The sequence below is a fragment of the Methanomethylovorans sp. genome (assembly GCF_041447285.1).
Lineage (GTDB): Archaea > Halobacteriota > Methanosarcinia > Methanosarcinales > Methanosarcinaceae > Methanomethylovorans.
Genome location: NZ_JBGMEB010000019.1, coordinates 1 through 88,376 on the forward strand (window position 1 = coordinate 1; position 88,376 = coordinate 88,376).

Here is an 88,376-nt window from a genome sequence, read left to right on the forward strand (position 1 = left end):
TCAACGTATTGTGAAATGTCTTCTATACAGAGAAAATGAAGAAATTGGCAAATAGAGGCAGTTTCTCTGTAAAGATAGTTTTCTATGGAGTCCTCGAAGAGGACTCCTTTATACTCTATAGATTTTTGATCCATGGAGGAGCAAAATTTATGCTATTTATAGCTACCGCCCCCCCCAAAAAAAAAAAAGAGAATAGCAGTATCAAAGAAAAAAGGAATAGGTTTTTAAATCAAAATCCTAATTTGAGATTCTCAGTTATAGAACGATAAAATTAATCGGCTCTGTAGAAATGCTCATTTGAACAATATATCTGACCTTGACATATCTGTCAAGGTTATGTATTAATAACTTGGCTTTAACCTCTTTTAATTGATTCCAGTATTTCCTGGCCTTGATTTCTTCGCCGTATTTTCTTTTAATGACAGAGAACATCGTTTCTGCCAGGTTCCTAACATGATACAATACCCTGTCAAAATCTTGTATCATGTACAGGTTTGCCTGATATTGTAAAACCAGTGATAATGAATTTATCAGTATCTACAGAAATACTTACTTTTAGGAATGATCGTCGTTTCTTCCCTGTTCTAAATGAATAATAGTAACTACAATGACCACTTGTAAACCCGCTTGAATCAATAGCATTAATATCTATTTTCTCACTATATGAGTAAAAGAGTTTCAGTGTTTGTTGTAATAGCGATCTAAAAATAACTGACTTAAGTCTAGTTATGAACTTATGAAGTGTTGTAAAATGTGGAACTTGTTTTAGTCCAATTCTCAACTTTAATTTATCCATCAATTCTACAAGTTCAACAATACTTCTGTAATCGACATTAAGATATTCTTTTAGCAAAATCAAGGTCAATAGCTGGTGTTGTGTATATTTCCTTTTAGAATATTTGCAACTATAAATCGAAAGGTGAGATTTTCCTGATACAGCTAAAGCTGTATCAACAAACTTTAAGTACTTATTAGACAAAACATAGTCATACCCTTTGTGTTTCAGTGGAAAGTAATACTCAGGGGATTTATCCTTTTTAAATTAATAGGTCAAAATAAAAGCAAAAGTAGCATTTCTACAGAGCCGGGAAATCACAGAGAGATATGAAAAGGGGGATCTTCAACGATGATAGTTTCTACAAAACATCTAAAAATTGTCGTAGACTGTCACTTATGCAGTAACAGCCAGGGATTCAGAACCAACGGGTAAGTTCATAGAGTTAATTGCAGATGCTTCAGTGATATGCGAAACTTCAGCATTTCTTTTTAAGACACTCAAGGTAATCTCTACAACAATTGCTTGCTCAGTTATTGTTACCTCTACAGCTAGTGATTTATAATGCTGAGCATCGTATTTGCTGATGCCAAATCTATTCGAAAAATCTAGGATCTCTATACCCATTATAGAATTATCTTCAGCAATATCGAGCACAATTCCATCTATATCTAGAGATGACTTGTACTTCATTTCCTTTGTGTAAGTAAAGAAGCTATCATTTTGTAGATCATAATCAGCAACATCGCCTTTCCTTTTAATCCGGGCTTCATTCATCTACTCTCACCCTCTTCTTTGATGCTTCTTTAAAACATGTTACCAATGAATATTTTATTGGTTTCAATTCCTTTACACTAAAGATTATAATAAGATCGTAGTCTTCATTATATGAATATAAGACTTTAAACTTTTGCTCATCTTGTTGCAATATCCCGACTGGTGTACAATCGAATATAATTCTATAAACTTCTGTGATAAACTCTTCACCAAATCGGCCAATTATTCTTTTTCTGAAATGGGTCGTTTCATGGATACCATCTATAGTAATAACAGAAAGATTCTGTCCAAACGTGTAGATATTTAGTGATTCCATTAATGATCCCAAGTATTGAGTTATGTGTTATTGGACTTATTAGAAGACCACATTACTATAAAAGTTTACCAGAGAAAACCAGACTACAGATAATAAGACGAATAATCCATAAAAAGGGAATAATTCCTTTATCATAACAATTCAGGCATACATCTGAGATATTCTTCCCGGATATTATCAAATCCCATGTAGCCTTTAGACAGGTAATGCTCTTTCCATGTTTCCTTTTTGAGGGAATCTCCTCTGAGCTTTTGTAAGTATTCATCCCTTATACCTGCCTTTCTTAGTTCTGTAGTGAAAAAGCCTCTGAAACAATGACATGTAAGCCTTTTCTCAAGTGGTCCTCCCGGCTCATGGAGATCCAGCGGTCCAGCATAATAAGCTATTATCTCATTGGTCCAATCCTTATGTATATGGCCTCCAACCTCTGAAACCCATAGATAATTAGTGCGTCTGTGTCCTCTTCTCCACTCGAGATAAACTTCCAGGACTGCCTGAAGTTCAGAATCCATAGGAATTACTCTATTATTCCGTTTTGCAGCTTCAGGTAAGGTAATAGTTTCACGCTTGAAGTCTATGTGTTCAGGCTCCATCCTGAAATATTCGCCAAATCTCGCGCCCGTCTTGGCCAGGGTAACTATAGGAGCTATATGGTTGATCTGATCCATGCCTGCAAGGAGATCCCGCACGTCCTTAAGTTCAGGTATCTGCCTGTAGTCGTGTTTAGTGGGCTGATCTAAGTACCTTTGTCTAAAAGGGAGTATTGGATTGACTTGCGCCTTCTCTTCATAGATAAGGAAATCATAGAAAGCTGAGAGAGCTGAGAAGTAGGTTTTCAGGGTGGCTATGTGCAGATCTCTGCCCTGCAGGTGTTCAAGGTAATCCCGAAGATCTCTCTTATCCACTTTTTCAGGCTGTGGATAGTGGTACAAAAACTCTTTTACTACACTCTTGTAAGACTCTAAACTTCGTTTTGTCCGACCTCTAATCTTGCAATCTTGAAGGAATGCATCAATCACTCTTACCACCAGGCATTTCAAGGTTTTTTAGACCTATATAGTATCTGTGTTTAGATTATAGAGGAGTGTATAGAGTAGAAAGCTACAATACTATCTATATATCCTTATAATTTTGCTTTAAAAAGAGGAAAAGTGCTCCGGTCGGGATTTAAAGACTTATCCTCCTTATGAGGTGCTTTAAACCCTCTCCCGTTGCATATCGCCTCATTATAAGACTTTAGAGGTTAGCGGTCGCAATAGAAAACTAACCTCCTGTAATACCCAATTACCAGTTGGGGCCTACAGAGGCAATTTATATATTCTCTTTAGTCTATTTATCTTTTTTGCACTTCTTTTTCTGTCTTTATCCGTGTATTTTCAAAAAACATGTGGCGAGGATATATAAACAAAAAATCAATCTGTTTTTGTGGGTGTTATTATTCATTTCTTATGCAGACTCGGTTGTCACAAATGGGTAAAAGTAAAAACTTTTAATTACTACATTTTTACTTCGAGTGAATCCATTATTTGTTGCAGATGTAAAAAACGGAGGAACCAAAGAAAAGTAAAATAAAATATGTTTCAACCATTGCGAACTTTTTCTATATACCTCACATTTATATAGTTAGCTAATCAACCTAGTACTTGCCTGAGTTTACCAGACTCGGAGCAATGTATAAGGTCGCAATGAAATGAAACAACACTCGAATAGCGAAGGCTCTGTTTCTACAGAGTCAGTTTGTATAGATGTAGGAAAGAAGATCTTTATCACATGGATTGCATGTGAACTGCTGTGCTGTGTAATCGCAGGCGGGATTCTTATCGGTAAGTTCAAGGGGTGGATTTAATGGCCATCCTGAGAAGCTTTACAACTGCCGTGCTTATGGTCCTGGCTTTTTTCTCACTATTTCCGGTGCTTGGTCCTGCTCTCATCGTCCCTCTTCTCCTTAAACTTACAGGAGGTGATGAGTAATGTCTCTTACTTTTAGGGAAATGGTAGTTAAAGACGGGGATCAGGTGCCAGTACCCGGCTGCATGGCCTCTGAGTTTGTCCTCATGGAGAGGAACGGCGTAACTATTGCAAAATGGTTAGAGTACGATCCTGCCAACCCACTAACTGCAAAGGGGGTGAAGGCATGAGTTTATTAGGTTCTGTTCAATTCCCTGAACCTGTCCGGGTAGGATCTGCTGCTAGTCCTGTCTCATCTTCTAAGAAAAAACCCTTAGATTATAGCCCTCGCGTACTGGCAGAACTTGGAATAGGTGTGATTTCTTCCCTTTCTGCTTCCGGTGTGGCTATTTATGGTTTAAGTCAGGGCAATCTAAGCCTTTTAGAATTGGTCGCTTTAGTCCTGGTGGTTCTGATCGGCTTTGTGTTCTTTGGCCTGTTTAGTGCAGCATGGTACAAAGGCCACACCCGCCAGGAGGGACAATAAATGTCCTGGCTCGTTGTAGGTCCGGAGGAAATTGTAATAGGTTTCCAGAATGGCCGATACTTAACTAATCAGGGCCGCACAGTATCACGGCCAACTCCCAGGAACAAGCATCTAAACTGTGCTTTTGATTCTGCAACTCTTCCGGGTGCAGGGGCTGTGCCTGTACTTGTGGGGGTGGTCTGAATGGTGCTAAAACTCACTCAAGAGCAGTATGATAGGTTACAGGCCCACAATGCCAGATCTGCAAAATGCAGGAATGCTCAATATCTGCACAGGGATAATAAACAGCTAGCTAAAAACCTGCGCGGAGGTGTAGCATGACTCCGGAAGAACAAGCCAGATGGCAGGCGTTCCGGCGCGAGTCCGGCAGGCCTTGGAGAAATAATCAACGCACACGGCCCGGTAAATTGTTGCGTATATATGCTAATTTCCAAAAAGCCGGATCTGTCAGGATGACTCAAAAAATGTACGGTGGCAGCCAGGACACAATCCGCAAAGCCATCAGATACGTAGAATCGCGGGAATTAACAGCAATGCAGGCGGTACAGGATTTCGGCTTACTGCTGGAAGCTCAGGGGGTGGCGTAATGTCTCGCTTAGTGGGCGTCATTCCTGGCAACAACAGGCAATATCAGGCAGATGGTAAATCTTGCCCCGCTTGCTGGACAATGTTTAGGGCAAGGAAGGTCAGGAAATGGCCGTGTTTGTCCTTGCAGGATCTTCTAAAGCGTGGTCTAGGTAGGTTCTACCAGCCTCCTCTTACGCTTCAGGAGTCTTGTATGTGCTGTGGTCGTAGTTCCTGGGATGTAGTATTTGGTCTCTGTCTAAACTGCAAGCAGACAGAGCAGGAAATGGGACCGGAGGCTTTCGCCAAATACATTGAGGATATTAGCAGGGAGGTGGAATAATGCCCGGTCTTCTTCGTGGTGTTCGTCCTTCTTCCGCAAAATGCCAAAAAGCAAAGTGTCCGGATCTTGTAGAGCATAGACGGAACACTCCTAAATGTGGTAAAAGGTCCTGGTATTGTGGCCTGTCTGTAGCTCCTGGCTACCCTCGCGGTAGAGTTCCAAGTTGTCTTTTAAAGTGTCCAAAGGAGGTATAACATGCAGCAAATGGAGCACTCTCTAGCGGAGCATGTCTTATGCTGCTCTTCCTGCTATCGCCTCTTTGCTTCTAGTCTCCTGGATCTCTCCGGCAGGTGTCCGGAATGTGTACGATTCGCGGATCTTCCGCAGGGGGTGAGGATATGACAAGACGTAAAATAATAGTGGTTGATACCTGCATGGATTGCCCTCTCTTTTCTAAGGCTTATCTTAGATGTTGGAAACTGGATTTAGAACCACCTATACAGGTCATCACTTCTGGCCTAATTTGGGATAAATGCCCTCTCGATGACGCGGAGGGGTTCTTATGAGTCCTTACAAGTGCTGTGCTAATTGTACTAAGGGATCTTCTATTCCTATTGAGTCCGTGTCCGATGAATTGTATCTCATACTAGTACAAGATCCTACGGGAAGGAATGCTCCTTTTTTGTGTGGTTGGTATGGGTGTGTTCGCTGTGCTGCGTCTTGTTGTCCACTATGGGAAGGGAGTACTCTAGATGTTCCCTGGGAAGCTCAAAAATCTCTAGGGGGGATTTTATGAGTCTACGCAGGAAGGAGCCGGAGACTCGGGCGGAGTTAGACAAGGCCATCTTGGGACTTTTCGAGAAGCAGGAACTACTTACAAGGTCTATGTGTGAATCTGCTAAGCAAATACGGATAGCAGAAAAAGAGCTTTCTGTTTTACAGTCTGAACGGGAAAGGCTTGAAAAATGTCATTTCCCAGGCTGTCATCCTGATATTATAGATGCTATTCAGGAACTGGACCTAAAAACAATAGTTCTCAATGCTAATATTGAGTCTTATTCTAAGAAGGCCAAAGATGATAGTTTGGAGCTGGCCGCCACTAAGCAGCTTCTTTCAGATTATGGGGAAAAGCGGTCCCTTCTCTTACGTCCCTGGGAAGTTCCCAGGCCAAAGTATGGGAGGTCCTTAAGCGCATGGGGGGCGGTCTGAATGCGAGTTCTTGCAGTTCGTCAGCCCTGGGCTTCTCTGATTGCAGAGGGGCTTAAGTCTATTGAGATACGGAGTCGTCATACTCGCATAAGAGAGGATATTGCAATCTATGCCAGCAGGACAAAGGAATCAGTGGACGAGGATACTTATGTCTATAATGTCCTCTACAAGGATTTAGGGATTAACTGGCGAGATCTTCCGAAGCGTCCACTTCCACACGGGAAGATATTGGCAGTTGCTTCTCTATCTGGTTGCACATCTTTTTCTAAACACGAATTTCTATCAACAAAGCATCAACACTGGAATCCAGGCTGGTGCTATCAAGAGGGTAAAACGTATGGGTGGATTCTTAAGAATGTCCGTAAAGTAGCACCCTTTGAGTTCAAATTTTCGGGTTCAGTTGTATGGAGTGCAATAGGTAATGAGATTATAGAGCTTCATGAGGTGGTCTGAATGCCTGCTTCTCTTCTTTCCTGCACTCTCTGTATATGGGATCGTGCATACTGCCTCAAATGCCAGAAAGACAGACTACGGGCTTATTCTGAATCCGGTCAGGTCATTACTCCGGCAGGATGCATTGATTTTAAGGACATGAGAGATTTCCGTACTTTCTGCAGGGCGGGTGGTCTGTGATGTGTTCGGAGATCTGCGGATTTTGCCGCTTCTATACGCTTTTATCTGGAATATCTTCGCTAGAACGTAGTTCTTATGTGTTCTCTTGTTCCTATTCTGGCGATCTGGTAGAGTGGGACAGCTCTTGCAGAAGGTTCGAGAAAGCCGAGGATTAAACTTTTTTTATTTTTTTACATCTCGACTTTTGCGGTGGTAGTCTTATGGCCATTTCACAGGAGCAGATAGGATCTATGCGGGATCTTACTACAGAACTTCCGCAACCTTTACCGACTTTAGCGAGGCTCCTGAATGTGAATAGGAAAAGTCTCTGGGACTTCCTGAACACAAAAAAAGGATCTTCTCTTTTTGCCACAAAAAAGGTCGATGGTTTTATCTGGGTGAGGGTACGGCAAACCGCCTTTAACTTGACCAAGGGATCGCAATTCTCAAACAAACCGAACGAAAACGCGAAAAATCGAGGTAAGCAGGCTTATCGTTATCACTATGGTAAAACTGGACCGGAGAGAAAGGCCTCTATTAGTCTGGTCTTAAGGACCATCGATATAAGATCGGTGGCTCAGCATGTAGATAATCATTTTACCGACTATAAGAAAAGGATAGAAAACGCCGAAATCGTTCTGATTCCTGATCCAGACAAATGTTTCCATGGGGACTGTAAGAAGCTACCATATAGAACTAGGTTCACCGATGACAGCAGGAAGGTTGAGGAGCTCCGGAAAATAGAAGGTATTTTCGACAACACGCCCAAGGAATACAAAAACGCAGTACTCCTTACTCTTACTACAGACCCCAAGCTTCAGGACAATCTATGGGATGCAAATAAGAAGATTTCAAAAAATTTTAATAGGTTTATGTCTTTCCTTACGCGGCGGCTTAAATTCCGACCAAAATATCTTAACGTCTATGAATTTCAGGCAAACGGCCGCCTTCATCTTCACATTTTGTTTTTTGGTTTACGCTTTTTGATTTCGGTTTATGATATCTCCGACATGTGGAAGAGGTATGGCCAAGGCCAAATAGTGGATACAAAGCTCCTAAAAACAGATGGCACTACCTGGCAATGGACCCATGGCAAGCCGAAAGATGCAGGGGAAAAAGAAAAGCCGGATACGTATCTTAAAAAATACCTGAAAAAAAACCTTTTCGATGATAACGCCAGTATGCAATACTGGATCTATAATACTCGTTTCTTTACCTGCTCTCAATCTTTTAACAAGGCTAAGAAGAGGTTTAGGGGTCTGGGTTGGTATCGCTTCCTAGGTGTATTCTATGAAGGATCTGCACCCAGGCATAATCCCTATGTTCAAGCCTGGGGGGTGGGCGTAGATCCTCCCAGGAAGCGGGAAGTTTCCCGGGATCTGCAAATTATCAATAATTTATGTCAGCTCGCATAGCTCGAATAGTGGAACGAATACCCCAAGCCGGAGGGTTTCCGGCTACGCCAAGTAAAGGAAGTGATAACGTGTTAAACATTACTAATTCACGTGATGGAGAAAAACGATTCTCTATGAGAATTGAATATCGAGTATCACTTGACGACTTAGCATATAGACTAATGTGTGATGCAAAACCTGGCGAAGAGATCCCGCCAGTCAAATCCAGAAAAGAATTACTGTGCAGTTATCGTAGATGGCTGGAATTATGGGGAAATGAATGGATATATAATTTGCAATGTGCTTACGATGATGAAGAAGCATTTAATGCAGCACACGAAATTGCAAAGAAAGAAGTACTAAAAAAGTTCCCTGAATTTGCATGAGTCGACAAGTAAAGGAAGTGGGTAAAATGTGGATCCTAATAGATGTAGATGAGCCACAAGACGTAGGAAAAAAAGAGCATTTTCGTTTTGTAGGAAAGGTACTATCAATGGAAAAAATGTCTAAAGGCTTTACAACTCCTCTCTCAATGAAAATAGATTTTGTAGGTGATCAGGTGCATCCGGCAACAGAAGACAACAAGTAAAGGAAGTGCCGAACATTGAGAAAAAAGGACATCAAAGTAGGAATGATACTCTATGCATTGACTTCAATGTGGGGACGTTTCAAGATCAAAGTGACAGAAATTACTGATCACATACCCGCTAGAGTAAAAGGTGTTGTTATTGAAAGATATGATTCTAAAGGTGCATTTGGGTATAGAGCTGATGCCGATCTTATAGGTAAAGAACTGGATGTTGGAATTATTAATGTACGTCTTGAACCATGGTAAAACTCCTAATCATGGGAAATAAGACACAAGAGCAGTTACACAACAAGAATAAACCGCCAAATAAAGGAAGGATCATGAGAGTACAGCTTGTAGATGTAGATTCAAAGATGCCAAACCTTGCACTAATGAAGATTAGCGCATACTATAAAGCGCATGGGCATACAGTAGGCTTTGATGTTGCGGACCCTGATCTTGTCTATGCATCTGTGATATTCAAGAAGAATAAGCACCTTGTAGATGGTCTTCGTTTTTGGTATCCAGGTGCAGAGATTATAATAGGTGGACCGGGATATGATCTTGCTTCTAAGTTGCCGGATGAAATTGAGTACCATATTCCCGACTATACTCTATATCCCGATATTGATTATAGTTTAGGTTTTTCTAGTAGAGGATGCATACGCAAATGTTATTTCTGTGTTGTTCCCGAAAAAGAGGGGGGTTTTGTGCGTGCTCTTCATCCTGAAAAATGGTATAACTCCGAATTTACAAAGATTATGTTTTTAGATAATAACATTCTTGCGGACCGGGAATGGTTTTTTGCAATCACTAATTGGTGTATTGAACATAACCTTGAAGTATGTTTTAACCAGGGGTTAGATGCACGGCTTCTTGATATCGAAACAGCTAAACAATTGCTGAATATGAAAACTTGGAAATCGATTTTTTTTGCTTGGGATCATGTAAAGGATGAAAAAATCATTAAAGAAAAAGTACAGCTTTTGAAGGATGCCGGATTTACAAAAACAAAACTAAAGGATATTGTTCATTTTTATGTCTATGTAGATTCGGATCAGGATTATAATACAGGGGTTTACAGGTGCAGAGAACTAAAAAAGCTCTGGTGCAATGCCTTTGTTATGTTTGACATTGATAAAAAGCCCACTTCGAGGATTCAAGCATTAAGAAGATGGGCTAATAAAAAACAATTGTATTGGTCTATTGATATATCGGAATATAATCGGGCCACTGCCTGAACTCCTAATCATGGGAAATCGACAGGTAGAGAAGTTACACAACACGAAGAGAACGCCAAATAAAGGAAGTGATAGTATTACACTACATGATGCCTGCCCTCCTCCTGTTTTTGCATTTATTCTTGCATTTCTTACAGTTGTAGGAATTGGAGCTGTTATTCTTGAGGACATGGGAAACATTCCTATAGAGGCCCACAACAGCACAATTATCGACAAGCAAATAGAACCTACTCTTATAGGATATTCTTATTATTTTGTTCTCTATGAAAATAATACACGAATAGTTTTAGATGTTACACAAGAAGAATATTTCACTCATTTTAAAGGCGAATGGTTTAATTATACGACTCCAAGAGGTTCTATAGATGCCTGATTTTAGTCCGGATTATCAGCACAGGCTTAAGATGTACTTATGTGATGATCCAGAGGTCCCCGGATATATAAGGGAATGTCAGTATGTAGGTGTCTGGAATGTCCAGGAGAAGGATATACAAAAATTAATGATTGCTGTTCCCTTCTTAGGCGGTGGTTATGGTTCTATAGGTCATTATTACGGGATCATCTACAAAGGCAATTTTGACAAGTTCAAGAGGTATGCTACTCCTGGAGGGCAGGCTTCTATTTTTAATTTTGCTTAACAGGAGGAATACTATGTCTTACAAGGGAGAAATAAAATGTCCAGTATGTTTTGGTGGTGTATAGGTGTGCTTTCGGGAATGTTTATTTGTTTTACTTGGTTTGCGTGTTACCTGGTCTACCTTGAATGGAGGAAGTAAGGAAATGTCATTGATGATTTTGCTATTACTCGACCTTGTAATATTGATTTTATTTAATATATTGAAGGAAAAAGGTATTCATCAATGGGTACATGATGGTTGGCCTTCATATGGATTTATAGCAGGGGCACTATTAGGTTACGCAACTTGTATAACATATTCAGCCACGTTTAATTTTATGTGGTTTTCCCCAATATATTTGTTAATAATGTTTATTTTAGGGGTAATGTGTTTCCTCTCTTGCACTGTATATATAGGGTGAATTAAAATCAGATTAAGATCAGGAATTAACAATAAAATGAACAGAGTTTTAGATTATATACCTTTTATATTTGTTGTAATTGGTTTATTTTTTTCATTCTTTTTATTTATGCCAATTACAGGTGCTTTTTTTGTGGGTATTGGTGCTATAGTGGCTATGTTTTTGTCCGATCTAAAATCCTAAGTAAAGGAAAAGCTTCCAATAGCTTTTCAAAAAACTCCTTTTTCTTTATATCCTATCTCGATTTAACTCTGCTCTCCTGCCAGCGTGGAAAAAATCTTCCGGGCAAGCCGACTAATCGGAAAGATCTGTCTTTCTCCCCTGCAGATCCTCCGGCTCGACCCTCTGCATAGGCTCGGATCTGCAAGGTTCCAGGACAAAAAGTTCTCCTTTTTTTGAAAAATTCGTGTGTGGCTATCTATCGATGTCGGTGCTTTGTCGGTATCGGTTGCCATACTTGCCGGAAAAACCGCCATGTTTGCGACATGACTAGCCAAATCAAAAAACGGAAAAGCGTATCTAGAGAATTACTCTCTAGTTATTACTATTATCTATTATAGTGCTGTCGTCTTGTCGTGTTGTACCCATCGTTGCATCTGTCTCGCAGACACTCCGCAAATACTCTCCAGCTCTTCCCAAGTATACTCCTGCTTAGCAATGGGTAACACCTTAGAGAGTACTTGCTCTTTGTTCTCAAGTACTAAGATCCTCTTCTTATTATCGCTTATTCCCTGCTCTATTCTCTCCAGCTCTTCCAAAGCCTTATCATAATAATTCTGGTTAAACTCTCTCTTCATCTTTGCATATACTGCATCCAGTTCAGGCGAAGGCAGAGGAGTATAGATGTTATCTATTACCCATCTCTCACCATTCCCTGCAAGCTCCAGGTACTCCAGGTTTGTAGTATCTCTCACAGGATCATGATGTACTACCCAGTATCTAGACCTCGTTAAATTCTGTTTGTAGTCTATAGATTGTGTGTGTATGATCGCATGAGAAACAATCTTTACCTGCTTGTCCACAAAGGCCATAGAAGGCACGTTAAAAAATACGCATAGGTTTAGTTCCCTGAAGATCTGGCCCACAGCCCCCATGATCTTATTTATTTTACTCTGCCACTCCCTAACAGAAATACCAACTCCGGCCTCTTCAAAAACAATGGCCTGGTATTTCTTGGAACTCTTCACCATGCGCATAAAATCCACAGCCTTAAACGCAACCCTGCAATTATCAGCCGTAAAAGTAGGGTCTACCTTTTCGGCCATCGATGTACACAGCCTGGACTTTCCGCTTCCAGTTTCTCCGACTACAAAACAAATATAGTTTTTATTCTGCTCTCTCAGCCTGTGCCGGATCATCCCGGCAACTGCGTCATAAGTTGTAGCCATTATAGCAGCTCTCCAGATCCTGCCGGGCGGTTTGCAGATGCAGGCAAAAATTTTATTCTATATGCCAGGTTCATAAGTGCTCTATGAGTCTGGTCGGTCCTGTAAGCTGCCAATATTACAGCCGCGTTTTTCTCCTGCTCCCTGGTCTCTGTTTCTGGTAACTGTATACTATTTAGTTTCTCCAGATCATTTTTAAAAATCTCATCTTTGAACGGATCTAATAAAATATCCATCCTGTTTACTAGTCTCTCAATCCCCCCCCGGTTTCCCTGCATCTCACATACACAGATCCACTCATTAACCTGCTGTATAAGGTCCGCATGGTTTGCAGTTTGGCGGTTGGAAGTATCAATATAGGTTCTAGACATTTATCCCACCCCTAACAATCCGTAACGTCTGGCTGTCCACAACTTCAATTAAAACACGTTCGTCAATCTGTCCCCATTCTTGCGGCAAAGTAAGGGCTTTAGAAGCCCCATGCCTTCGGATTCTCATAACATGTAAATCTTTTATCTCTGCCATTTTATCACGCTATATAGTTATACAAATCATACTATAGTGTACTTAGATATATTTCTATAGCTTTATGTCGTCACTATATATTTATTCCATAAATATTGATTTTCTAATATCAGGAAGTGATTTTATGGAATTAAAAGCAATCGCAAACGCGGCAATTAATCCTTTTAAGCTACTTGTGCTTTTTGTAATTGGTCTCTGCTTGCTTTTCGCTGACCGTCTTTCTCAGCACACTAACGGTATGTATGGAGACGGAACAGGTAACGCCTCTATAGTGGGTGTCCTGGTCGCCTCCCTGCTTACGATCATCATCGGTGTTATGCTGTTCGCACAATTTAGCGCACAGTCAGACGTAGCAATGGAAGCCGTCAATGATACAGCTGCACAGGACGCTTATGAGAACGTCAAGACCTCAGGATGGGGCGCTATGAACCTTGTCAGTATGTACCCCTGGGTGCTTGGTGCAGTGACCATCCTAGGAGTTGTAATGCTCCTGGCAGGAGGAGGGCGCAACTAATGGAGCAAACCCTCTTTTCTTTTATTTTTCTCCTTTCCTCCGTCTCCTTTTTCGGTTTCTTTGTGACCCAGGACAGAGGCGTAAAGATCATAACCTCTCTACTATCTACGATCCTCTTCTATCTCACAGCCCTTGCATCCTTCGCCATAGAGAAAATACTCGATTCAGGAGAACTCTATACGTATGCTTCGCCTACCTTTGCCGGAGTCTGTCGGCTTTTTGCTACTCTGTCCTTTGTGTTAGGTATCGCGGTCCTGTTCTCATACTTCAAAAAGAAGCCAGGAAGTGAAGAACAATGAGCGGCACACTGGACCCCAAACTATACAACCCTCTTATCTATCAGGAATCAGCCGGATCTATGCCCGGTAATCCTCTTGCCCTCGGTGGAGGTTATCAGAAGAGTTTAGCCGATATAATCGCAAACACTGACGACATAGACAAAAACGAACAAAAGCGGCATTTTCCTTACTTCTCCGGGATCATGCAGAGGGCTAATTTAACACCTAATCAGGCACTCGACCTGCTGGACGACCAGGAAATAGCCCACATCGAACAGATCAACGGGCAAAAACGGTATGAATTACCGAGATCCTCAAGAGCTGAATATGTAACGTCCAGGTCATACCTGGAAGCTGCCTTATCCCTCTCTATTAATGGTTTCTCTGTAAAACAGCTTTCACAGGTCCACAAACACATAACTTATGCTGATGCCTCCAGGCAAAGCGGCGGCCTGCTCGGTGGCCTCCTGGGAGGCGGTAAAGAATGACCCTAGCAACAAAGCAAGAAAAGGAGGTGTTGCCAATGACCGATAAAATACCATTAATATCCATAGATTGGGCATTACTTGTGCTTTCACTGCTCTCTATTGGGGGGTTTGTCGAAATAGGTGCAATGATGCAAAACAAAACCATAGTTTTGTTAGGTACTCTTGCATGGTTGGGTTTAGCTGTAGATTTTGTTTATCTACGCCTAAAAAAATATGGTTTTATTAAAAGCAAAAAGGAGGCAGTCAATGTTTGACCCCTTCTATTTTTTGGGCGTATATTGCCTAATAACAGAACATAAGAGGTGTGTTTAATGAGCGATGCCGGAATGTTTGCAGTCCTCTTTATTTGGTCTGCTGTGGCTACCCTCGGTTATTTTGTCATATACATGAGGTTCCCGCACGTTTTCACCCTCATAAAAGCCCGGCGTATCTGCTGGACCGTGTACGGTGACGGGAAATTTGCCCCGGTCCCTGCAGAACTCCAGAGCACGGCGTATGTTACAAAAGACGGGATATTTGAGTTTGGCCGTGAGGACGTGGTAAACTGCGCGAAGATTCCCGGTATAATCGTCTATGCTCCGTACTCTAAGGCCCTCCGTCCTAAAGTCCTTCCAGCTCTCAGACTGCTTAAACAGATCGGTGTTGATCGATACGACAAATTGCAGGCCATCCTTTCAGCTAAACCCATTTCTCAGGCAGAATTTGACGCAATGAAACAAGGGGGCAAATCATGAGCATAGTTGTCGATAATGGCGAAACAATGGACGTATACACAGACAGGGGCGGCTTTACCCTCTCCAAAGAGGACTATTCAGACATTACGGCCCTCTTCTCTCGCCAGGGGGTGCTATTAGGCCCTACGGTCCTCCGTCCTACTGACATAATCAACTATCTGGACGAACAGAACCCAAAGCTCACCGAAGCAATAGTACAGATAGAAAAAGAGAAGCAACGCCGCAGAATGGCAAACCCTCTCGGAGAACATGCAAAAACCCTGCTGCCTATCATTGTAATTATCATAGTTGGAGTGATCGCGTTTAAAATGCTCACATCTGGGGGGGGGACCAGCGCAGTAGGAGCAGCTACTAGCTCCGTTCCTATTGTATTGAAGTGAGGTATATTATATGGCTGTAGATCTAAGTTATCTCTTTCGATCCAATGACCCTCGCGGTCCTCATGGACAAAGTTACAATGGCAGTATTTCCATACCTGGTAAAAGTAGCGAAAGCACACAACAAACCAAAGTGTGGTCTCAGCAATACAACGCTCAGGATCTGGCAAGCCGTGCCAACAAAGGCGACCAGCTCACCGATGAAGAACAGCGCTATTTAGAAGCCAGAGGCTACAGCCAGGTAACAGGAACTCGCACAGTATATACAAAACGACATTATGACGGCGGCCTCTTTGATTCTAGGGGAAATTATACAGGAAATGGAAAATATTCTTATTATGACTCACTTGAAAGCGGTTCTAATGTTGTCAGCTCTCGCCAGGAACAATATGTATTATGGGAACGTGCCGACAACCCCGACAGCCTGACTACTGGCGATAAACTCGCCAAAGCGGGGCAATCTCTACAAGCAGGGATACTAAGCAACCCTTACTATGAAAAAGCCTCTGGATCTCTTTCAGATCTTAAAAGATGGGGATCGGAGGGCCTGGAAGAGTCCAGCGACAAAATAGAGTACTCCGGCCTTTCTCAGCTCTCAGCAAAAGCCCCCGAATACTTGAACCCACGCATAGAATCAGCGACTACCTCTATACTAGGGGTTGGAGATACTTACTTAGGCTGGTCGCCTCTGTATGCTTATGATGCTAAACTATTTCAGGAATTAAGCTCAGGATCTCAACGCTTAATTTCATTTGGTAGTGTGCTGATCCCAGGAGCTGAAACTCTTATTAGACAGCCTGAAACCCTCGGCTATTCGCTTGCTTTGATTCCTGAAAATCTCTATCAGACGGGAAAATATGCAATTAATAACCCAGGGGATTTTGCAGTAGATATGCTCTTAGGTGCTGCTGTGGGGTCATTGGCAACAAAAGCTACAAAAGTAGTGAAAATTCAGGATCTTAACTTAGTTGAAATGGAATCTGTGGGAGCCAGCCCAAAATTACGCCCCCTTGAATATGGAAAGACGCTAAAGGTATTCGATAAGCCCATTCTTTCTTATTCCGAAGGAAAACTTACTAAAGGTGTAGCTTCAGCTCCTACTGAACTAATTTCAGGAAAACAGATTACAGCTTTTGACCCGCTAGAAACAGCAGCATTTACCAAAACAATATCAAAAATAGACCCATTGGAAAGTGAATTTTTTAATTTGGGTCAAGATATAACCAAAACAATTTACAAAACTAATGAGCCAGTAATCCAGCCGACTAAATTTGAAGTTTTAAGTGAAAACATCCCCTCACCCGCAAAAGCAGCAGTAAAAGAGGCAGTTGTTGAATATTCGGGCGAAATAGACGTTTACGGCTCTGTATCTCAAAAACTTCAATTAGGGGACTATATGTCAAGATCTCCTAAAGACCTTGAAGTAATAGTCGATGATTCCGGTTCTTTCGTACAGTTCTTAGAGCAAAAACTCTCAGACACGGGTACGAAATACACAATAAAGGGAGTGGATACTCCTAGCCCCAAAGTATATTTTGATACGCCCGAAGGACCAATAAAAGGTATTGAGATCTTCCAGAAGGATACAAGTACTTTTACTTATGAAGATGGGTACAGTCAAAAAACAGAGATTGCATACGGGTACAATAAACAAAGTCCAATTAATGTGGAAGGACTGGATCTGACTATTCTCTCTGAGCAAACCGCCCGAAAATACGCGGGAGCTACAACTCTCAAGGATCTGGAAATCAGGCCAACTCATGAAGGCAGAATCAAAGACGTGCAAGACTTCATAGAAATAGGCACAGGATACGCAATAGAAAAAGGCTTACCCATTGGGGACCAGCTTTTAAGATACACTGAAATAGCAGCCGAAAAGTACCCTCAAATTATGGATTCTCCGGTAGTCGGTTACATTCTTGAAAACAAAAGACTACCCACCACTGATATACTTCAATCAATGCCCAAATTTGCAGAAGCAGCAACAGAAAGGAGTTTGATGTTTTCTAAATCCGGCAAGGTTGCAGAGATTAGCAATTCTCCTTCTGTATGGTCTTCTTTGGAAAAAAGTGGCTATTCGGCTCTTGTTGAGTCTTCTTTTCCGGGGTCTGTGTGGTCCTCTAAATCTTCTACAGATTCCGCCAGAATGCCTGATAGTGTAGCTTCATCCCTTGCAGCTTCTCAAATATCCTCAAGGTCTCCGGTAGGATCTATGCCAACTCAGGAAAGCCTTGTATCTTCTCTTGCAGGATCTCAGATGTCCTCAAGGTCTCCGGTAGGATCTATGCCAACCCAGAAAAGCCTTGTATCTTCTCTTGCAGGATCTCAGATGTCCTCAAGGTCTCCGGTAGGATCTATGCCAACTCAGGAAAGCCTTGTATCTTCTCTTGCAGGATCTCAGATGTCCTCAAGGTCTCCGGTAGGATCTATGCCAACTCAGGAAAGCCTTGTATCTTCTCTTGCAGGATCTCAGATGTCCTCAAGGTCTCCGGTAGGATCTATGCCAACTCAGGAAAGCCTTGTATCTTCTCTTGCATCTCCCCTTGCACCTTCTCAAATGTCCTCAAGGTCTCCGGTAGGATCTATGCCAACTCAGGAAAGCCTTGTATCTTCTCTTGCATCTCCCCTTGCACCTTCTCAAATGTCCTCAAGGTCTCCGGTAGGATCTATGCCAACCCAGGAAAGCCTTGTATCTTCTCTTGCAGGATCTCAGATGTCCTCAAGATCTCCGGTAGGGTCTATGCCGCCCATGCCTCAAACTAGGATCTCTATATTTTCAGTAGTTCCAGATAATTTTAATAGCGTTTTACCTTCACCTTCAAAAGAGCCAATGTTTCGGGACAGGGAAAAAACAAAACCTCAATTCTTCACCCCGGATCTCCGCGCAGCTATTGACGGCCTGAAGAAAAACAAATTTTACAATCCCTTTGAATCAACCGCAGGACTTGAAGAACAACTCACAAAAAGAATACGGAGGGGCTTATAATGGGCGCAGTGAAAGCAGGAATTGAGCTTATAGTAGGATTCTGGACCATAGGGGCCGTAGTGGTCTATAGTGCTCCAATGTTTGAATATCTCCGGCAACTGTCTATAGTGTTCGGAGTCCAGGACAACCCAACTATACTATTTTGCCTAAACAGCATGAACTATATACTCATGCTTGTAGGTCTCGCCCTGATCCTGGCAGCCATCGGAGAGGCCGGAGGAAAAGAGACAACAGGGTATTTTAATTGAGGCAGTATGAAGCGTATACTTATAAGCTTGTTCTTATGTTCACTGCTGTGTATTTCATGTGCCTCTGCTGCTGGAATTCTAAACGGAAACTTTACTGGGCATACTGGTGCCTATATTGCCCACAATTGGACTAAACTTGGATCTCCCCTGCTCTATGAATATTATGACGGGGTATATCACAGTTCACCAGGCTGTTGGTTTTTAATGACTGCCGATTCATCAGGCACTGGATATGCGGGGCTTAGTCAAAACGTAGACCTAACAAACGCCCAAAGCCTAACATTTTGGGCATATGGTGAGCAACTTACATATGTTCATCTCTGTGTAAAAATAGATGGGATCAAAATATATACTGCTCCTGTTGGTGGGGATACATCTTGGACAAACTATACTACTACAAATATAACCGGATATAGTGGTATTCACAATCTATCGTTAGGTTATGAGGATTTATCCTCTAGTTCTGTGGCTAATGGTTTCGTGGATGATGTATCAATTAGTTATGTCACAGCCCACACGGTACCCATTTCTATTTCCTCTTATTCTCCTTCAAGTAGTCCAACCTCGTATTATGGATCATCGCAAGCGTTTAGCGTCACATTAAACCAAACAGCTAATAATACCTGGTATGTAGATAACGTATTAAGAAAAACAGAGAACAATGCAAAAACAACAACATACAGCAACAGTACAGCCGTGGTCGGATCTCATACTGTACGATGCAACTCTACAAACGCAAACGGCAGTACATCATTATCCTGGACCTGGACAGTATCGGACATTCCCGGCCTGACTGTGGCCCTCCTGGACGAATCTACAGGCGACAGGATAACCCCGGCAAGTGTCAGGCTCTACAATACAACCTTCACGCGGGACGGAGAAATAAACGACAGCACCCAATCAGCATTTATAAATTATTTAAACATGTCTGACGGTGAATATATCTTATCCGGCTCTGCTGATGGCTATTACTCCGCGCACGGTTCTATTAATCTTACACTGGCAACAGATACCGAGGCTTACATGTACCTGGTATCTAGTGATGAGAATGCCAGCAGCACGGGACTTTATCAGCGTTTCCGGCTCATAGATAATACTAACACTTACACGCTCTCAGACTGTCAGATTAGGATAGATAAAGCGTATGATTCGGGTACGGCCACAGTATACGAATCATACTTTGATTATCAGGGTTATACGGCCTCATGGCTGACAAGTACCGATATGTACATCATGTACATCATTTGCCCGGATAGAACCATAAGCTACGGATATTTAGCCCCAGATCCTGACGGCCTCACCGAAATAGTAATTACTGACACCCTCCCGGATCTGTGGAACGGCTGGCTAAACTATGAGATCTCAGCCGACAACAGCACAGAAACAATCTCTATCTCCTACGAATCACAAAAAACCCTTACCTCTGCTCAAATGTGGGTATACTATGCAGAGAATAAAACACAAGCATACTATACTAACTCATCATCAACTAACGGCAGCCTGTATTATACCGGGGATAACTCTATCGCGTACCTGGTCCGGTTCCTGGCAACAGCCACAGACGGAGAAACAAGGGAAGTTACACAGCTTATATCCTGGACCTCTGACGGCATCCAGCCGGAACGCCTGCCCCTCCTTCCTGCAGATGCGCCGGATTGGCTCAAGAATTTCATAAGTGCGGGTCTGATAATCCTTACTGTTCTTATATTCGGAGCTATACGGTATGACATAGCCTGTATTATCGGTACCTTAGTAGCTGCTTTCTTATGGTACACAGGCAACCTGAAAATAGAAGGCGCAGTTATCGCAGCCTGTGCCATTATCGCAGTAGCTGCTTACATGCATAGATCAAGGAGGGAATAACATAGCCTCATGGGTAGATAATTTTATTATGGCTGTCCTGATGATCCAGATAGCCTTTGCAATTGTAAATGTTACCGGCGTGTTTCCAGTGGCTGAAACCGTCCCAGGCTTCAATTATGATGAAATTGTTTCCATGAAAGACGAAATAGCCGCAGAAGCCGAAAACCTAGATTCTATTATCGATTATACTGCAGTTCTCGGAAAACTGCTTTATCTTGGCCTGAAAATAGTATTAAGCTTCATAGTTGCAGTATTCGCCAGCGTCCCGGCCATTCTCAAAATGTTCTATATGCCTGCTGCAATTGCGGATCTGATCGGCTACGGTGTAGACGTGCTTATCCTGCTTGGCCTGGGTAACATCCTACTGCAAAGGAGCGGGTACTAATGACGAAATTTAACATTTCGTATGATTGGGACTTCTCGAATGTAAGTGTAAATGTAACAGAAGATCCTACCATAAAGAACGCCACAAACCTAAGCTCCTGGGAAAGCCCCTTCTTTCCCATAACCTACGGCTGGATTCCGGTCTGGGGCGGGTGGTTCTACGTAGCCCTTACTTTCACCTTCTCTGCTATGGTGCTTGCAAAATTCAGATCTATCTATCCTGCGTCTCTGGTCTTGCTGATCCTTAACGCAATCGCTATAACATTCATGCCCCCGGAAGTTCACGGAGTCATGTATATTCTGGTTGTCCTGGGCTTTGTGGGTGTTCTCTACGGACTATTTGAAAAGAGGGGATACTAATGTTTGTATTCATGTTTGTGATAGACGGACAGGGAAGAGCTAGAAAAGTGCAGAGGCCGGAAGATCTGGACCCTATCCCGGAATATACCCGGCTTATAGATGACGACAGCAGGATAATTGCCCGCAGCATCTGCAAAGACGATGTAAGAAAAAAACTATTCGGTAAGTGATATTATGGGATTTCTTGAAGATTGGAAAAAGAAACAGGCCCTCCAGAAAAAAGTAAGCCAGGCAAAGGAAGACCAGCAGGTAAAGCAGGACAGCAGGCAGTATACTAAGCTCGGCTTGAGCCAGGATGAAGCCGAATTTTTAGCCAGGCAGGAAATTAAGAGCAAGCAAAGCAAAGACAAATTAAACCGGGTCTTTGGTGCTCTTGAAGGTGTAGCCTCTAAGCTTGAAGTTCCGGACCAAAAAACAACACAACAGCAACCAGAAAAAGAACCTAAAAACAAAAAACAGCAGAAGCAAGACCAAAAGAAAAGTATAGATTCAGCAGTAACGGATTCTTTCTTCTACAAAATCTAAATATGCTATATATTTAAGTTAAAAAGTATACTGCATTCATTTAAGTATGATTCTTTTTAACTGTCGTTTATGTCGCTGGCAGATCGCTACTCTAAAGATGAATACGGGAACATTTACATTTATGGTATAAGAGTTCTCACAATTACAAGAAACAGGATAACCGTAGAAGAGTATATACAGATCTGCTATATAGAAGCAGTCAGAAGAAGGGATAAAAAATTAAAGTAGCTCCGGCATGGATTGCAGGTATTCCGCGCGGATCTTCTCAAAGCTCATATATCCTTTAGACAAATAATGAGCTTTCCATGTTTCTTTATTTATGGAATCGCCTCTAAGCTGCTGTAAATATTCGTCTGTCATTCCTGCTTCTCTTAACGAGGTAGTAAAAAAGCCCCGGAAACAATGGCAAGTTAAACGGGTTTCCAGTGATCCTCTCGGCTTGTGCAATCCCAACGGTTCAGCATAATAAGCTATCATCTCATTGGTCCAATCCTTATGTATATGGCCGCCATGCTCAGAAACCCATAGATATTTTGTTTTCTTGCGTGGCTCTCTCCATTCTAAATAAAGCTCTAATACTGCCTTTAGTTCCAGGTCCATAGGTAACATTCTATTATGCCTTTTTGCTGCTTCCGGTAAAGTAATAGTGTCTCGCTTAAAGTCCAAATGGTCAGGTTCCAGCCTGAAATACTCTCCAAATCGTGCGCCAGTCTTTGCCAGGGTAACTATAGGGGCAATGTGTTCTATCTGGCTCATTCTCTCAATGAGTGCCCGGACATCCTGCAAAGACGGTATTTGTCGGCTGTCGTGTTTAGTAGGCTGATCTAAATATCTCTGCCTAAATGGAAGTATGGGGTTTACCTGGGCGACCTCTTCATAGATCAGAAAATCGTAAAAGGAAGAAATAGCAGAAAAGTACGTTTTCAGGGTGGCTATATGTAAATCTCTTTCCTGCAAGTGCTCTAAATAATCGCGTAAATCATGCTTATCTACTCGCTCAGGTTCTGGGTAGTGGTGCAAAAACTCCTTTACTACACTCTTGTAAGACTCTAAACTCCTTTTTGTCCGGCCTCTTATCTTGCAATCCTGTAAAAAAGCCTCAATCATCAGACCACCGGACACCTAAAAGCTATTTACATCTATATATTATATGCATTTAGATTATGAAGAACATAATAGAGTAAGGAACTAAAAATGAATCTATATATCTTTATAAAAAGATTTTAAAACTAGTTGAGAAATGACTACTGCCGGGTGACTAGCGGCAGTAGTTCTGTTTTGGAAGTTGGTGTTTACAAGTATATAGTTAGAACTTTGGCTATATAGCTTTTAAGGTTAATTTAAGGAAAAGGTTTTTAATAAAGAGGCGAGTGCTCCGGTCGGGATTCGAACCCGAGTCTTCGGCTCGAAAGGCCGGAATGATTGGCCGAACTACACTACCGGAGCACAACGAATGTTGCTGCTTGAGCGACACCAAAATAGCACATAACCTTATTAAACCTTTCGGCCAGAATTATTCAATTATACTGGCCTCTTGGTCATCAACATTGTCTTTAGATAAATTCAATACCCATGCGGTTAGTTTTTCGCAAGATTCCGGCTGACATGCATCCCTGCAGCCTGCACAAGGTGAGAACATATCACCCGATAGCAACAGCTCAAAGCAGGGTTCTTCCTTGTGGGCAGCTTTAAGCAAGAAAGTCCTTGCTCCGTTGTCCACAGCAGACTCACGAGTAATCAGACCATCTTTTAGAAGTTTTGCAATGACCCTTGAACATTTACGGCTGTCGATATTCAGTTCCTTCCACAACTGGTTCTGAAAAACACCGTTTTCATGCTTTGCAATAACTTCCAGCGCTGTTTCTTCGATTTCCATGGCAACCAACACTTGCTAGTAGAATCCTGCCCTATAATTATTCTTCTGCAGGTGTAATAAGAATAATATTATTGCCGCGAAGAACCACAGAACCCAAGGACCTGAGCTTTTGGCCATTAGATACCTCTACAGTATCTACTAAGTGGAGGTTTAGATAGTCGTCTGCACTTTTGAGCAAACCCTCTAGAAGATGCAAGTCGCCTTTCATTTCAACCTGGACTCTCGATCCAACCAGTTTATGAACTCTCTTATTTGGGAACAAATGGAATCCTCACTTCTAATTGATAAGATAAACCTGCCTGTCAAAGACAGGATCTAGGATGTTAAAAGTGTATTGTATCCTATTTAACAATAACGATTACCTCTGAAACAAACTCAGATGTAACCCTGTATCTCACTATTCTCTCTGCTATTATCAGTCGGAGATTCGGATTTGATTTCACCCCTATTAGGTCTTGGTATAGGACCAAACATAGCCTCATATTCTTTCAGATGATGGTTCAACCATTTGGACAGCTCAAGAGCCGCAAGGGGTGAGAGAATTACCTCTGTCTCAAGCCTGCGCTGGATTACCTGCACTCCATCCTCATCCATTCCCGGCTTGGGATTATCATTATAGAAACCTATTCTGAAATCATACGGGCTGTGGCCCCCCACGGCACCTATGGAATACACCTGCCTGCAATCTTCAGGTTTATAAAATTCTACCCTAAGTTTCTTCTGGTGTTTTCCTGCAATGTTATCCGTGCTCATTTTTAGATCTCCTTTTACTGGCACGTATTGTGTTAACATCACTTAAATAAGTACTGGAAACACAGTATACTGTCAAGAACAAAAAAGATATTAAAGAATATACCTTGAATACGATCATGAAAATCTCACAAACATTCGGCCTCATTGCTATGGCAGCATTAATCATTATGCTTGTTGGAGGCGGCATAGTTACCTTCCAACAAATGTTAACGCATGAAAATAAGTACAATATAAATTCTTCACAAGCCCAGATAATTCTGCTTAACGATAGCAACATATCCATGTACTATAAGACTTTCTTCCATGTGCAGGACTGGAGAGTCAATAGAACTACCATTGCAAATGGAAGTATACACGATATGTACGGGAAAACTGTAACACCGAAAGAAGACGTATGGAAAGTAGAGATTATGGAAAGAACCTGCGCATGCGCTGGCATAAAACCCATCTATGTGATAGAAGGTTATGTATCCACAGAAACCGGGGAAGTATTTAATGTATCAACGAAAAAAGTCTCAGAGACTTCATACAACGCTTCCACATGCGCATCTACGACATGCCACTAAACGGGCATTTGTGATAACGTGTAGCCTCCTGTTATTAATATTAGTTGTGAATGTAGGTGCTTGCGCTCTAAATACTACATCTGCTATTGCAGTTGACTATTTTTATGAAGAAGGCTGTCTGAAATGCCAGCAGGCATCGCCTGTAATAGAAAATGTAACAACTGCATATGGGAGTAATCTCACCTCTTACGAGATCATTTCTTCCTATGATCTTGCCAGGGGATATGGCGTATCTGTAGTTCCTGCGGTGGTAGTGGATAGAAAAAAAGTGATTACGTATAAAGATTATCAGGGAAATACCACAATTTTGAAAGAGCTGCTCAGCAATGCTATTGTTTCTGCATCTGATAAAAATGTTACTACTAATATCTCAGAAGGCAAGGGCAGTGAAACCGTGAAATTTTCACCCTGTATAGTATTCATCGCAGGCCTGCTTGCAGGTTTTAATCCCTGCATTCTTGCAGTTATGGCTTTTCTGGCAACACTCATACTCGCATCCAGTGGAAAAAGAAAAGATATATTAAAAATGGTTGTGGGCTTTTGCATCGGCATTTTTGTAGTATATATGACAGTGGGTCTGAGCATCCTGGGAACAGTACACATACTGCCTTCCCTTCAAATCGCGATCACAACAGCAATGGTCGTTCTCATTTTCATACTGGGCGTCTGGCATATTTATGATGCATATCATCTACGGAAGTATTCCAGATCAACTTTCCATACCCCAAAAGCCATGATCGAGCTGCTCGAAAAAACATCAAAGAACAATATTCTGCTATTGTCCTGTGTTTCTGGAGGACTCTTCTCCCTTGTAAAAGCACCCTGTGTAGGAGCTATATATTTTTCCATTCTTGATATGCTGGCAGGCAGAACGGATCTTGCTCGTGGAGCTTTCTACCTTGCAGTATATAATTTAGGCGTGATTTTTCCGATCATCATTCTGGGAATTTTACTTGGATTTGGAATGAAACCGCAGACCATCACAAAACTCAAGGAGAGCAAGCGTGTGGAGATCAGGCTTTTCACAGGAATTATACTAATATTCCTTGCTCTGCTGCTGCATCTGCATATAATCTAAGCGAGGTTATCCCTCAACCTGCTGCTTCATTTCCCTGGCAGCACGTACTATATCTTTTTTAGAATAGACCTTTGCTACCTTTTCAACGGCATCGAGATTGCGTACTACGTTGTCAAGATAACCCAATACATCACCAGGATAAGCAGTCACACCGTACATGTCCTCAATTTTATGTACAATGCCTGCAGGATCATAACCTTCCATACGGATCTCCACGATCTTTGCAGAAAAACGGCGCTCTGCACATCCACAATATGGGGAATCCTTGCATTTGCAGGTAAGGAAAGCCGCTGCAAATTCAAAGAGCTGATCCTGTATGTTCTGGTCAAGCTGAGAAATATTATCTCCCTCGAATATTATATCAAGGGAAGCACCCTGGAATACACGGGAAGGCACATTGATGTCCAGAGCTGTGGAGATCTGGGCTGCATATTTGAAGTAAACAGCATCAAAGAACTCCAGATTAGTAATGATCTCAAGCGGATGCTTCCCTTTAAGTACCGCATCCCGTATAAGAAAAGCTGACGACACTGAAAGGAAATGGCCGGCTGCTATCTGTCCAAAAGGTGTGAGGGAAATAGTATTCTCTCTTTTTTCAAGGAATTTATAATGTATCAGCCGATTGAGAAGCTTTGTGAGTTCAAATGTACCCAGCATACGCTTATGGATCGCTGAAAGATCCGCTTTGGAAGATGTCACAGCTGCTGATGCCAGTATCTCTTCCATCTGTTGATCCTCGCCATAATCAAAGGAAGATGGCAGCATATTACCCTTAAGTAATCTTATGGCAACAGCATCTTCTGTTTCTGTCTGCTCGCTGGAATAGCGCTTATTTGGTGTTGCCAGCAGCACTACAACACCCCTGTCATGATAATCCGGACGTCCGGCACGTCCCAGCATCTGCATGAAACCTTGCATATTGAGCCACTCGATACCCATGGCAAGGGATTCGAATATTACCTGTGATGCCGGGAAATCCACTCCTGCTGCAAGGGCGGCAGTTGTTACTACCACTGGTAACTTTCCTTTCAGGAAACGCTCTTCCACGGATTTTCTCACAGATTGTGTAAGACCTGCATGGTAAGGTGCAGAGACCATTGGCAATGCTTCTGATATGCTGTGGCAATTGCGTCTGGAATTGGTAAAAATAATTGTCTGACCTTTATGCCCTTTTGTGGACGTTCTGGAAAATTCCTCCCTTACCAGCCGGGTCATAAGCTTCAGCTTGTCATGTTCCTCACAGAAAATGAGATGACGTTCAATGGGAACAGGCCGATATTCATACTCCACCAATGTCGCATCCAGCTTTTGAGCCAGAGCAAGCGGCTCGGCTACTGTGGCAGAAAGGTATATGAATTGGGCAGCAGGAGCAATATATTTCAACCGTCCAATTACACCGTCTACCCTATGGCCACGTTCACTATCTTCTAATGTGTGTACCTCATCTATGACCACAGTACCGATCTTACCCAGCAGGTCAGCATCTCCGGACCTGAGGATGAAATCAAGGCCTTCGTAAGTTCCGACAATAATGTCAGAATCCAGCGTCCTGCGCATCTTGAGCGTAGATGACGTACGAATACGGGCACTGCCTATACGTATAGAAGTTGTAAGACCCAATAATCCGTACTTATCAGTAAACTGATCATACTTCTGGTTTGCAAGGGCCACCAGAGGTACCAGATACAACATCTTCCCTTTTTTTCGTAATATGTTCTCTATACCTGCAAGCTCCCCAATCAATGTTTTACCGGTAGCCGTTACTGAAGTAACAAGCTGATGTTTTCCTTTGAAAAGGCCTAGATCCACTGAAATTGCCTGTACAGGAAGTAATTCCTCTGATTTTTTCAACAATATATCTTTAAAGTTTTTTGATATTGGAAGATCTGCTATCTTCATGGTCCTGGCGTCAATGGAAGCCTGTACCGTATCGAATCTGGTAAGTTCCTGATCAAGGCCTTGCGGATCAAGTGAACCTACCGTTCTGTCAAAATCCCTTGTTTGTAAAAGCATCTCTTCAATGCGCTGTTTTGCTTCCTCGCTATAATGGGAATAAGGTGCATTGAGGACTCTGGAAAGTTCTTCTTTGGCGCATTCCTCACAAATCTTCTGTGAATGATATTGTATCGACCTTCTGTTCAGGAAATTAAATCTGCGTTTTAGCATGCAAAAACGACAGACATTAACAAACTCCGCTTCCAGCTGGAAACCTTTTAACATATCTAAGAAAACGGCAGCAGAGATATCATTACCACCTTTTGCGATCATGATACGATCGGCCATACGTAACAGATCTACAAAATCTGCAGGTGTCATGTATTCTTCCTTTCCATCCCTGAGCACCCTGAACTTATGGGGCCTCGGACCTGCAGGAGTTTTAGTCAGGATCAATTCCCCGGTAAAAAGAGGTAATTTTTTGCCTCCTTTAATGACAAATACAAATAATTTAGTGTTTTCGGGATTTATAAGGAGCCATAAAGTCATTATCCAGCTGAATTGGAGAGAAGGTATAAGTAATGTATGCTTGATCTTGATTGGCCGGAAAAGGTTAAATATATTCATAATAAACTATAGTGATTAAAAATATACTTTAATAGTATAGAGGGATATTCCGGATAGAGGAGGAAAATAGCATGTTAGGGACTTCGAAGTCTGCAGAAATGCAGCAAAACATTACTGAAGAAGATGCATCTAATACCTACAAAGATGCCCACAGTCTCTATGATACAATCCGGGAAAGCATACCTCAAGGAAATAAATCAGTTGCTGAGAATATTACAACTCCCAGCATATCAAACACAGGTATTTCAGTTCTGGACAGGAGCATAGGAGGAGGTCTTCCTTGTGGTTCAATGATCTATGTTGCAGCCGACCCTTCCGGCATGGCTGAGATCTTCCTATACCAATTCACACAATCAAGAAAGACATATTATTTCACTACTGGCCGCAGGCCTAAATATGTACTCAGGGACATACTTAACCTTAACTTTGATATAAGGAATATAATTTTTATCGACGTTTATAGCGAGTATTACCTTACGCCTTCAGGCGAAATGGTAGACAATGTAGGAAATGACTATGCAGATACTAAGCTGCTTGAGTTCGTGGAATATAACCTGAAAAACATCAGGAATGAGGCTCAGGAAGGAGATATTAACCTTGTTTTTGACAATTTCTCATTCTTCATGAACCTGAATGTGAACCCAGGACTGCTTAGAAGAATGATGAACCTCATATACGAAGTAACAAAGGAAACAAGTGCACTTACATACCTCTATGGATTACAAGGAAGCCATCCAGAAAACATAGAAAATGAGATCCTTAATTCTGCAGATGTGATTTTTGAGATCTCTCTGGATAGAGGAGCCGATAAGCTGGTTAACAAGCTTGCTATCCCTAAGATGAGAGGCATGCTGCCAACTCCTGAGGTCATCAAGTTCAAGATCTGCGATGGGGTTCAGATTGACACATCCAAAGATATTGCATGAAAAAATAAGATCAAAGAGTTCCATCCTCTATTGCATTGTTGCAGTGGCATTTTCTCTTTGAGGGCATACCCGATGCAATTGAACGCAACAATTCAAAAATGAACTCCTTTCTGGTAGCAAGTGTGTCCAGTACCTCAGTTGCTGTCGGTCTGGCACTTTCAATACCAGAGGCCATATTTGTTACAAGACATAAAGATGCATAACAGAGCTGCATCTCTTTGGCAAGTACTACCTCAGGTACACCGGTCATACCCACAACATCAGCGAAATTACTCAACATGCGTATCTCAGCTTTAGTCTCGAACCTGGGACCTTCAGTACAGGCATAAATCACATCACCTGTCTCAACTCCTTTTTCTTTCAGAATGGACCTTATCAGCGACCGAAGCTGGGGACAATAGGGTTCTGACATATCTACATGTACAGTCTCATTTTCAAAAAAAGTAGAGGGACGCTTGGAAGTGAAGTCTATAAAATCATAAGGTAATACTATACTTCCGATGGTGTGCCCATGCATTGTACCCACCGAGTTGATAGATATCACCCTTGAAATCCCTAATTGCTTTATTGCCATAATAAGGCCATGATAATTGATCTTGTGAGGTGGAACATGGCCGGTATCTCCTGCATGCCGTGGGATAAACAATATGTTACGGCTTTCCATTTTGACCACGGACGCCTCTATAACACCAAAGTCGGTTTTTACTGTGATCGAGGATTGGCCATCAAGATGAGAGAAACCCACACCACCTATGACAGCAAAGGAAAAATCTACATTAGTAATGCATTCTTGATCTGATGTATTTCTAGCCATGGTATTTACTCCTTGGATGGCTTGATAGCTATCCTGATACCTGCAAGAGCTATAATGATAGCCAAGACTATGGAATAAATGAAGTACTGAAGTCCTGTAACAATTGAAAGCTGAGCGCCTTCAATAGCAGGGTTGAATGCAAGTATGTACGTAGTTGCTCCCCAGAATAGCAGCCCTATGGAAAAGGCATAGAACGAAGAGGATATAAGCTTCAGACTAAACTGCCCATGCAAGTATTTATCCATCATACGACCGAAATTGATAATGATCACAGCTAATACCAGCCACCATATGGAACTATGTATGAACACAGTAGTCAGCGGAACCAAACCATGGTACCATATTCCACCATGAGTGTAATACTGCCATAAGCGTACGAATCCTTGCACGAAAGCAACAAAAACAATTAATAAAGCTGCAGTATGAGTTACAGCAATTAATCTGCCTGTATGGAAAGCATCTTTGACTTTGTTCCATAAAACTGTGACAGTATCACCAAAGCCACGGTATAGCATATACAGGCCAACAGCGGCAAGAATACCGATTATAGCTCCTTCTGGATAATTCGCCAAAAGGAAGATAGAATATATGAGAGATGCAAGTCCAAGTGGTACAAAGAACGTCTGAGATATCTTAGGGTCATTAAAAGCATGCTTGAGCACATAATAAGTACTTTCAAGATTCTCACTCTGTATAATGACTATACGTTTAACAGAATTGATCTTTATCCGGGATTGGACTATAGGGAGAAGAGTTTCATCCTCTGCTCCATCTGAAATGAAAATAGCGTTAGAAGCATGATATTTTGCCAGGACTTCATCAAGCTGCTGAGAGATCTTCTGATCAGAGGTGATACCAACCTTCTTATCGCCAGCAAAAGTTACAAGCTCAGCTTCATGTCCCTTTGCGCGAAGTTCATCCAGTACTTTAACGCCGCCAAAGATGGTATTGGAATCCGAATCTTCAGGATCGGCTATGGACAAAGCAACAGCTGCTTTGATATTTTCTTCTCTTCCTATTATGGGACTTGATACCTTTGCCTTTTCACCCAGATCGTTGTCCCTGTCTATGCAAATGACCAGTGTATCCATGAAACCTTATTCCTAATTGCTGAACAAAATATAAATAAGTTCTCATGAAAATCGGCATCATGGAACAGTCTGTGTTCAAAAACAGATCCCTAACGAAGAAATAAGCCTACGGGCCCATTTTAATTTTTTCTTTTTGAACATGGATACTAACGGATCATCAAAAAAGAAACCTGCAAGACTAATAGTTCCTGCACCAAACTCATAGGCCACATGCACAGCCCGGTCTCCGTCAGTAAAACCGCCAAAATTGAAAACGTGTTCCAGTGGAGCAGCCTGTGTGGAGCCTATTATATTCTGCAAAAGCGGGACATACTTGAGAAGCCTACCCTTGTTGTCACCATGAGCGTGGACAACTACAAGAGAACCATGCTTTGAAGCTTCTATCTCACGCTCTACGTCCCCATCCAGATCTGTAACTATAACATCCGGTATCCTGCCAGCATCCATTACAACAGCTGCTGCACCATCTGCTGCAATTACCACGTATCTTTCAAGGTCTAACCTATCAAGATCATCAGCAAGGGTAGGAGCATTACCACAAACAAGAATTTCTTTACCGTATATTACTTTTTTTAGAGCATCAGGTCCTGGAGAATGTATTTTGTCCAGCATCTGTGAGAGAAGAAGAGCTGCTCGCTCATCTTCTTCCCTGCTGAAACCAAAGTCTTGTAATATTTCTCTGTATACAGGTTCCCAGACTGCGAAATCCATAGTTTTCCCTGCAAGCTCAGGTCCTTGATATGCCGATGTGCATTGATATTCCTTCCACATCCCAGTCCTTGACAAGGTCACCATGCACTTCCACATCAAAGCCTATAATCTGCACATCTGCACGCACCTCACTGGCTATCATTTGTTCCAGATCGAGCACCAGGTCCACTACCCGTTCATCATCGATACAGATAATGGCCTTAATGTTCTCTTCCACAGCAAGGTCCATTTCCTTTCTCATATCCTGGACTCTGCGGATCACCTCTCTGGAATAGCCTTCTGCTTCAAGTTCCCTTGTAAGCTTAGCATCCACATATACGGTGCCTGCAGATGATAAAGCACTTGCAACCTGCTCTGGCAATGTTTGCTGGAAAAAGACCATATCACCAGTAATCATTACAACATTGCCGCCTGCAAGTTGTAATTCATAGCCTTCAGAGCAGTCCACTTTTTTCTTCAGTGCCAAGGCATCAACTTTGTTTAAGGCAGCTATGACCTTCCCAGCATCACCTTTAAAAACAGGCCCTATAGCACCAGGATTTGGTATTGCACTGAGCCCGAGTTTGTCCCAGGACCCACCAATTTCTGTTAGTACAATGTCCTTGGAATTGGTTTGATCCATAAGCACCGCTTTCAGGTTCTTGACAGCCAAGACAGCAGTTTCATCGTGTGGAGTGACGACAATCCTTCCCACAGGCCATCTCAGCTTACGCCCGACCTTTTGGCGAGCATTGGAAGCTGCCTCCACAATAGAGCGTGCAAGCTTCATATGCTGCTCAAGATCCACATCTACGAGGGATTCATCTGGCATAGGCCAGTCGTTCATGTGCACTGACTCAAGTGAGTCTGGATATACATTGCGTACCAGGTTCTGATACATTTCCTCTGCGAGATGAGGCATGAACGGAGCTATTACCTTTGTAGTGGTAGTGAAAACCTCATACAAAACCCTGTATACAGCTATCTTGTCAGGATCATCAGCCTCGACCCATGTCCTTGGCCTTATGAGCTGGATATACCAGCGGGAAAGGTCCTCAAGGATAAAGTCAGCGATTGTTCTGATGGCCTTCTGGAGCATACATGTCTCCATAGCTGAATCCACCGCTTTTATAACGGACTGCATCCGGGAAAGAATCCACCTGTCTTCACTGCGCATATGAGGCTTTACTGATTCAAGTGATATCTTTGACGGATCAAAGGCGTCAAGCGCCATATAGGGCAAGGGAAAACGATAGACATTCCAGAGGATGTTGACAGTCCTGTGCATATTGGCAATTTCATCATTACTGAACTTAAGGTCCTCCCACGGGGCACTGGATGCTAGCACATAAGCACGCAGGGTATCGGCACCGAACTTATCAATGACCTCGGAAGGCTGCACTACATTGCCCAGGCTCTTGGACATTTTCTTGCCTTCCACATCAAGAGTGAATCCGTGCATCAACACGCTCTTATAAGGTGCCTTGCCAAAGGCCACCATACTGGCACCTAACTGTGAATAGAACCATCCTCTGGTCTGGTCATGGCCCTCGGTGATGAAATCTGCTGGCCACCATTTTTCAAGTTCTTCCTTTTTCTGAGGGAAATTCAAAGTAGCCCATGAAGCAACTGCCGAGTCGAACCATACATCGAATACATCTTCCACGCGGCGCATCTTTCCGCCACATTCACATGTCAGGGTCACAGAATCCACATAGGGCCTGTGCAGCTCTATTCCTTCCTTCAGGCCTGACTTTTCGAGAAGTTCTTCCTTGGTACCAACGACATCGATCCGTTCACATTCGGTACAGCGCCAGACGGGAATAGGTATGCCCCAGTAACGCTGCCTTGAGATACACCAGTCTCTGGCACCTTCTACCCAGTCCCTGAAACGGGCTGAACCTGCCCACTCGGGATACCAGGCAACTTTGTCTATTTCTGCGAGCATCTGTTCTTTTAATTCAGAGATCTTTAGGAACCACTGGCGAGTAGCAAGATAAATGATCGGTGTCTTACATCTCCAGCAGTGTCCATAGCGGTGAGAAATAGTACCTTCTGCAAGCAAAAGCCCTCTTGCCTTGAGGTTTTCCACAACAACCTTGTTAGCTTCTCTGATATGCATATCAGTATATTCACCGGCTTCTTCCGTGTACCTGCCATCTGATCCAACCGGACAGAAGATGGGAAGCCCGTGCTTTACGCCGACTTCAAAGTCATCCATACCATGTCCTGGGGCTATATGGACACAACCGGTGTTCTCTGCTGTTACAAAGTCTGCAAGATATATATTATGCTTAAAACGTGCCTGTTTTGGGATCTGGTCTGCAAGAGGATGCTCATATGCCAGTGTCGTAAGATCCTCGCCCAGCATTGTATCCAGTATCTCAAAGTCAGCATACCTGCCTTTCTTGAGCACATCTTTGACAAGTGCTGAAGCCATGATCAGGATCTCACTGTCACCGGCTGATGTAACTGCTTTTACTCTGGAATACTCGAATGAAGGATGTACTGCCACTGCGATGTTGGAGGGTATGGTCCACGGAGTAGTGGTCCAGATTACGATAGATGTATTAGGTTCGCCCTTTACCCTGAACTTCACATAGATGGAAGGATCGATGCGTTCCTCATATTCAACTTCAGAATCCGCTATTGCGGTTTCACAACGTGGACACCAGTTGACCACCCGTTTTCCTTCTTCCAGCAGGTTCTTTTGCTGTGCCTGCTTCAGCGTCCACCAGGCAGCTTCGATATACTCATCCCGCAGTGTCATATACGGGTCTTTCCAGTTAAGCCATACCCCAAGAGAATAGAACTGGCGGGTCATATCATCTTTTTGCAGTAAGGCGAATTCCTTACATTTTTCGATGAAGTTGCCGACACCATACCTCTCAATATCCTTCTTGGAAGTAAAGCCAAGGACACCTTCCACTTTTACCTCTATAGGAAGACCATGCATGTCCCACCCTGCACGGTCAAGTATATGGCAATTGTTCATTGAACGGTATCTGAGTATGGAATCTTTGATGATCTTGTTCCATGCGGTACCTAGGTGTATATGGCCGGTAGTATATGGCGGACCGTCCACGAAAAAGAAACGCTTTGCACCCATTCTGCGTTGGCGTACCTTTGAGTACGCATCGATATCATCCCAGAAAAAGTGTATCTTGGATTCGATCTCACCTGCGTTGTATTGACCTGTGATCTCCTTTAGCATAGGAAGTCTCCATAAGCATGATTATTAGATATTCACCTATTGCGGTATCCAATTTAAATGCTTTGTTCTGCCTTTTGCGTAAAAAAAGATAGTTTAACACAGGATTTCAATTATAGAAACATCATTGGAACGGAAGGACTACATGAAAGACTGAACCTTTATCTTCTTCACTTTCTACCCACATGATACCCTTATGCGCTGTGACCACTTGTTTACAGATATACAGGCCAGCACCGGTGCCTCCATATTTACGTGTCTCTGAACCATCGATCTGGAAAAAAAGTTCACATAACTGTCCAAGGTGCTTTGCTGGAATACCTACACCTGTATCCGCAATTGCTACATGCAATTTTCCATTATCTTCAAAAGCCTTGATACTGATAGCTCCAGGAGAAGGTGTGAACTTAAGTCCATTATCGATCAACCGGGAAAAAACACCTGTAATTTTTACCTCATCAACATATACATCCGGAAGATCTGATTGTATATCGATAATTATCTCAATGCCTTGCTTTTTTGTATGCGATACAGCCAATTCAATAGCTCTGTTAAGTAGATCGTTTATGGTAAAAAAACTAAATTTGTATTTAAGGTCACCTTCGTGAACCGAACTAATGTATAACAAGGAATTAATTAAGTGTTCAAGTTTGGAAGAATTGTGCAGGATGGTGACCACAGCCTTTTCCTGTTGAGCATTGAGGTCTCCCAGTACATGATCATGCAATAATTCCGTGTATCCCTTAATAGAGATCAAAGGAGTTTTGAGTTCATGACTGATATTGGAAAGAAACTCACTCTTCATTTGTTCAAGGGAACTTAGTTGCCCTTTGCAGTATGAAAGTTCATTTTCAGATTCTTTAAAACGTGCATCTGCAGCCTGACGTTCAAGTGCCAGACCCATAATATCAGCTGCCACGCGCATGAACGAAATATCGCTGATCTCCCATGAATGCAATCCCGTAGCATTCTCTATGCTTATAAATCCAATTAATTCATTTTTAATGAATATCGGAGAAGAAAGTATAGATCTTATTCCACATGATTCAAAAGCTTCCCTTTCTGCAGAAGCTTCGGGAGGAAGGATCGAAATATCATTTATTCTGATGATTTTCTCTTTCATGAGTTGTTCCATCCACCATGGAAAACTCGACAAAGGAACGCACTGAAACAGTTTTTGTTCTGATTTTACTTTTTCCCGGCACCATTCATGAGTATTTAAAATGGAAGTACCTTGTTCAATGAACTGAAAAACAGAAGTCCTGCTCGCCTCACAAAGTTTACCGATAATTGCAAGGCATTGTTCGATAGCTTCATCTGTGTTCTCACAAGTTGCAAAATTAGAGGAAATTGAGAACAATGCTTCCCGGATACGCATTTTTACTGAGATATTGTCTTCCACAGTAGATGAATTTGAAAATAAGATTTGCCCCTCAACCAATTAAGTCCCTCTTCCAAGAAAAATATACATTTAGATATACATCATTAATTTGAGAGGTCAATCCACATTATAGAATATAAGGGTATTCTCTTATTTTATTGAGAAAGTATTATTCTACGATCTCCTGAACCGAAACCATCTCAAGCAAAAGTTCATTGAACAGCAATTTCTCCAGGGTCCTTGCCACGTAGATACGATGCTGATGCTTCTGGATATCTTCATTCATCCGCAACTGAGAATCAACCTGCACCCGGAGTAAGGCAAAATGAAAAAGGTTCTCATCCCTAAGCTGCATGGAATAAAAAGTCTCAAGGAAATAAGGCAATAAATAAGGATTGTCAATCACGCTGCAAAGAAGAAGCAACTCCTCTGATATTGAATCAAGGTCCTTGAGTACAGAGTGACCTGTTATGATCTTCAGAGTATCTACAGAATATTCTTTTTCTGCAATGAGTACTTTTCCTGCGATGGTCATTACACACCTCTTTGATCTAATCCATTATACAGATCACGCCTGAGAAAGCAATCTTTTTTCTATTATCTCTTTGCACCTTTGCAGATCTTCTACACGATTTATGTTCAATGCGAAAGCACTTTCCTGACTCACCAGACTTTCATATTCCTGTTCCTGTTCAATATTACTGCCATCTATGATATTAACACCGCAAGGCACTATTAGTTCTCCGGCCCAATTAAAGACAGTATCTGGTCTTACACATAGTCCTTTACAGACAGAGAGAGGAGAGAATACGGACATTGCAGGCTTCCCACATTTTTTGTATTCTTCGATAACGTAATCGATATGCTTTCCCTTAAGGAGTGGCAGATCAGCCATGATGATCAGGACTGGAGAATGTATACCTGCCTCTTTTACGGCATATATCATATCACCTACGTAATTACCTCCTCCTGTCATAATGGTCCTTACATCTCCATTGTATTTTTTCAGAAGGAAGCTTTGTGTAAGAGGGGTAGCAGGAGAGACGGCAACAAACACCTTGTCTATTCCGGAAGCCTCATACAAAGCATCTATGACATAAGTGATCAAAGGCTTATCAAGCAAAGTCACACATGGCTTCTCGCCCATCCCCAGCCTGCTTCCCAACCCACCGGCCATAATTATAGCATCCATGGAATACCTCCGTTATGATAGCTCAATACCAATACGATGATTATAAGGGCAATAGTTCTTCCCACCTCATTGGAAGTGCCGATCACGTCCCCATTCATGCCGCCAAAGTGCCTGTTACTTATGTTCAATATAATAAAAGCTGAAACAATAGCAGCTATAAGAGCAACAAGTCCTCCATACCAAAGCCCGAAAGGTACCAAGGCAAGAGAACAAATTATAACTGAGCCTAATAATCCAACAAAGTACTTTGGAATAGTCGTATTCTGTACAAGGATAGATCCCAAACCTTCATGAATAGACTTGCCGAAAGCTGCTATTGTGAGCATGCACTGCATTGCAGATACTTCTGCGATCAGCATGGCGGACAATAGAACAGTAGCAGCTGTCTTTATGCTACTATCAGCAAATATAAGAGCTTCAGATTGAAGAGATACTATTGCTGAATAGAATGCAATGATACCCATTGTACAAAATCCTACGCCTCCTATACCAAGCGCAACATCCTTAAGAGCCCGGATCTTCTTTTCCACAGACCCGTGAGCAGTTAAACCATCACCAAAATCTGCAAGGCCATCAATATGGTTTAGGCCTGTAAGATAGTATACAAAAACAACTATCAGTACAGCGCTTATCTGCTGTGGTAATGCCATCATGGCTAAGAAAGAAAATGCTCCCATAAGTAATCCCAAAACAGCACCTACAAGGATATGCAAATACGTTCTCTTGAAGAACTCATCCAGACCTTCCATTGTCAGGCCTACAGGGATAGTAGAGAGAAAACCAAAACTGGAACGTACTGCCAGAAGGAAATTATTCATCCTGCGATCACACCACTGTTCTCATTATTCTTGTTCTTCTTCTCATCTGTTTTTTCTTTTTTGAGGCCAGATTCAGCCATGCTCCGAGTATACATACTCGCAGAGACACCACCAATAAGGCCTCCAATGACATCATCCATAAAAGGACCAAGCTTTGAAAGAATGCCCGGTTTTTGTTTATCGAAACGCACAAACTCAAAAGTACCCTTATCACCACTGATATATCTGGAAATGCTCATTCCAAGGACTTCATCAGCTATTATGAATGTCAGGTCCCTTTCATAGGATTTTCTGCTTATGTTTGGAAGATGACCATTGCGTCCTTCTTTTTCAAGTAACATGCCAGCATATATCAGAAGGCACAAATTTGGATCAGACAAAGCCAGGTTAAGTTCTCCCAGAAACACTTCTTCTGCTTTTTCTCTTGTCTCTATTCCCGGATGAGGAACATAAAGCTCCAGTGCCGTATCAATCAGCATTTGCACAGTGATTCCCTCTTCCTCTAATAGATCCCTTATATCTAGAAGAACATCACCTTCCAGTTCCTTTGACTGGTCCTTTTTCATATCGTTGCTTTTGATATCTGATAATTTCATATTCATCACTTTGGTCAGACCTTAATAAAATGCATAGAAACGATTCATAAGAATGTAAATCATGGAAGCGCACATAAGTACAGAGATTGCAGAAGACATCAATATCAAACTGCGTGCCAGCTTAATGTGGGAGAACTGAGGATAAGGATTCCTGGAAGCCAGCAAATAAACCTTAGGTTTCTCCAGACGAATGCCCATAGCCCCCGCAAAAGCAGCCATGGGATATCCGGAATTCGGAGATGGAGTCTTGGTTCCATCCTCGATTGCAATTTTGACTGCACTTACAGGATCAAGAGACCTTGAAAATGCCGGTATCAGACGCAAGAGAGTAGCAGCTATGAATATAGGTATCAGTGACAATCTGGCAGGTATCCAGTTCAACACGTCATCGAACCTTGCAGAGAACCAGCCAAGATGCAGATATTGAGGATCTTTGTAGCCCACCATGGAGTCAAGAGTGCTTGTTGCTTTGAATATATAGGCAGCGATTATCCCAAATGGCCCAAATATTACAAAATAGAACAAAGGTGAAAGGATGCCATCTACAAAGTTCTCCGATGATGTCTCTATCACGGCTGATGACACTTGCTCCTGCGTTAGTTTAGAAGTATTCCTGCTCACATACATGGAAAGTTTCTTCCTTGCCCCATCCAGATCACCTTTTGCAAGTTCTCCATATACTTCTTTTCCTGCATCCATGAGGCAGCGTATGGCAAAAGTGATCTTGAGAAACCAAGCCGCTATAAGGTACCTGATAATTGCAGGTATACTTTCAGTATCAAGTATAACAGTGGCAACTAGGCCAATAAGAGCGGCAAAAAGAATGCAGCACAATGCCATAAAGATACCATAGATCCTTCTGTTTTTGGAAGGCGCCTTGCGCTTGAAAAAGGAGATGAGATTTCCTATCCATACAACAGGATGTATGGCAAAGGGAGGCTCTCCTATTATTAGATCAATGATAAAGGCCAGGAACAATACAGCAATCAGATCAAATGCACTTATTGTGAAGAACATAATCGTGGCTCCATAACCTGCTCCCATACCTTCTTGATCGCTTGCTGAGTGCAACCCTCAGCGGTGAGCACAGAGAGCATTTTTTTAACCACTGCAGGTTCATGTACTACTATGCATTCAAGGCAGCTCCAGACCTCATTCCCACTTGAACCGGTTATCCATTTACCTTCCGTACGCTCATCCTGACACGGATAAAATGGACAGAAACAAAAAGTGCAATCCTGACCTTCATAATGACATGGATAGTAATTGCATTCTTTATTGCTTCCCAGAGATCCTTTATCCCGGGCCTTCTCCAGGTTACGCTCCAGATAAAGAATTGCCTGTTCTCTGCCCCATTCCTGAATTACCTGCCTTATGCAATCCACTATACGCTCATTTTCCTCCCTGGTACGTACAGCTATGCGGATGTGGTGCTTTCCAAGATCCTGGAAAGAACTGCAATCCCTTATAAGAACACCATGTGCCGCCATTCTTTCAGTTAATTCCACAGAATCCATGGACAGATCGCTGATGTCTACATAAATATAATTAACAGTGCTCTCAAGGGGTCTGAACCCACGGCGTTCCAGTTTTTCCATGAGGAATTCCCGTTCCCTGGAGATCATATCCCTCGATTCCACAAGATATCGACTGTAACAGCCACCTTCCATATTCATAAGAACAGTACTCACTTCTTCTGCTACACATCCCAGGTTCCACGAAAGCCTTGCATTATTGAGCAACGTTGCAATTCTCACGGAAGCAACTCCAAAACCCATTCTAATGCCAGGGATAGCAAAAGCCTTGGTAAGGGAACGCTGTATGAACAGATGGTCATTGGACTGCACAAGATCCACAATAGTCTGCGAAGGATCTGCCAGTTCTATAAAGGCTTCATCAACAAAAAGGATCACATCATTTTCCCTGCATTTGTCGATGAGCTTCTCAAGTTCTTTCCTGGTGAACATTTTACCGGTGGGGTTATTTGGATTACAAACAAAAAGAAGCCTGGCATCTTGTAAGATTTCATCCGGCACATCAGGCAGCATATCCTGTTTTATATATCGGATCTCAGCTCCGAATATACTGCACTGCTGTTCATATTCGCTGAATGTGGGCGATGGAATAAGTACTATATCACCCTTTTCTATGACTGTTTCTGCAACCAGCCGGATGATTTCCGATGAACCATTACCAGGTATTATATTTTCAGCAGTCATGCCTTTTCCTATAAAACCTGCGGCTGCTTTTCTGAATTCTACGTAACGATTATCGGGATATTGACCCATTCTCTTAAGGGCAGAATGCAAAATATTATCCATATCAAGCCCGGTGTAGGGATGGTCAAAGGGAGTGCCGTAAGGATTAAGACTGGCACTTGCATCCAACATTTGGGATTCCGGTATGCCGTATTGCTGGGATGATTTTCTCACCAGGCCTCCGTGTTTGCATGGCTGTACCTTTAACAGATGTTCTCTGACCGGGATAAATTTTGTTTGTCTTGACACAGTTATCGCCTTTTTTTTAGATAACAGGACCTATATTAAGTTATTTAATTAAGTTGAATGCAATTAAATTAAACTTGTTTAAAGCTTAAGATGCCAAGTGAATATATGCTATATAGATAATATAAATTACAACAAAGGCTTTAGTATTTTACTCCATGCCTTCTGTATGTTAGCTTCAGTATCCCCTTCTTCCATAAGGATATCAAGTATTTGACGGGATAACGTTGACTGGTGTATATAGGTACAGTTTTCGCAGCTCCATACCCTATTACCACTGGATCCTACTATCCACTTGCCGCCGGTACGCTCATCCTCGCATGCGTAGAAAGGACAAAAACAAAAAGTGCAATCCTGCCCCTTAAAATGACACGGATAATACTGGCATGTACCTCTGCTTGCCGGAGCAGCTCCTGATGCAGCGCTTTCTATGGTTACTTCCAATCTTTCCCTTGCATCCTCTTTGCTCGTTTCAGTAAGAACCTCACCGATAGCCTTCAAAAGGATATCATTATCTTCCTGTGTGCGCATGCCGATTCTGACAAACTGCTTTTCTGCCTGGAAGAAGGAACTGCAATCCTTTATAAGAAAACCTTTTGATGCGAGGTTCTGTGTAAGCGTTCGAGAATCCATAAAAAGGTCTTTGAGGTCCACAAGAAGATAATTCGCATCAGAGTGCTGAGGAGAAAAACCATAGATCCGACCTATGCGATTCATCAAATAATTACGTTGAGACTGTATAAGCTGCCGGGATTCTTCCAGATACCTAGAGTTAATTCCCCCTTCTATACTAAGGACAGCTGTACACAATAAATCCGAAAAAGCACCGATGCTCCAAGGCAGACGACCATTGTTAAAATACTGAGCCAAATTCTCAGAAGCGATGGCATAAGACGCTTTGAGTCCAGGGAGTGAAAAAGAATGAGCAATTGAACGAATGATCACAAGATAATCATTTCCGAAAGTATAACCTGCAAGAGTTTGGGACGGATCACATAATTCAATGCAAGATTCATCCACAATGAGCATAGTTTTGTTCTCAGCACACCTTTCTGCAAAAAGCCTCAATTCCTTTCTAGGGATTAGGTGGCCTCCCGGATTAGCAGGATTGGATAAAAGCACTAATCTGGCACATGATAACACATCATCCTCTGCTAACAACAACTCATGAGGAGGCAGAGGTAACACACGCGCTCCAAATAACACAGAATTTAGAGCATATTCTGGTGTGGAAGGGAATGGAGTCAGTACTATATCTCCTTTTTCAAGAGTGCAACCCAAAATCAGTCTTATAAGTTCACATGTTCCACTACCAGGCACAACATTAGCGAAAGTTATACCCTTACCTATAAAATCAGCAGCTGCAGTTCTAAATTCCAGATACCGGTTATCAGGATATTGATTGATTTGTTTTTTAGCAGCATTGATCAGGCCATCAAGGTTCAAACCACTGTGTTGATACTGAAAAACATTGCCCATAGGATTTAGACGTGTGCTGAAATCAATTGAACTCGTTTTTTGTGCATCTGCTTTTGCACGAAGATCATCCGGAAGGATACAATGATGATATTGAGATATTAAATATGTATTTTCCTTAAAAACTGCTCTCTTCTCCTTCATGGATTATCTCACTCTGTCACTTATGCATACCTGATATAATTAAGTTTTTATCTTTGCTTCCGCCAAAAATATATATCAGTAACAAAAGCAATTCTAGATGGCAATCTACAGAATTTATGATTGATCCGGATTAAGGAGTGATAAATATGGCAGATGTAATTGATTACAAGATAATTGGAAATGATATGCAATTAGTAGAAATAGAGTTAGATCCAGGGGAGAGCGTGAGGGCTGAAGCAGGTGCCATGACATACATGGGACCAGGTATCAAAATGGAAACTTCCACTGGTGGAGGTATATTAAAGGGACTGAAACGAGCTATCACAGGAGAAAGTTTTTTCATTACAAATTTCACCCACGAAGGAGAAGATAAAGGATATGTGGCTTTCGGAGCGCCATACCCGGGCAAGATCATTTGCCTTGACCTTGCACAACTGGGAGGGAGATTTATTTGCCAGAAAGATTCTTTCCTCTGTGCAGCAAAAGGAATAGAAGTGGAACTTGCGTTCACTAAAAAACTTGGAGCAGGGCTTTTTGGCGGGGAAGGCTTTATCCTGCAAAAGTTAAGTGGTGATGGCCTGGCTTTTGTCCATGCAGGTGGTACTATCATAGAAAGAGACCTCAAAGCAGGTGAAGTGATACGAGTCGATACCGGCTGTGTATGTGCATTTGCTGAAAGTGTTGCATATGACATCGGTTTTGTGGGCGGATTCAAGAATGCGCTTTTTGGAGGAGAGGGTATAGTACTCGCAACTCTTCGCGGTCCCGGAAAAGTATTCCTGCAAAGCCTGCCTTTCTCCAGACTTGCTGACAGAGTAATGGCTGCGGCAAGATACCAGAGCCGGGATGAATCAACTGGTGTCGGCGGAATTGGAGGAAAAGTAATAGGTGGAATACTTGGAGGAGACAAATCCTTCTGAGAGATGGATATAGAAATAATTGAAAAAGTCATAATTAGATATTAATGCTGAGGTGCATCTTAAGTGAGAATATTTGCAATTGCTGACCCTCATGGGGACTATTCGAAGATAAAGGGGCTTCTAAAAAAGGCCGGTGAGATAGACCTGGTTCTTGTGGCAGGAGATATCACAAACTTCGGCCCTGATGAAAAGGCATTGGAACTTTTCGAACTTTTTGATGTACCTATTTTGGCAGTACCTGGAAATTGCGATCAAACATCTATACTTAAAGTGCTTGATAATTCAAAAGCTGCAAACCTCCACCAAAATTCCTATACAATCGATGATACAGTATTCATCGGTTATGGGGGTTCCAATCCTACTCCGTTCTGCACACCTTTCGAGATGCAGGAATGTGATATTGGAGAAGGGCTTGAGGAAATAGTGAAAAAATCAGAAAGTAATAATGTGAAAATTGTATTGCTCACTCACGCCCCTCCATATGGTTTTCTTGATGAAGTACCATCCGGGCATGTCGGGTGTACATCTATCTCGGCTTTCATAGGAAGAGCTGAACTAATTGTATGCGGACATATACATGAAGCTCGAGGAGTTGTACGAGAAAAGGGAACAGTAATCGTTAACCCCGGCATGGCAGCTTTAGGATATGCTGCCCTCATAAAGATCAATGATGGTAGTATTGGCGATAAGATTGAAGTTGAACTTCTGAAGTTTTGAAGTGAAAGTTTATTAGGTAGAGGAGATTAATATATAAACCGGTGATAGGGATGAAACTAAAAACTTTTATATTATTACTGATGCTGTCTTCTGTCATGTTGTCTGGTTGTACCGACAACAAGACCACAAATGGTAGCATTAATGCAACAGATAATGTTAGCAATATTAGTACTGAGAATGTCACTACCGATACTACAAATGTCATATCTTTGAATGAAAGTGAACAAAACGTTACTACAACTACAGAAGAGACTGCTATATATGTACCTGCTGCGAATGTATCTACTGAAGATACTACGACTACAACCACTGGACCATACGTGGTAGATACTGGAGTTCCCCGTACTTTTACCGTACGCCTGGAAAAATTCCTCTCATCTCCAAGTACGCTGGTCGTAGCGCCTAAGGATACCGTATACTGGACCAATTTCAATGATCCTAAAAGATTATTTGTCCTTGTAAGCGAGGATGGACTATGGGAAAATAGGAACATTGGATACAGAGAATCCTTTGGGTATACTTTCAATGAAACTGGAACATTTAATTATAGTATCACAGGTTTCCCAAGGATGGGTGGGACCATTATAGTTAAATAATAACAGTCATTCGATTGGGACCAATGAGCACCAGGACTATTATAGAAGGCTGTACCCAGGCATTGGTCCCCATCGTCCCAGAGGACCAACCACTTTCCATTTCTTTAGCAAGTGTTTTTTACAATCCGGAAATGGAATTGAATCGGGATATTTCGGTGGCTGTGATTGCTGCCTATTCTGAACTAATAGCATCCCATAAAGAGCTGAATCTGTCAGATATAACCTATGTTGATGCACTTGCAGCTTCTGGTATTCGAGGACTTAGAATCGCAAAAGAAGTAGGAATCAACGTTACCCTTAATGACTGGAATCAAGATGCACATGATCTGATCAAGAAAAATACAGAGCTTAATAAACTCAACGAAAAAATAAAGATTAATCTGGGTAACGCTAATGTGTTGTTACACAAAGAACGTTATAATATAGTAGATATAGACCCCTTTGGATCACCGACTACTTATCTTGATGCTGCATGTAATTCAGCCATTAATATGCTTGCTGTCACTGCTACAGATACTGCACCCCTGTGCGGAGCGCATTTGAATTCAGGGATCAGAAAATATGGCGCAGTGCCCTTGAACGTTGAGTATCACAGTGAAATGGGATTACGTATCTTACTTGGCAGAATTGCACGAGACCTCGCAAGACATGAGAAGGCTATGCATCCTTTATTCTGCCATGCTACCAGACATTATGTAAGGGCTTACCTGGATATAAAGAAAAGTGCCAAAGGCGCTGATAAATGCCTAAAGAACATAGGATTTATATCACATTGTACGAAATGTTCATGCCGGTCTGTTCACTATGGGTTGGCAGTAAGTATACCTGACAAATGCGGAGTATGCGGACATCAGACCAATATCGCTGGTCCCCTTTGGCTTGGTCCTCTGCATGACAAAGGCTTTTGCAACTCCATATTAGAGCAGCTAAATAAAAGAGAACTGGGAAAAAAAGAACATGCGGTAAAACTGGTAGAACTGTGTAAAAATGAACTTGATGTACCTACTTTTTACGACCAGCACCTCCTATCGAAAAAACTTGGAATATCTGCCATACCCATGGAAGAACTGCTTAAGGAATTAGTGACAAATGGATTTGAAGCTTCACGAACACATTTCAGCGGAACATCATTTAAAACTAATGCAGGACTTGAGGGAATATTAGACACTCTGAGAAGATTTCGATAAATATAAATATGTTCACATATCTATGATTACACAGAGTAATATACAATAAAATAGATAGAATTATAAGATAATTCTCTTCAAATTCTCAGGACCTTCATAAAGAGAGGGAAATTATGGCTAAAGAATATGCTGAACAACTCTTCCTTCAGGAAAAACCCACATTGGCACTCCTTGCCATCTGGTCCTTCCAGAAAACCTATGCCTCTATAATTACCAAAGAGATCAATTCGACATTTGCGCATACGACGAAAATTCTCTCAAAAATGGAAGAACACGGTTTGGTAAAATTCACAATGGAAGGGCGAGTCAAATATGTGGAACTTACCGAATCGGGATTTAAAGTAGTGGAGGCTCTTAAAAATTTGATCATTGCGCTGGAAGGCGAACTGCCTGAAGGAATGGAGCCTATTGAAGATGAGGGCAATGCGGATCTTTCTTCCAATATTAAAGAATCCATTCCAGATCAAGAGCATGAAATATATGATAAAACAAAAAGGCTGAACGATACTATTGTAGCCATCTATAACGAACTTATTAGCAGTGGAGCTGATAGGGAAACCATTATAATGAGACTGGGGCCTTTTAAGAGGGATCTCAAGAAAATCGAGAACTCTATGCAACAACATCATGCTATCGACGATGCAACACTGGAGTATTTCAATGATACAAAAGATCTTCTTGAGTCACTTATAAACCAGTAAGAGATCGTAAAATATGAAGAAGATTACATTATGCATAAAGGTCTATGGTAACGAAAGAAAAACTATAGATGCTATTTCTGCTGCTGTTGCAAATGAACTGAAAGAACTAACTGCGAAAGCTGCAGTTACTGTTTCTGGTGATGGATGGGCTATTGCTGAAATTGAAGGGGAGGATGAGGAATTCGCGAGTAATCTTCTGGCAAGACAATATGGTACTCCTACATTAAATCCTTCTGAAGGGATGATATATAAAGGGCTTATTGAGTCAATTGAAGAAGATAAGATCATTGTGGATATTGGCACAAAGATAATCATTTCTCCTGAAAATATGAAAAACCTCGGAACAGGAAGTGCAAAGCAAATATCATTGCGTTTTGGCATGATAAAGCATTTGCCTGTAGAAGTAGAGATCATAAATACCAAACCAAAAATACAGGGCATGTTCAGTAAATATCAAGCAGACACCTGGTGGCAATGGAAAAAGGCTGGTTACGACCGGGTGACAGCAAATGCCATTACCAGATCTGAACTTAAAGCTGCAATAAAAAAGACCGGGCATGCCAGAGATATATATGGTATTGAAAGGCTGGGAATAATGGAGCATGCAATAGTTTGTAGGGAAACTACTGACGGACCCGGCATAGTCGCAGCAATTGGAAAGTTTGTACCTTCAGAACTTGGAGTGATAATTGGTTCTTCATGAGAACAAAATTATCATTTGTTCTTATTAAGGAAATGAACAATGAAAAGGCATCTTTCCTTTCCATTACCACAACATTCTACTTCCTGAACACAGCAAGTAAGATTAAGTGAGTGCACTATTGTACCTTCAATAATACCTTCCGTAAAAGAGCATAAGTTCTTTCCTATAGTGGATATCAGTTTGTAATCAAAGGAGTGCTCTACCGCAATTACCAACGGTTCACGGCTTTCCACATACATCGTACCCATCTGATATCTTTTCCAGAATTCAGCCAATTCTTTGATGAGAAATTCAGTATCTTTTGAGATGAAATTTGAAGAGATACTTATCCCGATATCTCTGCCAACTTTTCTCATAATTGGATCGCTATTGATACCATGAGCATCAAATCCAAATTGTATAGCACGGAAAAAACATTTGAAACAACCATGTTTTTCTAAGCGAGGGGAAGCAAGTGTTTCCAACACATTTCTATAATGCTTAAGAATAGGAGGCTGGGAATGAGCCATATACTCACATTTGAGATGGTAGGTCTTGCGCCGTTTATCGTCAGGATCATATTCTTCTTCAACAAGACCAGAAGAACGTAAGTCGTTGAGATGTACTGAAACTGTAGATTTAGCTTTTCCTGTGTGCTTAACAATTTCATCAAAAGAACGGGAAGAAATTTTAAGGAAATCCAATATCTGGATCTTTACAGGACTGTTCAATGCGACAAAACCATTTCCATTAGAAAAAAGAGCAGTCCGATCGCAGTCACTCATATTACATTAGATAACAATAACTCTATATAAATGTTAGCTAATAGTCGAATAGATTGTAAAATAGCAATTAATTGAATAATGAATAATCGTGTAAATTATGGTTACTGATATGCAAATTCAACAAAATGTCATAGTTTATGTGCCTATTGAAGAGGCAGAGTGCATACGTGCAAAACTTATAGAAAGTAAAGTTCTTGATATGAACAGAAAGATCAAGAAGTTTACAGAAAATGATCAAAATTATCTTCTTCTACCTGTAACAAAAGAAATTCCAGAATATATATGCCTTGAAGATAATAATCCGGAATTCTACGAGTCTCAGAGATCTTTAAAGGAATTAATTTCAGATGAAATACCTGCACAAAAATTTGCAAAAATACCTTCAAGCTGGCAAGTCATAGGAACATTAATTGTAATAGCAATACCTGATGAACTCAATGATATTGCCACCCTCATCGGTCAAAAGCTGCTTCAAATGTATCCCAAATGCACCTGTGTTGTGCGTGATAAAGGTATTAAAGGAGCTTTCAGAGTCCCAGAAAGAGAAATCATAGCAGGCAGTGGTACTGAAACCTTGCACAAGGAAAATGGCTGTATATTCAGACTTGATGTTACAAAAGTGATGTTTTCAAAAGGCAACCTTGCTGAAAAGAAATTAATGAGCACATCCTCAAAGAATGAGGTTGTAGTTGATATGTTTGCAGGTATTGGATATTTTTCTATACCAATAGCAGTACATTCCTCACCAAAGAAAATCATATCTATTGAGCTAAACCCTGTATCCTTTGGTTATCTCCAGGAAAACATCCTTTTAAATCATGTCGAAAATCTGATCGAACCTATACTTGGTGATTGTGCTGTTGTTACACCGGAAGGGATAGCTGACCGGGTAATAATGGGTTATGTTGGAACCACTCACCATTACCTCTCCAGTGGGATCAAAGCATTGAAACCTGAAGGCGGTGTGCTACATTATCACGAGACAACCCCTGAAAAATTATTACCAGAGAGGGCGGTAAACAGAGTAAAAGAAGCTGCACTACAACTGGGAAAGAATACCGAAATACTAGATATCCGACGTATTAAAAAATATGCGCCAGGCGTCTGGCACGTTGTAGTAGATGCAAAGATCACGTGACAGTTACACACAAAAGTTACTGTTCATATGCCTTGAGATGATTCTCGAGATCGGAATCGATGATGTAATCAAAATCGATGATATTGGTCCACCCTTCCCTTTCAAATACGGACTGGAAGCATACACCTATTACAAGTTTTTTTTGTGAGCTTGAAGGCAAATTGTTCAGAAAAGCCTTTACTTCATTTGGAGTGGAACCGATCTTTGGCATGGCAAGCCCCCCGAGAAGGACAACAGTATCGGCTTCAGGAATTACACTTTCACCAAGCTGCATACCTTGTGGTACGGCAAGTATAGATCTTGCACTTCCAGAATCAGTGTTAGATATAAAGATCAATTTTTTATCGCTTCCGCGCAGCCCATAAGCAAGAAGTTCTGCAAATGGGGTGCAAAAGCCCGGAGAACCAATAAAAGCTATGCTTTTTGATTCTTTGACCACTTCCTTGAAAGCAACAAGCTGACCACCTATACCTTTTGATGTGCTTATTAGATTCATGTTTTTCTCCGTAGTTGGTGCAACCAAACAAGGCTGCACCGTAAACTGAAGAGATCAGACTTCCTTAATTCCAAAGGAATCAAGCAGAATTCCCGGATTAATACGACCGCTTGTAAATGATTTCTTGGTCTTTTTATCATTTATTGTGATTTTTGCAGGAGCGAACATGCCTGCATCGACCTTGAAAAAGTCAAACCCTGCTTCCTTGAATGTGACATAGAAAGGTTTGCCGAAGTCTCTTGATGTTGTGGAAGGCGCCTTCTTTACGAACTCAGCCAGCTTCTCAGCATCACCATATTCTACAGTGTAATATGTTTCTCCACAGTAAATGATACAATCATTCGTTGAGCCCATGCATTTTGTATCGTCACCCACAATAGGTGCAATGGGAGCTACTCCAAAACCACTCTTAATGGTGTTAATATCGAATCCGATGGATTCTAATTTGTGGATACCGGTTTCCACGATCCTTGCAGAGATCTGCACACTACCTGCAATAGAAGAAGTAGGTGCAACAGCAATGTAGACATTCTGAGCATCAACATTGCAATGTTTTGCTATGTATTCCACTACCTCTTCAGTAGGCAGGGCAGAGGATTCCATAACCAGGACTGCAAATTCAGAATCGTCTTTGTAGCCTATTTCTTCATAAAGCTCTTTTGGTTTGAGGCCAAGAGCCCTTGCAGGACCTGATCCCATACCAAAATACTTGCCTACTGATATTCTCCATCCTGCATACTGTGAACCCATACATGCTATGACAGGATGGTCTGTGGCTACTTGTATAGCAGGTACCGGAAGCCCATTGAGATCGAATTTAGTGTAACTGATGTCTGCAAGATCAGCAAGACAAAGACGGGAAAGGTACATGCCTGCATCATAACCACCTTGCACTTCCACACCGCAGTCAATTACAGTTGCCCCATTACCAAGCTCGAAAGACTGGATATTAAGTTCTTCTTCCCAGTCGAGCATTTCATCAATTATATCTAATCCCTTTTCGTTTACACTGATCACAATATCACTCTGAATACATTCGTTAGACGTGTTTTGATTGAAAAGCATATATAACTAGCGATTTGGAGAACAATGATCAGATCACTATATAAAAGATCACTATATAAGTAAATATAAGTAAATGGAAAGTTGAGTAATAACTTATATATAAATAAAGATCTGATTCTATTTTAATAATAGATCATTAAAAATCTAAGAATATTATTATGACTAATAATAGCTGCAAAAACTACTTGGTAGATCAGATCAGAGAAAACGAAAATATTTACAAGGGGATTATGGATGAGCTGCCTCTTGGAATAATCTCATGCAAAAGTGACGGGACCATCATTTCAGTAAACAGTTTCCTTGTAAAACTGCTTGGATCCCCTTCAGTGGATGCTACGAAACAAATAAACGTTCTGACATCTCCTTCTCTGATGAAAGCAGGTATATCAGCAGCTTTTCAGGAAGCCATCACAAATAAAAAATCCCTGTTCTTCGAAACGCTTTATAATTCAAAATGGGGGAAAGATCTTTTCTTATTTATTCGACTGATCCCATACCAGGACAAAGACGGAAATGCAGCAGGCTGCCATGCCATCGTTGAGGACATTACTGCACGTAAGCAAAACAAAGAAGAACTTGAGAATGAAGACAAGAAGAACAAACTTATCTCAAACATTTCCAGCAGTTTCATAAACAGTGGTTTTAAAAATATCGATGAGGAGATATGCAAAGCTCTGGAGAAACTAGCTCAATTCATTGGTGCTGAACGTGTGGTAATATTTGCCCTGGCAGAAGAAGGAGAATTTGTAGTAAAAACCCATGAATGGCATGCTGAAGGCATAGTATCACACATTAAGATCAATGAGAAGATCCCTGCCTTCAAGCTGGTATCAAAACAACTTGAGAACTTAAAAGTAGTTAGTATAATCGATGTGCAACAAATGCCTGATGAAAACACTAAACTACGTGATACCCTCAAAGAAATCGGCATTTTATCAGTGGCTATGGTTCCTTTGTTATACAAAGGAACATTAAAAGGATTCATAGGCATTGATTCTAAAAAAGAAAAAATAGAATGTAACGAGAGCACCATATCTTTACTGAAACTCATCGGTGAAATGATCACCAACATACTTGAAAGAAAAAACGCAGAACAAATAATATCGAATATGAGAGAAGATTACGAAAAGGTACTCAACTCCATAGATACCGTTGTATGGAAGGCTGATGTTGACAGCCAGGGAAATTTCGTAAATACATATATATCGCCTTCAGTGGACAGAATGATAGGTGCACCGCAGGGATTTATTGGAAATAACTGGTATAAATATTTAGACCGTATCCACACCGATGATAAACCCAAGGTTGCTAATGCTTTTCAACAGGGCTTTAGCAATCCTGGTATGACAATTAATCTTGACTACAGGTTTATAGCAGACGATGGAAATTTGATTTGGCTGAATTCCACTGGTGTATCCTATGCCTTAGACACAGGAGCATTGCAAATTTTTGGTACTACTGCCAATATAACAGATCGCAAACGTGCAGAAGAGAACCTTGTAAAGAATGAGAAAAAATACAGATCCCTTTTTGAACAATCGAATGATGCTATATTTCTCACCAAGTTTGATGGAAAAATTCTGGATATGAACGCAAGGGCTTGTGAAATGCTGGGGTACACCAAAGAACAAATGGAAAAATTATCTATGTTTGATTTCTTAGACCCTGTTGAAAGAGAGAAAAGTGATAAAGGTCTGGTAAAGCTCAGAATCGATGGATTTGTTAATGGTGAAACTAAATATATCACTGCAAAAGGTGTGGAAAGGATCGTAGAAATAAACGCTACAGTTCTTGAAGGCTACAATGATATTGTTCAGGCTGTAATAAGAGATATCACTGATCGCAAGCTGGCAGAAGAAAATATGCTGCAGGCCAAGATCACAGCTGAGACTGCAAGTCGCACCAAGAGCGAATTCCTTGCCAACATGAGCCATGAACTGCGCACACCCCTGAATTCCATAATAGGTTTTTCCGATGCTTTGATTGATGGGTATTTCGGTGAACTTAATGACAAACAACTCCGGTATATTCAAAATGTTTCAAATAGCGGCAGACACTTGCTCAATCTGATAAACGATATACTTGATATTTCCAAAGTGGAAGCAGGAAAAATGAAACTTTTCCCTGAATGTATCGAGATAGATTCTATACTTGAAGAAATGATATCTTTAGTGCAGCCTATAGCAGCCGATAAGCAAATTGTCCTAAATATCAATAAAGATCCACAACTGCAAACACTGTTAGCTGACAAGGCTAAGATCAAACAGATTCTGTACAATCTCTTAGGAAATGCTATAAAATTCACACATAACAGCGGATCGGTTAGCATTCATGCAGACATTAATGAGAGTATGGCCAGATTTTCAATTATTGACACAGGAATAGGTATTGCACCTGAGGATATTAAAAAACTGTTCCGACCCTTTACACAACTGGATGCTTCTGTATCAAAAAGGTATGACGGCACAGGTCTTGGACTTGCGCTTGTTAAAGAACTAGTAGAGTTACATGGAGGGCGTATTTGTGTGGAAAGCGAAGTTGGAAAAGGGAGCAACTTTACATTCGAATTACCTTTATGCTGCACAAAATAACCTTCATAAAAGGATCTTTTTCAATCCTCTGAATGCAAACTTACATTCGCTACTTATTCATAACATAATGTGATATGTGAGTTATAGAATATTTTTTTAAAATAGATGCCAATAAAACTGATTTGATTGAAAAGTTTTATATCAAATCGATTTTATAGAATTATGTATATGCCCATCATAGAACAGTGGGAGATACAAATGATGGAGAATTTTATTGTACAATATTTCCTTGACCAAAAAGTGACAATATATTGTGGAGGTATTGCCACTTTTAAAGGTAAGGTCAAGCAATGCGAGAATGGTATTGTTCAGCTTGAAATCATTCCAGGAAGATATACATCAATATCCATTGATAAAATCATTACAATAACAGCATAAGCTGTGAATTGGCGCACAGGAAAAATCACAAAAGAGTATTTTTCCCCATTTTATTGTATAATTTAAATTCTCTCGTGGAGTCGAATAAATATGAGCATTTAGTTATTTAAAAAGTAAAAAATAGTATGATCCCTCTAAAATATAAACGGTTTATATCTGAAGAACAGGTAGAAGAAGAAAATGAAAATGATCTCATCGATGAATTACCTATAGGCGTCCTTTCATTTGATACTAGAGGAAATATCACTGCAGTAAACAAATTTCTTCTTGAGCTTCTGGGCTCTCCTTCAGCTGAAGATACAAAACAGACAAATCTGCTAGAATTTCCGCCTCTGGTTGAATCAGGCATATCTGCTAGTATTCAGGAATCTATTTCAACTGGCAAGATTTCAGTAATAGAAACAAGTTATCATTCGAAATGGGGTAAAGAGCTTTTTTTGCGTTTTAAAACTGTACCTCGCATGGACAAAGAAGGAAATGTCATCGGTTGCCATGCAATAATTGAAGACGCTACAATCATAAAACAAACCCGTAGCGAACTGGAACAAAAGAAAAAGCAAGAAGATCTTTATTCGCATATTTCCAGCCAATTTATAAACAGCAGTTTTAAAGATATTGACACTGAGATCAATAAAGCCCTTGAGAAAACAGCTATATTTACTGGTGCTGAGCGTGCTACTGTTTTTTTAACAACTGATGATCCTAATTATGTGATCAAAACCCATGAATGGCACGCCGAAGGTATTATATCACAGATTAGCTTCAACCAAAAATTCCCAGTGCCAAGCATAATTGAAAAATTAACAGATTTGCAAGCAATTTGTGTAGTAGATACTCAACAACTGAGTAATGAAGAACGGATACTTAAAGAAAAACTTCGAGAATTGGGTATCTTGTCACTGATACTGGTTCCTATAGCCTTTAAAGGAAAATTCAGCGGATACATAGCGATGGATTGCAAGACGCAAAAAAAGGAATGGGATCAAAACGCCTTCTATTTATTGAAACTTGTGGGTGAGATGATAACCAGTGTTCTTGAACGCAAACAAACCGAAACTCTGCTGCTTAAAAAAGAAGAAGACTATGAAGAAGTTGTAAATTCAATAGACACTATCGTCTGGAAAGCTGATGTTAATGAGCATGGAAAGTACATCAATACTTATATTTCCTCAGCTGTCGACAAAATGCTGGGATTATCTCAAGGAACCATAGGAAACAGTTGGGATAAGTACTTTTCCTATGTCCATCACGACGATATTCAAAATGTCTTTGATGCGCTAAAACTCGCTTATAATAATCCGGAGAACAATGTCAATCTGGACTACCGCCTGGTAAAAGATGACGGAAATATAGTATGGGTAAATTCCATTGCAATAGCTCATCTTCAACAGGACGGAACCGTCAAGATTTTCGGTACTACTACTAATATTACCTGGCGAAAACATGCAGAAGTGGAACTCATCAGAAGTGAAAGAAAATACAGATCACTTGTTGAACAATCAACTGATGCCATTTTTTTAAATAAGCTCGATGGTCAGATCCTTGACGTTAACGAGAAAGCCTGTAAAATGCTGGGATATACCAGAGAGCAATTCAGAAATATGTCAGTTGTTGACCTTCTGACTCCGGAACTAAGGACTCAAGGAACTCAAGTACTGGATATCTTAGGGAATTCAGACACAATACATGGTGAAACACAGTACCTCACAGCAAATGGCAATATTATAAATGTGGAAATAAATGCTACAATTCTTGCAGGGTATAATGATGTTGCTCAAGCTGTAGTAAGAGATATCACTGAGCGTAAACAGGCTGAGGAAAAATTAGCCAGGAACGAGAATAAATACCGTTCCCTTTTTGAACAGTCCAATGATGCCATATTTATACACGGGCTTTATGGCCAGATTCTGGATGTAAATGACAGAGCCTGCGAGATGCTGGGCTATACAAAAGAAGAATTAAAGAGAATGGAAGTTTCTGATCTGCTACCTCCTGACCAGAGGAATATAGCTGTAGAAGCCTTATTAAAAACCAGAGATAACGGATCTATTCGCATTGAAGCAGAATTTCAAAAAGCTAATGGGGATCGAATGGTGGCAGATGTGAGTGGTTCAATTCTGGATGCATATCCTGATACTATTCAGGCTATTGTAAGAGATGTTACTGACCGCAAACGGATGGAAGAGTATTTACTTCAGGCAAAGACCATTGCTGAGGCTGCAAACCGTACCAAAAGCGAATTCCTTGCCAACATGAGCCATGAACTGCGTACACCGCTCAATTCTATAATTGGTTTTTCTGATGCCATGCTTGAAGGGCATTTTGGGGATCTTACACCTAAACAGGACCACTATCTTCAACACATATCAAACAGCGGTAAACATCTTCTGGGCCTTATCAACGAGATACTGGACATAGCAAAAGTAGAAGCAGGTAAGATGCAACTTTCCCTGGAAACGATCTATATTGAGCCATTTATGGCAGAAATGATAGCCACAATGCAGCCCCTTGCAAAAAAGAAGCAAATAACTGTGACTATACAAAAAGAGGAGGATATGAATATTTTAGTGGCTGATGAGGTGAAACTAAAACAGATCATTTACAACTTGCTTGGAAACGCTATCAAATTCACACCTGATGGTGGAAAAATCAATGTTCATGTAAGTATGGCCGGAAAAATGATACGCGTCTCTATTATTGATACTGGCATAGGAATATCTTTGGAAGAACAGAAGAAACTATTCAAACCATTCACGCAACTGGATTCTACTTATAGTCGACAATATCAGGGTACAGGTCTTGGACTTGCCCTGGTCAAGGAACTGGTTGAATTACACGGTGGCAGAGTATGGATGGAGAGTGAAGTTGGAAAAGGTAGCAATTTCACCTTTGAGCTGCCTTCAACCAGAGATATTTAATTCATAGGTCTTTTTTGCTATTTACGAGTTATAGTTATATCCATTAGTTATACCAATTGACTGTAAACCATAATTATAAATAGTAGAAGATAGTACATAGGAATCCGTCTAAATCCAAAAATCGCCTCTAACTTTAAGAGCCTCAAAAAGGGAGAGAAACAAAATGAAAGATACATGGGAAAAAGTCTTCGAATATGCATCAGTGCCCCTGCATGGAACGATGTCAAGAAAATTACGACCAGGAGTACAATTACAGATCAATGAAGGCAAAATATTCGAGGGTGCCGTACTTTTTTTAGGTGAGTTCGTCCGTTTCACAGAAGAAAAAGACAACGAGAGGATAAACACATATTACGATTGGGAAAAAATAGAATCTATCCGCACATACAGTAAAAAAGAGGATTGAATTTTACGATTGACTATTGAGTGGAACTACCTCCCATGAGAAGATTGTCGCCTTTCTCCGGGCGACGATCTATCTCAAATCAATTCTAATGTGATTTACAACATATCTTTAAGTTTTTGCCAGATCATTTCCATGTAATTCTGGCTAAACTCCTTCCTGGAATACCGTGTGGCTCATACTTAGGATAACCAAACATCATTGCATACTGCACAGTATGGCCTTTGGGAAGCCCAAGTTCATCCATAAGGGGTTTGCAGGATGTTGCGGCTAGTTTGAGGAAACCTGCCCAACAAGTCCAAAGGCTGGGGCAGCAAGCTCTAACCATGAAAGAGCAATAATACTGTCAGTATAAGCCATTGAGTTATCTGCTAAAGCATGCGCTATTGCCACATGTGGAGCTCCACGGCAAATAGGATCTGTTCCATTGTCATAAGCAGCTATGAGTCCCTGCATGACAGGTTTCATTGGGTTATCGCCATCTAAAGAAACAACTTCACGCATCCAGTCGATAGTAAGCTTTGTAAGTTTCTGAACTTGTTTTGGATCGTGGACTATGAGCCAGTGCACAGGCTGATTGTTCACGCCTGATGGAGCAAAACGTACAATATCAAGCATTTTCTCGATCGTGGCCCTGTCTACCACTTTACTTTTATAATTGCGTATAGAGCGGCGTTTTCTCATGTACAGACCGAGCTGTTCAGGAGATATATCGGGCCTTAAAGAATCATCAAAAAGAGAGTGTTCAGTGTTGAACATAGGAGAAATTGCACCTGTGGGACAAAATGCTTCACAATTACCACATTTTGCACACATATATCCCATCTTATCAGGTATATAAGGTGTGCCCTTACCACTGCTGGAAATTACTCCCAAAGGGCATATTTGAATACATATGCCGCAGTTGGTGCACAATTCTTGATCAAATGACATTACATTCATGAAAAACAAACCTCAAATTAACTGAGCTACGTATTTGATAAAGATTTGCTTACATAGAGATTTTTAGCTCTTTGTCCTTAATCGAGTAGTGATGACCAGGCATCATAGACATGCATGGCTTCCATGCCCATTTCCCGGGGCGTGATGACATCATTTTCCACGGTATCACCGATGGAAAGCACTTCATCCGGCTTAAGTTTCAGGCGATCGAGTGCTATTTTGAAGATACGAGGATCAGGCTTTTTATACCTTACATCAGAAGAAAAGATCACATGGTCAAAATGCTCATATAGACCCAGAAAACGCAATTCCTTTTCAGAAAAAACACGTTGACCATTGGAAACTAAACATTTTGGAATGTCCTTATATCTTAGGAGTATCTTCAGACTTTCCTCAAAGGGGCGCATTCTGCGTAGTGATGCAGAACGGAACACCTTTGAAGTTTCAATGCCCAGATAAGTCGTATCACTTTTCCATATTGCGTTTTCATTACAGATCTCTGCAAATATCTCTTCCACCCTTACCTCAGGATACTGTTCTTTAGAAACTGCCATCCTGTCTGCTATCTTAGAATGGTATTCTGATTTCAATACCTCCGGATCTATCTTCACACCTTTATACTGCAACCACTTACTCACAGTATCATATGTGTAAAAATCATCTTCATCTGTCTGGATATCTATTAGTGTACCATATAAGTCAAAAATCATACCTTTTATCCCAGAGCTTTCAAACATTCAGCTGCCTCCTTAATCAGATACTCGTGATGTTGATTGTGCCTGTGAAGCCTTGCAGACCTCAAAAAACCCAAACTCATGAAGAAAGGAAGAATCTTTGTAGTTTTAAAAAAGTCACTTTCATTTTTGCTGTAATGCCAGAGGAAGTGTCCGATATAAGGTTCTGCAAGATTACCTGAACCTTTGCGTAATTCGAAATGGTTTTTAAGTTCAGAACACATTATACCCAGATCTCTTGCATAGTGTGCATTATGCCAGGAACTTTCAAGATCAAGGATATATGGAATACCGTTATGGAACATATAGTTCGATGGTGTTGCATCCCGGTGGATCATACATCCTTGCGCCTGGTCCAAAAGGGAACTGTACCACCATCTCCCAAGAAGCTCATTGAACTGATTTCTTAGAGAATCATTGAGTTTTAACTGGTCAAGCACACTATGGAAATTCGCAAAATCTCTTGTCTTGTCGTAATAATCATGGCGGGTATGCTTATGCAGTCTGTGTAAAGTATGAGCTATTGCTGTCAGTTTGTCGTATATGTCCTTATCATGGGACAGATACCAGGAAAAAGACTTACCTGAAATGTATTCTGTCACAAGAGCACAGTTGAAATCCTGATGTATCGCTATAGGTACTGGCACATTTACAATTGACTGAACTTCCCGCAGGTTATTGTATTCCTTAACCATTGCCTCGTATGCGTTATATCTCTTCAATTTCCCAGTCGGTTCTGCAAAGAACTTTGCAATAACACTGTAGTGTTCGCCTTTGAACTGGTACCTGCATACAGTGTGTGAAGATGGTTTGTACTTGAAAACCTCCACACTGCAGGATTTATTCTTTATCCTGTCTCCAAGTATGTATACAAGCCAATCCCTGAAAACGTCACCCGGACCTAATGTGCTTACATGATGATTCAAAAACGCGATCACCGCTCAATTATTGTAGAGAAGTAATACCTCTATACAGCTATTTCTTTCTATCTGTAACTATTTAGATATCAATAGATCCGTACTATATTAAAACATAGATGCATCTGCTATTGCTCATACAATAGCACTATAAACCAGAATGACCATTTGAAACAAAAATCAGAAGGTCATCATGGGTACGCAAATAGGTTCACTCCTCACGAAAAATCCGGTCACTTACGAAGAACTTTCAGGCAAAGTGATCGCTATCGATGCATATAATACCATTTATCAGTTCCTTAGTGCCATAAGGCAAAAAGATGGTTCACTGCTTACTGATACCTCAGGAAATCCTACGTCCCATCTTACAGGACTTCTCTCAAGGATAAGCAAAATGAGGGATGCGAATATTAAACCTTTTTTCATATTCGATGGCAAGCCACCACAAATGAAAATGGGAACGCTGGAAAAACGTAAGGAATGCAAAGAGATGGCAGCCCGCAATTATGAGATGGCAAAGCAAGAAGGTAACCTTGAAGATATGAAGAAATTCGCTCAGGGGACTTCCCGGATAACACCACAGATCCTTGAAGAATCAAAAAAACTCCTTGAGCTTATGGGTATTCCCTGCGTACAGGCTGAATCCGAAGCAGAGGCACAGGCAGCTTTTATGACCTCTTGCGGAGATGCTGACCTCGTGGGTTCACAGGATTATGATGTATTTCTTTTCGGAGCTGAAAATGTTGTCCGTAACCTGGGTAGCACCGGTAAAAGAAAAGTTCCTGGGAAATCTGCATATGTTTCAAAGAACCCAGAACATGTTTCCTTGACAGACTCTCTTAAGCAGCTGGATATCACCCGTGAACAACTTATTGACGTTGCCATCTGCATTGGCACAGATTTCAATGAGGGAATACAGCGTGTGGGTCCAAAGACTGCACTTAAACTCATTTCAAAGCATGGAGATATTAACACAATGCTTAGAGAAGAAAACAAGGATATAAGAGCCTGTGTTTCAGTGGAGGATATTAAGGATTTCTTCATGAATCCTCCGGTAACAAAAGATTATTCTCTTAAATGGAAAAAGCCAAAATCAGACGCATTGTATGATTTTTTGGTTGAAGAGCGTGGTTTCTCAGAAAAGCAGGTAATAAAAAATATTGATGTATTGGAAAATAGAGCTAGTTCTGAATGCCAATCCTGCCTGGGAAAATGGTAAAAGTCTTAAAATGTTTGGTTATGTGGTATTAACCACTTTACCAATTTCAAACAAGATGATAAGCTATCTTTACCGCATTTACTGCAAGGTAAGCAAGTACAGCTAGGAAAAGCACTACTATAATAAGAGCTAGGATAATTAGCATCAATACAAAAACAATAGCAACTGGCAACCATAATGGCGCAAATACCCACAGCCATTCTATTTCCAGGTATCCGAGAGCTTTAGCGATCACTAAAGCTATTGTTAGTAATCCTGTAAATCCGATGCTCTCTTTTCTAAAAACGTTTTGCACAACAACATGTGTCATAATATCACGCATCGTTTAAGTGTTTGATACCATACTCTGCTTCAAGGAGCAATGTATCGAATACATTTAATATACATGTATAGTATATTTTTGTGTATATAAGTAAGTACATTCCTTTAGTGGGAAAAAATTCATTTTGAATTTTATTGATTATATCAGTACCTGGCAAATCTTTTTTGCAAAAATATAATAGTAACCCATAAAGATACAACCTATTTCCATTAGGTCTCTAAAGCTAAACACTAATGTAAACTGCAATGTATCCATATCCTAATCACTTAACCTTAGAGATGTAGAATGGACACATAAAGATTAAGCTAAACTTTGGAAGTACTAGTTGCATCGACAACTATTTATCAGATTGATTGTTTGCATATGCAACTAATTTGGTTGCATATACAACTATATTGGCCAGGAAAAGTGGGGGATAATAGAAATGAATACAATTGAATTCAATGGAGACTCTCATGCTAATGAAATGTGTGGTAAGGAGTTCATTGGAAAGGCCATCTCATATCTCTACAGATATGAACAGATTTATATTGGGAAAAAAATTGAGCCGTATGGTATCGGAATCGGACAGTTTCCTTTTCTGATGAGACTGTATCGTGAGGATGGAATTAACCAGGAAAGTCTTTCTGACTATCTAAAAATCGATAAAGGCACTACTACAAGGGCGATACAGAAACTTGTTGATGAGGGTTATGTTTTCAGACTCAGGGATGAGAAGGACAGGAGATCATACAGAGTTTTCCTTACTGATAAAGGAAAAAATATAGAACCAAATCTGAAAAAAATAGCTTCAGAGTGGGAAGATATCCTCTTCTTTGGCTTTGATGACACTCAAAGAAGAAAGATTACGAACTCACTTGAAATTATGTTTGAAAATGTATTCAAAATAATGTGAAATTACGAGATCATATCATGCAATTTAAAAACATTCATCTTCTAATGCTTTGTATTACTGCATATTTTGCAATGGCGGGAGGAGCTCTTTTAGCACCAGTTTTGCCAGAAATGGTGGAACCATTGCAAACAACATCCCATGAGGTAGGGCTATTAATTTCAGCGTTCACTCTCTCAACGGCTATTTTTACACTGGTTATTGGGCATTTCATTGACCGTGTGGACCGTAAGAGAATACTTGTTCCCTGCCTTACCATTTACGGTCTACCAGGACTTGTAAGTTATTTCACCACTGATATGCAATTGATTCTTATTTTAAGGTTCATACAAGGAATCGGAGCAGCGGCCCTGCTGCCTTTGACCATGCTGATCATAGCGGATGTGTACAAAGGTCATGAAAGTTTGCATGCCATGAGCAGGGTTGGTATTGCTCTTGCCATTGGCTCGGTATCTGCTCCTCTAATAGGCGGAGGACTGGCAAGCTTGGGATGGAACTATCCATTCTTTTTCTATGCACTTTCACTTCCATTTGCTTTTGTTGTGCTTACCTCCCTTCCAGAGACAAGGGTTCAGAGAAGCAATGATGATCACAAGGGCATAATTAATGGGTTCAAAGCGCTCAAAGAATTGAGAGTAATATATACGATATTCCAGGGATTTGCGCTTTTCTTCCTACTCTATGCAGTGCTTGTCTACGTGCCATTTATGCTTGAGAATGTACTTGGCTATACTGCAAAAGAAGCAGGACTTATGTTGGCTCTACAAGGGATAGCTATCATTTTTACTACGTCCCGCATAAAGAATCTGGCCAGTAAATATTCAAAGACAATAATTATTGCTACTGGTTTTCTATTTGCTGGACTGGCAATATTATCCATCTCATTTGCACATTCAATTGTTGCAGTTATTCCTTTATTATTGCTATTCGGAGCAGGGTATGGACTTGCTCAAACCACAATCGATACACAGATTATTCATATCTCCCCCTTGGAATCAAAAGGTGGAGTTCTATCTATTCATAACTCCATGAAGTTCGTTGGTACTTGTCTTTCTCCCATAGTGCTTGGTATAATCCTGTCATATTTTGATCTTGACACGGTTTTTATGGCAGCAGGTTCCTTTGGGTTGCTTGTTGCTCTGATAACGTATTTACTGAAGAATATTTTTGAAAACTTAGGCGATGGACACTTAGAAGAATGGCAAGGTCATTAAGAAGCCATATATTCAAAGGTTAAAGGAACAACATAGAACTGGAATTGAAACCCCATGATAGTACGGGGTTAACCACCTCACCCCAACCCTGAGCTCAAGTACTTTAACTGGGAGGTAATTTTATTTAGAGTCAAAAATTACCCCATACCGAAATATAAAGTTCACTATTTAGTTAACATTAATATTGACACAAAACAGTTAAGTAAAATCCGTCCCATTTGGCAAGTGAGGAGATAGTATTACCGACTACGCAGTTACTCTATTCATTGCATCTGTAGTAGCGGTAGTAGTAGTAGTAGTATTCGCTTGAGCAAGAGACTTTTCTGGCTCAAGTGTACTGTTTTGGGATTGTTTACTTATTAGTGCATTCTGTGCCAGGCTGGTTTCTTTCTAAGGAGAGTTGAAAATGAAAGAAATGAATGGGGCAGAAGTGCTGGTCAAAAGTCTGGAGGACCTTGGGGTCAAATGCATCTTTGGTTATACAGGAGCAGCTATACTTCCTGTATTCCATGCGCTCCAGCAGAGTGATATTGAAATAGTCATAAATTCAAACGAGCAATCCTCTGCATTCAGTGCAGCAGGATATTCTAGATCCAGCAATAAGGTCGGTGTGGCAATTGTTACATCAGGACCTGCTATAACAAACACTCTTACAGCTGTTGCAGATGCTTATGGTGACAGCATTCCATTACTTGTTTTTGCAGGGCAGGTTCCTGAACATAAGATTGGAACCGACTCTTTCCAGCACATCAGTGTGACAAGTGTTTTTGGAGATGCTGCCAAGAAAGTCATCCAGTTATCAAATAGCGACGATGTTGAATCTATAGTTAAGGATGCCTATTACTTTGCAAAGTCCGGTAAACCCGGCCCTGTGGTCATAGATTTTCCTCTTGATAAACAGCTTAAAGTCCATGGTTATGAAGGCATTAATGTAAGAAGGTTCGAAGAAAGCTATCACGATGACAGACATCTCTGTGATGATCAGTGTGAAGAGTTCTTCCAGATATTGCTTCATTCTAAAAAGCCATTGCTTTACCTGGGAGGTGGCCTTAACTCACAGCAAGGGAGCAAGGCAATAACGGAGTTTAACAAGCATTTCAGGATACCTTCTGTTAATACGCTCATGGCAAAGGGTGTGGTTGACGAAAGGGAAGAACTGAATATAGGAATGCTGGGTATGTTTGGTACACCTTGTGCAAATATGCTCATCCAGGAAAATGACCTCTTCTTTGCCATTGGTGTCAGATGGGATGACAGGGTTGCTGAAAAAGTAGGATTTGCAATTTGTGCCGACATAGCATACATAGATATCAATCCAGAGAAAATGCATCAGATAAAGATAGAACGTGGTCCAAAGTTCACATTCATAGGGGATGCTCCCACAGCCATCAGGGACCTGCTGAACTATGCAAAGAAACATAATATCACTATTGATATCCATGAATGGCAGGATCATGCCCGACAACTTAAAAGATCATGGCCACTTGACTACAACAGGGAATCCACATATATTCAGTCTGCTGAGGTTATGGATGTGCTATCAGCTTATATCGATGAGCACACGAAGATAACCACAGGTGTTGGTAATCATCAGATGCTTGCAGCTCAATATTTGCCCATACGAAGAGAGAAGTCCTTCATGACTTCTGGTTCTTTTGGCACAATGGGCTTTTCCATGCCTACAGCAATTGGTGTTTATTTTGCAAATCCAGATTCAAAGATCATTGCCATCGATGGAGACGGTAGCCTGAGAATGAACCTGGGTGAATTACATACCATAGCATCCCTTGACCTGCCTATAAAAATACTCATGCTAAACAACAGGAGCGATGGCATGGTACAGAATCTGCAGGATGCAGCGTATGAAGGCGTTAGAACGGGGACACAAAGACAAAAGGATGTCAATTTTGCTGAGATAGCGCGTTCCTTTGGTTTTAACTATTCAAAAAGGATAAGAGACCGACAGGATCTCAGGCAAGGCATTGAGGATCTTCTGGCTGTGGAAGGGCCTTGCTTTCTCGAGGTTTGCACTGACAGTGAAGAGGTTCTTTATCCTAAGGTCCCGGCAGGGGGAGCTTATAAAGATATGATCTTCGGACCTTACATAAAACATGTAGCTGCAAGGTTATAAATCCTGCATTACTGAAGAATGGAGTTATATTATTGGATTCGTGGACCACCACGGCTGTATGTCGTTAAATGGAGAAAGACCAGCCAGTCAAAATCAGTGAAGCTTGGAGGAATTATACTAAAACCATCTTTTTTACTTTGATAAAAAGAGATCCATAAAAAGGAAAAAATGGAGCGAAAATAATTTTCGCTCACATCAGCCACAATCTTAACTTGTTATGGTTAACTTAGGTCTCTGTGAAGCAGACGACTCAGAGCTATAGAATGCAATATAGTTCCCACTCTCAGTCTTTGCCTTGAGGAAGAAACCGGTGTTCTCATGTTCACCGGTTACATATTCCTGCACAAGCTCTGTGACATCAAAGTCATAGTACTTGTTACCAGGTACTGTGCTGGCAGGGAATGTAAGAGAAGCATATGGTGTACTACCCTGAGCAACACCATTCTTGTCATACCAGTTTCCTCCTGCTGCTGTCCATGTAGAAGCCGAGGTTCTTGAGGTCCAGCTCACGTACTTTGCATCCCACTCAACTGGCCTGTAGACTTCAACTACAGTATCAGAAGTACGGGTAGTGGCTGAAGGGTAATACCAATACAGTGAGAGAGTTGCTTTGGTTATTGTATCCGTGGTGTCATAGGAACTTAGATCGAACATCAGCACATCCCTGCAAACGCTTGTACTCTTTCCAATGTCAAGATATGTAGAATCTGAAAGAACTGTTGTCGGCAAGGATTCACGCAATCTGTTGTCAGAGGTAGCTGAATGTTCAACAGTAACTATTGGCTTTGTGACAACGACCTTTAGTGTATCCGTGGATATCTGACCAAATACATCAGTGACAGTTAAGGTCACCGTGTAATTGCCTGCAGCGCTATAGGTTTTAATAACTGTTGTACCGGTTGCTTCAGAAGTTATGCCGTTTGAAGCATCAAAGTCCCATGAGTAAGAAACTATACCCCTATCATCACTGGAAGCACTGCCGTCAAAGCTGACAACTGAACCGGTAGTTACACTCTGATCAGCACCAGCTTCTGCAACCGGGGCTTCATCAGATGCTACATTTACAGCCAATTTAGGCTTCTGGGAAGCAGATGACTCATAACTGTAGAATGCGATGTAATTGCCACTTTCGGTCTTTGCCTTGAGGAAGAAACCGGTGTTCTCATGTTCACCGCTTACATATTCATGCACAAGCTCGGTGACATCAAAATCATAGTACTTATTGCCAGGTAATGTGCTTGCCGGGAAAGTAAGAGATGCATAAGGACTACTGCCCTGAGATACGCCGTTCTTATCATACCAGTTTCCTCCGGCTGTGTTCCAGAGAGTACCAGAAGCGCGATAGTTCCAGCTAACATATTCAGGATCCCACTCAACAGGCCTGTAAACTTCAACCACGGTGTTAGAACTGCGAGTAGCAGCTGAAGGGTAATACCAGTACAGGGAAAGCGTTGCTTTGGAGATCTTGTCTGTAGTGTTGTATTCGCTAAGATCAAACCACATGAGATCTCGGGAAGCACTTGTACTCTTTCCTATATCAATGTAAGAGGAATCTGAATAAACAGTATTAGGGGAAGTTTCACGTAGCCTGTTATCATAAACTGTCTGACCTGAAACAGTACTCACCGGACTACTGACAACTACATTCAATGTATCCGTTGATCTTTGGCCACTGGTATCAGTGACAGTTAGGGTCACTGTGTAATTGCCTGCGCTGGAATAGGTTGTACTAACCGTTACTCCTGTGGCTTCAGATGTTATGCCATTTGAAGCATCAAAGTCCCATGAGTAAGAAACTATGCCATTATCATCGCTGGAAGCATTGCCATCAAAACTGACAGCTGAACCAGTGGTTACAGTCTTATCAGAACCAGCTTGTGCAACCGGGACTTCATCAGATACTTCATCAGATGTTAGATTGATAGTTAACTTTGGTTTCTGGGCATCATTTGCTGATTCTGAGCTATAGAATGCAATGTAATTGCCGCTTTCAGTCTTTGCCTTGAGGAAGAAGCCAGTGTTGCCATATTCGCCACTTATGTATTCCTGTACAAGTTCTGTGACATCAAAATCATAGTATTTGTTGCCAGGCACTGTGCTTGCCGGGAATGTAAGAGTTGCATATGGGGTACTACCCTGAGAAACACCGCTTTTATCAAACCAGTCTCCTCCGGCTATGTTCCAGAGAGTACCTGAAGCACGGTAGTTCCAGCTGACATATTCAGGATCCCACTCAACAGGCCTATAAACTTCAACTACTGTGTCAGAAGTACGGGTAGTGGCTGAAGGGTAATACCAATATAGTGAGAGAGTTGCCTCGGATATTGTATCCGTTGTGTTGTACTCGCTAAGGTCAAACCACATGAGATCTCGGGAAGTACTTGTGCTCTTTCCTATGTCAATATAGGCAGAGTCTGAATAAACAGTAGCGGGATTTGTTTCACGTAGTCTGTTATCATAGACAGTTAATGAATCATCTATCTGGTTTGAAACTACATTATTGACAATTATTTTTAATGTATCTGTTGAGTTCTGTCCGCTCATATCAGTGACTGTGAGAGTTACAGTGTAAGTTCCTGCGATCGTATAAATGTTCGCGGCAGTCTTGCCCGTTGCTTCAGAAGTTATGCCGTTTGATGCATCAAAGTCCCATGAATATGAGGCTATTCCATTGTCATCAGTGGATGCACTCCCATCAAAATTAACGTCAGAACCTATAGTTACGTTTTGATCTGCACCAGCATTGGCAACAGGAACAGCATCTGTTGTTGAAGCTGATGAAACACTCTTAGATGCCTGTGCGGTATTACCATACCTGCCAATATTTATCACTCCACCATTTGGAGATGGTTCACTGCTATAGGATGAACCAGAATATCCTGCATCTATCAATGCACTGGATGTTGAATCTGTTACCCAGCTTCCACTAGAATAATGACCAACTGTACTTTTAAGATGGTAGTCACGAGATCCAGCATTTGAATTAGTTGAATCAACGCATAGCGGGTCAACATTTAGGTTTTTGCTCATTGTAAAGCCACTACCATAGGTTTGACCATTTTTGTTGTTGTAAATGTCATTGTTCTGGACTACAAATTTAGAATATGTTGGATTAGTGTTCCATATTCCCACACCTGATCCAGTGATGGAGGAAGCACCATCGCTGTTCATGATTATATTGTTCCTGACGTAAGTTGTGAATTGGGTTTGTTGCTGACGTCTTCCATCTCTCAGGAAATACTTTATGGCAGCATGCCCACCATCATCAAACACGTTGTTCTCAATGATAGTATTGTCGAAATCACCTAAAACGATAGCAGCGTTACTAAAACCAGTGTTAGTTGAATATTGACCGACTTTTGTAAAAGTATTGTGGTGAATATATACGTCCTTAGCATGGATTACATTATCCTGATAATTTGCAGATATCCAGATACCTGCACCATTAGTAGTATGTATTTTATTGTTGTAGATTTCAATGTCATCAAAAACGCAGCTTGAAGTTGAAGACGTACCTATTTGTATTGCTGGACCAGTAGAATCACTGGAAATAGAAGAGTAGATCAGATTGTCGTGAATCGTAGAATCTGTACAGCCATCTGAATATCGGCATCCGCTATTTGTTCTTGTCATGATGGTGTTATAGGCATGTTCGACATTGCTGCATCCCATAGCATAAAGTGCATCATGACCGAGTTTATAAACATCATTATATATGAATTTTATATTATACCCATTTCTTATTTTCAGCCCGTCGCCACATCCCCATTCAAGGCGCATATTTGAAACTTCTACATTATTAGCGCCATCAAAATAAATTAAATTGTAATACCCGGCACCGAGACTTACTCCCTGATTTGCACTGTTTCCATCTATTGTGAAACCTGTTACTGTGATATCATCATCAGTTCCAATATTTGCTATCAAAGGCACTCCTGAGGACCAGCCGGCATTTGAAACTAATTTGATCTCAGCTGAGGAGTCACCTGTGAGCACTGTATTTGCACCTATGTATAAAGTGCTGTCAATCCAGTAAGTATTTGGACCACGTAAAAATACAGTACCTCCTCCAAGACCATCAATATATGCTAATGCTTTGTTTATTTCAATATGGTCATTCGTCCCGTCGCATTTGTAATTGACAGTTCCACTCGTACTGCTAGTACCAACGTATACAATAGGACTACCCGTACTACATCCTGCAAGAGGAATTGTTATAAAAAACAAAATAAGAGATAAGCTAATTACGTTTTTCAGGATCATGGCTTTTCACCATTATCCCAAGCTATTTGGTCATAAATATAATAATTGTGGACATAATGCGCCCACCGCGTATATAAAAAAACTTAGATAATAATAGCACACAATATTCAGATCCAAATTGATGACAAGAGAAGTGAAACAATTGATTGATGAACAGATCATAAGCATACCAAGTTCCAAATAGAAAAACATAAATTAACGGGAATTTATGTCCAAAAAAATTCACCTATTCTGTCAGCAGCGTAGAATCCACTGATATTGTCAAGTCATGAAAACTGCAACTGCTAAAAAGATATTAATGAATTTTTCAAAGTAAGCAGGAGAATTGATCATAAAGTAAAGGATGGGGGCTAGCTATTATATTGGAACACATGGACATACATTTGCTAAAAGATGCAGAATCTGTGAAAAATTCATAAATCTATCCTTAACCTTTTATCAGTGCCCGAAACTGATATTTAGAAAACTACCAGAATTTGTTAAAAGCTTCAGTAAAATTCGCAGCACAAGAACTTCTTCTTATTTTGATTTATTGCAACCGGAAGATGACGGAGTTAAACCTTGTTGTGCATTATTAGACATTTGCTTTACCATATTCCACATTACCAGATTAAGTTGTCTTCTATCAAGTGCATTATGCTTTTTGAAACCATATTTTTGATTCACTTTATCCCTCCCGACAACACACATAAGTTAATTTGTTCCTCCTTTAGGGAGGCATCCACTGGATAGCAGGACGCCTCCTTTTTACCTCCATTGTATGTTTTTTCACACTTCGGAGGGGGGATAGCTGTGTTGGGTGGTACGCTTACCAGCATGTTCCTGGCAGCAAAACCCCATTTGGCATCTTATAATAAAAAGATACTTAGAGCTTAAAGAGAAAAATGGAGGGTATTTGAGGATTAAAAGCTTTAATATGAACTTTTATGCCACAAAATTCTTCAAATGACGTCCAGAGAAGAATTAGAGTCTCTTTAAAGCATTGGTATGCTTAAAAGAGCATATTTAGATATTATTCACCAACAAATCTAATTTTTGATCCAGGACATTTGAGAATGATTCAAATTATACTTTTGATGGATCTGAAAATAGATACAGGCAAAGACAAGGGACTGCATATATAAAGTATAATCAACAGATAGCTAAAAACATAAAGTAGAGGTTTATAAATGATTACCGTTTTTCTTGACAGCTTCACTACAATGATGCTGTATAAACTCATCCACTGAAGTGTTTTTTGAATTACTGTTTTTCTTTATATATGAGTCTCTGTCCATTAAGCCACCGTTTTTCCCTACTATTATTAGGTTAGTTCCTATTATGAGAGTGATACTATATAAAAATATTTATGATAATATATGAGAAAGTAAATAAAATACACTAGAGATTCAGTACAAAATAATCTGGAACGAGAACTGGATTATTAAATTGAATAGTTCCGTTCATTTTATGAACTTTAAACACATAATTTTCAAAGAATTACTTTAGAATTGATTTATTGGTTCTATAGAGGGAGCTCTAAATGATTATAGCTCAAACAGATAAAAAGAATGCATGCATAACGCATGTCAAAATAGAAATCTGTTACTTAGTCGAGAGTTTCTTCATTCTCCTGTGCCCATGCCGGCTGATCAATAGAAAGGAACTCAAGAGCTAGATCCCCGCTATTGACAATTTGCTGCTTAGCATTTGCAGGTACAAGAACCATTTGACCTTCACTCAGTTCAAATAGTACATCCTCGATATAAAAAATGCCTTTACCTGCAAGTACAAAATGAACTTCAGGATTCTTCATAGCATGATCACCGATAGAAGCACCTGGTCTGATTATCACATGAGCGATACTGTAATTCACACCCAAGTCTCTGTCGACCTTTGAGGGATGGAGGACATTCCCAAGTGACACTGAATTAAAGCGACTGAAATATTCAATATCCTCAAGGCTATTCGTATAAACATAGTCATCAACATAGAAGCTGGAAGTTACAATGTATGCCTGATCACCTATTGAGGTTCTTTTAACGAATGTGTACTTCAAAGCAGGAGCAGATTCATCTGGTTTTGGCCATTGATAGCTGACCCAGCCTTCACCCTCTTCGCTCATGGCAGTGTCTATGAAATATTCTCCAATGGGATTACCATCATAGTCCTTAAGGGCGGAAACATCCACACCTTCAATACTTGTATTCGGAGCATATACAACACGTTTACCTTCAAGCGTCCAGATACTTAGATAAGTGTCATTATGGAACCACTTGCTCCCATTCTCCCTGAACTTGTCAAATGCAAGTTCCCCTTTCTCACCCATCAACTCTACAGCGTCATTCACAAGGGACACTGTCATGTCTTTCTGAATAGCCATGTCTGACTGGCCGTATGATATATTAGTATTCTGTCCAGCAACTTGATCGATAGCATGAGATTTATTCATAGTCGTATTTTCAGACTGAACACAACCTGCAACGCTCAATAATAAGAATGTGACAAAAAGCACGTATACTATTTTTTTATAACTATTCATCTTTTAACACCAGAAACTTCAAAAGAATGTATAAAAATAGGTGCTACAAATACTATATAAAATTAATTAGCGTCTAAAAATCAATATCTCAAAAATAATATCTTACGGCCCTTACCGGACCGTAATTTCACTTGTGATTAAATATTCTGTACAGGCGCTAAACTACTGCTGCCGGGATGTGATATTATCGGTTTGGGCAGTTCAATGCCCAGAGCCTCTTTCAGTACATCCTCAATGGTCTCAACGGTTATGAACGTAAGTTCATTCCTGGCATCTTCTGGTACATCTTCCAGATCCCTCTGGTTCTCTTTTGGAAGGATCACTTTCTTTATACCAGCCCTGTGCGCGGCCAGCACCTTTTCCTTGATGCCACCCACCGGCAACACTGCACCGCTTAGAGTGATCTCACCGGTCATGGCAAGTTTCGGATCAACCGCTTTGCCAGTGATCAGGGATGTCAGCGCAGTGAATGAGGTCACACCTGCCGAAGGACCATCCTTTGGAGTTGCCCCCGAAGGCACATGAATATGAATATCGCTTGTGATGAAATCAAAGCTTTTTACAGTGCCGCCAAGCCGTGACCTCACCAGACTCAGAGAGATCTGAGCCGACTCCTTCATCACATCCCCAAGCTGACCTGTAAGTGTAAGCTTTCCTTTTCCAGGCATGAATGTACCTTCTATGAAAAGAATATCTCCGCCCACTGGAGTCCAGGCCAGTCCCGTGACCACCCCGGGCACATTTTCTTTTCTGGCTTCTTCTTGCCGGATCAACTCCTTTCCAAGGATCTCCGTGAGCATATCTGCCCTCACGAGATACGGAAGTTCAGCTTTCCCGGAAACAATTCTCTCGGACACGAACCTTGCAGTCTTTGCAAGCTGCTTTTTAAGCCCCCTTACTCCGGCTTCGCGGGTATACTTATCGATAATAAGTTTTAAGGCATCATCTTCGATCCTGAGCTTATCTCCATCAAGGCCGTGATCTTCCAGTATAGCAGGTATCAAATGGTCCCTTGCAATTGCAAACTTTTCATTTTTCGTGTACCCCGAGATCTCTATGATCTCCATCCTGTCAAGCAGCGGCCATGGGACAGTTGCAAGGGAGTTGGCAGTAGCTATGAACAACACCTCGGACAGGTCATACGGCACCTCCAGGTAATGGTCCGAGAAAGTACCGTTCTGCTCAGGGTCAAGGACTTCCAGAAGAGCGCTTGCCGGATCTCCTGAATAGGAAGACGATAGCTTGTCTATCTCATCAAGCACGAACACAGGATTCTTCGTGCCTGCCTTCCTTATGCCTTGAATGATCCGTCCAGGCAAAGCTCCCACGTAAGTTCTGCGGTGTCCTCTGATCTCGGCTTCATCCTTTACACCGCCAAGACTCACCCTCACATACTTCCTGCCCAAAGCATCTGCAATGCTCTTTCCAAGACTTGTTTTGCCAGTTCCTGGTGGCCCTGTGAAGAGGAGGATGGAACCCTGCTTTTCATGCTTTAGCTTCATTACCGCCAGATGCTGGATTATCCTTTCTTTGACCTTTTCAAGGCCATTGTGATTGCTCTCAAGCACATTGCGGGCTTGCTCGATATCAATACTCTTTTTCTCCTCTACAACCCATGGAAGGTCAAGCAGAAGATCCAGGTAATTCTTGATCACTGGAGTTTCAGGGTTATGACTTCCTCCGTTCTCGAGTTTCTTTAGCTCCGAGAGGGCTTTTTTCTTAACCTCATCAGGCATCTTTGAAGCTTCTATCCTTTCCTTATATCCCCCCTCACCAGAAGAATCCTCGTTTTCATTAAGCTCTTCCTGAATAACCTTAAGCTGCTCCCTTAGCATTGCTTCACGATGAGTCTTATTGACTTTTTCTGCAACTTTCTTTGCAACTTCTATCTGCAGGTTTATGTTCTCTTTCTGCTTGGTCAGCACATAAAGGAATGTAAGATACCTTTCTCGTACAGAAACAGTCTCCAGAAGATCCTGTTTCTCAGATACCTGTATGGGCATAAATGGCATTACATAAGCCATGATCTGATCAACAGAATGCATCTCAGCTATCGGACCCGTAAACTCGTCTGAACTCTGGAAACGGCTACTTATATCGTGAATAGTCTTTTTCACATCTGTTAGTATAGTTTCTTTTAAACTCTCTTCAAGATCTTCTACATCCGGGACAGGAGAGTACGTTGCATAGAACAATCCATTCTCCTTGATGTGCAGGGAAGAAGCAGCTATTCTTTGCAGAGATTTCACAGAAACTAGATATTCATCATCTGCAGGCTGTATAGATGTGACCTGCAATAGGTTTCCTGTCCTGAATAAATCATCCTCGGTGATATCAGAAGACTGCTTATCTTTTTTTACCGTCAGACCTATTACCAGGACTGTTCCACCATTGTCCATTTCACTTGAAAGCAATTCTCCAATAGTTTTATTGATCAGGAACTTTGTCCGGCTGTGTGGATAAACCACTATATCGAAGAGTGGTAGTACCACACTCTCCTTGTTACTATGAGTTTGTTGTGAATACATTATTAATCATCTCGATGTTTGTGGGAGTTTAGGAGTTACTTAGTTCACTTTTCCCTAACTATGCATATCAAAAAAAATCATTTCAGTTTGCTCAGAATATGTATAAGAGTGTCCATCTCATCCTCATCCAATGAATCAGCCATTTTTTCTATCATTTTCAACAAAGCATGCTTTTCGGAACGGGCTATCATCTGGCCTTTTTCCGTTAATCGGATATAATAGATCCTGCCATCGTCAGGACATCGATCTCTGTACACACACTCCATTCTTACAAATTTATTAATTATCTCTGTAATAGTGGGTTTAGAGTTTCTGGTAATCTTAGCAAGTCCGCTAAATGTCACTTCTCCATGCTCATCAATGGTTTTTAGATATCCTATTTGTTTTACGGTAATGTCCGATAACCCACATTCAGAGAAGACCTCACAAGAGCATCCATTTTTGATCTTTAAAAGATTTTCAAAAACCACATACAAATGCTCTTTTCTGTCAATCATGCTCTAGTCCTTTTGATTAGTTAGGTTTCACCTAACATATATACCTGTTGGTTCTGAGGTCTGCAAGTAGAATTAAAGATATGCCAATACCAAACTATTTCTACAAATCATGCAAAACTGGATTGGTAAAATGGAAATATCAAAGTGCAGCAAATCTGATTTTGATCAGATCATTAAAAATATCACTTACTTCTGGGGCAGTGACAGAACATTACACTTACATCATCCCACTTTGATCTATGAGTTTGGAGATTCAGCTTTTGTTATAAAAGATAGGGAAATAGTATGCGCTTACTTGTTCGGCTTTTATTCCCAGACTGAACCAATAGCCTATGCACATCTGCTGGCTGTAAGAAATAACTACCGCAGGCGTGGTTTAGCCCGAAAGCTCTATGAGCATTTTATCGAATGTGCAAGAAAAAAGGGTTGCACAAAAATAAAAGCCATAACAAAACCAACAAATAAAGACTCCGTAGGTTTTCATAAAAGCATTGGGATGAAGCTTATCGGGACTGAAATCATTAATGGAATCAATGTGGTTCGCGATTATAGCGGCCCTAGCGAGCATAGAGTGGTATTTATAAAAGAGATATAAAATAGATTTGATGAACTTGATCTAAACTGATTTTTGAAATGCTTTTCATTTTCGAAATAATTTCAATTTCAAATGAATAAGTGATATTGTCGTATTTTTCAGTATAATTAGATTTTTCAGAAAAATACAAATATATGGAATATCCTCTTAATTAAGAGGATTCAAATGACTAAAAAGAGGACTTCCAATGAAACGAGTTGTCTTAATGACTCCGCATCTGTGTGCGAGTGTAACTCATGTTCTGCATACAATGTAGAAGCAATTCTTAGCGTCGATGAAAGAGGACAGATGGTACTTCCAAAAGACGTACGTGAAAAAGCTGGTATTAAGACAGGGACTAAACTTGCTTTGATAAGTTGGGAGAAAGATGGTGGAATCTGCTGTCTGGCTCTCATCAAAGCAGAGAATCTAAGCGGAATGGTAAAAGAAGTACTTGAACCCCTTATGCATAAAGGTGATTGAATAGGAGACAGACCATGGCGGGTGACAAAACTACTGGTTCTTCATGCGCATGTGCGCCTCAGTCAGATAAAAATCAAATTATAACTCTGACCAATAAGATGCAGGCATCTGAAATTCTTATAACTGCAAGTGAGCTAACTCCCAAAGACAGGCTTGATCATTTATTTGCCCTACTAGGTGTAAACCGGATGGGACATACTGTAAAACCTGGCCTTTACAAACTAGGGAATCCCACTCCAGATTCCATGGTCTTTGTTTCAGCAAATTACACTCTTAGCTTTGATGCGCTGCGGTCAGCACTTGCTGGCATTGATTGTTATATCCTTGTCCTGGATACCAAGGGGATCAATGTATGGTGTGCTGCAGGAAAAGGCACATTTGGAACAGATGAACTAGTACAACGTATTATGTGGTCAGGACTTTCTAATATTGTCCGTCACCGCACTGTGATACTTCCACAGCTTGGAGCTCCGGGAATCTCAGCACATGAAGTACAAAGGAGGTCTGGTTTTAAGGTCGAATTTGGTCCGGTCCGTGCCAATGATCTTCCTGAGTACCTTAAAACACATACTGCAACACCTGAAATGCGTAAGGTTCATTTTTCATTCAAAGACCGGCTGGTTCTCACACCGGTGGAATTCAGACATGCATTAATTCCTACAATAGCTGCTGCCATCATTCTTTATCTTCTGGCAGGTTCTCTTGCAGCTATTGCAGCAATCACCACGGTAATAACAGGAACTATACTATTTCCTGCTCTGCTTCCATTCATTCCCACACATGATTTCAGCACTAAAGGACTTATTCTTGGAGGATTGATTGCTGTTCCCTTTGCAATATCCTTTGCTGTGGAAACCGAACTTTCTCTCCTGATGAGAGTGCTGATATCAGTGACAATATTTTTGACAATGCCAGCTGTGACAGCGTACTTGGCTCTTAACTTTACAGGGTGCACAACGTTCACTTCAAGGACCGGGGTCAAAAAAGAGATCTTCCGATATGTGCCTATTATGGCACTGATGGCAGTTTCCGGGATAATACTCTCGATTTTGCTAGGAGCAATTCAATTGATGAAGGTGATCTGATGTTCAATTCTTATCGTGAGAATACTCTCCAATACTACCCTGACAAGTGCATCAAATGTTTGCGATGCACACAAGTCTGCCCTCATGGAATCTTTGGAGAAGGAAAAGAACACGTTGAACTTTTAAAGCCATCCGCATGCATGGAGTGTGGTGCCTGCGCTCGAAACTGTCCTGTCCAGGCAATAGAAGTGCAGAGTGGTGTGGGATGTGCATGGGCAATGATCGGGGCTGCACTTAAAGGCAAAGATATGGATAGTGGTGAATGTTGCTGCGGAGGCGAAGACGGATCTTGTTGCAACTGAAATCTCAATGAAAAACTTGTACTGGAAAGCAAATTTGATAAAGCAGAAGGTATTTCAATAATCATTGAAGTACCTATACTTAACACTGCTATATGTAACGAGGAACTAAAATGAGAGTTGCACATACCGAAAAGATATTTCCGTGTATAGCTGACCCATGGAAATTAAGGATCATTGCACAACTGGATGAAGAACCCGATCTTCCCTTAATAGCCAAATATTTAGATGGTAAATATTCCGATAAATTAGGTATGGTAGCGGTGAGGAGTGGAATAATAGAGATGAACTTTTTCCAGAGTGGTCAGGTAACAATCAGGATGGTAGACTCTGAAGAAGAAGCCATCAGCTTTGTGAACAAGATGCTTACAATGGCATACCACAAAGCAATGATAGCAGAGGAGTTCTAAAGAAACCAGTCTGGTCTGGCTATCTGGCGAATACATTTTAATAATTGAACTATCGGATACAAGAATTCTATTTTGAACCCCCACAACAGCATTTGTTGGTACCGTTATCATTGTCTGCACTATCACTGAAAATTTGCTCGTATACTTTTGTCCATCCCAATTGGGAACCACATGCAACGAACATTGCAATAGCAATTGCTTCTGCTATTTCTTTCTGGTTAGATCCTTTAGCAATAGCTCTCTGAGAGTGGATTTCAGTGCAGTATTCACACCTCATCAAAACTGATGATGCAACAGCTATGAGTTCCTTTGTTTTTCCATCAAGCGTAGTTTCCACAAATATAGAATCCCGCATTTTTGCAAATGCTTCGGCGGTTTCGGGTAGTTGTTTGTTTAGGAATGACATAATGCAAACCTCAAACAATTCAAAGCCTCTATTGTTTAAATAAGCGTTATTTGAAAATCAAAAGTTATTGATATCAAGCCGGATTTGAAATCGCAACACATATTTATGGAAATGGAAGTTGCATAATCATGAGATGTTGTCCAAAAGATCCCGAAATAAAACTGATATGGAGACAAGAATTGCAAGATGAAGAAGGAATATCATCCGAAGATATAGATAGGATCTGTAAAAACTTAAAAGTACTTGCAAATCCCACTCGTCTCAGGATTGCTTATCTTCTCTACAAAAGAGATTATTGTGTTTGCGAACTTGTTTACAAGCTAGAGGAAAAGCAAAATCTGATATCTCATCATCTTGCAGTGATGAAGCAAAGTGGAATTGTAGATTCATATAATCACTCTAAATGGAAATACTATCGATTAAACCAAAAAGTGAATTCGATTCTTGAAAATCTTAAAGGTAATTAATCACATTCTAATTTGGGTAAGATAGATTTAGCTGCTATTGTGACGATACTTCTATCGTGAGTATCAAAAAGATTACAAATGAAGACAGAGACATGAAAATTACCGAGTAGAAGATAAATGTGGAAAATGTCTTGCTTCGTACAAAACACCATATAAAACGGATGATGGAGAATGTTTTAATTCACACGTACAATAAAATATGAGTTTGTTCAGAGGGTTTAAAATGAGTTTTAAGTGTGCAATATGTGAAAAAGAAGAAAATTCTTTGCTCAGAACTAATCACAAAGAGTTAGGAACAATAAAGCTTTGTGTGGATTGCTGGTCTAAAGAACGTGTTAAAAACAATCTGCTTCATTTAGAAGGTGGATGTGATTGCTGCAGATAACTGCAGGGAAAACGAGAAGAGCCTTCCTTAGTAGAAATGAGAAAGTCGGAAACAAAAAGATAGAAGCATGTCATATCTTAGGTAAAAAAACTGAATGAAAACATCATTTCCAGCTACTTATGCATCTCTTTTGTTATCTCTTTTAACATCTCCCCCACAAGATTTGCTTTTTCACAGTGAGATGCATCTTTTGGCTTGCAGTTCAGAAGAATGCTCATTATTCTGTCAGCCAACCGGTAAAACTCCATGTCCTCAAGTCTAATCAGAAGTTCGGATAAATATTCACTGAATTCTCTACATTTATCATGGTCGCAGACTGCCTGTTCATGCAGACAGCAGATAAATTGAAAATCTTTTACGATATCTTCAGGGATATTCTCTACCATATGGATCGATCAGGTTTAGTATTGTTCTCAAATCCGAAAATCCCTCTTGTTACATACAGCAGACTGAAATTCAGATGATTGAATCATTATCTTTGAAATCTATTGAATTTGTCGCAGTCACTTGTACCGACTCTTGCTATTTTTGTTACAGTATAATTACTCAACTGGATATGCCTTTGAAATTATCAAAACGATCATTAGCGTAAAAAAGATAAAAAAGAGTTACGAAATGTAGAGACTAATTCTTCAGAAATCAGTCTTTATCCCCTGCGCAGCAACAGGATACATTGCCTTTAAGGATCTCTTTCCATTCACCTATGACATCATGGGTCCAGCAGTCGTCAGCTCCTGCAGCTTCACGCATTGTCAAAGCCAGGATATAAGTAAGTTCTTTTACAGTTGCCCCTGCCTCAAGAGCCCCTTTGAAATGCTTTAAGACACATGGTTTTGAACGGGCCTTTATGGAAAGAGCAAAGCATATAAATTGATATGTTTTCTCATCAATTGTCCTCTTGTCCCTATATATTTCATCGATCTCATCCAGTTTCTGTGCGAATTCCGGAAAAAACTCTTCTAACATTCTCATCTTATTCACCTAACTATTAACACATATGCTATTTTAGATTCCTAAAGCACTCTCTACTTTGGCCATGATCTCATTTATCTCATTTTCATTGAGGTCAAGTTCCTTATTCTTTTTCATTCCAAGCTCACTTAGTATTATATGCTTATCAACAGTAAACCCTGCACTTTCAAGTGTTTTTTTTGCACATACAAGAGCGCAGCCATCGATCGTAATTATCTCATCGGTTCCCTCTGTACTTTTTATGATACCAGAGACATCACCCCCGATGCCGACGGTACACATGATCTTTCCTTTTCCTTTTTTAGTGAGTTCAACAGCTATTTTATTTGCCATCTGTCCAACGTTAGAGCCACCAGCACATGCATACAGTCCGACGATCGCAGCTTCACATGCACATTTTACTCCTTCTGCCATTTTAATTTCTTCTGCCATGATTTGTCCTCTTTTATTTAGAGAGCCACTCTTTTACTTTCTCAACAGTTGGAACCTTTCCAGCTATCTTTACATCACCGTCGACTACAACAGCAGGAGTTATCATCACACCATAGTTAAGAGCAGCATTAATATCTTCCACTTTTACAACCTCAGCAACGATGCCAAGCTCAGCAACTGCCTGTTCAACGATCTCTTTTGTTTTCTTACATTTTGCACAACCGGTTCCAAGTATTTCTATCTTCATGTAATCACCTTTCTAAGTAATATCTAAATAATGTACTAATAAAAACCAACTGATCAATAACCTCTTTTCAATATTGAGATCAGTTCCTCTGCATTTGGCATGTTCTTTCTTATCTTGTCGAAAACTACTTCCATGTCATATTCAACTCTGATTATCTCAGCCTGGAATGAATCTGTATCAAATACTACGCAGCTTGCACGAGTATCTCCATCCCTGGGCTGGCCCACTGAACCCGGGTTCACCAATGTCACATCTGCGACCTTCCTTACAAAAGGAAGATGTGAATGGCCCATGAATAAGAAATCAGCACTAACTCCTGTTATAAGTTCTTTTATTGTCTGTTCCGGAGTATCCGGCTTGATGTAATCATAGAAGGATAAGGGACTGCCGTGAGTGAAATACAACTTTTTCCCATTTTCCTCCCTTCTAATATCCATAGGAAGCTTGCTAAGGAACTCCAGCTGAGTAGCATTCAGGAGATTCCATGTGTACTCCCTGGTTGATTGAGAGAGGTGTTTATACGCGTAGCCACACCCACAATCCATCCTAAACGCCACTGCATTGTCATGGTTTCCCATAATAATAGGGATTTTTTGGTCCAGCAACACATCGATACACTCGCCCGGAGAAGGACCATAATCCACAATATCTCCCAGACAGATAACTTCATCATGAGATACAGCCATGACCGCGTCCAGAGCTTCTTTATTTCCATGGATGTCTGAAATTATCAATAAACGCATATATCAACCTCTTATTCTAGTCAAAGTACATAATAGTCGAATGCCATTCCTGATATCATTGCCATTATGACTACCAGCACTATATATGAAAGTCCCTTTTTAACACCCATGATCCTGCTGATAACTATCATACTGGGAAGGCTCAATGCAGGACCTGCCAAGAGCATTGAAAGAGCAGGACCTTTGGCCATGCCCAGCAATGTCAGAGCGCTGATGATGGGAACTTCCGTAAGCGTGGAGAAATACATTAGCGCAGCGGCTACAGAAGCAATGAGGTACGAAAGCAGGTTGCCACCACCCACGTATTTAACCACTATTTCGGAGGGAAGCAGTTCTACAAGGATGCCTGCAAAGAAGACCCCCACAAGCAACAAAGGAGCGATCATCTTAACAAGGAACCAGGTCTCCTGCATCCAGCTCTCTCTTTCCTCCTTAGAGTACCACTTGAAGGACAGGTATACAGTAGCAGCTATGAGTGGAATCTCCACCAAGGCAAGATAGGTCCAGGATTTGATCATTTCAGGAACCACAAGTATTGCAAGCAGCAACAGGAAAAGCTGAACGGTATGAGCGTGCTCTTCTGAGTTAAAGGTCTTGATACCGTTGTGTTCACTATTTTTCTTCTCATATAGAATGTGCATTATCAATCCGATAATAACAGAAAGAAGAATTGCACCCACTGCCCTGGCAGCTCCGATATCATAACCCAGGATCTTTGCAGTATAGACTATTGCCAGAATATTGATAGCTGGTGCGGAGAACAGGAAAGTAGTAGCTGGACCTATGCCTGCTCCCCTCTTATAAATTCCCGCGAACAGCGGGAGTACAGTACAGCTGCATACTGCAAGGAGACAACCAGAGATTGCTGCTACGGAGTAGGAGATGTATTTTGGTGTATCAGAACCAAAATACTTCAGTACAGACTCTTTTGAAAAGAGTGATGCTATTGCACCGGCCAGGAAAAAAGCCGGGATCAGACATAGCAGTACATGCAATGCCAGGTATTCCTGCACAGATTGCAGGCCAACATTTACCAGATGTATAAGATAATCTTGAGTCATGTGTTTCAAATATATTTGAATCAATCTATTTAAAGCTTAGCATTTCAAATTCAATTGAAATACATATAAATACAAGAAACAACATGAATTTAATCAACTACCAATCAGAAAGAGTAACTAACATGACAGAAGTAACGATTAATTCGAATATATGTGGGTTTGTGCATAAGGTGTACGGAAAAAGAGATGGAAAAAATATAATAATCGATATAGAAACTGATTGCGAAAAGATAAAAAAAATATCGCACATGGAGATACCTATGGATCAGACTCTTGACATCAAGGATAATTACGTGATGACAAAAGCCCAGGAAGCGAAATGCTCATCAAACTGCCTTGTGCCTTGCGGAATATTGCATGTATGCAGAATGGAAATGGGTCTTTTGTCGGAATCGTTAGCTAAAAAATCAGGCAACATCAGCATTGACTTCAAATAAGCTGTGTACTTTGTTCAAAATCAGATCACATGCTCTGTATGAGGTAATTGATGAAAATCCCGGAAAAATTATCTAAAGACATAGAATTGATTGGTGGAATAGATAAGATCATAAAAAAACTGCCTGATGAAAACAGAATGATAAGGCAAAGCCAGATATATGATGCCCTTTCATCGCCTCTTAGGCTGAAGATTCTAAATCTTCTCTCAATACAGCCACTTTGTGCATGTGTTATCCAGAAAATAACAAAGACATCGCCATCAAAACTTTCCTACCACCTTTCAGTATTAACTGAAAATAATTTAATAGAGGGTAACAAAGAAGCAACATGGATAACATATAATCTTACAGAATTAGGACAGCAGTATGTTCTAAAAAAACTGTAAATATTCGATATTTACCCAGATATGAGGATAATTCCTGATTTTGTCAACTTGCATGAATTTAACTAAGTTTAAATTGGTCTTTTGTCTTCAACGCAAAAAACAAATAGCAACTAAATCAATGTGAATTCATGACCAACGATAATGAAAAGAAAAGTCAAATAAATATGACACCAGAGACATCTGTAACAAATGCTGACGATGATTGTGAAGAAGATCTTTTATACACATACAAACAAAAAAATGATACTTCACACATGCGATGGAACAATAATCTGTGCAGAAAACCTGGAAAGTGAGCAACACAAAAATATAGTGTAAAGAAGAAATAGCAGAGCTACTTTTCACTTGTCATGAACTGCCATTATTGCTGTTGTATGTTCCTCTGATTGCCATCATAGGATCTCCAACCCCTACGACTGTAATTCTTGTTTCGATAGGAGGATGAGGCCAGTTATCAGGAGATGTGGTCTGTTTTGACACATTTATAATCGTATCTTCTTTTATTATGCCACACCGTTTCTCATAATTAAGCACAAGGGAATGGCCAATTTTTGTAGCATAATCTACAGCATCACTATATCTCTCAAAGCGCTCCCTACCCTCGGATGAAAATACCAGAAAATCACTATCAGGATTTACCAGTGAAGCAGGTTTTATCATTATTTCTACCTTCTTTACGCTCTTTCCGACAAGCGCACCTACAGCATTCCCTACAGTTGCAAACTGGGGAACCTGCACATCTGCATCAATTATGGACTTCAGATCTTCCTGATATGCAGAAACAGGACCGCCAAGAAGCACTACGGGAATATCTGCTTTGAACCTTACAGGATAATCACCGGTTAGAACCTCATCGATTGCACTTTTTGGTATGGCAGGTATTAGGAAGGACACAAGATCATGAGCCATATTTATTGCAAAAATATCCTTTGCATGCCTGCAGAACTCATATTTGCCCATGTTAGCATACTTTGACAGATAGATAGCTCCGATTTCTGCTGCTTCTTTGTTCCACTGTTCATATTCTCCAAGCACATGGAGTACATCAGTAGGTGTAAAACCGATAGACTGTACAAGCCGTTTATTTATGAGTGAATCAAGGGTCTTATCAATAAGCATTATTTCCCTGGCATCCGTCATATCTGTAATCTCAGTAACAGAAACTGGTTCATGACCAATTAACTTGAGTAATTCTTTTTCCTTCTCCCTCAATCCAATAGCTTCATATCCTGTCCTTACCAAGAATTTGGTTTGCTGATAGTTTTCATTAGTGTCTTTTCTCAAGACCATTTTGTTACGTTTCAATCGATAGATAAAATCAGGATAGAGAGTTGCCGCCACACACAAAGGTATGACTCTTCTGGGACCGATATATACGTTCTTGTCTTTTACCCAAACATGGCTATCTCCACCAAGGGCTGATGTTTCCATCTTCATAGCTTTTACACGAGTTTTCCAGCCACCTACCATACAACCTTCCGGACTTATCTCAGGAATTCCATTTTTAATCGCTGATACGTCCGTACTGGTACCCCCGACATCAATAACTGCACATGTATCTGTCTTTGCGAGATAAGAAGCACCAAGAATACTGGCAGCAGGTCCTGAAAATATTGTTTCGATGGGTTTCTCCAAAGCATCTTCTATGTTATAGACAGAACCATCGCACCTAAGCATCAGCATCCTGGCATTGATACCTCTTCTCTTAATATCTGAAACTACAGCATTTACGAACTGATAAGTAATAGGGATCAACTGAGCATTAAGAGTTGCAGTTACAGCTCTTTCATAAACTCCAAGTTCCTGTGAGAGTTCATGTCCACAGACAACAGGCAAATCTGTGATACTATGAATTATGCTCTTTACGGCAAGCTCATGCTCCGAGTTTCGTGTGCCAAAGTATGCTGATATCGCATAAGCTGAAACCCATGATCTGGATGTTTCTACATAATTAATTACAGCTTCAATATCCAGCGGATACTCTTCTTCACCATTAGTATCATGACCGCCAGAAACAAAAACAACACTTTCAGCCGGATATTCTTTGTCTATTGGCTGCTCCCCCACGAGTATTAATCCCACTGGTCTGCCAGTGTTTTCAAGAAGTGCATTTGTGGAAAGTGTCGTAGAGACTGATACAAGATTAACATCTTTTAGATACTGCTGATCCAGTGAATCCAGTACATTCTGAATTCCTTGCTGAATATCGGGGTAAGTAGTAAAAGATTTTTTAGCATCAACTATCGCTCCATCTGACCCCCTTACAATAACAGCGTCAGTATAGGTTCCCCCGGCATCAATTCCTAAACCATAATGCATTTTATCACCTTTTTAAATGAAAGCTAACTGAAAGGCGCTTTTTTCCGAAACTTATGTGATGCAATTTAGTAGAGTAAACAGCGTTAATATCTATGTTTAGAATATGTTGAATATAAGTGTTTTGAAGAGATTTGAAATACGCGATTAAGATGCTAGAAGAATCATGTTTTCAACAAGCACTACCATATTTTCCTATAAGTTTGTCCTTAAGCGATTATTCCAAGCAACAGGTATAAATAAACTCTCATATTTTATCATATTGTCGTGTTGAAAGTGCGATGCAAGTTCAGTGGTATAATCCAAAAAAAGAGGTGTGAAATGCAATTCCAAAACCCACAGAAACAGAAACCAAAGATCAGTAAAAAAGCATGGATATCGGAAACAGCTATCATCATTGGAAATGTTAATATTGGCGATAATGTCTTTGTGGCACATAATGCTATCATCCGGGCCGATGAACCAGGTTCCTCAATAATTATTGGAAACGATTGCAATGTTCAGGATAATGTGATCATACACGCCCTTTCCCATTCTGAGGTTATAGTAGGCAACAACACATCTCTTGCCCATGGGTGTATCGTACATGGTCCATGTTATATAGGTGAAGGCTGCTTTGTAGGCTTTGGATCAGTAGTGTTTGACTGCGCTGTGGGTGACGATAGTCTGGTTATGCATAATGCTACTGTAAGAAAGATCACTGTCCCGGATGGGAAAGTCATACCTGATGGCATGGCTATAACTGAACAGCATGCTGTAGAAAATCTGGAAAGTATCTCCTCAGAACTGGCAGAATTTAAAAACTCTGTTGTAAGAGCCAATATTAAACTTGTGCAAGGATACAAGGCTCTTCAAATGGAAGTTGAAAGTGAGTAATAAGAAAGTTAAAAATATTTTCCTTCCATTTTATCCATTACCATTTTTCCTTTGTCTGTAAGCATATATTTTTTCCATGTAGTTTTAGTAGGGGTCAAACATTCAATCAGTCCTACATCCTCAAGTTCTTTTAAAGCATGACTAATGTTCTGGATAGACCTGTTAGACTCATGGGCGATCTCAGAAGCATTAGCAACTGTGTGTTTTCTCATGTACTCCAGAAGAATAAGTCGCCTATCAACACTTATTATCCACCTGAGCAGCTCATCCATTGCATTTTCTGCCATAATATTCCGTCACAATAGTGATTATACTAGTACATTATATATTTTATTCGGTTATTACTGTCTTATTAAGAGAGAATCTCAAATTAGGATTTTGATTTAAAAACCTATTCCTTTTTTCTTTGATACTGCTATTCTCTTTTTTTTGGGGGGGGCGGTAGCTATAAATAGCATAAATTTTGCTCCTCCATGGATAAAAA

104 protein-coding genes, 1 tRNA gene and 1 pseudogene are annotated in these 88,376 nt (G+C 40.8%); 61 read left to right on the forward strand and 45 right to left on the reverse strand.

Annotated elements, in window-relative coordinates:
* Positions 1-255 precede the first annotated feature (255 nt).
* The 4 genes and pseudogenes from ACC612_RS11275 to ACC612_RS11290 form a co-directional block, all read right to left on the reverse strand.
* Positions 256-979: pseudogene (locus tag ACC612_RS11275) on the reverse strand (transposase).
* 192 nt (positions 980-1,171) lie between these two features.
* Positions 1,172-1,552, reverse strand: a complete 381-nt coding sequence (locus tag ACC612_RS11280) for a DUF2283 domain-containing protein (protein ID WP_371854637.1) — start codon at positions 1,550-1,552, stop codon at positions 1,172-1,174.
* Positions 1,545-1,868 (reverse strand): hypothetical protein, encoded by a 324-nt coding sequence (locus ACC612_RS11285; protein ID WP_371854638.1) that lies wholly within the window; start codon positions 1,866-1,868, stop codon positions 1,545-1,547. The genes ACC612_RS11280 and ACC612_RS11285 overlap by 8 nt, the downstream gene beginning before the upstream one ends.
* 131 nt (positions 1,869-1,999) lie before the next feature.
* A complete protein-coding gene (locus tag ACC612_RS11290; protein WP_371854639.1) occupies positions 2,000-2,896 on the reverse strand; it encodes a tyrosine-type recombinase/integrase in 897 nt (298 codons plus the stop codon).
* Between the two features lie 662 nt (positions 2,897-3,558).
* Between ACC612_RS11290 and ACC612_RS11295 the strand changes: the two genes are divergently transcribed.
* The 20 genes from ACC612_RS11295 (at position 3,559) to ACC612_RS11390 (ending at position 10,811) form a co-directional block, all read left to right on the forward strand.
* On the forward strand, positions 3,559-3,714 hold the full coding sequence (locus tag ACC612_RS11295; protein ID WP_371854641.1) for a hypothetical protein: 156 nt from the start codon (positions 3,559-3,561) through the stop codon (positions 3,712-3,714).
* Entirely contained in the window at positions 3,714-3,839 is a 126-nt protein-coding gene (locus ACC612_RS11300; protein ID WP_371854643.1) for a hypothetical protein, read from the forward strand. Before ACC612_RS11295 ends, ACC612_RS11300 begins: the two co-directional genes overlap by 1 nt.
* Complete coding sequence (locus ACC612_RS11305) at positions 3,839-4,006, forward strand: hypothetical protein (protein WP_371854645.1); 168 nt, start codon at positions 3,839-3,841, stop codon at positions 4,004-4,006. Before ACC612_RS11300 ends, ACC612_RS11305 begins: the two co-directional genes overlap by 1 nt.
* Complete coding sequence (locus ACC612_RS11310) at positions 4,003-4,302, forward strand: hypothetical protein (protein WP_371854646.1); 300 nt, start codon at positions 4,003-4,005, stop codon at positions 4,300-4,302. Before ACC612_RS11305 ends, ACC612_RS11310 begins: the two co-directional genes overlap by 4 nt.
* Positions 4,303-4,485: a hypothetical protein gene (locus tag ACC612_RS11315; RefSeq protein ID WP_371854647.1), complete on the forward strand. Its 183-nt coding sequence runs from the start codon at positions 4,303-4,305 to the stop codon at positions 4,483-4,485.
* Positions 4,486-4,623, forward strand: coding sequence for a hypothetical protein (locus ACC612_RS11320; RefSeq protein WP_371854648.1), 138 nt, complete (start codon positions 4,486-4,488; stop codon positions 4,621-4,623). It abuts the gene before it with no gap.
* A gap of 131 nt (positions 4,624-4,754) precedes the next feature.
* Positions 4,755-4,889, forward strand: a complete 135-nt coding sequence (locus tag ACC612_RS11325) for a hypothetical protein (protein WP_371854649.1) — start codon at positions 4,755-4,757, stop codon at positions 4,887-4,889.
* On the forward strand, positions 4,889-5,209 hold the full coding sequence (locus ACC612_RS11330; RefSeq protein WP_371854650.1) for a hypothetical protein: 321 nt from the start codon (positions 4,889-4,891) through the stop codon (positions 5,207-5,209). The genes ACC612_RS11325 and ACC612_RS11330 overlap by 1 nt, the downstream gene beginning before the upstream one ends.
* A complete protein-coding gene (locus tag ACC612_RS11335) occupies positions 5,209-5,403 on the forward strand; it encodes a hypothetical protein (protein ID WP_371854651.1) in 195 nt (64 codons plus the stop codon). The genes ACC612_RS11330 and ACC612_RS11335 overlap by 1 nt, the downstream gene beginning before the upstream one ends.
* Positions 5,404-5,941: 538 nt before the next feature.
* Positions 5,942-6,358: a hypothetical protein gene (locus tag ACC612_RS11340; RefSeq protein WP_371854652.1), complete on the forward strand. Its 417-nt coding sequence runs from the start codon at positions 5,942-5,944 to the stop codon at positions 6,356-6,358.
* A complete protein-coding gene (locus tag ACC612_RS11345) occupies positions 6,359-6,811 on the forward strand; it encodes an ASCH domain-containing protein (protein ID WP_371854653.1) in 453 nt (150 codons plus the stop codon). It abuts the gene before it with no gap.
* Positions 6,812-6,991 (forward strand): hypothetical protein, encoded by a 180-nt coding sequence (locus ACC612_RS11350; RefSeq protein WP_371854654.1) that lies wholly within the window; start codon positions 6,812-6,814, stop codon positions 6,989-6,991.
* Positions 6,991-7,146, forward strand: a complete 156-nt coding sequence (locus tag ACC612_RS11355; protein WP_371854655.1) for a hypothetical protein — start codon at positions 6,991-6,993, stop codon at positions 7,144-7,146. Before ACC612_RS11350 ends, ACC612_RS11355 begins: the two co-directional genes overlap by 1 nt.
* A 45-nt stretch (positions 7,147-7,191) precedes the next feature.
* Positions 7,192-8,385 carry a hypothetical protein gene (locus ACC612_RS11360; RefSeq protein ID WP_371854656.1) on the forward strand — a complete coding sequence of 398 codons (1,194 nt, stop codon included), beginning with the start codon at positions 7,192-7,194 and terminating at the stop codon, positions 8,383-8,385.
* A complete protein-coding gene (locus ACC612_RS11365) occupies positions 8,370-8,750 on the forward strand; it encodes a hypothetical protein (protein ID WP_371854657.1) in 381 nt (126 codons plus the stop codon). The genes ACC612_RS11360 and ACC612_RS11365 overlap by 16 nt, the downstream gene beginning before the upstream one ends.
* A 26-nt stretch (positions 8,751-8,776) precedes the next feature.
* Complete coding sequence (locus tag ACC612_RS11370) at positions 8,777-8,953, forward strand: hypothetical protein (RefSeq protein WP_371854658.1); 177 nt, start codon at positions 8,777-8,779, stop codon at positions 8,951-8,953.
* A 15-nt stretch (positions 8,954-8,968) separates the two neighbouring features.
* Entirely contained in the window at positions 8,969-9,199 is a 231-nt protein-coding gene (locus tag ACC612_RS11375) for a hypothetical protein (protein WP_371854659.1), read from the forward strand.
* Positions 9,193-10,173 (forward strand): hypothetical protein, encoded by a 981-nt coding sequence (locus ACC612_RS11380; RefSeq protein ID WP_371854660.1) that lies wholly within the window; start codon positions 9,193-9,195, stop codon positions 10,171-10,173. The genes ACC612_RS11375 and ACC612_RS11380 overlap by 7 nt, the downstream gene beginning before the upstream one ends.
* A gap of 10 nt (positions 10,174-10,183) precedes the next feature.
* A complete protein-coding gene (locus tag ACC612_RS11385; RefSeq protein WP_371854661.1) occupies positions 10,184-10,546 on the forward strand; it encodes a hypothetical protein in 363 nt (120 codons plus the stop codon).
* Positions 10,539-10,811: a hypothetical protein gene (locus ACC612_RS11390; RefSeq protein ID WP_371854662.1), complete on the forward strand. Its 273-nt coding sequence runs from the start codon at positions 10,539-10,541 to the stop codon at positions 10,809-10,811. Before ACC612_RS11385 ends, ACC612_RS11390 begins: the two co-directional genes overlap by 8 nt.
* A gap of 954 nt (positions 10,812-11,765) precedes the next feature.
* Here the strand turns inward: ACC612_RS11390 and ACC612_RS11395 are convergent.
* From ACC612_RS11395 to ACC612_RS11405, 3 genes are read right to left on the reverse strand one after another with little or no spacing between them, the layout of a single operon-like run.
* Positions 11,766-12,599, reverse strand: coding sequence for a hypothetical protein (locus tag ACC612_RS11395; RefSeq protein ID WP_371854663.1), 834 nt, complete (start codon positions 12,597-12,599; stop codon positions 11,766-11,768).
* Positions 12,599-12,967, reverse strand: coding sequence for a hypothetical protein (locus ACC612_RS11400; RefSeq protein ID WP_371854664.1), 369 nt, complete (start codon positions 12,965-12,967; stop codon positions 12,599-12,601). The genes ACC612_RS11395 and ACC612_RS11400 overlap by 1 nt, the downstream gene beginning before the upstream one ends.
* Positions 12,960-13,094 carry a hypothetical protein gene (locus ACC612_RS11405; RefSeq protein WP_371854665.1) on the reverse strand — a complete coding sequence of 45 codons (135 nt, stop codon included), beginning with the start codon at positions 13,092-13,094 and terminating at the stop codon, positions 12,960-12,962. The genes ACC612_RS11400 and ACC612_RS11405 overlap by 8 nt, the downstream gene beginning before the upstream one ends.
* Before the next feature lie 151 nt (positions 13,095-13,245).
* On the opposite strand from ACC612_RS11405, the gene ACC612_RS11410 reads away from it, so the two are divergent.
* Genes ACC612_RS11410 through ACC612_RS11470 form a run of 13 tightly spaced genes read left to right on the forward strand, consistent with a single transcriptional unit; the run spans position 13,246 to position 21,878 of the window.
* Positions 13,246-13,635, forward strand: a complete 390-nt coding sequence (locus tag ACC612_RS11410) for a hypothetical protein (RefSeq protein ID WP_371854666.1) — start codon at positions 13,246-13,248, stop codon at positions 13,633-13,635.
* The gene (locus ACC612_RS11415) at positions 13,635-13,934 is read left to right on the forward strand and encodes a hypothetical protein (protein ID WP_371854667.1); all 300 of its coding nucleotides are present in this window, start codon (positions 13,635-13,637) and stop codon (positions 13,932-13,934) included. The genes ACC612_RS11410 and ACC612_RS11415 overlap by 1 nt, the downstream gene beginning before the upstream one ends.
* Positions 13,931-14,401 carry a hypothetical protein gene (locus ACC612_RS11420; RefSeq protein WP_371854668.1) on the forward strand — a complete coding sequence of 157 codons (471 nt, stop codon included), beginning with the start codon at positions 13,931-13,933 and terminating at the stop codon, positions 14,399-14,401. The genes ACC612_RS11415 and ACC612_RS11420 overlap by 4 nt, the downstream gene beginning before the upstream one ends.
* A 35-nt stretch (positions 14,402-14,436) precedes the next feature.
* Positions 14,437-14,655: a hypothetical protein gene (locus tag ACC612_RS11425; RefSeq protein WP_371854669.1), complete on the forward strand. Its 219-nt coding sequence runs from the start codon at positions 14,437-14,439 to the stop codon at positions 14,653-14,655.
* A 57-nt stretch (positions 14,656-14,712) separates the two neighbouring features.
* Complete coding sequence (locus ACC612_RS11430; RefSeq protein WP_371854670.1) at positions 14,713-15,135, forward strand: hypothetical protein; 423 nt, start codon at positions 14,713-14,715, stop codon at positions 15,133-15,135.
* The gene (locus ACC612_RS11435; protein WP_371854671.1) at positions 15,132-15,515 is read left to right on the forward strand and encodes a hypothetical protein; all 384 of its coding nucleotides are present in this window, start codon (positions 15,132-15,134) and stop codon (positions 15,513-15,515) included. Before ACC612_RS11430 ends, ACC612_RS11435 begins: the two co-directional genes overlap by 4 nt.
* 10 nt (positions 15,516-15,525) lie before the next feature.
* The gene (locus tag ACC612_RS11440; RefSeq protein WP_371854672.1) at positions 15,526-18,498 is read left to right on the forward strand and encodes a hypothetical protein; all 2,973 of its coding nucleotides are present in this window, start codon (positions 15,526-15,528) and stop codon (positions 18,496-18,498) included.
* Positions 18,498-18,746 (forward strand): hypothetical protein, encoded by a 249-nt coding sequence (locus ACC612_RS11445; RefSeq protein WP_371854673.1) that lies wholly within the window; start codon positions 18,498-18,500, stop codon positions 18,744-18,746. The genes ACC612_RS11440 and ACC612_RS11445 overlap by 1 nt, the downstream gene beginning before the upstream one ends.
* 6 nt (positions 18,747-18,752) lie before the next feature.
* Positions 18,753-20,609, forward strand: coding sequence for a hypothetical protein (locus ACC612_RS11450; protein ID WP_371854674.1), 1,857 nt, complete (start codon positions 18,753-18,755; stop codon positions 20,607-20,609).
* A gap of 28 nt (positions 20,610-20,637) precedes the next feature.
* Positions 20,638-20,994 (forward strand): hypothetical protein, encoded by a 357-nt coding sequence (locus ACC612_RS11455; protein ID WP_371854675.1) that lies wholly within the window; start codon positions 20,638-20,640, stop codon positions 20,992-20,994.
* Positions 20,994-21,353 (forward strand): hypothetical protein, encoded by a 360-nt coding sequence (locus ACC612_RS11460; protein WP_371854676.1) that lies wholly within the window; start codon positions 20,994-20,996, stop codon positions 21,351-21,353. Before ACC612_RS11455 ends, ACC612_RS11460 begins: the two co-directional genes overlap by 1 nt.
* Positions 21,353-21,523: a hypothetical protein gene (locus ACC612_RS11465; RefSeq protein ID WP_371854677.1), complete on the forward strand. Its 171-nt coding sequence runs from the start codon at positions 21,353-21,355 to the stop codon at positions 21,521-21,523. Before ACC612_RS11460 ends, ACC612_RS11465 begins: the two co-directional genes overlap by 1 nt.
* Before the next feature lie 4 nt (positions 21,524-21,527).
* Positions 21,528-21,878: a hypothetical protein gene (locus tag ACC612_RS11470; RefSeq protein ID WP_371854679.1), complete on the forward strand. Its 351-nt coding sequence runs from the start codon at positions 21,528-21,530 to the stop codon at positions 21,876-21,878.
* A 219-nt stretch (positions 21,879-22,097) separates the two neighbouring features.
* Here ACC612_RS11470 and ACC612_RS11475 read toward each other — a convergent pair whose 3' ends face one another.
* From ACC612_RS11475 to ACC612_RS11495, 5 genes are all read right to left on the reverse strand, one after another.
* Positions 22,098-22,985 carry a tyrosine-type recombinase/integrase gene (locus ACC612_RS11475; RefSeq protein WP_371854680.1) on the reverse strand — a complete coding sequence of 296 codons (888 nt, stop codon included), beginning with the start codon at positions 22,983-22,985 and terminating at the stop codon, positions 22,098-22,100.
* Positions 22,986-23,249: 264 nt separating this feature from the next.
* Positions 23,250-23,324: transfer RNA gene (locus tag ACC612_RS11480), tRNA-Glu, on the reverse strand.
* 67 nt (positions 23,325-23,391) lie between these two features.
* Complete coding sequence (locus ACC612_RS11485; protein WP_371854681.1) at positions 23,392-23,754, reverse strand: helix-turn-helix transcriptional regulator; 363 nt, start codon at positions 23,752-23,754, stop codon at positions 23,392-23,394.
* Positions 23,755-23,791: 37 nt separating this feature from the next.
* Positions 23,792-24,016 carry an LSM domain-containing protein gene (locus tag ACC612_RS11490; RefSeq protein WP_371854682.1) on the reverse strand — a complete coding sequence of 75 codons (225 nt, stop codon included), beginning with the start codon at positions 24,014-24,016 and terminating at the stop codon, positions 23,792-23,794.
* 113 nt (positions 24,017-24,129) lie between these two features.
* Entirely contained in the window at positions 24,130-24,507 is a 378-nt protein-coding gene (locus ACC612_RS11495; protein WP_371854683.1) for a DUF3467 domain-containing protein, read from the reverse strand.
* Between the two features lie 116 nt (positions 24,508-24,623).
* Between ACC612_RS11495 and ACC612_RS11500 the strand changes: the two genes are divergently transcribed.
* Both ACC612_RS11500 and ACC612_RS11505 read left to right on the forward strand, forming a co-directional pair.
* Entirely contained in the window at positions 24,624-25,073 is a 450-nt protein-coding gene (locus tag ACC612_RS11500; RefSeq protein ID WP_371854684.1) for a hypothetical protein, read from the forward strand.
* 10 nt (positions 25,074-25,083) lie between these two features.
* A complete protein-coding gene (locus ACC612_RS11505; protein ID WP_371854685.1) occupies positions 25,084-26,151 on the forward strand; it encodes a cytochrome c biogenesis CcdA family protein in 1,068 nt (355 codons plus the stop codon).
* Between the two features lie 6 nt (positions 26,152-26,157).
* Here the strand turns inward: ACC612_RS11505 and ACC612_RS11510 are convergent, their stop codons facing one another.
* Positions 26,158-28,635, reverse strand: coding sequence for a DUF5814 domain-containing protein (locus tag ACC612_RS11510; protein WP_371854686.1), 2,478 nt, complete (start codon positions 28,633-28,635; stop codon positions 26,158-26,160).
* A gap of 149 nt (positions 28,636-28,784) precedes the next feature.
* On the opposite strand from ACC612_RS11510, the gene ACC612_RS11515 reads away from it, so the two are divergent.
* On the forward strand, positions 28,785-29,639 hold the full coding sequence (locus ACC612_RS11515) for an RAD55 family ATPase (protein WP_371854687.1): 855 nt from the start codon (positions 28,785-28,787) through the stop codon (positions 29,637-29,639).
* Between the two features lie 10 nt (positions 29,640-29,649).
* Here the strand turns inward: ACC612_RS11515 and ACC612_RS11520 are convergent, their stop codons facing one another.
* From ACC612_RS11520 to ACC612_RS11575, 12 genes are all read right to left on the reverse strand, one after another.
* Positions 29,650-30,453 (reverse strand): MTAP family purine nucleoside phosphorylase, encoded by an 804-nt coding sequence (locus ACC612_RS11520; protein ID WP_371854688.1) that lies wholly within the window; start codon positions 30,451-30,453, stop codon positions 29,650-29,652.
* Between the two features lie 5 nt (positions 30,454-30,458).
* The gene (locus tag ACC612_RS11525) at positions 30,459-31,544 is read right to left on the reverse strand and encodes a DUF373 family protein (RefSeq protein ID WP_371854689.1); all 1,086 of its coding nucleotides are present in this window, start codon (positions 31,542-31,544) and stop codon (positions 30,459-30,461) included.
* A 75-nt stretch (positions 31,545-31,619) separates the two neighbouring features.
* Complete coding sequence (locus ACC612_RS11530; protein WP_371854690.1) at positions 31,620-32,339, reverse strand: 6-hydroxymethylpterin diphosphokinase MptE-like protein; 720 nt, start codon at positions 32,337-32,339, stop codon at positions 31,620-31,622.
* Complete coding sequence (gene ileS / locus ACC612_RS11535) at positions 32,272-35,448, reverse strand: isoleucine--tRNA ligase (RefSeq protein WP_371854691.1); 3,177 nt, start codon at positions 35,446-35,448, stop codon at positions 32,272-32,274. Before ileS ends, ACC612_RS11530 begins: the two co-directional genes overlap by 68 nt.
* A gap of 121 nt (positions 35,449-35,569) precedes the next feature.
* Positions 35,570-36,886, reverse strand: a complete 1,317-nt coding sequence (locus ACC612_RS11540) for a sensor histidine kinase (protein ID WP_371854692.1) — start codon at positions 36,884-36,886, stop codon at positions 35,570-35,572.
* A 109-nt stretch (positions 36,887-36,995) separates the two neighbouring features.
* The gene (locus ACC612_RS11545) at positions 36,996-37,361 is read right to left on the reverse strand and encodes a hypothetical protein (RefSeq protein WP_371854693.1); all 366 of its coding nucleotides are present in this window, start codon (positions 37,359-37,361) and stop codon (positions 36,996-36,998) included.
* A gap of 33 nt (positions 37,362-37,394) precedes the next feature.
* Complete coding sequence (locus ACC612_RS11550; protein ID WP_371854694.1) at positions 37,395-38,018, reverse strand: NTP transferase domain-containing protein; 624 nt, start codon at positions 38,016-38,018, stop codon at positions 37,395-37,397.
* Positions 38,006-38,836 (reverse strand): adenosylcobinamide-GDP ribazoletransferase, encoded by an 831-nt coding sequence (gene cobS, locus ACC612_RS11555; protein ID WP_371854695.1) that lies wholly within the window; start codon positions 38,834-38,836, stop codon positions 38,006-38,008. The genes ACC612_RS11550 and cobS overlap by 13 nt, the downstream gene beginning before the upstream one ends.
* Positions 38,833-39,432 (reverse strand): alpha-ribazole phosphatase CobZ, encoded by a 600-nt coding sequence (gene cobZ, locus ACC612_RS11560; RefSeq protein WP_371854697.1) that lies wholly within the window; start codon positions 39,430-39,432, stop codon positions 38,833-38,835. Before cobZ ends, cobS begins: the two co-directional genes overlap by 4 nt.
* Before the next feature lie 21 nt (positions 39,433-39,453).
* Positions 39,454-40,449 carry a cobalamin biosynthesis protein gene (locus tag ACC612_RS11565; RefSeq protein ID WP_371854698.1) on the reverse strand — a complete coding sequence of 332 codons (996 nt, stop codon included), beginning with the start codon at positions 40,447-40,449 and terminating at the stop codon, positions 39,454-39,456.
* The gene (gene cobD / locus ACC612_RS11570) at positions 40,434-41,939 is read right to left on the reverse strand and encodes a threonine-phosphate decarboxylase CobD (RefSeq protein WP_371854699.1); all 1,506 of its coding nucleotides are present in this window, start codon (positions 41,937-41,939) and stop codon (positions 40,434-40,436) included. Before cobD ends, ACC612_RS11565 begins: the two co-directional genes overlap by 16 nt.
* A 126-nt stretch (positions 41,940-42,065) precedes the next feature.
* A complete protein-coding gene (locus tag ACC612_RS11575) occupies positions 42,066-43,556 on the reverse strand; it encodes an aminotransferase class I/II-fold pyridoxal phosphate-dependent enzyme (protein ID WP_371854701.1) in 1,491 nt (496 codons plus the stop codon).
* A 146-nt stretch (positions 43,557-43,702) separates the two neighbouring features.
* Between ACC612_RS11575 and ACC612_RS11580 the strand changes: the two genes are divergently transcribed.
* From ACC612_RS11580 to ACC612_RS11605, 6 genes are all read left to right on the forward strand, one after another.
* Positions 43,703-44,476, forward strand: coding sequence for a TIGR00266 family protein (locus ACC612_RS11580; protein WP_371854702.1), 774 nt, complete (start codon positions 43,703-43,705; stop codon positions 44,474-44,476).
* A gap of 63 nt (positions 44,477-44,539) precedes the next feature.
* Positions 44,540-45,193 (forward strand): metallophosphoesterase, encoded by a 654-nt coding sequence (locus ACC612_RS11585; protein ID WP_371854703.1) that lies wholly within the window; start codon positions 44,540-44,542, stop codon positions 45,191-45,193.
* A gap of 50 nt (positions 45,194-45,243) precedes the next feature.
* Complete coding sequence (locus tag ACC612_RS11590; RefSeq protein WP_371854704.1) at positions 45,244-45,789, forward strand: hypothetical protein; 546 nt, start codon at positions 45,244-45,246, stop codon at positions 45,787-45,789.
* Positions 45,790-45,812: 23 nt separating this feature from the next.
* The gene (locus ACC612_RS11595; RefSeq protein ID WP_371854705.1) at positions 45,813-46,976 is read left to right on the forward strand and encodes a tRNA (guanine(10)-N(2))-dimethyltransferase; all 1,164 of its coding nucleotides are present in this window, start codon (positions 45,813-45,815) and stop codon (positions 46,974-46,976) included.
* A 113-nt stretch (positions 46,977-47,089) separates the two neighbouring features.
* The gene (locus ACC612_RS11600) at positions 47,090-47,677 is read left to right on the forward strand and encodes a MarR family transcriptional regulator (RefSeq protein ID WP_371854706.1); all 588 of its coding nucleotides are present in this window, start codon (positions 47,090-47,092) and stop codon (positions 47,675-47,677) included.
* A 13-nt stretch (positions 47,678-47,690) separates the two neighbouring features.
* A complete protein-coding gene (locus tag ACC612_RS11605) occupies positions 47,691-48,380 on the forward strand; it encodes a DUF2110 family protein (RefSeq protein WP_371854707.1) in 690 nt (229 codons plus the stop codon).
* 11 nt (positions 48,381-48,391) lie between these two features.
* Here ACC612_RS11605 and ACC612_RS11610 read toward each other — a convergent pair whose 3' ends face one another.
* Positions 48,392-49,144, reverse strand: a complete 753-nt coding sequence (locus ACC612_RS11610; RefSeq protein WP_371854708.1) for an ArsR family transcriptional regulator — start codon at positions 49,142-49,144, stop codon at positions 48,392-48,394.
* A gap of 109 nt (positions 49,145-49,253) precedes the next feature.
* Here ACC612_RS11610 and ACC612_RS11615 point away from each other — a divergent pair, with 109 nt between their 5' ends.
* On the forward strand, positions 49,254-50,282 hold the full coding sequence (locus ACC612_RS11615; RefSeq protein ID WP_371854709.1) for a class I SAM-dependent methyltransferase family protein: 1,029 nt from the start codon (positions 49,254-49,256) through the stop codon (positions 50,280-50,282).
* A 16-nt stretch (positions 50,283-50,298) separates the two neighbouring features.
* Here ACC612_RS11615 and ACC612_RS11620 read toward each other — a convergent pair whose 3' ends face one another.
* Both ACC612_RS11620 and mch read right to left on the reverse strand, forming a co-directional pair.
* Positions 50,299-50,778 (reverse strand): DUF2124 family protein, encoded by a 480-nt coding sequence (locus ACC612_RS11620; protein ID WP_371854710.1) that lies wholly within the window; start codon positions 50,776-50,778, stop codon positions 50,299-50,301.
* 54 nt (positions 50,779-50,832) lie between these two features.
* Entirely contained in the window at positions 50,833-51,795 is a 963-nt protein-coding gene (gene mch / locus ACC612_RS11625; RefSeq protein ID WP_371854711.1) for a methenyltetrahydromethanopterin cyclohydrolase, read from the reverse strand.
* 233 nt (positions 51,796-52,028) lie between these two features.
* Here mch and ACC612_RS11630 point away from each other — a divergent pair, with 233 nt between their 5' ends.
* From ACC612_RS11630 to ACC612_RS11645, 4 genes are all read left to right on the forward strand, one after another.
* On the forward strand, positions 52,029-54,434 hold the full coding sequence (locus tag ACC612_RS11630) for a PAS domain S-box protein (protein WP_371854712.1): 2,406 nt from the start codon (positions 52,029-52,031) through the stop codon (positions 54,432-54,434).
* A 168-nt stretch (positions 54,435-54,602) separates the two neighbouring features.
* Positions 54,603-54,812 carry an MM0924 family protein gene (locus tag ACC612_RS11635; protein WP_371854713.1) on the forward strand — a complete coding sequence of 70 codons (210 nt, stop codon included), beginning with the start codon at positions 54,603-54,605 and terminating at the stop codon, positions 54,810-54,812.
* Positions 54,813-54,937: 125 nt separating this feature from the next.
* Positions 54,938-57,730: a PAS domain S-box protein gene (locus ACC612_RS11640; protein ID WP_371854714.1), complete on the forward strand. Its 2,793-nt coding sequence runs from the start codon at positions 54,938-54,940 to the stop codon at positions 57,728-57,730.
* 163 nt (positions 57,731-57,893) lie between these two features.
* Positions 57,894-58,136 carry a hypothetical protein gene (locus tag ACC612_RS11645; RefSeq protein ID WP_371854715.1) on the forward strand — a complete coding sequence of 81 codons (243 nt, stop codon included), beginning with the start codon at positions 57,894-57,896 and terminating at the stop codon, positions 58,134-58,136.
* A gap of 267 nt (positions 58,137-58,403) precedes the next feature.
* Here ACC612_RS11645 and ACC612_RS11650 read toward each other — a convergent pair whose 3' ends face one another.
* The 3 genes from ACC612_RS11650 to ACC612_RS11660 all read right to left on the reverse strand — a co-directional run bounded on the left by ACC612_RS11650 (position 58,404) and on the right by ACC612_RS11660 (position 60,735).
* Positions 58,404-59,066: a nitroreductase family protein gene (locus ACC612_RS11650; protein ID WP_371854716.1), complete on the reverse strand. Its 663-nt coding sequence runs from the start codon at positions 59,064-59,066 to the stop codon at positions 58,404-58,406.
* Between the two features lie 86 nt (positions 59,067-59,152).
* Positions 59,153-59,812, reverse strand: a complete 660-nt coding sequence (locus tag ACC612_RS11655; protein ID WP_371854717.1) for an HAD family hydrolase — start codon at positions 59,810-59,812, stop codon at positions 59,153-59,155.
* Positions 59,791-60,735 (reverse strand): phosphotransferase, encoded by a 945-nt coding sequence (locus tag ACC612_RS11660; protein WP_371854718.1) that lies wholly within the window; start codon positions 60,733-60,735, stop codon positions 59,791-59,793. The genes ACC612_RS11655 and ACC612_RS11660 overlap by 22 nt, the downstream gene beginning before the upstream one ends.
* 184 nt (positions 60,736-60,919) lie before the next feature.
* Between ACC612_RS11660 and fen the strand changes: the two genes are divergently transcribed.
* Entirely contained in the window at positions 60,920-61,945 is a 1,026-nt protein-coding gene (gene fen, locus ACC612_RS11665; RefSeq protein ID WP_371854719.1) for a flap endonuclease-1, read from the forward strand.
* Between the two features lie 46 nt (positions 61,946-61,991).
* Here the strand turns inward: fen and ACC612_RS11670 are convergent, their stop codons facing one another.
* Complete coding sequence (locus ACC612_RS11670) at positions 61,992-62,255, reverse strand: hypothetical protein (RefSeq protein ID WP_371854721.1); 264 nt, start codon at positions 62,253-62,255, stop codon at positions 61,992-61,994.
* Positions 62,256-62,691: 436 nt separating this feature from the next.
* On the opposite strand from ACC612_RS11670, the gene ACC612_RS11675 reads away from it, so the two are divergent.
* The 3 genes from ACC612_RS11675 (at position 62,692) to ACC612_RS11685 (ending at position 66,504) form a co-directional block, all read left to right on the forward strand.
* Positions 62,692-63,162 (forward strand): MarR family winged helix-turn-helix transcriptional regulator, encoded by a 471-nt coding sequence (locus ACC612_RS11675; RefSeq protein ID WP_371854722.1) that lies wholly within the window; start codon positions 62,692-62,694, stop codon positions 63,160-63,162.
* 17 nt (positions 63,163-63,179) lie between these two features.
* Positions 63,180-64,373, forward strand: a complete 1,194-nt coding sequence (locus ACC612_RS11680; protein WP_371854723.1) for an MFS transporter — start codon at positions 63,180-63,182, stop codon at positions 64,371-64,373.
* A gap of 406 nt (positions 64,374-64,779) precedes the next feature.
* On the forward strand, positions 64,780-66,504 hold the full coding sequence (locus ACC612_RS11685) for a thiamine pyrophosphate-binding protein (protein WP_371854724.1): 1,725 nt from the start codon (positions 64,780-64,782) through the stop codon (positions 66,502-66,504).
* Between the two features lie 207 nt (positions 66,505-66,711).
* Here the strand turns inward: ACC612_RS11685 and ACC612_RS11690 are convergent, their stop codons facing one another.
* From ACC612_RS11690 to ACC612_RS11705, 4 genes are all read right to left on the reverse strand, one after another.
* Positions 66,712-70,767, reverse strand: coding sequence for a disaggregatase related repeat-containing protein (locus tag ACC612_RS11690; protein ID WP_371854725.1), 4,056 nt, complete (start codon positions 70,765-70,767; stop codon positions 66,712-66,714).
* A gap of 1,588 nt (positions 70,768-72,355) precedes the next feature.
* Positions 72,356-73,288, reverse strand: coding sequence for a cache domain-containing protein (locus ACC612_RS11695; RefSeq protein ID WP_371854726.1), 933 nt, complete (start codon positions 73,286-73,288; stop codon positions 72,356-72,358).
* Between the two features lie 137 nt (positions 73,289-73,425).
* On the reverse strand, positions 73,426-75,816 hold the full coding sequence (gene lon, locus ACC612_RS11700) for an endopeptidase La (protein ID WP_371854727.1): 2,391 nt from the start codon (positions 75,814-75,816) through the stop codon (positions 73,426-73,428).
* 77 nt (positions 75,817-75,893) lie between these two features.
* A complete protein-coding gene (locus ACC612_RS11705) occupies positions 75,894-76,313 on the reverse strand; it encodes a MarR family winged helix-turn-helix transcriptional regulator (protein ID WP_371854728.1) in 420 nt (139 codons plus the stop codon).
* Between the two features lie 109 nt (positions 76,314-76,422).
* On the opposite strand from ACC612_RS11705, the gene ACC612_RS11710 reads away from it, so the two are divergent.
* The 5 genes from ACC612_RS11710 to ACC612_RS11730 all read left to right on the forward strand — a co-directional run bounded on the left by ACC612_RS11710 (position 76,423) and on the right by ACC612_RS11730 (position 79,164).
* The gene (locus ACC612_RS11710) at positions 76,423-76,908 is read left to right on the forward strand and encodes an N-acetyltransferase family protein (RefSeq protein ID WP_371854729.1); all 486 of its coding nucleotides are present in this window, start codon (positions 76,423-76,425) and stop codon (positions 76,906-76,908) included.
* Positions 76,909-77,073: 165 nt separating this feature from the next.
* Positions 77,074-77,370, forward strand: coding sequence for an HgcAB-associated protein HgcC (gene hgcC, locus ACC612_RS11715; protein ID WP_371854730.1), 297 nt, complete (start codon positions 77,074-77,076; stop codon positions 77,368-77,370).
* A gap of 14 nt (positions 77,371-77,384) precedes the next feature.
* Positions 77,385-78,455 (forward strand): mercury methylation corrinoid protein HgcA, encoded by a 1,071-nt coding sequence (hgcA, locus tag ACC612_RS11720; RefSeq protein ID WP_371854731.1) that lies wholly within the window; start codon positions 77,385-77,387, stop codon positions 78,453-78,455.
* The gene (hgcB, locus tag ACC612_RS11725; RefSeq protein ID WP_371854732.1) at positions 78,455-78,757 is read left to right on the forward strand and encodes a mercury methylation ferredoxin HgcB; all 303 of its coding nucleotides are present in this window, start codon (positions 78,455-78,457) and stop codon (positions 78,755-78,757) included. The genes hgcA and hgcB overlap by 1 nt, the downstream gene beginning before the upstream one ends.
* Positions 78,758-78,867: 110 nt before the next feature.
* The gene (locus ACC612_RS11730) at positions 78,868-79,164 is read left to right on the forward strand and encodes a hypothetical protein (protein ID WP_371854733.1); all 297 of its coding nucleotides are present in this window, start codon (positions 78,868-78,870) and stop codon (positions 79,162-79,164) included.
* Positions 79,165-79,231: 67 nt separating this feature from the next.
* Here ACC612_RS11730 and ACC612_RS11735 read toward each other — a convergent pair whose 3' ends face one another.
* Positions 79,232-79,570 (reverse strand): carboxymuconolactone decarboxylase family protein, encoded by a 339-nt coding sequence (locus ACC612_RS11735; RefSeq protein ID WP_371854734.1) that lies wholly within the window; start codon positions 79,568-79,570, stop codon positions 79,232-79,234.
* A gap of 179 nt (positions 79,571-79,749) precedes the next feature.
* Between ACC612_RS11735 and ACC612_RS11740 the strand changes: the two genes are divergently transcribed.
* A complete protein-coding gene (locus tag ACC612_RS11740) occupies positions 79,750-80,037 on the forward strand; it encodes an ArsR/SmtB family transcription factor (RefSeq protein WP_371854735.1) in 288 nt (95 codons plus the stop codon).
* 498 nt (positions 80,038-80,535) lie between these two features.
* Here the strand turns inward: ACC612_RS11740 and ACC612_RS11745 are convergent, their stop codons facing one another.
* The 6 genes from ACC612_RS11745 to ACC612_RS11770 all read right to left on the reverse strand — a co-directional run bounded on the left by ACC612_RS11745 (position 80,536) and on the right by ACC612_RS11770 (position 83,877).
* On the reverse strand, positions 80,536-80,808 hold the full coding sequence (locus tag ACC612_RS11745; protein WP_371854737.1) for a hypothetical protein: 273 nt from the start codon (positions 80,806-80,808) through the stop codon (positions 80,536-80,538).
* A 253-nt stretch (positions 80,809-81,061) separates the two neighbouring features.
* Positions 81,062-81,394 carry a carboxymuconolactone decarboxylase family protein gene (locus tag ACC612_RS11750; protein WP_298684312.1) on the reverse strand — a complete coding sequence of 111 codons (333 nt, stop codon included), beginning with the start codon at positions 81,392-81,394 and terminating at the stop codon, positions 81,062-81,064.
* Between the two features lie 33 nt (positions 81,395-81,427).
* A complete protein-coding gene (locus ACC612_RS11755; RefSeq protein WP_371854739.1) occupies positions 81,428-81,826 on the reverse strand; it encodes a putative zinc-binding protein in 399 nt (132 codons plus the stop codon).
* Positions 81,827-81,839: 13 nt separating this feature from the next.
* Positions 81,840-82,073: a thioredoxin family protein gene (locus tag ACC612_RS11760; protein WP_371854741.1), complete on the reverse strand. Its 234-nt coding sequence runs from the start codon at positions 82,071-82,073 to the stop codon at positions 81,840-81,842.
* 53 nt (positions 82,074-82,126) lie between these two features.
* Entirely contained in the window at positions 82,127-82,816 is a 690-nt protein-coding gene (locus ACC612_RS11765; RefSeq protein ID WP_371854743.1) for a metallophosphoesterase, read from the reverse strand.
* Between the two features lie 20 nt (positions 82,817-82,836).
* Positions 82,837-83,877, reverse strand: coding sequence for a permease (locus ACC612_RS11770; RefSeq protein WP_371854745.1), 1,041 nt, complete (start codon positions 83,875-83,877; stop codon positions 82,837-82,839).
* A gap of 122 nt (positions 83,878-83,999) precedes the next feature.
* Between ACC612_RS11770 and ACC612_RS11775 the strand changes: the two genes are divergently transcribed.
* From ACC612_RS11775 to ACC612_RS11785, 3 genes are all read left to right on the forward strand, one after another.
* Positions 84,000-84,314 carry a hypothetical protein gene (locus tag ACC612_RS11775; RefSeq protein WP_371854747.1) on the forward strand — a complete coding sequence of 105 codons (315 nt, stop codon included), beginning with the start codon at positions 84,000-84,002 and terminating at the stop codon, positions 84,312-84,314.
* Between the two features lie 50 nt (positions 84,315-84,364).
* Positions 84,365-84,700 (forward strand): ArsR/SmtB family transcription factor, encoded by a 336-nt coding sequence (locus ACC612_RS11780; protein ID WP_371854748.1) that lies wholly within the window; start codon positions 84,365-84,367, stop codon positions 84,698-84,700.
* Positions 84,701-84,828: 128 nt separating this feature from the next.
* Positions 84,829-84,996, forward strand: a complete 168-nt coding sequence (locus ACC612_RS11785; protein WP_371854749.1) for a hypothetical protein — start codon at positions 84,829-84,831, stop codon at positions 84,994-84,996.
* Between the two features lie 52 nt (positions 84,997-85,048).
* Here ACC612_RS11785 and ACC612_RS11790 read toward each other — a convergent pair whose 3' ends face one another.
* A complete protein-coding gene (locus ACC612_RS11790; protein ID WP_371854750.1) occupies positions 85,049-87,019 on the reverse strand; it encodes a hydantoinase/oxoprolinase family protein in 1,971 nt (656 codons plus the stop codon).
* 318 nt (positions 87,020-87,337) lie between these two features.
* Here ACC612_RS11790 and ACC612_RS11795 point away from each other — a divergent pair, with 318 nt between their 5' ends.
* Positions 87,338-87,892, forward strand: a complete 555-nt coding sequence (locus ACC612_RS11795) for a carbonate dehydratase (RefSeq protein ID WP_371854751.1) — start codon at positions 87,338-87,340, stop codon at positions 87,890-87,892.
* Between the two features lie 8 nt (positions 87,893-87,900).
* Here ACC612_RS11795 and ACC612_RS11800 read toward each other — a convergent pair whose 3' ends face one another.
* Positions 87,901-88,179: a winged helix-turn-helix domain-containing protein gene (locus ACC612_RS11800; RefSeq protein ID WP_371854752.1), complete on the reverse strand. Its 279-nt coding sequence runs from the start codon at positions 88,177-88,179 to the stop codon at positions 87,901-87,903.
* Positions 88,180-88,376 lie beyond the last annotated feature (197 nt).

What these genes read in the sequence shown, in the direction of transcription:
- ACC612_RS11280 (WP_371854637.1), bottom strand. Translation starts at nt 1,552, where the DNA reads ATGAATGAAGCCCGGATTAAAAGGAAAGGCGATGTTGCTGATTATGAT.
- ACC612_RS11285 (WP_371854638.1), bottom strand. Translation starts at nt 1,868, where the DNA reads ATGGAATCACTAAATATCTACACGTTTGGACAGAATCTTTCTGTTATT.
- ACC612_RS11295 (WP_371854641.1), top strand. Translation starts at nt 3,559, where the DNA reads ATGAAACAACACTCGAATAGCGAAGGCTCTGTTTCTACAGAGTCAGTT.
- ACC612_RS11300 (WP_371854643.1), top strand. Translation starts at nt 3,714, where the DNA reads ATGGCCATCCTGAGAAGCTTTACAACTGCCGTGCTTATGGTCCTGGCT.
- ACC612_RS11305 (WP_371854645.1), top strand. Translation starts at nt 3,839, where the DNA reads ATGTCTCTTACTTTTAGGGAAATGGTAGTTAAAGACGGGGATCAGGTG.
- ACC612_RS11310 (WP_371854646.1), top strand. Translation starts at nt 4,003, where the DNA reads ATGAGTTTATTAGGTTCTGTTCAATTCCCTGAACCTGTCCGGGTAGGA.
- ACC612_RS11315 (WP_371854647.1), top strand. Translation starts at nt 4,303, where the DNA reads ATGTCCTGGCTCGTTGTAGGTCCGGAGGAAATTGTAATAGGTTTCCAG.
- ACC612_RS11320 (WP_371854648.1), top strand. Translation starts at nt 4,486, where the DNA reads ATGGTGCTAAAACTCACTCAAGAGCAGTATGATAGGTTACAGGCCCAC.
- ACC612_RS11325 (WP_371854649.1), top strand. Translation starts at nt 4,755, where the DNA reads ATGACTCAAAAAATGTACGGTGGCAGCCAGGACACAATCCGCAAAGCC.
- ACC612_RS11330 (WP_371854650.1), top strand. Translation starts at nt 4,889, where the DNA reads ATGTCTCGCTTAGTGGGCGTCATTCCTGGCAACAACAGGCAATATCAG.
- ACC612_RS11335 (WP_371854651.1), top strand. Translation starts at nt 5,209, where the DNA reads ATGCCCGGTCTTCTTCGTGGTGTTCGTCCTTCTTCCGCAAAATGCCAA.
- ACC612_RS11340 (WP_371854652.1), top strand. Translation starts at nt 5,942, where the DNA reads ATGAGTCTACGCAGGAAGGAGCCGGAGACTCGGGCGGAGTTAGACAAG.
- ACC612_RS11345 (WP_371854653.1), top strand. Translation starts at nt 6,359, where the DNA reads ATGCGAGTTCTTGCAGTTCGTCAGCCCTGGGCTTCTCTGATTGCAGAG.
- ACC612_RS11350 (WP_371854654.1), top strand. Translation starts at nt 6,812, where the DNA reads ATGCCTGCTTCTCTTCTTTCCTGCACTCTCTGTATATGGGATCGTGCA.
- ACC612_RS11355 (WP_371854655.1), top strand. Translation starts at nt 6,991, where the DNA reads ATGTGTTCGGAGATCTGCGGATTTTGCCGCTTCTATACGCTTTTATCT.
- ACC612_RS11360 (WP_371854656.1), top strand. Translation starts at nt 7,192, where the DNA reads ATGGCCATTTCACAGGAGCAGATAGGATCTATGCGGGATCTTACTACA.
- ACC612_RS11365 (WP_371854657.1), top strand. Translation starts at nt 8,370, where the DNA reads ATGTCAGCTCGCATAGCTCGAATAGTGGAACGAATACCCCAAGCCGGA.
- ACC612_RS11370 (WP_371854658.1), top strand. Translation starts at nt 8,777, where the DNA reads ATGTGGATCCTAATAGATGTAGATGAGCCACAAGACGTAGGAAAAAAA.
- ACC612_RS11380 (WP_371854660.1), top strand. Translation starts at nt 9,193, where the DNA reads ATGGTAAAACTCCTAATCATGGGAAATAAGACACAAGAGCAGTTACAC.
- ACC612_RS11385 (WP_371854661.1), top strand. Translation starts at nt 10,184, where the DNA reads ATGGGAAATCGACAGGTAGAGAAGTTACACAACACGAAGAGAACGCCA.
- ACC612_RS11390 (WP_371854662.1), top strand. Translation starts at nt 10,539, where the DNA reads ATGCCTGATTTTAGTCCGGATTATCAGCACAGGCTTAAGATGTACTTA.
- ACC612_RS11395 (WP_371854663.1), bottom strand. Translation starts at nt 12,599, where the DNA reads ATGGCTACAACTTATGACGCAGTTGCCGGGATGATCCGGCACAGGCTG.
- ACC612_RS11400 (WP_371854664.1), bottom strand. Translation starts at nt 12,967, where the DNA reads ATGTCTAGAACCTATATTGATACTTCCAACCGCCAAACTGCAAACCAT.
- ACC612_RS11405 (WP_371854665.1), bottom strand. Translation starts at nt 13,094, where the DNA reads ATGAGAATCCGAAGGCATGGGGCTTCTAAAGCCCTTACTTTGCCGCAA.
- ACC612_RS11410 (WP_371854666.1), top strand. Translation starts at nt 13,246, where the DNA reads ATGGAATTAAAAGCAATCGCAAACGCGGCAATTAATCCTTTTAAGCTA.
- ACC612_RS11415 (WP_371854667.1), top strand. Translation starts at nt 13,635, where the DNA reads ATGGAGCAAACCCTCTTTTCTTTTATTTTTCTCCTTTCCTCCGTCTCC.
- ACC612_RS11420 (WP_371854668.1), top strand. Translation starts at nt 13,931, where the DNA reads ATGAGCGGCACACTGGACCCCAAACTATACAACCCTCTTATCTATCAG.
- ACC612_RS11425 (WP_371854669.1), top strand. Translation starts at nt 14,437, where the DNA reads ATGACCGATAAAATACCATTAATATCCATAGATTGGGCATTACTTGTG.
- ACC612_RS11430 (WP_371854670.1), top strand. Translation starts at nt 14,713, where the DNA reads ATGAGCGATGCCGGAATGTTTGCAGTCCTCTTTATTTGGTCTGCTGTG.
- ACC612_RS11435 (WP_371854671.1), top strand. Translation starts at nt 15,132, where the DNA reads ATGAGCATAGTTGTCGATAATGGCGAAACAATGGACGTATACACAGAC.
- ACC612_RS11440 (WP_371854672.1), top strand. Translation starts at nt 15,526, where the DNA reads ATGGCTGTAGATCTAAGTTATCTCTTTCGATCCAATGACCCTCGCGGT.
- ACC612_RS11445 (WP_371854673.1), top strand. Translation starts at nt 18,498, where the DNA reads ATGGGCGCAGTGAAAGCAGGAATTGAGCTTATAGTAGGATTCTGGACC.
- ACC612_RS11450 (WP_371854674.1), top strand. Translation starts at nt 18,753, where the DNA reads ATGAAGCGTATACTTATAAGCTTGTTCTTATGTTCACTGCTGTGTATT.
- ACC612_RS11455 (WP_371854675.1), top strand. Translation starts at nt 20,638, where the DNA reads ATGGCTGTCCTGATGATCCAGATAGCCTTTGCAATTGTAAATGTTACC.
- ACC612_RS11460 (WP_371854676.1), top strand. Translation starts at nt 20,994, where the DNA reads ATGACGAAATTTAACATTTCGTATGATTGGGACTTCTCGAATGTAAGT.
- ACC612_RS11465 (WP_371854677.1), top strand. Translation starts at nt 21,353, where the DNA reads ATGTTTGTATTCATGTTTGTGATAGACGGACAGGGAAGAGCTAGAAAA.
- ACC612_RS11470 (WP_371854679.1), top strand. Translation starts at nt 21,528, where the DNA reads ATGGGATTTCTTGAAGATTGGAAAAAGAAACAGGCCCTCCAGAAAAAA.
- ACC612_RS11475 (WP_371854680.1), bottom strand. Translation starts at nt 22,985, where the DNA reads ATGATTGAGGCTTTTTTACAGGATTGCAAGATAAGAGGCCGGACAAAA.
- ACC612_RS11485 (WP_371854681.1), bottom strand. Translation starts at nt 23,754, where the DNA reads ATGGAAATCGAAGAAACAGCGCTGGAAGTTATTGCAAAGCATGAAAAC.
- ACC612_RS11495 (WP_371854683.1), bottom strand. Translation starts at nt 24,507, where the DNA reads ATGAGCACGGATAACATTGCAGGAAAACACCAGAAGAAACTTAGGGTA.
- ACC612_RS11500 (WP_371854684.1), top strand. Translation starts at nt 24,624, where the DNA reads ATGAAAATCTCACAAACATTCGGCCTCATTGCTATGGCAGCATTAATC.
- ACC612_RS11510 (WP_371854686.1), bottom strand. Translation starts at nt 28,635, where the DNA reads ATGACTTTATGGCTCCTTATAAATCCCGAAAACACTAAATTATTTGTA.
- ACC612_RS11515 (WP_371854687.1), top strand. Translation starts at nt 28,785, where the DNA reads ATGTTAGGGACTTCGAAGTCTGCAGAAATGCAGCAAAACATTACTGAA.
- ACC612_RS11520 (WP_371854688.1), bottom strand. Translation starts at nt 30,453, where the DNA reads ATGGCTAGAAATACATCAGATCAAGAATGCATTACTAATGTAGATTTT.
- ACC612_RS11525 (WP_371854689.1), bottom strand. Translation starts at nt 31,544, where the DNA reads ATGGATACACTGGTCATTTGCATAGACAGGGACAACGATCTGGGTGAA.
- ACC612_RS11530 (WP_371854690.1), bottom strand. Translation starts at nt 32,339, where the DNA reads ATGGTGACCTTGTCAAGGACTGGGATGTGGAAGGAATATCAATGCACA.
- ileS (WP_371854691.1), bottom strand. Translation starts at nt 35,448, where the DNA reads ATGCTAAAGGAGATCACAGGTCAATACAACGCAGGTGAGATCGAATCC.
- ACC612_RS11545 (WP_371854693.1), bottom strand. Translation starts at nt 37,361, where the DNA reads ATGACCATCGCAGGAAAAGTACTCATTGCAGAAAAAGAATATTCTGTA.
- ACC612_RS11550 (WP_371854694.1), bottom strand. Translation starts at nt 38,018, where the DNA reads ATGGATGCTATAATTATGGCCGGTGGGTTGGGAAGCAGGCTGGGGATG.
- cobS (WP_371854695.1), bottom strand. Translation starts at nt 38,836, where the DNA reads ATGAATAATTTCCTTCTGGCAGTACGTTCCAGTTTTGGTTTTCTCTCT.
- cobZ (WP_371854697.1), bottom strand. Translation starts at nt 39,432, where the DNA reads ATGAAATTATCAGATATCAAAAGCAACGATATGAAAAAGGACCAGTCA.
- ACC612_RS11565 (WP_371854698.1), bottom strand. Translation starts at nt 40,449, where the DNA reads ATGTTCTTCACAATAAGTGCATTTGATCTGATTGCTGTATTGTTCCTG.
- ACC612_RS11575 (WP_371854701.1), bottom strand. Translation starts at nt 43,556, where the DNA reads ATGAAGGAGAAGAGAGCAGTTTTTAAGGAAAATACATATTTAATATCT.
- ACC612_RS11580 (WP_371854702.1), top strand. Translation starts at nt 43,703, where the DNA reads ATGGCAGATGTAATTGATTACAAGATAATTGGAAATGATATGCAATTA.
- ACC612_RS11590 (WP_371854704.1), top strand. Translation starts at nt 45,244, where the DNA reads ATGAAACTAAAAACTTTTATATTATTACTGATGCTGTCTTCTGTCATG.
- ACC612_RS11595 (WP_371854705.1), top strand. Translation starts at nt 45,813, where the DNA reads ATGAGCACCAGGACTATTATAGAAGGCTGTACCCAGGCATTGGTCCCC.
- ACC612_RS11600 (WP_371854706.1), top strand. Translation starts at nt 47,090, where the DNA reads ATGGCTAAAGAATATGCTGAACAACTCTTCCTTCAGGAAAAACCCACA.
- ACC612_RS11605 (WP_371854707.1), top strand. Translation starts at nt 47,691, where the DNA reads ATGAAGAAGATTACATTATGCATAAAGGTCTATGGTAACGAAAGAAAA.
- ACC612_RS11610 (WP_371854708.1), bottom strand. Translation starts at nt 49,144, where the DNA reads ATGAGTGACTGCGATCGGACTGCTCTTTTTTCTAATGGAAATGGTTTT.
- ACC612_RS11615 (WP_371854709.1), top strand. Translation starts at nt 49,254, where the DNA reads ATGCAAATTCAACAAAATGTCATAGTTTATGTGCCTATTGAAGAGGCA.
- ACC612_RS11620 (WP_371854710.1), bottom strand. Translation starts at nt 50,778, where the DNA reads ATGAATCTAATAAGCACATCAAAAGGTATAGGTGGTCAGCTTGTTGCT.
- ACC612_RS11635 (WP_371854713.1), top strand. Translation starts at nt 54,603, where the DNA reads ATGCCCATCATAGAACAGTGGGAGATACAAATGATGGAGAATTTTATT.
- ACC612_RS11640 (WP_371854714.1), top strand. Translation starts at nt 54,938, where the DNA reads ATGATCCCTCTAAAATATAAACGGTTTATATCTGAAGAACAGGTAGAA.
- ACC612_RS11645 (WP_371854715.1), top strand. Translation starts at nt 57,894, where the DNA reads ATGAAAGATACATGGGAAAAAGTCTTCGAATATGCATCAGTGCCCCTG.
- ACC612_RS11650 (WP_371854716.1), bottom strand. Translation starts at nt 59,066, where the DNA reads ATGTCATTTGATCAAGAATTGTGCACCAACTGCGGCATATGTATTCAA.
- ACC612_RS11655 (WP_371854717.1), bottom strand. Translation starts at nt 59,812, where the DNA reads ATGTTTGAAAGCTCTGGGATAAAAGGTATGATTTTTGACTTATATGGT.
- fen (WP_371854719.1), top strand. Translation starts at nt 60,920, where the DNA reads ATGGGTACGCAAATAGGTTCACTCCTCACGAAAAATCCGGTCACTTAC.
- ACC612_RS11670 (WP_371854721.1), bottom strand. Translation starts at nt 62,255, where the DNA reads ATGACACATGTTGTTGTGCAAAACGTTTTTAGAAAAGAGAGCATCGGA.
- ACC612_RS11675 (WP_371854722.1), top strand. Translation starts at nt 62,692, where the DNA reads ATGAATACAATTGAATTCAATGGAGACTCTCATGCTAATGAAATGTGT.
- ACC612_RS11680 (WP_371854723.1), top strand. Translation starts at nt 63,180, where the DNA reads ATGCAATTTAAAAACATTCATCTTCTAATGCTTTGTATTACTGCATAT.
- ACC612_RS11685 (WP_371854724.1), top strand. Translation starts at nt 64,780, where the DNA reads ATGAAAGAAATGAATGGGGCAGAAGTGCTGGTCAAAAGTCTGGAGGAC.
- ACC612_RS11690 (WP_371854725.1), bottom strand. Translation starts at nt 70,767, where the DNA reads ATGATCCTGAAAAACGTAATTAGCTTATCTCTTATTTTGTTTTTTATA.
- ACC612_RS11695 (WP_371854726.1), bottom strand. Translation starts at nt 73,288, where the DNA reads ATGAATAGTTATAAAAAAATAGTATACGTGCTTTTTGTCACATTCTTA.
- lon (WP_371854727.1), bottom strand. Translation starts at nt 75,816, where the DNA reads ATGTATTCACAACAAACTCATAGTAACAAGGAGAGTGTGGTACTACCA.
- ACC612_RS11705 (WP_371854728.1), bottom strand. Translation starts at nt 76,313, where the DNA reads ATGATTGACAGAAAAGAGCATTTGTATGTGGTTTTTGAAAATCTTTTA.
- ACC612_RS11710 (WP_371854729.1), top strand. Translation starts at nt 76,423, where the DNA reads ATGCAAAACTGGATTGGTAAAATGGAAATATCAAAGTGCAGCAAATCT.
- hgcC (WP_371854730.1), top strand. Translation starts at nt 77,074, where the DNA reads ATGACTAAAAAGAGGACTTCCAATGAAACGAGTTGTCTTAATGACTCC.
- hgcA (WP_371854731.1), top strand. Translation starts at nt 77,385, where the DNA reads ATGGCGGGTGACAAAACTACTGGTTCTTCATGCGCATGTGCGCCTCAG.
- hgcB (WP_371854732.1), top strand. Translation starts at nt 78,455, where the DNA reads ATGTTCAATTCTTATCGTGAGAATACTCTCCAATACTACCCTGACAAG.
- ACC612_RS11730 (WP_371854733.1), top strand. Translation starts at nt 78,868, where the DNA reads ATGAGAGTTGCACATACCGAAAAGATATTTCCGTGTATAGCTGACCCA.
- ACC612_RS11735 (WP_371854734.1), bottom strand. Translation starts at nt 79,570, where the DNA reads ATGTCATTCCTAAACAAACAACTACCCGAAACCGCCGAAGCATTTGCA.
- ACC612_RS11745 (WP_371854737.1), bottom strand. Translation starts at nt 80,808, where the DNA reads ATGGTAGAGAATATCCCTGAAGATATCGTAAAAGATTTTCAATTTATC.
- ACC612_RS11750 (WP_298684312.1), bottom strand. Translation starts at nt 81,394, where the DNA reads ATGAGAATGTTAGAAGAGTTTTTTCCGGAATTCGCACAGAAACTGGAT.
- ACC612_RS11755 (WP_371854739.1), bottom strand. Translation starts at nt 81,826, where the DNA reads ATGGCAGAAGAAATTAAAATGGCAGAAGGAGTAAAATGTGCATGTGAA.
- ACC612_RS11760 (WP_371854741.1), bottom strand. Translation starts at nt 82,073, where the DNA reads ATGAAGATAGAAATACTTGGAACCGGTTGTGCAAAATGTAAGAAAACA.
- ACC612_RS11765 (WP_371854743.1), bottom strand. Translation starts at nt 82,816, where the DNA reads ATGCGTTTATTGATAATTTCAGACATCCATGGAAATAAAGAAGCTCTG.
- ACC612_RS11770 (WP_371854745.1), bottom strand. Translation starts at nt 83,877, where the DNA reads ATGACTCAAGATTATCTTATACATCTGGTAAATGTTGGCCTGCAATCT.
- ACC612_RS11775 (WP_371854747.1), top strand. Translation starts at nt 84,000, where the DNA reads ATGACAGAAGTAACGATTAATTCGAATATATGTGGGTTTGTGCATAAG.
- ACC612_RS11780 (WP_371854748.1), top strand. Translation starts at nt 84,365, where the DNA reads ATGAAAATCCCGGAAAAATTATCTAAAGACATAGAATTGATTGGTGGA.
- ACC612_RS11785 (WP_371854749.1), top strand. Translation starts at nt 84,829, where the DNA reads ATGACCAACGATAATGAAAAGAAAAGTCAAATAAATATGACACCAGAG.
- ACC612_RS11790 (WP_371854750.1), bottom strand. Translation starts at nt 87,019, where the DNA reads ATGCATTATGGTTTAGGAATTGATGCCGGGGGAACCTATACTGACGCT.
- ACC612_RS11795 (WP_371854751.1), top strand. Translation starts at nt 87,338, where the DNA reads ATGCAATTCCAAAACCCACAGAAACAGAAACCAAAGATCAGTAAAAAA.
- ACC612_RS11800 (WP_371854752.1), bottom strand. Translation starts at nt 88,179, where the DNA reads ATGGCAGAAAATGCAATGGATGAGCTGCTCAGGTGGATAATAAGTGTT.